We start from the raw sequence: 115,343 nt of genomic DNA, 5'->3' as shown, positions 1-115,343 counted from the left end.
GAACCGGACGCTGCCGTCGCCCATGAGGACGTTGCAGCCGCCGGGGTGGTCGGAGTACATCCCGCAGATCTTGGCGAGCCGCGAGTTGGGGGGATGGACCAGCGGCGGGGTCTCCCACGGGTTCGGGCCGCTGTGCAGGAGAACCTGGGTCGCGGCCACGTCGCACGAGGAGAACGCGAACTTGGGGGTCGGGCAACCGACCGCGCCCGGCACCACGCCGACCCACGTCTTGTCGCTCAGCGACGAGGTGTGCTCACCGAGGAAGACGGTGTTCGAGAGCCCGTCGGTGACGCTGGCGACTCGCACCCGGCCGTTGCGGTAGAACGCGCCGTCCGAGAGCGACGCCCAGTCGTCGGCGACGTACGCCCAGGCTTCCTGACGCCCCGAATTGGCGCCGTAGTGGGCGCGGCTGAAGGTCGCCATCGTCGAGCCGGACTTGCTCTTCACGTCGTAAACCCGCGTGGAGTCGGCCACCGACGGGCAGAGGAAGGTCGCCACGGAAACCCTCGCTCCGGTGAAGTTCGCCGCGTCCCAGGAAGGGAGATTGACGTTCAGCGCGGCGTAGACCGTCGCCTGCTCCATGTAGGGCAAGATCATGGTGCCCCAGGCCCACCCCGGCCCGGTGTCCCGAGTCTCGGCGTCGGGCGCGCCCATGATGGAGTTGCCGCCGACCAGACTCAGGTAGCCTGCGGGGAATTGCCCCTGCGCGTCGTGGTAGTTGTGGATGGCCAGGCCCATCTGCTTCAGGTTGTTCGTGCACTGCATCCGACGGGCGGCCTCGCGGGCCGACTGCACGGCGGGCAACAGCAGGGCGATCAGGACGGCGATGATCGCGATCACGACCAGCAACTCGATCAACGTGAATCCGGTCGAGGACCGGGGACGTGAGGCTCGCATGGGATCGATACTCCAGGACCGAACAATGTATGCATGGGGGAGTGAATGAAGAAGGATGTGGGAGAGTCCTGGTGATCGGACCGTTCGACGACCTGCGCGTCCGACTCGCGGCGGCGGCGTTTGCCGCGCGACGAGGTCGCGCTCAAGGCCGGCCCGCGTCGGCGGGAAGGCCGAGCCCGGCGGACACGACGCAGCTTCGGGCGCGGGTGGGCCTTAAAGCGAGGGGCGTCGACGACCGGAGCCAGGTCGAGAGGGAGCCGGACGGGTGGCGTCGGGCTCAGGCGGTGGTGCGATCACCGGGAGGAGAGAGGGGTGGGGCGCGCGAGGGGGAATCGCTGAGCGCTTCGAGAGGCGGGGGGGTGACGCGGATCGGCCGTTGCACGCGACCCGTCTGGAGGATGGAAAAGGCGACGGCCGAGTCCGGCTTTTGCGAGGCGAGCGTCAACAGATGGCAGGCCGCGCAGTCGTGGGAGGACCCTTCCAGGGCGTGCCGAGGGCCGCCGGGATGGTCGCTCGAATCCGGGACGGCCAGCCCGACCGGGCGGTGATCGAGCCCGAGCAGTCCGTGGAGGGACGGCCCGGCCGACAGCACGATCGCGTGGCACGCCACGAACGAGATCAGGAATATCTTGCGAACGGAGGATCGCATGGAGATTCCAGGGACTGGAGTTCGCAGCGAAACGCTTCGGCGAACCTGCCTTGGGGGGAGATCGGGAGTGATCCGCCGTCCCCATCGTTCTCTTTATAACAGGCCGTCAACTCCTGCAACAGCGTTCCCTGCGGATTTCGACGATTTCGCGGCAGAATCCAATCCGCGGGCGCGCGCGGCGGGTGCTCCCACTTGACGCCATCGTAAAAAAAGTTCCTCAGGCGATGGATTCCGATCGGCGGCCGCCTTATACCTTCAGAAGTCTGGTTCACGTGCGAATGGGATTGATCGCTCCAAATCGCGGACGCGTCGCACTCGAATCGCGACCTCCCGTCTGGCCCCCGTCGTTCTCCGTCGACGTCATCCCTTCTCGAGCTGCAACCTCGAATCGAACCCAACCGAAGGAGACCGCCATGTTGATCGGCAAGGCTGTGGTCGAGTTCATCGGCACCTTTTTCCTGGTCTTTACCGTCGGGATGACGGTCAAGACGCCGGATCAGGCGGCCCTCGCCGCGCTGGCGATCGGCTCGTCGCTCATGATCATGGTGTATGCCGGCGGGCATTACTCGGGGGTCATTACAATCCGGCCGTCTCCCTGGGGGCGGCGCTTCGCGGCAAGCTGTCCTGGGGCGACGCCGTCGCGTACTGGGTCGCGCAGTTCGGGGCCGGGATCGTCGCCGCCCTCGCGGTAAACTTCATCAAGGCGGGCGCGACCGGCGACGTGGCGCCGCCCCCTCCCTCGGCGATCCAGTACACGGTGGCCGCGCAATTGCTGGTCGAGTTTCTGTTCACCTTCGCGCTGGTCTACATGGTCTTGAACACGGCGACGGCCGTGGGGACGGCCGGTAACTCCTTCTATGGCCTGGCGATCGGATTCACCGTGGTCGTCGGCGCGATCGCGGTCGGGCCGGTCTCAGGCGGGGCGTTCAACCCGGCGGTGGCGGTCGGCGCAGCCGCGATGGACCTCGCCAAGTGGGATAAAATCTGGATCCCCCTGGCGGCGGATTTCGCGGGGGGCGTCGCGGCGGCCTTCCTCTTCCTCGCGTTCGACATGGGCGGCGATCGCCGAGCCGTCTGAACGACTCCTCGAAGATCCCGACGCCGCGCCGGGAGCCCGGCGCGGCGTCGGATCGTCATCGGGTCACTCCGCCGTCGGTGGGAAGACGGCGTCTTGCCAGTATTGCCGGGTCTCCGAGGTGATCCGCGCCAGGCCGTCTTCCATCAGCCTTGTCAGGCCGGCGTGGAAGGCTCGCGACTGCTCTTCCAGGCCTAGAAGTCGCAAACTCGTGAGGACGCGCGTGATCCGCAGCCAGTTGTGATCCGGGGCGCGAAAGATCTCCCGCTTGGACTCGAAGTCGGCCGCCGGGGCCACCCGGACCCCCTCCCTCGTCAGTCCCAGAAAGCTCAGGAAGCGGTCGAACGAGCGCTGAAGGTTGTCGCGCAAGGCGGGCTCGTCGTGGAAGGCCTGGATGTCCTCCTCGGAGAGGACCGGCGCCCGGAAATTGAACAGGCTGGGTTCCTCCAGCGGGAACATCCACTGGATGAAGTCGTGGTGGAACTCCATCTCGTCGTCGCTCAAGGCCCAGAGGTCGGCCAGGGTTCGACCCTCCACATCCTCCCCCTCCCCTCGGTAGAATTCCAGCAGTTTCGACATGGCCGCTCGCTCCTCGAAGGGGACGTCGTTGGGAGGAGGCCGTACCGGGGCCTCCGCTTCCTTTCGAATCCATTTTCCATCGGCCGGTCGTGATTACCAGTGGGGCACTGATGGCGGAGCGTCGGGGATCGGATCGGGAAGCGGACCTGGATCGGGAGATGATGGAACGGGCGCTCCACCTGGCTCGCGAGGCGGCGGGGCTCGGCGAGGTCCCCGTCGGGGCGGTGGTGGCCCGCGAGGGCCGGGTCGTAGCCCAGGGGTACAACCTTCGCGAGACCCTCCACGACCCGACGGCCCACGCGGAACGGATCGCGATGACGCTGGCCGGCCGCGCCCTCGGTCGCTGGCGGCTCGACGACTGCACGCTTTACGTCACGTTGGAGCCGTGCCCCATGTGCGCCGGGGCGATCGTCCAGGCCCGTGTCGCGAGATTGGTTTACGGCGCGGCCGACCTTAAAGCCGGAGCTTGCCGGAGCCTCTATCGCCTGACCGACGACCGCCGCCTGAACCATCGCGTAGCCACTACGTCCGGACTTCTCGAACGAGAATGCGGCGAAATCCTGAGTCTGTTCTTCCAAGAGCGTCGAGTTTCCACTAAACTACGCTGACTGACCACCTAACACCGGAGGGGTGCCTGAGTGGTTGAAAGGGCCGGTCTCGAAAACCGGTGAACCGCTCCGCGGTTCCGTGGGTTCGAATCCCACCTCCTCCGCTGTCCTCGCTGAACACACCCGCCCCATCGAAGACAGCCCCCGCTCCTTACGGGGGTTGTGTCGCTATCAGGCGATCCATTCTCCCTGGCTTCCCTGTCTTCCTCACGGACGACCATCAGGGTTTTCGTGCCTCCATCGAGGATCGAGTCCCTTGCTCACGGGTCAACCTGATTTCTCAGGTGGCCCCGCTGCTGTCGTAGGTGGCTCTGACGGCATGCTCCGGGAGCGGGCTCAGCCAATTCCCCGTGTCAGACGCATGCTTCCGGCGGAGTTGCGTCTATTCGCCCCCCCCGACGACGGTGGGGCGTGACGCCTGGAGTGGATGGATCCATGCAGCCGACACGGCTTGCTGCTCGCGGTTCGTGGCGCGACGATCGGCGTGAGGCTGAATCAAAGCTGGGCCGAGTCGAACGGAAGGCAGTGCATCGCCGTTAATCATGGTCGGGATCGTCGGATCTGGCGAAACTGCAAATCCTGTTGTCTTGGCGAAATCCTGTGTCGCTTGAGGTTTCCCGGCAACTCCTTCAGGTCCGGGCTGATTGCGCGGCGGGATCGAAAGTGACTTTGTGGTAACTGTTTACGTGTTATAGAGGGGTGTGTAAGCCCTGGGATGAGGTGGTAGGATCAGGTTCACGGCTTTGTCGTGTTGACGCGGGACGTTCGCGTGCCTATCATCTCATTAAGTGACGCTAATGTTTCTCGGGGCTGGAATACCAATGGCAGGACGATCCGTCGAGCGTGGTATTCCCCTTCTAATCGCTCTGGCCCTCTGTCTTGGGGCGATCGCTTCGCCGGTCCGACAAACCCTCGGGCATCTCGGCTTGGGCCCTGTCAAAATCCGGCACGACGACGGCTCTTCGAAAAGCTTCGACATCGTCCCTGATGCGTCTTTGGGAAGCTCCTTCACCAGGAACCGCCCTGAGGAACACCCCGTCGAGGATGCAAGAATCGCCGGCTTCGAGGACGATCAGTCTCCGGCCTGCTTCCTGGCACCCATCTTCTGCGAACTGCTCACATTCGAGCCTCCTCGAACGATCCGCAAGATCGTCGTCCTCGACGTCGCAAGCACGTCCCGCCCCCTCCGCTGCTGAGCCGGATCGCGCCGGCCTCATGAGGGAGCCCTCGTCGAAGGTGGCTGCCCGACCATCAAAGTGGTGGAGTTTACGCCGTTCGCCAGAATAGGCGTTATCCCAGGCCGACGTTTCGACCCGCGGAATCGAACCCGTTCTGCAGCGGGCGATCGTCTGTTGCGGACCATCGCGCGAAGTCTGCTGGCGGGATCCGTCCGCAGGTCCCGGGTTCTCGGACCGATCGCTAACCTCGGGCGTCTCCTCCCCGCCCCCTTGCGGATACTTGTTCGCCGAAATCTTGGGCGCTGATCGATTGTGTGCCATCCAGGAGACGTGAAGGTTATGAAGCGCATCTTGTCCGCCCTGCTGGGCCCCTTCAGGTTCGTCTATCGGCGGCCCATCACCTCGTTGATGCTGCTGGTCTTGCTATCAGCCGGCGTGGTCATGTGGGCGCCGAAGTTGGGGGTCGCAATTCTTCCCCCGCCTTATGCGCAGAAGGTGCAGGGCTACGCGGACGTTCTCGGCGCGAAGGCCGCACGGTTGAAGGTCGTTCTCGTCTCCAAATACGAGTCGTATTTCAATAAGCCGAAGGCGGAGGCCCACCACGAGGAGCACAAGATCGTGGTCACCAGCCCGCAGTCCAGGGACGTGACCGTCGTCGAGCGATACGTCTGCCAGATCCACTCGCGGCGACATATCGACATCTGCGCCCTGGATGGCGGCTACCTCCAGGAAGTGCTGGTGAAAGAGGGACAGGCCGTCAAGAAGGGCGATCTTATCTTCAAGATCCTGCCGGTCCTGTACCAGTCGAGGATGGAGGCCGAGCAGGCGGAGGCCCAGCTGGCGCAACTGGAGTACAACAACACGAAGATGTTGTCCCAGTCCAAGGTCGTCTCGCAGAACGAGGTGCTTCTGCTTCAGGCGAAGCTGGCGAAGGCCAAGGCGAAGATGGATCTCGCGAAGGCCGAGCTGAACTTCACGGACATCCGGGCGCCGTTCGACGGCATCGTCGACCGTCTGCACGAGCAGCTGGGCAGCCTGATCAAGGAGGGCGACGTCCTGACGACCCTGTCCGACAACAGCACGATGTGGGTCTATTTCAACGTGCCCGAGGCCCAGTACCTGGAGTACACGATCGGCCTGGAGGAGCATAAGGAAGAACCGAAGATCGAGCTCATGCTGGCGGGCGATCGGAAGTTCGACCAGCTCGGCAAGATCGGCGCGATCGAGGCGATGTTCAACAACGAAACCGGCAACATCTCGTTCCGAGCGGATTTTCCGAACCCGAAGCGTCTGTTGCGCCACGGCCAGACGGGCACGGTGCTGCTCAGCAAGATCTCGAAGGACGCGGTCGTCATCCCCCAGCGAGCCACGTTCGAGATCCTCGCCAAGCGCTTCGTGTACGTCGTCGGCGAGGACGGCAAGGCGCGTCAGCGCGAGATCACGATCAAGGATGAGATGGACGACATCTTCGTCGTCGACAATGGCGTGAAGGTCGATGAGAAGATCATCCTGGAGGGGGTCCGACAGGTGCACGAGGGGGAGGTCGTGGAGTATGAATTCAGCCCTCCGGAGATGGTGATGGCGAACCTGAAGAACAGGGCGGAATAACCGCCCTCTCGTTCAGTTCACAGCGGGGTGGAGCCAGGATCGACGCCCGGAGCGTCCTCACAACCGACCCAACGAGACCCATGTTCGCGAACATCCTCCATCGACCTGCGTTGGCGATCGTCATATCGATCATCATCCTCTTTCTGGGGGGGCTGTCCATCAAGACGCTCCCCATCTCGCAATTCCCTTCGGTCGCGCCTCCGAGCGTGGTGGTCACGGTCTCCTATCCCGGGGCCAGCGCCAAGGTGCTGGTCGACTCCGTGCTGATCATCCTGGAGCAGGCGATCAACGGCGTCGCGGATATGCGCTACATGGCTTCCGCCGCCACCAGCGCGGGCGAGGCCACGATCATGATCATCTTCGAGCCGGGCACGGACCCGAACGTGGCGGTCCTGAACGTCCAGAACCGGATCCAGACGGTGAAGAACCGCCTGCCACCGCTGGTGGAACGCGAGGGGATCGTCGTCATGCAGGCCATGACGAGCATGTTGATGTATGTGAATATTTACAGTACGGACGAGAGCCACGACCAGAATTTCCTCTACAACTACGCCTTCGTCAACCTCGTGCCCGAGATCAAGCGGGTGCGGGGCGTCGGCAGCGCGACGATCCTCGGCAATCGGCAGTACGCCATGCGGGTCTGGCTGAACCTCGACCGCATGCGGGCCTATAACATCTCGTCCGAGGACGTCATGAAGGCCGTGGGCGAGCAGAGCATGATCGGCTCGCCCGGTCGGCTCGGCCAGGCGACCGGGATCAAGTCGCAGACGGTCGAATACGTCCTCACGTGGGTGGGCCGCTACAACGAGCCGAAGCAATACGAGGACATCATCCTGAGGGCCAATCCGGACGGCGAGATCCTGCGGCTCAAGGACGTGGCCAGGGTCGACCTCAGCTCCTCCTATTACGACATCTATTCGGACATCGACGGCCATCCCTCGGCGGCCATCGTGCTCAAGCAGCTCCCGGGGACCAACGCGGCCGTCGTCATCGAGGAGGTCAAGGAGAAGCTGAAGGAGATCAAGGAGGCTTCCTTCCCGCCGGGGATGACGTTCGAGGTCAGCTATGACGTCTCCAGCTTCCTGGAGGCCTCCATCGAGCAGGTGCTCCACACCCTGTTCGAGGCCTTCGTGCTGGTCTCCCTCGTGGTGTTCCTGTTCCTCGGCGACTTCCGCTCCACCCTGATCCCGACGTTGGCGGTGCCGGTGTCGCTGATCGGGACGTTCTTCTTCCTGCAGCTGTTCGGCCTGTCGATCAACCTGATCACGCTCTTCGCGCTGGTGCTGGCGATCGGCGTCGTGGTCGACGACGCCATCGTGGTGGTCGAGGCCGTGCACGCCAAGATGCACGAGAAACATTTATCGCCGTATCGAGCGACCCAGGAGGTCATCCAGGAGATCAGCGGCGCGATCATCGCCATCACCTTGGTGATGACGGCGGTGTTCGTCCCCGTGACGTTCATGACGGGGCCGGTCGGCACCTTCTACCGCCAGTTCGGCATCACGATGGCCACGTCCATCGTCCTCTCCGGCGTGGTGGCGTTGACCCTCACGCCGGTCCTCTGCGCGATGATCCTCAAGCCCCACACGGGCCAGAGGAAGCGAGGGCCGCTGGCGATGCTCCTGCACGTCTTCGACCGCGGCGTCGAGAAGGTGACCGGCGGATACGTCGCGTTCCTGCGGCCGGTCGTCACGCAACGCATGTTCACATCTCTGGTCGTCGCCGGATTCGGCGCCGGCATCTTTCTGGTGAACACCCACCTCCCGGCGGGGTTCATCCCGCTCGAGGACCAGGGGATGATCTACGGGATCATCCAGACCCCGCCCGGCTCGACGCTGGAGTACACCAACGCCAAGTCCCACGAGCTGCAGGAGGTCGCCAAGAGCATCGAGGGGATCAGCTCGGTCTCCTCGCTCGCCGGGTACGAGGTGCTGACCGAGGGGCGCGGCTCGAACGCGGGCACGTGCCTCATCAATCTCAAGAGCTGGTCCGAGCGGAAGATGACCTCGAAGCAGATCATCGAGGAGCTCGAACGCAAAGGGAGCGAGATCTCCAACGTCAAGCTCGAGTTCTTCGAGCCCCCCGCGGTCCCGGGCTTCGGCGCCGCCGGCGGGTTCTCGACGCGCGTCCTCGACAAGACGAACTCGATGAACTACGAGGAACTCGGGAAGGTGACCGACAAGTTCATGGCCGCCCTCGCGAAGCGCAAGGAGGTGAAAGGGTTGTTCACCTTTTTCGCAAGCAACTATCCGCAATATGAGATCGTCGTCGACAACGACAAGGCCATGCAGAAGGGGGTGTCGATCGCGAAGGCGATGGACAACTTGTCGATCGTCGTGGGGAGCACCTGGGAGCAGGGGTTCATCCGGTTCGGCCAGTTCTACAAGGTGTTCGTCCAGGCCCTGCCGGAGTTCCGGCGATATCCGGAAGACTTCCAGAACATGTTCGTCAAGAACGACAAGGGTGACATGGTCCCCTACTCCGCGTTCATGACGCTGAGGAAGCAGCAGGGCTTGAACGAGATCAACCGCTACAACCTGTATCCATCCGCCGCCATCCAGGGGGCCCCGGCCGCCGGATACAGCAGCGGCGAGGCGATCGCGGCCATCGAGGAGGTCGCGGCCGAGACGTTGCCTCGCGGCTACGGGCTCGGGTGGGAAGCCCTCTCCTACGACGAGGCGCGCAAGGGGAACCTGGCCGTCTTCATCTTCCTGATCGTGGTGATCTTCGTCTACCTCGTGCTCGTCGGCCAGTATGAGAGCTTCATCCTGCCGCTGGCGGTGATCCTGTCGCTGCCGATCGGGATCTTCGGCTCCTTCCTGTTCCTCCAGGCCATGGGGCTGTCCAACGACGTCTACGCCCAGATCGGCCTCGTCATGCTGGTCGGCCTTCTGGGGAAGAACGCGATCCTCATCGTCGAGTTCGCGGTGCAACGGCATCGCGAGGGGCTGAGCATCCAGGATGCGGCGATCGAGGCCGGGAAGCTTCGATTCCGGCCGATCCTGATGACCTCTTTCGCCTTCATCGCCGGCCTGATCCCGCTGGTCCGCGCCAGCGGCCCGGGTGCGATCGGGAACCGCACGATCGGCACCACCGCCGTCGGGGGGATGCTTTTGGGCACGGTGATCGGCGTCCTGTTCATCCCCGGGCTCTACTACCTGTTCGGCAAGATGGCCGACGGGGGGAAGCTCCTGCAGGATGAGTCGGACGAGCCCCTCAGCGAGACGATCCAGCATGGATGAGACGGTCATACGCCCTCGGACCCGTGCGGCGCGTCTCGGCGCGCCGACGCCCCGCCCCGCACGGACGTCGGACTGCCGGCGGCCGGTCGGGGACCGTGGTCGACGAACGCGAATCGAACGTCGCCAGGTTCGCGGACGCCGAGCACGGCCCGAGAATCCGGACGGGCGTCGCCGACGGCGCGCGGGACAGGTAGGTGCGTCCTGGGCGGCGGAAAGGCGATGGCGGGGGCCGTCGGGCGTGAGACGGCCCCCCGGAGGGGCGAGCGGAGTTTTCGGCGTCCTCCCGATCGCCGAGGGCTCTCGGGCCCGCTCAAGGCGCGTCCGCCCGATCCGTCTCGTCTCGGATCCGCCTTGACGGCTGGGTGAAGGTCCTTTAAAGGAGAGCGGCATCTCGTCCGCTGGTCGTCGGAGGGGCGGTTCTCGCCCCGACCCGAGCCTCGATCCTGTCCCGGCCCGCTCTCCATCGCTGATCACTCGAATCCCGATCGGAGACCTCCGTTCGGGGAGTCTCCGCACGCGTGACGGTTGCAAGATTAATTGATATGAAGTTTGGACTCGCCAGGATGGCGAGGACGTTGAACCTCCGCGGCAGGTCGCGAATCCGCCTGCGTGGTCGGGAACTCAAGGATGAAGTCGATGAGCTATCTGGCCTCTCTCTGGGACGCGAAGCTCAAGCAGCGTGGGGTCGCCGTCGCGATCGCATGCGGCCTTCTGCTGGTGCTCCCTTCCTGCGGGATCCCCTCCCTTCGGAATCCCAAGCCCGGGCCGGGCGCCCTGGCGAGCTACGATCTCCGCAAGGCGGATCCGGGATCCGACCTGCCGCCGGTCTTCGAGGCGGCGGACAGCTCGGAGAATTCGGCCGCGCTTCGGGTCGAGGAGTTCTTCTCGGATGCGAAGCTCGTGGACCTCATGCGCCAGTCGGTGGGCGGCAACCAGGAGTTGAGGATCCTCACCGAGAACGTCCAGATCGCCAGCAACGAGATCATCTCGCGCAAGGGAGCGTACCTCCCCTCCCTCAGCCCCGGCGGCGGGATCGGGATCGATAAGACCAGCCTGTTCACGCTCGACGGCGTCACCATCCGCGACGATCCCTTCGCCGTCGGCAGGTTCCTCCCCGACCCGATCCCCAACTTCATCCTGGCCCCCTTGTTCTTCTGGACGCCGGACATCTGGTGGCAGTTGCACAACGCCAGGGACGCGGCGGTGATGCGCTATTACGCCGCCGCCGAGAATCGCAACTTCTTCGTGACCCGCCTCATCGCGGACGTCGCCAACAACTACTACCTGCTCATGGCCCTCGACCAGCGCATCGAGATCCTGGACCAGACGATCGAGATCATGGAGCAGAGCCTGGAAATGGCCAAGACCGTGAAGGAAGGCGCCCGGGGCACCGAACTCCCCGTGCAACGATTCCTGGCCGAGGTCCGCCGGAACCAGAGCGAGAAGCAGATCGTCCGCCAGGACATCGTCGAGGCCGAGAACCGCATCAACTATTTCCTGGGGCGCAACCCGCAGCGCGTCGAGCGCATGACCGGGGACTTCATCGACCTGGAATTGCATGCGCTGAGCGTCGGCGTCCCCGCGGAACTGCTCCGGAACCGGCCCGACATCCGGCAGGCCGAACGGGAGCTGACGGCCGCCGGGCTCGACGTGAAGGTCGCCCGCAAGCGCTTCTATCCCCAGGGCTTCATCAACGCGACGGTCGGATACCAGGCGTTCAACCCGGGATACCTGTTCATAACGCCGGAGAGTTTGATCGCGGGGGCCGCCGGCAACCTCCTGGTGCCGTTCATCAACAGGAAGGCGATCAAGGCCGACTACCTGACCGCGGACGCTCGCCAGCTGCAGGCCGTCTACACCTATCAGCGCGTCGTCCTGAACGCCTTCGTCGAGCTGGTGAACCGGCTCGCCAAGGTGGAGAATTATCGCAGCAGCATCGCGATCAAGAGGCAGCAGCTGGCGGCCCTCGAAGAATCGGTCCGGGTCGCGATGCAACTCTTCCAGTTCGCCCGAGCGGACTACGTGGACGTCCTCTTCGCCCAGCGGGACCTCCGGGATGCGCGGACGGTCCTCGTCGAGACCAAGCAGCAGGAACTGGCCGCCGTCATCGAGACCTATCAGGCCCTCGGCGGCGGAAACTACCTGTTCCCGATCCCCGTCCCCCGGCCGATGCAACCGTTCTGGGAGAGGTTCCGCACGCACAAGACGCCGGCCCTGCAAGTGCCGCCGGTGCCGATCGGAGAGCCCCCCACGCCGAGCGCGCCGCTGCCGCCCATGAGCCCGGCCGCCGAACCGTTCACGAACCCGCTTGGGCAGCCGCCGGGCGACCAGATCCCGGCCCCGCCGCCCGCGACGCCGATGGACGGGGATCTTCCGGCGCCGCTGGGCGGCATGGAGGAGAAGCCGCCCGCGTCGTCGCCGACCGACCGGATCACGATACCACCCCCGTCGCCGCCGTCGACCGACCGGATCTCGATACCACCCCCGTCGCCGCCGGCCGACGCCCTGCCGGATCCGCTCCCCGAGCGGAACTGAATTGAGCTGAGTCGAGCTGGAGCGGACGTGGGACCTGCGTCCACCGGATCCGAATACCGGTGACACGTCCACCGTCCCCCAGCGGGGTTCCCGGGCGATCCGATCGGCCGATCGACGCCCGATCCTTCACGCCGATCCGGATCGTGGCCGAACTTCCGGGAAGTCCGAGGATCCGCGAGAACATCGCGGGCCGGATTGCCTCCGGCTTCGACTTTGAGTAATATACGGGGACCTGAATTTCAAAATCCTGGTCATGGGATGGGACGGCTTCCTCCGACAGCGATGAAGCCGGCGACGAAGCGCGCCTAGATCAATGAATCTCGGCTTGCGTGGATTTTCAACTCCGTGATTTCGTCCTTCGCTCGGGCTTGAGCGAATTCTTCCCGATGCTCTCCTTCGCGGCGGATCGCCGAGTCTCGCATTCAAGCTCCCTGAGGGAGTTTGGGCGGCTCGTCGAAGAGAGCGATGGCGGATCTCTTCGTGGTGATGGAGCCGACGAGGGGGAGACCAGGCGATGGTGGATCGACGGCCTTTTCAGACTGCGGTCGGTGCGGGCTGGTTTCGAGAGACCACTCGGAGATGACTCGTGGAACCGTATGCGAAAATGATTGGAGACGCGGGTGTGGCGACGGGATTGAAAGTCCTGATCGTCGATGACAACGTCGACGCCGCGAATATGTTCGCGATGCTCATCCAGTTCGAGGGCCATGACGTTAGGACGGCGTTCAATGGGACCGACGCGATCGAGTCGGTCCGCACCTTCATCCCCGACGCCGTCTTCCTGGACATCAGCCTTCCCGATATCAACGGCTATCGCGTCGCCGAGCAACTGCGCCAGATCCCCGAGCTCGGCCGGAGCATGCTCGTGGCGATGACCGGCTTCAGCAACGACGGCGACCTGGATCGGTCCCGGCAGGCCGGGTTCGACCACCACGTCGTCAAGCCGGCGGACTACGAACACGTGAAGCAACTGCTAGACCAGGCCGCCTGTCGGAAGTAAGCCGAGGCGCGGGGCTGGCCCGGGCAGAGGGCGTGAACGTGAGCCGTCGTGGACGCGTTCAGGCCGAGGCGGACCAGGCGTCGCGGGCCAGTTCCAGGGCCCCGTGGACGACGACCTCCTCGCCGAGCGCGGCGGGGACGATGTCGAACGAACCCCGGAACGGGCGGAAGACCTCGGCGTCGACGAGTTCGCGGATCGGCTGGAACCAGAGCTCCTCGCCGATCAGGGAGACGCCGCCGCCGAGGATGATCCGCGCCGGCGCGATCAGGGCGACGGCCTGGGCGAGCGCGAACGCCAGCGCTCGGCGAGCCCGATCAAGCACCTCGAGGCTTCGGGGATCGCCGAGCCCGGCCGCTCGCGCGATCTGCACGGCGGTGATCCGTTCCGGACGACCCTCTTCGTCGAGCACGGTCCAGCTCTCGCCGCGATCGCGGCAACCCTCGGCCGCGCGCCGGGCGAGTCGGCCGATCCCCCACCCCGACGCGACGGTCTCCAGCTCGGGGAAGTCGTCGGGCGACGTCGGATCGGGCGAGGGGACGCGCAGGTGGCCGATCTCGACGGCGCCACGTCCCGCCCCCCGGTAGATCCGGCCGTCGACGATCAGCGCGCCGCCGATCCCGCTGCCGATCGTCAGGTAGAGCAAGGGGGACTTTCCCACCCCCGCCCCCAGGCGTGATTCGGCCAGCCCGGCGACGTCGGCGTCGTTGTGCACGGAGACGCACGGGACGTTCAGGCTCTCGCGGACCCAGTCGCCCAGGGGGAAGTCGGTCCAACCCTCGACCTGGAATGAGGTTTCGGTCCGGGCGCTCTCGGCGTCGACGGGGCCGCCGAAGCCGACGCCCGCCGCGCGGACTTCGCCCGCAGTGAGGCCGAGTTCGTCGATCGCCAGGGCGAAGGCTCGGCGGATGCCCTCGCGGATGCCCTCGGCGCCTCGACTCGGGTCGATGGCGGACCGTTTCAGGATTTCGATCGTCCCGGCGCGACGAGTCAGGCCGAGCTGGAGCTTGGTCCCGCCGATCTCGATGCCCAGGAGCCATTCCGCGTCATCGGTCATGGCTCAAAGCTGCGCCTGGGCGCCGTTGCGAGCGACCGGCTGATGTTTGGCCGTGAAGCGGCGGTGGAGGTCGTCGATCAGCCAGTGGAAGACGACCTGGTGGAGGGATTCGACGATCCCCATGTCGTCGATGGCGACGTGCAGGTTGTGCTTGTTGATCGCTTGCAGCCGTCCGCCCGAGAAGCCGGTGAACCCGACCGTCTCCATCCCCTGGGCGTTCCCCCATTCGACGGCCTTGACGATGTTCGGGCTGTTCCCCGATCCGGAGATGGCGATCAGGACGTCGCCGGGGGAGGCCAGGTTCTTGAGCTGTTCGAGGAAGATTCGCTCATAGCCCTCGTCGTTGGCCCAGGCCATGATGCCGGCGGTGTTGTCGGTGAGGCTCAGGACCTTGAGCCGCTTCTGGGATTCGAAATCGCAGAGGGTGCATTTGGCCAGGTCTTCGCAGAGGTGCGAGGCGTTGGCGCCCGAGCCGCCGTTGCCGATGATGAAGACGAACCGGTTCGCGTCGTAGGCCCGTTCGATCACCTCGCTGACGTTCTCGACCGCGTGGAGGTCCAGCCGCGCGATCTCGTCGCGTACCCGTGCGAGGTAATCTCCCGCCGACAGCGTCTGTCCCAGCATCAGCGCCACTCCCTCCCGCGCCGGGCGAGCCGGTCGGCCCCGCCCCGTCAACCGATCCCTCTCCGCGCCGGGATCATAGCAGTCGGTTCCGCAACGTGTAAAGTAGAGACCTGCGGGGGCGGGGAGTCCATGGAGCCCGGAGCAGGATCGACGCGGAACATGATGGTCTTGTCATTCCTGTCCTCGAACGTCCTCGTCCTTCTCGGCGCGTGGTGGTGCGCCACCCGCGTGTTGCGCCAGCCGCACGGCCCGGCGCGAATCCTGGCCGTGGGGGTGCTCGCCTGGACCTGGGTCACGGTCGGTGTGCAACTCCTGGGGACGCTGGGATTTCTGAACGTCCCCAGCTTGCTGGGCTGGTCGCTGGCGGCGGCCGTCCTGGGGCTGGCGTGCGCCCGGACGTGGCCGGGCCGGGGCGTGGACGCCGATCACGGGCCCCCAGCCGAGCCGGAGCCGATCGGCTGGGAGGGGTGGCTGGCGGTCGGCCTGGCGATCTGGGGGGCTCTCGTCCTGGGGACGTCGTCGCTGCTCATGCCGGTGAAGGTCGTCAGCGACGGCCCGATCTATCACCTGTACTTCGCGGCGAGGTGGTGGCAGGCGGGGCGGTTGTTCCTCGTGGCCTCGCCCTTCGGGGAGAGCGCGGCGACCTACTTCCCGGCCAACGGCGATCTCTGGTTCGCCTGGCTGATGGCGACCTGGGGGGGCGATCGCCTGGCCCGGGTCGGTCAGGCCCCTTTCCTGGGACTGGCGTGCATCGCGGCCTTCGGCTGCGCCCGAGAACTGGGGGCGGGGCGGACGGCGTCGCTGGTGGCGACTTCGCTGTTCGCGACCGTCGGCCCGCTCGTCCTCTTCACGTTCGAGGCCAACGTCGACACGATCTTCGTCGCCGGATACCTCACCGCCGCCTACTTCTTCCTTAGATTCGCCGAGGGACGCGACGGCTGGCCCGCGCTTCTGCTGGGGGGGCTCGCGGCGGGCGAGGCGCTGGGGACGAAATCGGTCGGCAATCTCTTCGTCCCCCCCCTGCTCCTCGCCGGTTGCTGGGCCGTCGCGCGGCGGACGCGGGCCGTCCGGCCGACGCTCGCGGGGCTGGCGACGATCCTGACGGGCGTGGCGACGACCTCGGGGTTCTGGTACGCGCGAAACGCCCTCCTGACCGGGAACCCGCTCTATCCCCTGACGGTCAAGCTCGGGGGGGCGACGTGGCTTTCGGGCTGGTACGGCTCCGAGGCTATGCGGGGGAGCATCTATTACATCCCGGTTTCGAACTGGCGGGCGCTGGTCGATACCCTGGTCGGCGTACTCGACGCTCGCACCGTACCTCTATGGGTGGCGGCGGTTCTGGGCGTTTGGGCGGTCGGGCGCGGACGGCGTCGGGGAGACGGCTGGGTCTGGATCTTCAGCCTGGGAGTCGTCCTGAACGTGGCCCTCTACTGGTTGTTCATCCCCTACCGCACGCAGCAGCGATTCATGCTCCAGGGGGTCGGCCTGGCGGTGGTCCCGCTCGCGAGTCTGCTCGACCGGAGCCGATGGCTCCGGATCGCGGCAACTTTGATGCTGGCGCTGCACGTCGCCACCCCCCAGTCCTGGCCGTTCGGCCCGCGCGACGCCGACGTCCCCTGGGACCTCACACCCCAGATCCCCAACGCCATCCCCCCGATCCTTCCGCTGGCATCTGAGTTGCTTCGCCTGGCCTCGCCGCGCTCAGGCTTCGAGTTTCTCTCGGCGCTCGACGTGCCGGTGCTGGCGGTGGTGGCCGGGCTGATCGTCTGGGCCGGGGCTCGGCTGCGGCGAGGGCGTCCCGACGCCGCGACCTGGATGGCCGGGCTCGCCGCGATCGGCCTGTCGGCTGTCGTGGGTTGGTCCCAGATCGTCCCCTTCGCCGGCGATCGGCGCCTCCTGGCCTTTCCCGCCTTCCCGGACTTCTATCGGGGATGGATCGAACTGGACGCCCGCTCCGGGCCGACCGGCTCGCGGATCGCCTACGCGGGAACGAACATTCCCTATTACCTGATGGGATCGGGACTCCGGAACAACGTCCGGTACGTGAACGTCGAAGGGCCGCCCCACTGGCTGATGCACGACTTCCACCGCCGGGCTCGCGCCGAGGGACGAGGCGAATGGCCCAACGCCCGGCCCGGCTGGGATCGTGAACGCCCCGATTACGACGCCTGGCTCGCCAACCTCCGGGCTGAAGCGATTCAGCTCCTGGTCGTGACCCGGGTCAATCCCGGCGAAGGGGCGCACAACGTCGCCGACGCCGAAGGCTTCCCGGTCGAACGCCAATGGGCCGACTCCCATCCCGAGACCTTCGAGCCTCTTTACGGAGTTCGCGAAGGCGACCCCTGGTTCCGGCTGTATCGCGTTCGGGGTGGGATCGAACCGTCCGCGCCCGCCGACTCGAATCGAAGGGCCGATCGGTCCGTGACCCCTGGAGGAAGTTCCTGATGAAGCCTCGACTCAGCGTCGTCACGCTCGCTGTGGACGACCTGGAGAGGTCGCTCCGGTTCTACCGAGACGGCCTCGGACTGGCGACCGACGGGATCGTCGGTGAGGAATTCGAGCATGGCGCCGTGGCCTTTTTCGACCTCCAGCCGGGCTTGAAGTTGGCGATCTGGCCGCGCGCCAGCCTCGCCCACGATTCGGAGCTCCCGCTGCGCGACCCGAGCCCCACGGAGTTCACGCTCGGGCACAACGTGGCCTCGCGGGACGAGGTCGACGTCGTCATGCGGCAGGCGGCCGACGCGGGGGCCTTGATCGTGAAGGCGGCCCGGGCCGCCTTCTGGGGAGGCTATGCGGGTTACTTCCAGGACCCCGACGGGCACCTCTGGGAGATCGTCTGGAACCCCCACCTCATCCCCCAGGATTGAGGCCGTGACTTGAGGATCGCAATCCAACTCGGGCGGCCGACACCGGCCGCACGACCTCGCTCCTCCCGCGCGCGGTGGTTTTCGGTCGACCTGCGTCGACCCGGGGCCACACGGCCGACGCCGCGTCCGTTTTCTAAATTAAGCGATAACCTAGGTCACCAAAATTGCGTGCATGAGTAGATTAAATGCAACAGTGCCGAGACCCGTTTCGGGCCGGCCTTGAGATCGACGACGGAGGATCGAGTGGGATGTTCGCGCTCATCTGCTGCTATGGGATCTTTCTGACCATGACCTTCGCGGTGCTTCGGGCCGCGGGCCGGAGCGATGAACGACTGGAAGCCATGTACCTGGCCGCGACTGGCGCGATGCGGACCAGCCGCGCCCGGCCCCCTCGCGTCCTGGCCGGAAGCGACGAACTCGACGCCCGAGGGAACTCGTCGCGTCGCCCGGCCTGATCCGGTTTCAGGTCGAAGCCCGGAACCACCGAGGACTTGCATCGCCTGGCCGCCGGGAATCGAAAAAATTCCGCACGGATTCGCGGGCCGCCCCCCACACATATCAGCAGGGACGAAATCCATCGCGAAGCCGGCCGGGCGATCTCGGCGGGCCGATCGCGGGGATCCCGGGGGGAAGGGTGCGATGCGACTGACCTTGAGAACGCTGCTGGCCTGGCTCGACGACACGTTGCCGCCGGTGCAGGTGCGGGAGATCGGCAAGCAGGTGGGCAGCAGCCCGCTGGCGCAGGAGTTGGTGCAGCGCATCCATCGGGTGACCCGTCAACGACGGCTCACGGTGCCGGGGAAGAAGGGCGCGGACGCCACCGACCCGAACCTCGTGGCGAGCTATCTGGACAACGACCTGAACGCCGAGCAGGTGGCCGAATACGAGAAGAAGTGCCTGACCTCGGACGTCAACCTCGCGGAGGCGGCGAGCGTCCACCAGATCCTGAGCCTGCTCGGGCAACGGGTGCAGGTCCCGCCCGAAGCCAAGGCCCGCATGTACCTGCTGGTCAAGGGTCGGGAGGCGCGCGCCGGGACGGTCGACGAGGAGGCTCCGGCCGTCGACCCTCGCACCCAGCCGATCACCCCCTGGGTCGTCCAGGCCCGACCGAGCCGGCACTGGCTCGAACGGTTCGGTCCGCTCGCGGCCTGCCTGGCCCTCATCGCCCTCCTCTCCTGGTCGGCCTACGAAAGCCTGAAGCCGGACGGCTCGGCCGCGCCGGCCATCGCGAGGGACGTGCCGGGGCGAGCCGACGCAGCGATCGGCCCCATGACGCCCCCCGCCCCGGCGGTCGAAGCCCCCGCCGTGGCCGTGGTGGAACCCGACGTCGCGAAGGGGCCGACGCCCGAGGCCGACGACCACGCGGAAGGGCTCCCCGAGGTAGCTGAGGCCAATGCCGAGCCCAAATCCGAGCCGAAAGCCGAGGCCGTACCCAAGCCCGCCCCGGCGGCCGTCCAGGTGCCGGCCGGCGCCGCGGCCGTGGTGGACCATATCGACGGCATGCTCCTTCGATACGACGGCGACCTGCGCGAATGGGTTCGGAGCCGTGAGGGCGAAGCCGTGGACGCGGGCGACCGCGTGATGGCCGCCCCGCCGTTCGCCGGACGGCTGGCGACTTCCCAGGGAGCCGTCAACCTGCTGGAAGACTCCGAGGTGCGGTTCCTCCCCGCGGCGACCGACGGCGGTCCGTCGGTGGAACTGGTCCGGGGCCGAATCCTGGCCGAGCCGACGAGCGCCGCCGGCCCGCTGCACGTCTCGTTCCAGGGACGGATCGTCGACCTGGACCGCCCGGCCGACCTTGCCCTCGGCTTCGACTCCGACGGCCACTGGGCGTACGGCCGGGCGGCGACCGGCCAGCCCCCGTTGACGATCCACGTCGGACCCGGCGGGGAGGTCGCGATCAAGACCGTCAAGGCCACGGAGAAGGTGAAAGGGCCCGCGAGCGTCCGGGTCGACGCCGCTGGGGCGATCGAACGCCTGACCGACGCCCGAGCGCCCGAATGGATCACGGAGAAGCCGGCGTCGGCCGAGTTGACCGCCCTCCGGGAACATTGCCTCAAGGAGTTCTCGGAGGATCGTCCGGTGCTGGCGGACATCGTCTCGGCCACCGAGAACGACGACGCCGACGTCAAACGGATGGCCGTCGCCGCGCTCCGGGGCCTGGGCGACCTTTCGCTGCTGACCCCGATCCTCGACCGTCCCGGCGATCCGGCCGCCCGTCGGGCCGCAGTCGCCGCGATCCGCGAGGAGCTTTCGTCGGGCGAGGCGGCCTCGCGGCGGGCCTGGGACCAACTCCAGCTCGACTTCGGCGACTACGACCGCGACCGCCTCGGTAAGCTGCTGCTCGGCTTCGCGCCGGCGGACGCCGCGCGGCCCGAGACGCTCGCCTCTCTCGTCAAGGACCTTTCGCCCGACGAGGAGTCGCTGGCCGTCCGCGAACTGGCGATCGACAACCTCATTCGGCTGACCGGACGGGACGCCCCGGCCTACGACGCCGACCGGCCCGAACAAGGATACGCCGCCTGGCGTAAACTCCTTGACGACGGCGCGCTGAAGCCGGCGGCGGCCCCTGCCGCGAAGTAAGCCGAAACGGCGTCGGCCTTTCCCGACCGAGGGCGAGGCCGGCGCCGCGATTCCTGGAAAGGGGGCGGTCTGCGTGGTATATTCCAGTCGCGGCGACCCGCGCGGCGGGTCGCCCGCTCCCGTCCCCCTCGCCGGGCTCCTTGTTCAACGAGTGTTGATGCGTTGAGAGTTTCGCGATCGTCCGGCAACAACTTGGGCGCGCGCGTCGGTCGCCTCGTCGCGTGCTGGGCGGCGGTCGCGGCGGTCGTCGCGACGGCCCGCGGACAGGAGGCTCCCCCGACGGCCCCCCCGCCCGCGACGGCGGCGGCTCGGCCTCCCGCGGCGGCGACGCCGGCGGCCCCGATCTGGCCCGACGAGGTCGTCATCCTCCAGGGCGCGGCCGACGTCGAGGAATTCTGGAAGAAGCTCGGCGCTCCCGACTGGGTCATCTCACGCCCCGCGCCCGGAAGGCTGCGAGGGGCGGCTCCGGGGAACGCCGACGAGTCGATCGTCGACGCGGTCCGCGTCGAGGGGACCGTGGGCGGGGATCACGCCCGGATCGCGATCGGCGTCGACTGCTCGCTCATGACCGCCGGCCCGGCCTGGGTCCCGCTCAAGATCGACGCCCCGGTCGTCCTGGCCGCCCGCGAGGGGGACCGGGAGCTGGAGCTGCGTCGAGGCGCGGGGGGACGGTGGGAGGCCCGGCTGGAAGGCGCGCGGACGCACGCCTTGCGGATCGAAGCGACGGCTCCGGTGCGGATCAACGCCGAGCGTCGGACCTTGGAACTGGCGATCCCCGAGGCGCCCGCGACCTCGTTCGACCTGGTCCTGCCGCGACGGTCGTACGACGTGGACGCCGGGCCGGGGGAGGCCCTGCGGCCGACCCCCGTGGAGGGGGGCGAGGGCTTGCGGGTGGCCGCGCACGTCGCCCCGAGGTCGCCGCTCGTCGTGAGCTGGAGCGAGCCCGGCGAAGCGGGCGAGCGCGCCGCGCCGCTGCTCGCGGCCCAGGTCGAGATGGCCGTGGTCGTCGACGCCGAGGGGGTGGTCGTCCGCTCGTCCTGGGCGATCGCCTGCGCGCGGGGCGTGGCCCGCAGCCTCCAGATCCGGCTGGAAGACGACGAGGTCGTCTCGCGGATCCAGCTCAACGACCAGTTCCCGGCGTCGGGGATCGAGCGTTCCGGCGGCGGCAACCTGCTGACGATCCCGCTGGCCGAGCCGATGAGGTCGGGCGAGTCGCGAAAGCTGGTGCTGGAGACGCGGCGGCCGGCTTCGGGGACCCGGCTCCTGAACTTCTCGGGATACCCGCTGACCGACGCCGGCGAGCAGTCGGGCTTCCTGGGGGTGACCCACGGGCCGAACCTGTTCGTGAACGTGGCGAAGTCCCAGGGGTTGCGGCGGATCGACCCCCGCGACCTCCCCACCGCGCTGAAGGCTCGGCCGGGGACGACCCTGGCGTTGCAGTTCCTGGAGCAGCCGTTCGCCCTTGCGATCGGCGTCGAGGACGCGCCCCCGCTCTTCAGCACCGAGGCCGTCGCGGAACTCTCGCTCGATCCCGAGGTGGTGAGGAACGAGACGACCCTCGAGGTGCGTCGGGTGCGGGGGACGCTGTTCGAGGTCGAGGTCGCCGTGCCGGCGGACATGAAGGTCGTCTCGGTCGGCCCGCCGGATCTCGTCGAGGCGGCCACGCCCCCCCAGCCGGACGCGGCCGCCGCCGCGGCCGATCCGGCCGACGCCGAGCGGATCCTCAAGATCCGCCTGACGTCCCAGGCTCGCGACCGCCCGGCCTTCAGCCTGAAATTGTCGGGCCGTCAGCCGGCTCCGGGGCCGGGAGACGTGCGGCTGGGCCTGTTCGCGGCTCGCGGGGCGGTCTCCACGAACGCCGCGTTCGTCGTCCGGGCCGGTCGGGACGTCAGCCTGGAGCCTCGCGACGCCACGCTCGTCAAGGAGACCGCCGCCGAGCCGCCCCCGCCCCCCCCCGGCGCCGAGGCCGATCTCCGGCCTCCCGGCCTCCGGCTTCGCACCGGCCGCAACCCGGCCACGCTCGACCTTCGCCTGGAACGGCGCCCGCTGGCGGTGCGTCGCGAGACGCGGCTGACGGCGAGGGTCTCGCGGCGGACGGTGGAGGTTCGCCAGGAGACGACGCTGCGGGTGCGCCACGGCGCGCTGCCGTATCTGGACGTCGTCGTCCCGGTCGGGGTCTCGGCCCGCTGGGAGGCGTCCGACGAGAAGCAGCCGATCCGGACCGAGGACCTGGAGGACGCCCGATCCGGCGCGCGGCGGTCGCGGCTCCACTTCCAGCGGCCTGTGGTCGACGCCGCCGTCCTGACCTTCCAGTATCGCATCCCGCTGGGCCGCTCGCTCGACCCGGCGAGCCCGACGCCCCTGCGCATCCCCTGGATCGAGCCCGAGGAAGGGACGCCCGGCGGCTGCGTCGTCGAGCTTTCCACGGAGCCCGACGTGCAGGTCGCCGTGGACGACCCGGCCTGGGCCGAGATCGACGAGCCCTCGCCTCCCGGTCCCCGCACCGGCCGGGCGTACCGGCTCGATCGCGACGACCAGTCCGAGGGGCTGGCGGTCGCGGCCCGCCTGGTGGAGACGGTCGTCCTTCCCCCGACGGTGGCGTCGCGGGCGCTGATCCGGTCGACGCTCGAGCCCGAGGGCGACCTTCGCGTCCGCGCCTGGTATGCGGTCGATTCGCACCCGGCCTGGCTCTCGGTCGCGCTCCCCGAGGGCGCGCGCTGGCTGCGGGCGCGGGTGGACGGTCGGACTCTGGATCGGATCGACGTCGGCCCGGACGGGACGACCAGCCGGATCGACCTGCCTGCCGACTCGATCGCCCGGCCGCTGCTCCTCGACCTGGAATATCGGCTTCCAGCCGCCGGAGTCCGTCGCACCTGGCTCCCCCCCGCCCTGCTCGACGACGCCGAGGTGCTGCAAGCCTACTGGCTGGTGCAGGTCCCCTGGAGCCAGGCCGTGGCCGGGCAGCCTCGGGGCTGGGCCGATGAGAATGAATGGTACTGGGACGTCTACGCGTGGAAGCGTCGGCCGGTCGCGTCCTCGGCCGGATTGATCGCGTGGGCGGCGGGGCCCACGGCGCCCCCCGCGGCGGTCGACGACGCGCTCGACGTCGAGGCGATCTCGCATGGCTACCTGTTCAGTCGCGTGGGGCCGCCTTCGCCGATCAACCCCTGGGTCGTCTCGCGCGCCTGGACCGTCCTGGTCTGCTCGGGCCTGGCGTTGCTGGGGGCGGTGGGACTGTTCTTCGTCCCGATCACGACGCCGTGGCTCGTCGGGGCCGTGGTGGCCGTAGGGCTCCCGACCGCGATGTTCCTGCCCCCCGGGGTGCTCGCGCTCGTCGTGCAGTCGGCGGCCTTCGGGATCGCCTTCGGGGCGCTCGTTCATGTAGGCCGGCGCTGGACCTTGCGACGCGGCGCGACCGCGCCGCCGGCTCGGGGGACCTCGATGTCGAACGTCGTGGTGGGGGAGTCCTCGCAGCGATCGGCGCCGGGGGTCGGCTCGGACGATTCGACGGCGATCCGCGTTCGGACGTCCTCGACGATGGACTACATTTCGACGCCGTCGCCCCAGCCGGAGTCGGACGCCTCGCTCAGCCCGCGCCGCCTGAGGACGGAGTGACGTCGATGGAAGTCCCGAGTTCGAGCCTCTCGCTGCCGGCCGCGCTCGTCGCGGTGTTCGCGCTCGTCGTCGGCCCGGCCGCCCGAGGGGGCGAGGGGGATGCGCCGGAGGTCGTGCGGGTTCGGATCCCGTCGGGCCAGGTCGCGTCCCAGTTCCCGCCGGACACCCCGTTGCGGGTCCTGTCGCCGACGGACTTCGACGCGCTGCTGGGCGCGGTCGAGGCGCGAGGGCGGGACCGCGAGCGGGGCGGCCCCCGGCTCGTCCGCGCCCGCCACTTCGCGAGGTTCAGTTCGGGACTCCTGGTCGGCCGTTCCGAGCTGGTGGCGGCGACGCCGCCGGGCTCGGCGTCGGTGTCGATCGAGCCGTGGTCGCCGGCGATCCTGAAGGGGCCCGAGTCCGGGGCGGCGGTCGCTTCCTCGGCGACGGGCGAGAGCTTCCTTCGGCTGGAGACGCCGTCGGCGGCGAAACCGGGAGAGGCGACGTTCGTGCTGGAGTGGGAGCTGCGGGCGCGCCCGGACTCGCGGGGGCGGATTTTCAGCCTGTCGCTGCCCGGCGACGAGACCACCAGCCTGACCCTGGACGTCCCCGTCGGCTGGGAACCCTCGGGGGCGGCCGTGCGTCGCGAGGGACCCTCGCCGGGTGAAGCCCCGGATCGCGAGACCTGGCGGTTCCACGGCCGGGTGGGCGCCCTGGACCTCCGGCTGACCAACCTGGCGGAAACGAGGGCGGCCGGGAACCCGTCTCGGATCTGGGTCGGCGGGCCGACGCGGATCGACCTGAACGCCGTCGATCGCCTGGCGACCCGGCCGGTCAACTGGACGACCGACTGGACGATCCAGGCCGACGAGCCCGGCGGGGGGACATTCACGGTCGAGCTGGATCCCGGCCTGGACCTGCTGGGCGTCGAGGGCCCCACCGTCCGGGAGTTCCGCGTCGAGGAAGGGACGCCGCGCCGGGCCGTCGTCTGGATGGCGACCCCCGGCGGCGAGGCCGTCCCGGTCCGATTCCGGGGGCACGCCCGGGTCCCGGCCGAGGGCGCCTGGGACGTGCCGGCGATCCGCCCGCTCCCCCCGCTGACCTGGACCGGCGGGACGACGACCATCCTCCTGGACGAGCGCCACGTCGTCCGCGAGTGCCGGGAGCGCGACGGCCGTCGGGTCCCGCCGCCGCCGGGCGAAACGGCGGGCGTGGGAGGCACGGTTCTCGTTTTCGAATCGGCCGCGCCCGGCTCGGCGGCCGAGCTGACCTTCCGCGCCGCCGGGAACGAGCCGGTCTACACCCTGCGCGGGCGGCTCGCGCTCCGACCGTCCTCGATCCGGCTGGAATGCGAGGTCGCGGGCCTGGGCCTCCCCGGATCGGCCCCGGAGCACGAGCTGGAACTCCCCGCCGGCTGGGCCGTCGATCGCGTGGAACTGGCGGGCGTCGAGGGGGCGCCTCCCTGGAGCCGGACGGTGCGACCCGACGGCTCGACCCTGCTCCGCGTGCTGGCCCCGGCGTCGGACGCGGCCCCCTCGGGCCGAACGCTCCTCGTGGGGGCGGTCGCCGCCGGCCCGGTCGACGCGCCGAAGCGCCTGATGCTGCCCCGCGTCCGTCCGACCCGGGGGCGGGTCGCCGACGAGGCCTGGGTGGCCACGGCGGCGGGCCGCATCCAGCTCCAACCTGGCGAGACCAGGGGGCTCGACTGGATCGACCCCGTCCAGACGCCCGGCCTGCTCCAGGCCGCATCTCCGGAGACGGCCGACCTCAAGCCGGTCCTGGCCTGGCGATGGACGGCCGACGACGCCGAGGCGCCCGTAGACGTCCTGCGCGTGGACCCCAGCTCGAGAGGCTGGGTCCACGTCAAGGCGAGGCTTGAGGAACGAGGACGGAAGCTCGCCGTCTCCGGCTGGATCACGATCGCGACGGCCGGCGGCGGAGACCCCGCGGCGCGAGTCTGGATCAACGCTCGGGCCGGCGACCTCGGCGCCTGGACGTTCACCGACGCGGCCGATGGGAATCGGCTGGCGCCAACGATCCTCGCGGAGTCCGATCGCCGACGACTCGGGTTCCCCGACGGCGGCGTGGTCCTGGAGCTGGCGGCCGAGACCTCGGCGCAGGGGCGGGCCACGGTCCGATTCGCCTCCTCGACTGCCTGGGATGGGCGAGGGACCGTGCCGCTCCCCTGCCTCCCGGGGGCGGACTCCCCCCGCGGCGTCGTCGTCATCGAGACCCCCGAACACGTTCGCAGCCGGATCACGGGGGAGGGGCTGAGTCGGATCGAGGCGTCGCTCGCCGAGACGCTCGCGCCAGGTCCCGATGCGGCGGGTGCCGCGCGGGCCGGCGGGCCATCGCCGCCGGCCGGCTGGACGTCGCAGGCCATGACGTACTCGACGCCCGGCAGCCGGCTTGATCTCGCCACGGAAGAGTTGACCCCGGCTCGTGCCAGGGGGCTGATCCGCGACGCCCGCCTGACCACCCGCGCCTTCCCCGACGGCCGCTCCCTCAACCGCCTCTGGACGCTCGTGGCCGCCGACCAGACCGACGCCCTCACGTTCCAGGCGCCGGCCGGATCGGTCCTCGTCTCGGCGCGGGTCGACGGCCGCGCCGTCGACCCGACGCGGGTGGGGGACGAGGTCTCGATCCCCCTCCCCTCCGGGCCCGGCGAGCCGACGCGGGCCGTCGAGCTGGACTACCGGCTCGAACCGTCGGTCGCGCCGTCCGGCGGCCGGCTCCGGCCGACGGCACCCGACTTCGGCCTCCCCTGCCTCTCGTTCAGCTGGGAGCTGATCCTCTCCCCGGGCTTGACGCTCGACGAGGCGGGGCCCGGCTTCGTCGTCGATTCGACCGAACCCCGGCCCCCCTGGCCCTTCGGATCGCTGGGGGTCGCCCGGTGGCGATGGCCCGGCGAGCGGGCCGCGATGCGGCTGCCGCGCGAGGACGTCCTGCGGCGGCTCGACGAATCGCTGGGCGAGGCGCCGACCGAGGACCTGACGCTCGCCGAGGCGTTTATTCGATGGGACGCGGGCGCCGAGCCGCTGATCGTCGATCGCTCGGCGCTGGCCGCCGAGGGCTTCGGCCCGCGATCACGATACACGCCGGCCCCGACCCCCGTCGACGCGGCGGGGGGGCCGAAATCGCTCGCGGCGCTCCAGTCTCGCGGCCTGGTCCTGCTCCTGGTCGACGACGCGCTGCTCGTCACATCCCGACGCGCCGCGGGGCCGCTCTCGGGCTCCGCGACGTGGCGCTCGGCGGTCGCCGAGGCGATCCTCTGGGGAGCGGACGCGACCGACCGTTTCCAGTCGTCGACGCGTTGGCGAGGCGAGTCGACCCCGATCGATTCGACGCCGACGAACTCCGCGCCGGCCGACCGACGCGGTCGGGCTTCGGGTTGGTCGACCTCGCGCTTGACGGCGAGTTCCTGGCCGGGGCCCGACGCCTGGGTCGAGACGGCCGACGCCGGTACTCGGGCGCTTCTGGGCTGGGTGGCGGCGCTTGCGGTGATCGCGGTGGGGCTGCGTCGGGCCGTCTCCCCGCGTCGGGGTTTGATCGCGCCGCTGCTCCTCATGATCGCGTCGGTGGTGCTGCACGACTGGTGGGAGGCGGCTCCCCCCCCGGTGAGCGCCGGGGCGTTCGTCGGCGCGTTCATCACGCTCCTCGTGCGTCTGGGCCGGCTCCTGCGCGAGACGCTTCGCGGCCGAGGCGCGCCCGGGTCGGGTCGCGTCGGGCGAACCTCGGCGCGGTTCCGTCGCGGCTTTCGGGTCGCCGCGTGGGTCCTGGCGACGATCGGCCTGTCCCGAGCCTCGGCGTTCCAGCCTCCCGTCGAATCCCCCCCGATCCTCGCGCTCTTCCCCTACGACGGCGCGTTCGACCCGGCCGCGGCCCCCTCGCGGGTGATCCTCCGCCAGGCCGATCACGAGCGGCTCGCGAGGGCCGGCGAGGCCCCGGCTCCGAAAGCCGAGGAGCGGGCCTCGATCCTCGCGGCCGAGCATCGCGTGGCGCGGGGCGGGGAGCTGGACCTGGCCGTCGAGAGCGATTACTCGGTCCGGGTCGGCGACGGCCCCGCGACGGCGTTCGAGTTCCCGGTCGGCGGGGCGCGGGACCTCGTCGCCGCGCTGGACGACGTCCGGGCTCCGGTGATCGTCAGGCCGGGGGGAGAGGTGGCGGTCGTCATGATCCCCGGAGGTCGGACGAGCCGACTGCGGGTCCGTCGCACCGCCTCTCCGTTCCGCGACGGCTCCCTCGAGACGCTCGACCTGAAGGTCAACCGCGCCCCGTTCGCCCGGCTGACGCTGGAGCAGCCTCCCGGGGGCCGTCCGGTGCAGCAACTGGTCGCCCGGGGCCGCGTCATCGCCAAGGGAGACCAGACGATCGAGGCCGTGCTCGGGCCCGTCGACCGGATCGGGATCTCCTGGACGTCGCCCAATCCAGATCTCGACCAGCCTTCCGCGACCGTCGAGAGCCTGATGCTCTGGGACCTGGACCCGGCCGGCGAGCGGGTCCGCGCCCGTCTGACTTACCGGACCCGGCGGCGGACCTCGACGATCCGGATCGCCCTGGAGCCGGGCCTGATTCCGCGTTCGGTCCAGATCCCCGGATTGGTGGACGCCTCGTGGGGGGGGACGCCGCAGAACCCCGAATGGGTCGCTCGGGTGGACCCCCCGCTTCCCGATCGGACGACGATTTTCCTGGACTTCTGGCGGCCCCTCCGAGGCGAGGGGGGGACGGAGGCCCCCGGCCCGGTCGCCCGGCGGTTCCCGCGCGTGGAGCCGATGGGCGTCGAGCGCGAGTCGGGCTTGCTGGCCGTGCGGCGGCCGGGGCACTGGACGGGGCGGCTCGAGCCCCCCAGGGACGCCGAGCCGGTCGGCGACGAGTCCTTCGTGCGCGCCTGGGGCGCCCTGCCCGACGACGTCCTGACCTTCGCCGGGACCGTCCGGTTCAAGCCCCAGGACGTCGTTGAATTTCGGACTGGCCCGACCCCCACTCGATGGCGTCTCAAGCCCTCCGTGCAGCTCCAGGTCGACGCCGGCCGCGTGGACTGCCGTTACGAGATCGAGCATTCCGAGATCACCGGGCTGCTCGATCGGGTGGGGGTGGCGCTGCCGGACGAACTGATCCTGCTCGATGTCGAGTCCGCCGGCATGACCGATTGGAGCCGGCCGTCGGGGGGGCCCCTCCAGGTCCGGTTCGACCGGATCGACCTGAAATCCCGACGGACGATCAAGGTGCGGGGCTGGATCCCGGTGGCTCGGCTCGAGCCCGGCCCGGGACCCCGCCAGCATCGGCTCCGGCTCCCCTGGCCGGACGCGGCGGAAGGCCGAGGTTCGGCCGGGACGCTGGAGGTGCTCTCGCGCGGGGTCGTCGATCTTGCGACGGCCCCCGGCGGCGCGGCGTTCGTCACTTCGGAGCCGACCGAGCCCGGCGGCGCCTGGACCCGCCAATCCTACCGGATCGACGATCCCACCCAGGTCGGCGAGCTGCGTTGGACGCCCCAGCCCCCGCGTCCGAACGTCCTGGTCGGGAGCCAGTTGACGATCCATCCGGACTCGGCCGAGTGGATCGCCGTGCTCCGCTACGAGGTGGCGGGGGGTCCGCTGGACGCGATCCATCTGAAGGTCCCCGCCGCCTGGGCACCGCACGCCCGGCTCCGGCTCACGGGCCAGGAGCATCAGCTGACGACCGAATCCCGAGACGGCTGGACGTTCTGGACCATCACGCCGGAGCGTCCCATCTGGGGCTCTCAGCGTGTGGTCCTGCGCTCACGTGCGCCGATCGCCGCCGGGCAAGAGGTCGGCTTTCCGAAGGTCGTCCCGCTGGGGCTCGGGGTGGTCGACACCGCGGTCGCCCTGGTCTTCGCCACGGCGACCGTGCCGACGACGGCCGGCTCCGCCGGGCTTCGCCAGATCTCGCACGCGAGCCGCTTCCAGGACGAGGAGTTCGGCGCGGCGACCGGCCTGGCCGCGAGGGCGTATCACGTCGACGTCGACGTCGACCGCTGGTCGCTCGACGTCCAGACCCCGACGGGGGACGACGCGGGACTGGGGGGAGGCGACGTGACCGCGCGGGTGCGGGATGCGGAGCTCCTCTGCGTGCTCGCGCCGGACGGCGGGGCGACGGGCACGGCGACGTACCGGACGGAGCCCCGATCGGGCCCGTTCCTGACCGTCGCGCCCCCGGAGGCGGGCCGCCTGCTGCGGGCCGCGGTCGACGGCGCGGCCGTGAGGCCGCTGCTCGACGCCGAATCACGATGGGTGATCCCCCTGGGGGACCAGGCCGCCCGCAGCGTCACCCTGACCTGGGCCGCCGAGGGCGCCGGGGCGGGGGCCGAGATCCAGGGGCGTCGCGACCTCGGACTGCCTCGCGTGGGGGACGGACGGACGCCGACGCTGGTCGTCCTCCACCTGCCGGCCGACGAGGCGATCGACGCCTCGTCGCTCGGCCTGGAGGCGGTCGGGCCGGAGCGCCAGCAACTGGAGCGGGCCGATCGCGTGGCGCGCCAGGTCGTCGACCTGATCGCCGAGATGGATCGCGGCTCGGGCCGCGACCGCGGACGGCTGGTGTCGCTCCTGATCGAGCACGAGTCGGCCCTTCGCGGCGCCGAGCGCGCGTTGCTGGCCGCGTCGCGGTCCGCCGACCGGGGGCGTCGCGATCGCGCGGCGCGGGACCTCGACGTGATCAAGGGGTCGCGGCTGCAACTCGTCGAGGCCCTGCATTCGACGGGCCTGGAGGAGCCGGTGGCGGACGCCCTGACCTACCTGGGTTTGCAAGCCGAGGGGGCCTCGCCGGCCGCGACCGGGATCGCGGTGCAGGCCGAACGCGAGCGGATGCGGCGTCTGGGGCGGCCCCGCTTCTTCGTCGGCTCCGCGCCGGGGCTGGACGATCCGCCGATCCACCTGCCGATCGAGACCGATCGGGCGGCCGGCTACGTCGGCGTCAGCGAGAGCCGAGCCCGTTCCCTCTTGCTCCTGGCGCTTCTGATGGGGCTCGGTCTGGCCGGGCTGACCTCGGCGCGCCAGGTCGGGGCGCAGAGCCTGATCGCCGCCGCGAGCCTCTCGCTCGCGGCCGTGGCGGGGGGCCGCTGGCTCTTTGGGCCTGCGGCCTGGCCCTGGCGGTCGGATGGATGACTCGAGGGCCCGCCCCGCACGCGACGGGGTCGGGATTCTGACGACGAAGAGGCGAGTTTTCAGCCCACCAGTTCGGCGATCGGGGTTCCGCCGTCGACGACCTTCATCGGACGCCCGCGAGGCGAGGTGTACTGCGTGTCCAGGCCGATCCCCATCGTCTTGGTCATGGTGGCGACCATGTCCATCACGCCGATCGGCCGGTCGGTGACGTCGACGCCGTTCTTGTCGGTCGAGCCCACGACCTGGCCGGACTTCATGCCGCCGCCTCCCATGACGACCGACCAGCTTCGCGGCCAGTGGTCGCGGCCGGCGTTCTGATTGATCCGGGGGGTGCGTCCGAACTCGCCCATCCAGACGATCATCGTGGTGTCCAGCAGGCCCCGGCTGGCCAGGTCGGCGGTCAGGGCGGCCATCCCCTGATCCAGTTCGGGGAGCAGTCGGTTGGAGAGGGCGTCGAAATTGTCGGCGTGGGTGTCCCAGCCTCCCATCGCGACCTCGACGTAGGTCACGCCCTGCTCGACCAGTTTGCGCGCCAGGAGGCAGCCCGACCCGAAGGCGTGCTTGCCGTAGGCGTCGCGGACCTCCTGAGGCTCGGTGTCGAGCTTGAAGATGTCCTTGCGCTTCGAGTTCATCATGCGGATCGTCTTGGCGTAGACGGCCTTGTGGTCGAGGGCGGGCTGCGACCCGCGCTGCTTGATGAAGTCGTTCTCGGTCCGGCTCAGGAGCTGAAGCCTGCGGTCCATGCGTAGCTCGTCGACGTCGGCCGGGGGGGCGAGGTTGGCGATCGGCGAGTTGGGGTTCTGGATCATGAACGGCGTGTAGGACATCCCCAGGAAGCCGGCGCCCTGCCCCGGCGTGTTGATCGAGACGCAGTGGGGGAGGTCGAAATCCTCGAGCCGGCTGCCGATCTCGAAGGCCGCCGTCGAGCCCCAGCCGGGGTGGACGACGGTCGGGTTGGGGACGTAGCCGGTGTGCATCAGGTACGTTCCGCGCTCGTGGTTCCCCTCGTTGGAGTCGAGCGAGCGGAGGATGTTCAGGTGGTGCATCTGCTTGGCGGTGTTGGGCATGTGCTCGCTGATCATGACGCCGGGTGCGGACGTCGCGATCGGGCGGAAGGGGCCGCCGTTCTTCTCGCTGTCGGGCTTGAGGTCCCAGATGTCGAGGTGGCTGGGGCCCCCCGACATCCAGAGCAGGATGCAGCTCTTGTGGGCCTTGTTCGGCGCGGCGGCGTGGGCCCGCAGGCTGTGGAAGAACTGGGCCGCGGGAATCCCGAGCGCCGTCGCGGCCAGGTGGCCGAGGAAGTGGCGGCGGTGCATCCCGCGGGGGGTGACGAGGGGGGGCGTCATGACCGTCGGCTCCTTGGGGACGTCCGCATCAGTGGATCAGGATGAATTCGTTGGAATTCAGGAGGGCCCAGAACAGGTCCTGCAAGTACGGCAGGGCGTCTGGGTAGGATTGCAGGTGGCGCACCGACGCGTTCCGCTCACTCGTGGTCGGCGGCCGGCTGAGCGCGGCGAGGTAGAGCTGGTCGACCATGAACGCGGCCGGCGACCGGCGCTGGCGGCCCGCCTGTTCGACGGCGTCGGCCAGGAAGCTCCCCGGCTTGCCGGAGAGGGCGTCGCGCATCAGGTCGCCGTTCATCATCATGAGCGACTGGGGGATGGTCCCCTGGAAGCTGGTCGCCTCGTCTTCCTCGTCGTTGCCGAAGGCGAAGAGGAACTGCCGCATCCAGGACTCGCGCTTGGCGTCGTCTCGGCCCGAGCCGGCGCGGTGGGCGGCGGTCGCGGTCAGGAGCGAGTCGAAGAGCTGTTCGGGGGACATGGGTCGCAGCGCCATGACGCTGAACAAGTCGTCCTCGGGCCTCGCCTTGCCCGGCCGGAGGCTGGTGGCCTGATACGCGGCCGACGAGGTGATCCAGCGGATGAGCTGCTTCACGTCGCAGCCCGACGCCTGGAACTCCTCGGTCAGCCTGTCGAAGACCTCGGGGAGCACGGCGGGGTTGTGGGGGCCGATGTCGTCGACCGGGTTGACGAACCCCCGGCCCAGGAGATAGGCCCACATCCGGTTGACCATCGCGCGGGGGAGGAGGTCGCTCGTCGGATCGGTGATGAGCTTGGCGAGTTCGACGCGGCGGAGGGAGGCGTCCGGCTTCTCCAGCTTGCGGCCGTCGATGAACTTGGGGAAGGCGACGCCCATCATGCCGTTGCGACGGTCGAAGCGGGCGAAGGAGTCGGTCGGCACGTCGGTCAGCTCGACATGGTCGAACTTCTCGAGCCCGGCGGCGTCGATCGCACGCTTCTCCTCGGCCTTGAGGCCCCGGAAGAAGGCGTTGACGCCCCAGAAGTCGGCCTGCTTCCAGTCGTTCTGGGGATGGTCGTGGCACTGGACGCACTGGAGCTGCTGGCCGAGGAACAGCCGGGTCGTCCGCGAGGTCAGCGGGACGGCCTCGGATTCCATGTGGGCCAGGGTGTAGTTGACCGCGCCGTTCTCCTTGTTCGAGCCGCTGGCGGTCACCAGGTCGTAGACGACCTCGTTCCAGGGCCGGTCGGCGGCGAACTGCTTGCGAAGCCAGGCGGTCAGCGCGGCGCGGTCGACGTTCCGATCCTGCCGGCCGCGGCCGATCAGGAGGTTCGTCCACTCGGTCGCGAAGTTCTTGGGGAAGTCGACGTGGTCGAGGAGCTGTTCGACGAGCCTGGCCCGCTTGTCCGGGGCGCGGCCGACGAGGAACGTTCGTGCCTCGGCGACGGTCGGAATCCGGCCCAGGAGGTCCAGATACGCGCGACGCAGGAACTCCTCATCGGAGGACGCCTGCGGCGGCTTCAGGCCGGCTTCCTTCCAGGCTTCGAGGAGCAGCGGGTCCAGGAAGTTCGCGGCGCCCGGCGACGGCTTCCCCGGATCGGCCGACTTCGAGGTGGGCTCTTCGCCGGCGTTCGAGCGGGCCCCGGCGGAGACCGCGACCAGCAACGCGGCGACGGCGGCGATCGCACGGCGGGGGGATCGGGCCGTCCGGACGTCGGTCCGTCCATCACGCTGGAGCATGAAAGGCTCTCCCTCTGATGAGACCGGGCTGCGGGCGAACGGGTCGGTCGAGTCGATGGGATCGGTGGATGCGGTCGAGATCGGATCGAGGAGGCCGAAGCCTCGTTCAAACTTTAGATTACGCCATGTACGGACGCACGTGACCTTCAATGAGATTATTTCGGCGCCTCGATTCCCGGTCAATCGATGCATCGAAGTTTCAGAGGCCCTCACTTGAGAGGTTGCGTCGGGGATTTCGCGGGATCATAATGAACCCCTCGCAGCGGATCCGCGTAACGAGGCTGGACGACTCGGCCTCGGCTCGGCGGATCGATTCGCGTCGGGGTCGCGCAAGACGGTTCCCTCATTCGACCGTCGGCCGCCTCCGGGGCGGCGTGGCCCGCGTCCCGCGCGGGCCGGATCGAGACTATTTCCAGGGCCTGGGAGGAACGCATCGGCATGTCTACGCCGGTCATGATCGAAGCCCACGGGCTTTGCAAGCAATTCGGGTCTTTCCTGGCTGTGCGCGACGTGTCGTTCACGATCCCCAAGGGTCAGGTGGTCGCCTTCCTCGGCCCCAACGGCGCGGGCAAGACGACCACGATGCGGCTCCTGACGGGCTTCACCGCCCCCACCCACGGCTCGGCCCGGATCGCCGGGATCGACGTCCAGGCCGACCGCATCGCCGCGGCCGAGCACCTCGGCTATCTCCCGGAGAACGGCCCGCTCTACACCGACATGACCCCCCTGGGCCTGCTGAAGTTCTTCGGCGCGGCCCGCGGGATGTCGTCCACGAGGCTCCGCGACCGGCTCGACGAGGTCGTCGCGCTCTGCGCCCTGGAGGCGGTCGCCCACAAGCCGATCGGCAAGCTCTCGAAGGGCTATCGCCAGCGCGTCTCGATGGCGCAGGCGATCCTCCACGACCCCGAGGTCCTGATCCTCGACGAGCCGACCAGCGGCCTCGACCCCAACCAGATCAAGGGCGTCCGGGCCCTGATCCGCGAGCTGGGCAAGACCAAGACCGTGCTGGTCTCGACCCACATCCTCCAGGAGGTCGAGCCGGTCGCCGGCCGGGTCCTGTTCATCCACGACGGCAAGATCGTCTTCGACGGCGCGCCGGCCGAGCTCGCGAAGCGCGGCGGCTCGCTCGAGGACGCCTTCTACAAGCTGACGGCGCAGCCCGTCTGACGCCCCACGCCGTCGCCGTTGACCTGCATGGAAGGCCCGGAAGGGAAGGTCCGACGGGGCGTCGCCGACGCCCCGCCCGGCCCCGACCCGACCCCCGCGCCGTTTCGACCATTCGACGCCCCAATCGAGGAATCCCGCGGTGGCCACGCTTCAAACCGAACCTAGCAAGCAGCCCGCCGTCGCCCGACCGGCGCGGGCCGCGATCCGCCCCTTCCGGGCCAACGTCATCTGGGCCGTCTTCAAGCGCAATCTCCAGAGCTATTTCAGCAACCCGGCCGGCTACGTCTTCATCACGCTGTTCGTCCTGATCAGCTCGACCGTCGCCTTCTGGCAGGACGAGTTCTTCACGAACAACCTGGCGAACCTGGACCAGCTCGACAAGTACATGCCGTACCTGCTGCTGTTCTTCGTCCCGGCGATCACGATGAGCCTCTGGGCCGACGAGCGTCGGCAGGGGACCGACGAGCTCCTCTTCACCCTCCCGGCGCACGACCTGGACGTGGTGCTGGGCAAGTACCTGGCGGCCGTGGGGATCTTCACCGTCGCCCTGCTCTTCTCGACGAGCCACCTCCTGGTGCTCTCGTACCTGGGCTCGCCCGACCTGGGGGTGATGTTCGCCACCTACCTCGGCTACTGGCTGATGGGGGCGATGCTGATCGCGGTGGGGATGGTGGCGTCGCTGCTGTCGTCCAACGTCACGGTCGCGTTCATCCTGGGCGCCCTGTTCTGCGCCCTGCCGATCTTCGTGGGGATGCTGGGCTCGCCGACCGGCGGGAACCTCCGCCGGCAGCTGGAAGGCTGGTCGGTGCCGGCCCAGTTCGCGGACTTCGGCGCGGGGGTGATCTCGCTCTCGGGCGTCTTCTACTTCGTCTCGCTCGCGGCGGCGATGATCTACCTGAACATGCTCCTGCTGGGGCGCCGCCACTGGGCCGGCGGCGAAGCGAGCAAGGGCCTGGGCCTCCATTCCGCCGCCCGGTTCGCGCTCCTGCTGCTCACCCTGTTCAGCGCGAACGTCCTGGTCGACCTGTGGGGCAAGCGGGCCGACGCCAGCAGCGAGCGACTGAACACGCTCTCGGCCGAGTCGATCGAGCTGATCGGCAAGATCCCGGCCGACCGCCCGGTCCTGATCCAGGCGTTCTACAGCCCGGAAGTCCCCCGCGAGTACGTGGAGACCCGGAACGACCTGCTTCGCAACCTGAAGGAATACCAGGCCCGCAGCGGGGGCCGGATCCAGCTCAACCTGATCCCGACCGAAGTCTACTCGACGGCCGCGCGCGACGCCGAGAAGCAGTTCGGCATCGCGCCCCGGCGGGTCTTCTCGGCCGACCAGGCCAAGCAGAGCTCGGCCGAGATCTTCCTGGGGGTCGCCTTCACGTCGGGGCTGGAGGAGGTGGTCATCCCCTTCTTCGACCGCGGCCTGCCGGTCGAGTATGAGCTGACCCGGTCCATCCAGGTGGTCTCGCGGAGCGGCCGGAAGAAGGTCGGCATCCTGACGACCGACGCCAAGGTCATGGGGGGCTTCGATCAGCGGAGCTTCGGCCAGACCCCGGAATGGTCCATCGTCACCGAGCTCAAGAAGCAGTACGAGGTCAGCTCGGTCTCGCCCGACTCCCCGATCGCGAGCGACCTGGGGGTCCTCCTGGTCGCGCAGCCGTCGTCGCTGACCCAGCCCCAGATCGACAACCTGACCGCGTACGTCAAGGCGGGCGGGCCGACCCTGCTGCTCATGGACCCGTTCCCGGTCGACAACCCCCAGATCGCCCCCGAGGTCCCCAAGGCCCCGCCGGGCGGCCCGCTCGGCGGCGGCGCCCCGCCCGACCAGAAGGGGAACCTGCAGCCCCTGCTGGACCTGATGGGCCTCGACTGGCCGTCGACCGAGATCGTCTGGAACACCTACAACCCGCACCCCCAGCTCGCCGACATGCCCCCCGAGGTCGTCTTCATCGGCCGAGGCAGCGGCGAGAAGGACGCGTTCAACCCCGACCAGGCCGCGACCTCCGGGCTCCAGGAGATCGTCGCCCTCTTCCCCGGCCTGCTCCGGCCCAAGTCGGGCGGCGCGGGGCCCGAGTTCACCCCGCTGCTGCGGACCAGCGACCAGGGGGGCGTGATCCCCTGGGCCGACGCCGTCCAGCAGGGCTTCATGGGCGTCTCCGGCGTCAACCCCCGCCGCCGCCACCTGGCCACCGGCAACGGCTACACCATCGCCGCCCGCATCAAGGGGCAGGCCCAGGCCGAGCCCAAGAAGGACGAGGCCGAGAAGAAGGAGGAGCCGAAGGCCGAGGAGAAGCCGGCGACGATCAACGCGATCGCCATCGCCGACCTCGACATGGTCTCCGAGCAGTTCTTCGAGATCCGCCGCCGCAAGATCGAGAACCTCGACTTCGACAACGTCACCTTCGTCCTCAACTGCGTCGACGTCCTCGCCGGCGACGAGTCGTTCCTGGCCCTCCGCAAGAAGCGGCCCCGGCACCGGACCCTGACCGCCGTCGAGGCCCAGACCCGGGACTTCCTGGAAGACCTCCAGAAGCAGACCAAGGTCGCCGAGGAGGCCGCCAAGGCCCAGCTCGACGACGCCCAGAAGGCGTTCGACAAGCAGGTCGACCAGGTCCGCTCCCGCACCGACCTCGACGAGCGGACCAAGGAGATCATGCTGGCGAACCTCCAGGACGTCGCCCAGCGCCGGCTGGACGTCGAGAAGCAGAAGATCGAGGACGAGAAGCTCAACCGGATCCGCGAGGGGAAGGCCGAGTCCGAGCGCAAGACCCGGGCCATCGAGAATCGGGTCCGCTACCTGGCCGCCGGCGTCCCGCCGCTCCCGCCGCTGATCCTCGGCCTGCTCGTCCTGCTGACGCGGCTGCGCCGCGAGAACCTCGGCGCCAGCCCCAAGCGGCTGGCCTGACCCGATCGTCGATCGTCCGCCGAATCCCGAGAGCATCCCCGCAGCCGATCCAAGAGGACCGACGATGACCGAGATATCGAAAACCGGGATCTTCGCGGCCGTCGCCCTGGCGTTCGCCAGCCTGGCGATGGTCGCGACCCGCGACCGCACCGTCCGCAGCGAGGCGTTCAACGACCAGGGGCAGCCCTTCTTCGCCGACTTCCAGGACCCCCTGGCCTGCACGAACCTGGAGGTCGTCGACTTCGACCCCTCCACGGCCACCGCCTCGCGGTTCCAGGTCAAGTTCGAGAACAACAAGTGGGTCATCCCGTCCCACTACGGCTACCCGGCCGACGCCCGCGACCGCCTCTCCAAGACGGCCGCCGCGCTCATGGACCTGACCAAGGACACCATCCGCTCCGACTCCCCCGACGACCAGGAGGCGATGGGGGTCATCGACCCCCTCGACGCCAAGGCGAGCGCGCTGAAGGGGCGGGGCAAGCGGATCACCCTCCGCGACGCCTCCGACAAGGTCCTGGCCGACTTCATCATCGGCGAGCCGATCAAGGACCGCTCCGGCCAGTTCTACGTCCGCGTGCCGGACCAGAAGCGGATCTACGGCGTGAACCTCAAGGCCGAGCCCTCGACCCGGTTCGCCGACTGGATCGAGACCAACCTGCTGAAGCTCGACGCCGCCAAGATCCGCAAGGTCGAGTTCGACAACTACAAGGTCAACCTGGAGCAAGGCTATCAGAAGGGCGAGGTCCTCGACGTCGAGCGCAAGAACGCCACCGACCCCTGGACCCTGACCGGCGGCCTCCCCGACGACAAGCAGCTCGACGACGACAAGCTCCGCGCCCTGACGACCGCCCTGGCGGACCTCAAGATCGTCGGCGTCCGGGCCAAGCCCGCCGGGCTGACCCGCGACCTCAAGAAGACCGACGACAAGGGGATCACCCTCTCGGCGGCGACCGTGGCCTCGCTGCAAAGCAAGGGGTTCTACATGACCCGGGACGGCCAGCTCCTCTCCAACCAGGGGGACGTCCGGATCTTCACCGAGGACGGCGTGGTCTACACGCTCCGCTTCGGCGAGGTCACCTTCGGCTCGGGCGACGAGCTGACGGCCGGCACCCCCGACGACGCCGAGAAGAAGGCGGACCCGTCCAAGGCGGAGGAGAAGAAGGCCGAAGGGTCCACCGAGAACCGCTTCGTCATGGTCACGGTCTCGTTCGATCCCGCGCTGATCCCGGCCCCCCAGGCCGAGGAGAAGCCCGCCGCGGGCGAGCTGCCCGATCAGGTCATCGCCCCCGACCCGGAGGCCGCCAAGGCCGAGGAAGAGAAGAAGGCCCGCGAGAAGGCCGCCTATGAGAAGAAGCTCGCCGACGGCAAGAAGCAGGCCGAGGAGTTGACCGAGCGGTTCGCCGCCTGGTATTACGTCACCCCCGGCGACAGCTTCCGCTCGATCAACCTCGACCGCGCCGCGCTGGTCGTCCCCAAGAAGCCCAAGGCCGAGGGGGCGCCCGCCGGCTTCCCGGGCGCGGGCGGGTTCCCGGGAGGTCCGGGCGGCCCGGCGGCTTCCCGGGCGGTTTCCCCGGCGGCGGGGCGGCCGAGGATCCCCACGCCCACTGACCGACGCCGATCGACCCGCCCCCCGGCGCCGAACCATTCGGCGTCCGGGGGGCTCTGATTTTCGCGGACGTGTCGGCGACGGCGCGACTATGGTACACTGACACGTCGGGACTGCGGCGGGGACGGGTCGACGAGGCCCCGCCCTCGCGCCCGTGCTGCATGGAAACTCCTAACTCTCTAAGCGAAAACGTCGCCGGGCCTCCGGCCGACGAGCATCGGCGGTCGCGCCGCCGGTCTGGGGAAGTGGTGATGGCAAACGAACCGGGCGCCCAGTCCTCCAAGAACCTCGCGAAGGAACCCTCGCCGACGCGGGGCAACCGCCACGTCCTCTCCGCCCTGGTGCAGAACCAGCCGGGCGTCCTGGCCCACGTCTCGGGGATGTTCGCGTCGCGGGGCTACAACATCGACAGCCTGGCCGTCGGCGAGACCGAGAACCCGGTCCTCTCGCGGATCACCGTCGTCGTCAAGGGCGACGAGCGCTATCTGGAGCAGGTCCGCAAGCAGCTCGAGAAGATCGTCACCGTCGTCAAGGTCCACGACATCTCCCGCGAGGACTTCGTCGAGCGCGACCTGATGCTGATCAAGATCAAGGCCACGCCGGCGAACCGGATGGAGATCCAGTCGCTGGTGCAGATCTTCCGGGGCCGGATCGTCGACGTCAGCCCGGACGCGGTGATGATCGAGATCTCGGGCCAGGAGCGGAAGGTCGAGGCGTTCATCGACGCCGTCCGCGAATATGGCATCCTGGAGCTGGCCCGGACCGGCCGGATCGCCCTGGTCCGCGGCGTCCCCCGGTTCGACGAGCCCGACGCCCCCGCCCCCACCCCGGTCGAAGACGCCGAGCCCATGGTCCACGGCCACTCGGAACTCTGACCCATCCCGTCCCCCGGGTCGGACCTCCTTCGACCCGGCGCGACGCGTTCCCACGTTTGCAACGAACCCGGCCGCCGGACGCCCGGCGCCGGGATTTTTTCCTTCCCCCTCACCCGTTGATGACGACGCCGACGAGGAGACCTTGATGCCCGCCCAGATGTATTACGACCAGGACGCCGATCTCTCGCTGCTCAAAGGCAAGACGGTGGCGATCATCGGCTACGGCAGCCAGGGGCACGCGCACGCCCAGAACCTGCGCGACTCGGGCTGCAACGTGGTCGTCGGCCAGCGGCCGGGTTCCGCGAATTACGACCTGGCCGTGGACCACGGCTTCAAGCCGGTCTCGGCGGCCGAGGCGGCGGCGGCGGGCGACCTGGTCAACATGCTGCTCCCGGACGAGGTCCAGGGCGACATCTACAACCAGGACGTGAAGCCCAACCTGAAGTCGGGCGACCTGCTCCTCTGCTCCCACGGCTTCAACATCCACTTCGGCCAGGTCGTCCCGCCGAAGGGTGTGGACAGCGCCCTGGTGGCCCCCAAGGGCCCCGGCCACCTGGTCCGCAGCGAGTACGTCCGTGGCGGCGGCGTCCCCTGCCTCATCGCCACCGCCGACGACTGTTCGGCCGAGGGCAAGGCGCTGGCCCTGGCCTACGCCAAGGGGATCGGCGGCGCCCGCGCCGGCGTCCTCCAGACGACCTTCGCCGAGGAGACCGAGACCGACCTGTTCGGCGAGCAGGTCGTCCTCTGCGGCGGCCTCAGCGCCCTCTTGAAGATGGGCTATGAGACGCTGGTCGAGGCCGGCTACCAGGAGGAGAGCGCCTACTTCGAGTGCGTCCACGAGCTGAAGCTGATCGTCGACCTGATCTATCAGGGCGGCCTCGATTACATGCGGTACAGCATATCGAACACGGCCGAGTACGGCGACTACATCCGGGGCGAGCAGATCATCACCGAGGAGACCCGCGCCGCCATGCGACGGGCGCTCAAGGAGATCCGCTCGGGCCAGTTCGCTCGCGAGTGGATCCTGGAGAACAAGGCCAACCGGCCTTACTTCAACGCCCGCAAGCAGCTGGAGCGTCAGCACCCGGTCGAGGTCGTCGGCAAGCGTCTGCGGGCCCTGATGCCGTGGATCAAGGCCAAGACCGTCTGAGCCCCCGGGACCCCGTCGTATGTCGCGCTTTTGGGAATGTCCATCCTGCCGGGCCCTGCTGACTCGCGAACGCCTCGAGGCGGGCGCGGGATGCTGCCCGTACTGCGACGCCCGCGTCGGGGCCCCCGCTGATTTCGCGGATCCGGACGCCTCCCCCGCCGAGCCGGGGGAGGCGCGATCCGCGCCGTTCATCGTCCCCGCCACCGTCGCGGGGAAGCTCCACGCCTCGTTCGCCCTGCTCCTGGAGCAGTTCCCGGTGATCGCCGGGTTGGTCCTGATGATCGCGCTGCCGTCGAACGCGGCCGTGGAGATGATCGTCTCGCGCGACGCCGATCCCAACGACCTGTTCGCCGCCTTGCGGCTGAAGGTGCTGGTCGACAAGTTCTTCGGGCCGATCCACGCGGCGGCCGTCATCACCCTTTTGGCCGCCCGCATGGGGGGCCGGCGGACGTCGTTCCTGGACGCCGCCCGCGCCGGGATCGACTCCTGGCCGCGAGTGCTCGCCTCCCGGGCGGTGGCCGCCTTCTTCATCCTGATCGCGAGCGTCGGGTTCCTGTTGCCGGGCCTTCCCCCGCCGATTCGCGCCCTGATGCTCCTGCCGGGGATCGTGCTCACGATCCGCTTCTGCCTGGTCGACGAGGTGGCCGTCCTCGAAGACGCCCCCCTGCTGCAGACGCGGCGACGGAGCGCCGAACTCGTCTCGGGGCGGGCCTGGCTGATCGTCGCGGCGTCCACGGCCGCGTTTCTTCTGATCGCGGCCTTTTCGCTCGCCGTGGGACGCCTGGCGTCAGCGGCGGGCATCCTCGAAGACCCCCTGGCGCGGGCGCTATGCGATACCGTGCTGGACGTCTTCGCCGCCTTCTTCACGATTCTGCTTTTCCTCTTCTACTGGGAGGCGAGGTCCGGTCGCGAAGGCGGCGTCGCTTTCAAACCGGCCCTGGAAGAACATCCGTTCTGAGCTGAAGAGGAGCAGGGAGGCCCGCCCGAGACGGGCGGTGCAGTGCCATGGCCGATCTCGCGTTGAAATCCCCGGAGAACGCAACAGGTCGCTTCTACGTCGATGAGAACTGCATTGACTGCGACCTATGCCACGAAACCGCGCCCGGCGTCTTCGCCCGGAACGAGGACGAGGGCCGCAGCTACGTGGCCCGCCAGCCCCAGACCCCCGAGGAGGAGGAACTCTGCCGCGAGGCGCTGGAGTCCTGCCCTGTCGATGCCATCGGCGACGACGGCTGACCCGCCGCCGCCCATCCTCCGCCTCGCCGACTCCACATCGAGCCGCGGGGCGGAGCGACGCATCCCGACCCCGCCCCGGGACGCGCGCCGGGGCGTTCGGTCCGTACAACCGTCTCATTCGTCGCAATGCGGAGGCGGGTTGATGAGGGGACGCGTCGCATCGTGAGCGCCCGAGTCCCTGCGTCCGATACTGAAAGTCGAGTGGAGGGCCAAGGAGCTTCGGCGCCCTTCAGAAGCCCAGGGTTGGGGTCGCAGGAGGCGATGATGACTCGGCGCAGGATGATCGCGGCCCTCGCGGGCTGCTTGGCGGCGTGCTTGATCGGTGTTTCGCCGTCCCACGCGGCGAACTGGGCGGACTCCCTGTTCGCCGAGAAGGCCCACCATTTCGGACCGGTCCCCCGGGGCGCCAAGGTCAAGCACGAGTTCGTGCTGACCAACCGCCTGGGAGAGCCGGTGACGATCCTCAATCTCCGGCCGTCCTGCGGCTGCACCAGCGGACGGGCGAGCGCCTCGACGGTCAATCCCGGCGAGTCGGCCGTGGTCGAAGCCCAGATGGACACGCGGAACTTCCTGGGCGAGAAGGCCACGATCCTGTTCGCGACGCTGGTGACGGCCAGCGGGCGCGAGGCCGAGGTGCGTTTGCACGTCACCTCGCACATCCTGGCCGACATCGTGCTGAATCCCGGCTCGATCGACTTTGGCACCGTCGTCAAGGGTCAGGCCGGGGCCCAGAGCCTGACGATCGACCGGATCAACGGGACGAACTGGCGGTTCGAGCGGATGGTCTCGGCCAGCCGGGCGATCACGGCGCAGCTCGTGGAGACCAAGCGCGACGCCGCCGGCGCGGTGTCGTACCGCCTGGACGTCGCCATCAAGCCCGACGCCCCCGCCGGGCCGATCCGCGACGAGATCCGGTTGATGAGCAACGATCGCGAGGCCCGCAGCGTCCCCGTCATGGTGACCGGCTGGGTCCGCGGCGATCTGTCGGCGTCCCCCTCGCTCCTGACGATGGGCGAGGTGGTCTCGGCCGAGGGGAAGCAGGGCAAGTTCATCATCCGGGCCTCGCAGCCGTTCGCCATCACCGGCGTCGAGGGCGTCGGCGACGGATTCTCGGTGACGCCCCCCGACGGCTCCCGCAAGGCGATGCACATCCTGTCCGTCGCCTACAAGCCCGACGAAGGGACGACCCGGGGCGATCTCCGGCACGTCTTCCGCGTCTCGACCGACATCCCCGGCGAGCCCCCGCTCGACCTCACCGCGACGGTCCACGTCGCCCCCTGACGTCCCGTCCCCCCCGATCACAGGCCGTCGCGACGGCCGCCAGATTACCAAGGCGTGCAGGCCTCGACCGGCGTCCCATGACGATGGGGCGTCGGCCGAGTTCTTTTCGAAGCCCTTCGCCGCGCCGACTCGTCCGACCGACCGGGAGTGCTAGAATGATCGAGGGGGGGGCCGGGTCGTGATGGGCGTGGGCGACGAGCCGACCCGCCCCGGCCCGGAAGCTGGACGGGCCGTCCGAGCGATCGGAGGTAGGCGATGGCGGGCGTGGAGAGGGAGAACAGGCGCGAGACGCGGACGACCGAGGTGGCCGAGGAGATCGAGGTCCGGGGGCACATCATCGACTCCTTGCTGCTCCCCAAGATCCTCGACCGGATCCTCCAGATGGGAGGCGCGTTCGAGATCCGCGAGTGCCGCATCGGCGAGAGGCGCACCGACCCGAGCTACGCCCGGATCGACGTCCGCGCCGGGTCGCCCCGGGCGCTCGCCGAGATCCTCGGCGACCTCGTCGAGCACGGGGCCTCGCCGGTCAACCTCGAAGACGCTCGGGTCGTCCCGGCGGACGTCGCCACGGCGTTCCCGGAAGACTTCTACAGCACGACCAACCAGCGGACCCAGGTCCGGGTGAACGGCGTCTGGATCGACGTCGAGGATCAGGAGATGGACTGCGGCATCGCGATCGACGCCCAGGCCGCCCGCGCCCGCTGCATCCCGATGGTCCACGTCGCGCTCGGGACGCCGATCGTCGTCGGGTATTCGGGGATCCGCGTCCTGCCCGAGGAGCGGCCGCGCGAGACCTCGCTCTTCGGCTTCATGAGTTCCAACGTGTCGAGCGAGAAGCCGAAGGCGGTGAGCCTGCAAGGCGTGGCCGACGGCATCCGGGCGACCCGCGCGGCGGGCAAGAAGGTGCTGCTCGTCGGCGGCCCGGCGATCGTCCACACGGGCTCCGCGGCGCACGTCGCCCGGCTGATCCGCGAGGGCTGGATCCAGACCCTGTTCGCCGGCAACGCGCTGGCGACCCACGACGTGGAACAGGCCCTCTACGGCACCAGCCTGGGGGTCTCGATCGCCCGCGGCGAGAGCCTGGAGCACGGCCACGAGCACCACCTGCGGGCCATCAACACGATCCGCCGGCTGGGGAGCCTGAAGGCCGCCGTCGACCGGGGAGTCGTCGCGTCGGGCATCATGTACGAATGCGTCAAGCACGAGGTCGACCTCGTCCTCGCCGGCTCGATCCGCGACGACGGCCCCCTGCCCGACGTGATCACCGACGCGCTCCAGGCGCAGGACCGGATGCGGGAGGCCGTGCGGGAGGTCGGCTTCGCGCTCTGCATCGCGACGGCCCTGCACTCGATCGCCACGGGCAACCTGCTCCCCTCGTGGGTCAAGGTCGTCTGCGTGGACATCAACCCCGCCACCGTGACCAAGCTGGCCGACCGGGGCTCGTTCCAGACGATCGGGATCGTCACGGACGTCGAGCCGTTCCTCCGCTCGCTGGCCGTCGAACTGACCGCCGACCGGGGTGCCTCCGGCCTCTGACCCATCGGAAAGGGCCTCCGCCGTGAACGTCGCCCCGAACCCGATCTCGACGCCGCGAATCCTGATGTGCCCGCCCGACTTCTTCGGGATCGAGTACGAGATCAACCCGTGGATGAACGTCCGCCAGGGGAGCGACCCGGCGCGGGCCGGCGCCCAGTGGCGGGCCCTGGAAGGGACGCTGCTCGAGCTGGGAGTCGAGATCGAGCGGATCCGGCCCGCTCCGGGGCTGCCCGATCTGGTCTTCACGGCGAACGCCGGGCTGGTCTATCGCGATCGGTTCGTGCCCTCGCGATTCCGGTTCCGGGTCCGCCAGGGGGAGTCTCCCCACTTCGAGGCCTGGGGGCGTACCGAGGGCTTCGAGATCCTATCGCTCCCCGAGGGGATGAACTTCGAGGGGGCCGGCGACGCCCTCTTCTGCGGCGAGGCCCTGTTCGCCGGCTATCGCTTCCGCAGCGACGTCCAGAGCCATCAGTGGATCGGCGAGCGCCTGGGTGTGGAGGTCCTGCCGATGGAGCTGGTGGACCCGCGTTACTACCACCTGGACACCTGCTTCTGCCCGCTCGCCCCCGGCGCGGCGATCTACTATCCCGGCGTATTCGACGATTACGGCCGCTCGGTGATCCGCGAGCGGATCCCGACATTGATCGAGGTCCGGGCCGAAGAGGCGCAAAGCTTCAGTTGCAACGCCGTGGTGGTCGGCCGGACGGTGGTCCTCAATCGAGGCGCCGAGCGGCTCGCGGAGGACCTGCGGCGGCTCGGCTATGCGACCCGACCGCTGGACCTCTCGGAGTTCATCAAATCGGGAGGGAGCGCCAAGTGCCTGACGCTTCGGATCGACGGCGAGGAGGCCGCGGCCTGGAAGACGGCCGCCGAGGCCGCGTCCCCGTCCCCTTGACGGCGGCCCGAAACGCCGCGACCATGAAGCAATCGACGACTCGCGCGGGCGGACTGTACGCCGGCCTCTCTTCGGGGAGGCCGTCGCCCGGCCTCGCCCGCTTGTCCACCGGTGATGCCCGACGATGGCGGAGCGCGACCCGACCCTGGAGACCACCCGCGAGGCCGAGGGGCGGGCCGCCTGCTCGAACTGCGGGCGCGTCCTCATTTTCTCGGGCGAGCCCCCCCGTTTCTGCGGCTACTGCGGGGCCCCGCTCGACCCCGCCGACGTCTCGGACCACGACCGGACCCAGTCGTTCACCGCTTCCGACGAGACGGCGGAGTTCACCTCGGCCCCGCGACGCGATCGCGGGACCGTCGAATCCTTCCCGGAGCGGGTGGCCGGCTATCGGCTCATCCGCAGGCTGGGATCGGGCGGGATGGGGACCGTCTTTGAGGCGGTCGAGGAGCAGCAAGGGCTGCACGTCGCCCTGAAGCTGATCGCGCCGGCGAACCTGGGGTCGGACGAGGCCATCCAGCGTTTCCGCCAGGAAGGGCGGACGGCCAGCGCGGTGACGCATCCCCGATGCGTCTTCGTGCGGGCCGTCGACGAGGAGCGCGGCCAGCCCTACCTCGTGATGGAGCTGATGCCGGGGACCACGCTCCAGACGCTGGTCGAGGAGGGGGGCCCGCTCGACCCGCCGGCCGCGATCCAGATGATCCTCGACGCGATCGAGGGCCTGGCCGAGTTCCACAGGCTGGGGATGATCCACCGCGACGTGAAGCCGTCGAACTGCTTCCTCGACGACGAGGGGCGGGTCAAGATCGGCGATTTCGGCCTCTCCAAATCGCTGGAAGGCGGGGCCGACCTCACGCGCACCGGGGCCTTCCTGGGGACGCCGCTCTACGCCTCGCCCGAGCAGATCAAGCGCGAGCCCCTCGACGAGCGGACGGACGTCTATTCGGTCGCGGCGACTTTGTACTACCTGCTGACCGGCCGGGCCCCGGTCCAGACCAAGGACGCGGCGGAAGCGCTGGCGAGGATCGTTTCGGAGCCGGCCCCGCCGCCCCGGACCTACGCCCCGGGGGTCTCGAAGTCGCTGGAAGCCGTCATCCTGAAGGGCCTCGACCGCGACCGCTCGCGACGCTGGCGGAACCTTCGGGAGCTGCACGACGCCCTCCTGCCGTTCGTCCCCGAGCGGGTCGACATCGCCTCGATCGGCCTCCGGGTCGGGGCCTACGCGATCGACCTCCTCCTGTTCTACATGGGAGTCTGGTCGGCCTTCGCGGTCAGCTTCATCCGGCACCGGGGGCGGGTGCTGGAGACCTTTGCATTCCACGAGCAGCATGGTCGGCTCATCGAGATCGTCGACGCGGGCCTCTGGATCATCTATTTCACGGTGGCCGAGGGGCTGTTCGCGGCCTCGATCGGCAAGTGGATCGTCGGCCTGCGGGTGGCGAGGGACCCCGACGGCGACGCGCCCGGCCTCCTCCGCGCGTTCGTCCGGACGCTCGTGTTCGTCCTGCTCCTGGGCCTCGGGAGCGAGGTCTACGACGCCGCCTTCCCGGGCGACCCCCACGCGGCGGACGAGCCCTGGCAGACGGCCCGGCTCGTGGCGATGAACCTCCTGGGCCTGGCGATCCTGGTGGCGCCGATGCGGCAGCGATCGGGGTTCCGCGGCCTGCACGAATGGGCCAGCGGGACCCGCGTGGTCCAGGTCGTCCGGGCTCGCCGTCGGCACTGGTTTCGCCGCGCGATGCGGCGAGGGTTGCTCGGCGGGGGGCCGCGCGGCCGGCGGAACTCGGGCCGCCGCCGCTCGACCAGGTCGGCCCGTATCAGATCGAGGGGAGCGTCTCGTCCCGGAGCGGCTGCCAGCTCCTGTCGGGGCGGGACGCGACGCTCGACCGCCCGGTCTGGCTCGTCCTCCGCGATCCCGGCACCCCCCCGCCGGACTCCACGCGAAGGGCGCTCAATCGGCTGACGAGGCCCCGCTGGATCGGCGGCGGCGACCAGCCCGACGCCCGCTGGGACGCCTTCACCGCCCCCCCCGGCTGTCGACTGTCCGAGGTCGTCGCATCGGGCGGGCTCCCCTGGGCCGACGTCCTGCCGCTCCTGACCGATCTCGCCGAGGAGCTCGAGGCTGCGCGGCTCGACGGCACCTTTCCCTCCAGGCTCTCGGTCGACCTCGTCTGGGTCGACGACGACGGCCGCGCCCAACTCGTCGACCCCCTGGCCTGGGGCGAGCCGGACGACGAGCCGCCTCCCCCTCCCCCCCCCCCGCCGACCGACTCCGGGGTCGGCTCTCAAGACCCCGAGGAGGCCCGGGCCTTCGTCTTCCTGAGGGACGTCGCGAGGCTCGCGACCGGTGAGGACCGGACGCCCCGCCGGCTCCCGCTCGGGGGCCGGAACCGGCGCCACGCCGGATCGAGCGGGAGGATCTGCGCGGCCGTTCCCGAGCGCGCCGGGGTGCTCCTCGACCGTTTGACCGGCCATCGGTCCCCGTACGCCCGGCTCGCCGACCTTCGGGCCGACCTGATCGCCGCGGCGGAACGCCCCACCGAGGTCAGCACCGGAAGGAGGGCCCTGCAGCTCCTCATCCAGACCTTCTTCCTGTCGCCGGGCCTGCTGGTGCTGATGGTGTTGACCTGCCCGGACTTCGAGCCCAACCTGATCCCGTATGACCTGGCGGTGCTGACCGCCGTCCCAATCGCCTGGACGCTCGGCGCGATGGTCCTGCGAGGGGGGCTCAGCTATCCGCTCGCGGGACTGGCCCTGATCGGCCGGGACGGCCGCGCCGCCGGCCGGCTGGCGTGCGGACTGCGCGCCTTCCTGGTCTGGGCGATCCCGTCGGCCCTCATGGCGAGCTCGCAGTGGGTGCAGCACGTCTCCCCCGAATCGGTCGTGACCGCCTGGTCGGTCTGGCTCGCGGGGCTCTTGCTGATGGCGATCTATCTGGTCATCGCCCTCCTCTTCCCCAGCCGAGGCCCCCACGATCGCCTGAGCGGCACCGTCGTCGTGCCGATCTGACGCCCCACCGATAACCCCGCGGAATTTGGCTTCGATTGGCTTCGCTCGTTCGCACCAGGAATCAAGCCAATCGGACGTAAATTGCTTGCTGGAAATAATTTAGGAATGGGATTTCTGGGTCCGGAATTGGCTTCGATCGGCGGTTCTCGCGATGTCGCGGCGTGGGGCCGTCGGGTCGCTAGGTCGTGGTCGACGGCCGTCCTTTGCGGCGGACCGGACGGAGGGTGGACCCACCGGGCGCAACGCTCCCTATCTGGATGATGCACCAGGATGCGCGAGGGAGAAGCTCAGAGCCTGTCCCATCAGGGCGAAAGGCGAGCTGGAACGGTCCTCCCCCCCGGCGGGGGAAGACAGACGCCGAAGGCGTCAGATGAGGGGGGGACGCCCGCGGCCGAGTTTCGGATTTCGGGGCCTCCCGCCCGGGCCGACGGCCCCGGGACGGCCCCTGGAACTCCGAGCGGCAAGTCGCTCGTCCCCCCCCATCCGGCCCTTCGGGCCACCTTCCCCCGGCCAGGGGGGGAAGGACGGCGATCGGGCCGCGGCACACGTTCGGGACAGACTCTCAGGGAGTCGCTTCGGCGGACGGACCGCCGAACGGGACCAGCGGGATCGGCTCCATGCGGCCGATGTTGGGGAGGCCGACGTCGGCGGCGGGGACGCCCTTCTTGATGGAGGCGGCGGCGCGGGCGAAGGTCTCCTGCATCAGGAGACGGACGGTCGGGTCGTAGGAGGCCGGGCCGGTGATCTCATACGACATCATCCCCCAGAGGCAGAGATAGCGCCACGCCTCCGCGTCGATCTTGAAGTGCTGGGCGGCCTCGACCGGGTCGACGACCGGTGCGGGGGCGTCGGCCGCCCAGCCGAAGGCACGGCGGGCGTGGAGGCCGCGGAGCACGGCCTGCGCCAGCGCAAGGTGCCCCCGGTACGAGGGGTGCATCGCGTCGTGGAACAGCCGCTCGTCGAGGAGGCCGTCGGGGCTGAGGGCGTGGAAGTAAGCCTGGCCGTCCACGAGGATCGCGTCGTGCCGCCGGGCCGTCTCGCGATAGGCGTCCTGGAATTCGGTCAGGCAGCGCTGGGGGTAGCCGTCGAGGTCGCGAGCGGCGACGGCCTGCTCGTACGCCTCGGCCTTGTCGCCGCGATCCGCCAGCAACCGGGAGAGCCGCCAGCGAGCCGCCGCGAAGCCCGGCGCGCGCTCCAGGAGGTCGCGATAGGCCGCGACGGACGCCGAGGGGTCGGACGTCTCGAGCCCCTTCGCGGAGAGGAACTCGCTCGCGATCGCCCGCCGCTCGGCCCTCGGCGTCTCGGGCGGGAGGAACGACCGATTGGGATCGTAGCCGGAATCGTTCCCCGGCGGGGACACCAGGACGAGGATCGCGCCGAGCTTCTCCGCATAAGTGGCGATGGCTTCGAGCCGGTTGCGAAAGTCGTTCAGGACGAGATCATACTCTTCGGGAGAATAGGCCGGGGCGTCGACGAGGTCGCGATGTCCGTTGTCCGGGGGCGGGATCGCGATCCGGCATTTTTGGATGTTCCGCTGCACCAGCGCGTGGAGGAAGGACCAGGCGACGGCCTTCTCCGCGAGCACGGCCGCCCTGGCCGGCTTCTCGTCGTCGTTGTAATAGGTCCGGTCGCGCGAGAGCGGAATCCGCGCCGAGAACTCGTTGTGTCCGCAGTAGACGATCAGGACGTCCGGCCGGTGGTGGAGGTCCGCGAGGTGCCTGTGCTGCCGCTCCAGCGTGTCCCCGGACCGGGCCATCACCTCGTGCCGGAACGTCCGACCGGGGATCGCGCGCTCCAGGCCCCAGGCGACCACGGAGCCGATCGACAGCCAGTTCGTGTAGGGGACGCCCGCCGCGCTCGACTCGCCGACGACGGCGATGCTCACCCGGTCGTCCTGTTCCGGGAAGGTCGTGGGCAATTCCACCTCGTCGACGGTGTTCGGCAGCTTCCTCGCCACCGCCGCTTCGTTGAGGGCCGCGGTCCATCCGCCGGCGGGGAGGACCGACTCTCGCCGTTGCCTCACGAGGATCACCGCCGACGCCGCTTCAAGCACCAGGACCCCCGCCAGGGTCGTGCCGCAAAGGAGTGCGACGCGGAACATCACGGCCCGCCTCGGCGCTCCGCTCCCCACGGCTCGCGCCCGCACCAAAACCCAGCCGAGGCCGCCGACCGCCCCGACGACCGCGATCCCGTAAGCGACGTCGACCCCCTGGAGGAAGCGTAGCCCGATCGCCCAGTAGACCCATTTCGGGGTGCGGTCGACGACGTAGAAGGCGCCGTAAATCCCCGCCAGAACCAGGCCCGCGAGGACCGGCGTCAGGATCGCGAGAGTCAGGAGCGCCCGGCGGGAGATCAGCTTGGGGGCGGCGTCGGCCTCGCGAGCGGTCGGGTCCATCAGATCCTCGGGCGGTGGCGGGGTCATTCCAGTCCGTACTTGCGGAGCTTCTGGCGGAGCGTGGACCGATGGATCCCGATCCGCTGCGAGGCGAGGGCCTTGTTGTTCGACTCGCGGCGGAGGACGGCCCGGAGCATGGGGGGCTCGACCTGGGCGAGGAAACGGTCGTAGAGGGAGTCCGACTCGTCGGGCGCGGCGTCGAGGGCCGCCTCGGTCCAGCGGGCGATGGAGGCGTCGAGGCCGTCGCCCCCGGCCCCGTCGGGTCCCGGCGAGGCGATGGCGGCGGGGAGGTGCTCCGGGAGGATCGGCCCCCCCCTCGCGACGATCGCCGCGCGCTCGATGGCGTTTCGCAGCTCGCGGACGTTCCCCACCCAGGGCCGCCGCACCAACTCGGCGAGCGTGTCGTCCCGGAGGGCGGCGGCCCCGTCCTGGTGCGGGTCGACCTGTTTCAGGAAGAATCTGGCCAGTTCGGGGACGTCGCCGAGCCGATCCCGCAGGGGAGGGATGTGGATGGGGAAGACGCTGAGGCGGAAGAACAGGTCCTCGCGGAACAACCCGTCGGCCATGAGTCTGGGGAGCGGGCGGTTGGTGGCGGCGAGGAAACGCACGTCGATGGGACGCGGCCGGGCGTCGCCGACGGGGGCGACCTCGCGGTGCTCGATCGCCCGCAGGAGCTTGACCTGCATGCCCAGCGGGACGTCGCCGATCTCGTCCAGCAGCACGGTGCCGCCGGCGGCCAGCTCCAGCAGCCCCTTGCGGTCCTGGCTCGCGCCGGTGAACGAGCCCCGCATGTGGCCGAACAGCTCGCCCTCGACGAGTCCCGGGCTGAGCGCGGCGAGGCAGACGGGGAGGAAGGTGCGGGAGCGTCGCGGGCTGTTCTGGTGGATCGCGCGGGCGACGAGTTCCTTGCCCGTGCCGCTCTCGCCGGTGATGAGGACCGGGACGTCGGTCGCGGCGACCAGGGCGATCTGCTTGAACAGGGCCTGCATCGGCGGCGACGAGCCGACCAGCCCGGGGCCGGGTCCGACGTGGCCCCCCTTCGCCCCGCCGATCGCGGCCCCGCCAGACTCCAGCGCCCGCTGGACGACCGCGCCGGCCTGATCGAGATCGAAGGGCTTGACGAGATAGTCGAACGCCCCGGCCTCCATCGCCCGGACGGCGGTATCCAGGCTGCCGAAGGCGGTGATGATCACGATGGGGGCCGCGCCCAGGCGGTCGCGGAACGCGGACATCGCCGAGAGGCCGTCCAGCCCCGGCAGGCGGACGTCGAGGACCACCGCGTCGAACGGACCCTGGCGCGCGGCTTCGAGCCCCTCCTCGGCGGTCGAGGCGACGGCGACCTCATGGCCGAGGTCGCCCAGGTACTCGCCGAACGCCCAGCAGATGCTGGCCTCGTCATCCACGATCAGGACGCGGCTCATGGGCGGGGTCCGTCTCCGTCTCGGCTTCGGGCTCGGTCTCGGCCTCCGCGACGCCGCGCGGCAGGGTCAGCCGGAACCACGTCCAGCCGTCCTCGCGACGCCAGGCCAGGCCGCCGCGATGCGACTCGGCCACCCGTCGCGCCAGGGCCAGGCCGAGGCCCACGCCCTCGGGCTTGCCCGTCACGAACGGGTCGAAGATCGCCGCTCCGAGTTCGGGGGGCGGGCCGGGGCCGTCGTCGCCGACCTCGATCATGATCGGATCCGCGTCCGCAATCAACTGGAACCGCACCCGGCCCCCCGGCCCGGCCGCTTCGAGTGCGTTCCAGGTCAGATTCAGCACCGCCGCGCGGAGGCTCGGCTCGTCGAGCCTGGCGACCACCGGGGCGTCGGGCGTCCGCAGGTCGAGGCTTACCCTGGCGTGTCGGCTCGTGGCGTCGAGGAGCGACGCCACGTCGCGAAGCAAGGCGACCAGATCGCAGGGGCGGTCGGGCCGCTGTTCGAGACGCCCCAGCGTCAAAAGCCCGCGCACCTGCTCCTCGGCCAGTTCGAGCTGCCTCACGGCGACCTTCAAGCTGGAGTCGCTCACCGACGCGCCGCAGCGTTTGGCGTGGAGCTGGACGCCGAGCCGGGCGCCGGTGAGCGTGTTGCGAAGCTGGTGCGCGAAGCCGGCCGCGAGCTGCGCGAGGAGCTGCGTGCGCTCGGCCTGGGCGATGGTGCGCCGCATGTCGCGGAGCTGCCGGCTCATCTGGTTGACCGACTGGATCAGGTCGCCGACCTCGTCCCGCCCCTCACCCGGCTCGATCTCCTGGAAATCGCCGTCGGCGATCCGCGCGACCTGTCCGCGAAGGCGATTCACCCGGCGGCCGATCCGATCGGCGAACCAGCGGGTCGCCTGCGCCGTGAGCGCGATTGCGGCGAGCCCCAGCGCGATCGGCGCGGCGGCGACGTCCCAGAGGGCGGCCCGCCAGCTCGATTCGGGATAGAGGACCAGGAGCGTCGCGCCCGGCCCGGCGCTCGACGCGGCGGCGGGAAGCTTCGCCGCGTAGTACGTCCGGCCGGAGAGCGAGAGCGTCGGCCACTGCCGCCACGACCGCGAATTGGGCCGAAACTCCGAGACGGCGCGGCCGTCGGGCGCGCGCCGGGCCAGTTCTTCCTCGCTGGACGCGACCGGCCTCCCGCTCGCGTCCTGGACGACGAAATGGGCCTCCGAAAGCCCGTGCATCCGCGCCAGAACCTGGGAACTCAGTGGGAACGTCGACCGCTCCAGCACCTCGATCACCCCCGCCAACCGCGCCACGCTCTGCCGCTCGCTCCGCCACGCCGCCAGCCCGACCGCCGCCGCCGTGATCGCGGCAATCGAGGCCGTCTGGATCGCGACGATCGGGATCAGGATCTGGCGACGTATGGAACCGTTCATCATTGAATCGCGATGAACTAATCGCTGATTCCTTCATACTCGTGGTCGGGCATCGTGTTTAATGTGTAGTGCGTAAGATTTGGTTTTGAAAGCTTGCAGCTGATAAGGTGAGCGAATAGATTGTGCATAAACATTGATAAGTTTCCTCCAGCTCGATGTGGCGCCTTCCCGATTTTCGCGAGCAACCATGCATATCCCACGTTAGGCGATGGCGCTGTGTTGATAAACTCGGGAATACTATTAATGTGTACTGGAAGTGCTGTGCCGTCATCTCTTTTAAAATAGTATGTATTTAGTATCAATCCCTCGCTAAGAAGACAGACCACATTGGGAAGCTCGCTCAAGGGTGTCAAGTTGTATAGGCTTGCGACTTGACTGGGTGAGAAGTCGTTAGCATTCACAAAAAACATGAAGGTGAAAAGCGGGTTCCCGTAAAAGGCCGTGACGTCGTAGTAGCCTATTCCTACGGTATTCCGAGTAGCCGCTTTAAGTCGTTCGCCCGAAAGCGAATCGTGGAACGGCACTCGAGGGCGCCAGAGTCTTGATCTCATGCCGCGAATGTTGTCGCAGAATTTTTGTATCTCCTTTTTTGCGTTGTAGTATGTGGATTTAATTTCTCCGATCGCGTAGACTGACTCGTAAGTATAATATGTCGTTCCATTCTGGGTTTCGAAGAGAATTGGGTGGCTGTCTCTGTCGGAGATAATTATGTCGTACTGAGGGCTTACGTTTCCTCTGTTGTCGACGATATGTCCATGTCCAATATGAAATCTCAATGGCAATTTTCGCCTGATCGCAGACCTGACGGCCTCCTCGATCTCATCTCCAGAGGCGTCAATATTAGTTGTCGCGTGTATCAACCGCGACTTGACGCGTGCCTCTAGTATCTCCTGGGCCAAGCTGTGCCAGTATTCGATAAACTGAACTCGCGGGAACTTCTCATTGTCTGGTGGATCCTGGTTGTCTCGCATTCTGATTGAGTCCTCCCAGCTTTGGTTTTGAATTTCGAGCAGTTCAACGGTTGGGCTGTGATTGCGTTCTTGTTTGGATGGTGTGATTCCGTTCTGTGCAGGCTTGGTGTTGTGACTACGCTTGGAATATCCTTACGCCGTCGCGGTGGGGGTGTCGACCCAGGCGCGGCGGCGGTGGGAGTCGAGGACGGCGTCGGCGACGATCTGGGCGTTGAGGCCGTCGCGGAAGTCGGGGACGGCGGGGCGGCCTTCGACGATGGCGGAGATGAACTCCCACATCAGGTCGTAGCGGAAAACGGTGGCCGGGGCGCCGTCGGCGGGGTCGCGCGGGCTGCCGGCGGGCTTGAGGAACTCGTCCGGGACGGGGACGGGGGCGAGGTCGCTGCCGGTCTTGCCCAGGAGGATGACGTTGGGCTCGTGGAGGCGGTAGACCACCGAGGCCTCGGAGCCGTTGATCTCGGCCCACTCGTGGCCGAAGCCGTCGCGATGGTAGCCCTTGGCGAGCGTCGTCCCCTCCCAGACGCCGGTCGCGCCCGATGCGAACTCGCCGATGAGCGACGACCAGTCGTCGACGTTCGAGGGCTCGCAGGGCTTGCCGTCGACGGTCCTGTCGCGGGGGGCGAAGCGGGCGACGGCGCCGCAGACCCGTTGGATCGGGCCGATCAGGTCGATGGCGAAGTCGATGCGGTGGATGGTCATGTCGAACAGGTCGCCGGCCCCCGCGCGTTCCTTGTACTGCCGCCATCCCCAGCTCGTCTCGGGCCAGTCGAGGAACCGTTGGGAGCGGAAGTGGCGGGGCTCGCCGATCGCGCCGGACTTCACCAGGGTTCGCAAGTAGCGCATGGCCGGGGCGAAGCGATAGGTGAAGGCCGTCATGTGGACGACGCCCGCGTCGCGTGCGGCCTCGTACATGTCGCCGACCTCGCGGGCGTTGAGGCCCAGCGGCTTCTCGGCCATGACGTGCTTGCCGGCCTCGGCGGCGGCGACGGCGATCGGCCGGTGGGTGTCGTTGGGGGTGGCGATGATCACGGCGTCGACGGCGTCGTCGCGGCAGAGGGCCAGCGGATCGGTCGTCGCGCGGTCCACCCCCCATTCGACCTTGCGCTTCTCAAGGAGGGCGGGGTCGGCGTCGCAGATCGCCGTCAGCCTGGCTCGGGGGTCCAGGAGCAGGCCCGGCAGGTGGTGGTACGCGGTCACGGCTCCGAGGCCGATGAAGCCCACGCGGACGGGTTTGGATGCGGAGAACTCGGCCATCGGGATCAATCCTCGCGGTACGCTTGCCTTCGACTTCGAGGCCCACTATCCTGCACCTTACTCCGCAGGGAGTCCACTCCCGATCGGGTCGAACCGCGACGACAATTAGGGGATCATCGACGATGGCGAGCGACAAGCCCATCCGTGTGGCGATCATCGGCCTCGGCTTCGGGGCCGAGTTTATCCCGATCTACCAGAATTACCCCGGGGCCGAGATGTCCGCCGTCTGCCGGCGCGATCCGAAGGGGCTGGAAGAGGTCGGGGAGAAGTACGGGATCAAGGGCCGCTACACGGACTATCGCGAGCTTCTGAAAGACCCGAACATCGATGCGGTCCACATCAACTCGCCGATCCCGGACCACGCCTGGATGTCGATCGAGGCCCTGAACGCCGGCAAGCACGTCGCCTGCACGGTGCCGATGGCGACCAGCATCGAGGACTGCAAGAAGGTCGTCGAGGCCCAGCGGTCCAGCGGCAAGGTCTACATGATGATGGAGACCGTCGTCTACAGCCGCGAATACCTGTTCGTGAAGGAACTCTACGAGAAGGGCGAGCTCGGCCGCTTGCAGTTTCTCCGCGGCAGCCACCAGCAAGACATGGACGGCTGGCCCGAGTACTGGCCCGGCCTGCCCCCGATGTGGTACGCCACCCACTGCGTCAGCCCCTGCCTGGCGCTCCTGGGCAAGCACGCCGAGAGCGTCGTCTGCCACGGCTCGGGACGGATCCGCGAGGACCTTGTCGCCAAGTACGACAGCCCGTTCGCGGTCGAGTCCGCCACGTTCACGATCAAGGACAGCGACGTCGTCGCCGAGGTGACCCGCAGCCTCTTCGACACGGCCCGGCAGTATCGCGAGAGCTTCGACGCCACCGGCAGCCGCAAGTCGTTCGAGTGGCAGCAGGTCGAGGGCGAAGACCCGGTGATCCACACCAAGAGCACCCCCGAAGCCCCGCTGGCCGAGCCCGAGATCGCCAAACGGGTGAAGGTGCCGGATTACGCGCGTCTGCTCCCGGAGGGCATCCAAAGGTTCACCCAGCCGGCCGCCATCCAGGACGCCGACCACCTCTCGTTCCTGCAAGGCGGCGGCCACGGCGGCTCGCACCCGCACCTGGTCCACGCCTTCCTGAGCGCCGTGAAGGGCGAACGCGCCCCCCTGCCGGACGCCGAGACCTCCGCCAACTGGACGATGGTCGGCCTCTGCGCCCACGAGTCCGCCATGAAGGGCGGCGAACGGCTGACGATCCCGACGTTCTGAGCTCGGGAGGCCGCCCCGCCCTGGCCTCCTCGCACTCAGCCGAATTCTTGCTCGAAGCCCGCGCGCCGGCCGTCCGGCGCGCGGGTTCGTTTTCCCGACGTCGGCCCCCGGCCGCCGAATCGAACCGTTCCGCACCGCAGCGAGCCCCTTCTCATGGATCAAGCCGCCCGTCCGCAGGGCCTCGACGAATCGACTCCCGAATCCCTCGCCGTCCGGGCGCGGGGCGTCGGCGTCTATCGCCAGGGGCGGTGGATCCTCAAGGACGTGGACTGGAACGTTCCTGCGGGGGCGTGCGTCGCGGTGCTCGGCCCCAACGGCTGCGGCAAGAGCACGCTGACCCGGGTCGTCTCGGGCTATCTCTGGCCCACCGAAGGGACCGTGTCGGTGCTCGGCGAGGCGTTCGGCTCGGTGAACCTCCACGAGCTTCGCGAGTCGCTGCGGCTGGTCCAGCCGACGGGGATGGCGGAGCCGGACCCGGAGATGTCGGCCCTGGAAGTCGCCGAGACCGGCGCGTTCGGGACGGTCGGGCTCTACCGCGAGGCGACCGCAGAGATCCGCGCCGAGGCCGAGCGGTTGCTGGCCACGGTCGGCCTCCGCGCGGTGATGAAGACGCCCTATCAGAACCTGAGCAGCGGCGAACGCATCCGCTGCCTGATGGCCCGAGCGATGGTCCGCAAGCCCCGCCTGCTGCTGCTGGATGAGCCGACCTCGGGCCTCGACCTCCTGGCCCGCGAGCAGGTCCTCGCCACGATCCAGTCGCTCCACGATCAGGACGACCCGCCGACCGTGGTCCTCATCACGCACCACCTGGAGGAGCTTCCCCCCGCCGTCTCGCGGGTCCTGGTGCTCCAGGACGGTCGAGTCGCGGCCGAGGGAGACCCCGAGTCGGTGCTGCGCTCGGACCTGCTCTCCGAGGTCTACCAGTGCCCCCTGGAAGTCGTCCGGGCCGACGGCCGCTACTACTCGCGCGTGAGCCCCGGCGCGTGGAGCTCGCTGCTCTCGGCCGGCGGCGCGGACTGACTCACCCCATCCCGCGCGAGGCGGCGCCGATCGCGGCGCTTGACCCGCCCGCTTACGACCTCGATGCTGGAGGCCACGCGCCGGCGGGAGGCCCCAGGACTGGGGTCGGCGCCCTCGCGTACCGAGATGGAACCTTCGACGACGATCCAGGCCGGGAGACGACCGCTCATGACTCCACGCGCATCGCTGATTTCCGCCGTCCTTCTCGCGACCGCCCTCGCCCCGTCGCCGGCCGCGCGCGCCGACGATGCGGCGTATGATCGCAAGGAGGACGTCGTCTACGGGAGGAAGTACGGCTCGGCGCTCACGATGGACGTCTTCACGCCGAAATCCAAGGCGAACGGGACCGGCGTGATCTTCATGGCGAGCGGCGGGTTCTTCTCATCGCACGAGATGATCCAGCCGAACTTCCTCGCGCCGTTCCTCGATCGGGGCTATACCGTCTTCGCCGTGGTGCACGGCAGCCAGCCCCGATATCAGGTGAACGAGATCGTCGAGGACGTGAACCGCGCCGTGCGCTACATCCGCGCCCACGCGTCCGAGTTCGGCGTCGCGCCGGATCGGCTCGGGGTCTTCGGGGCGTCGGCCGGCGGTCATCTCTCGCTGATGCTAGGCGTCGCGGGAAGGCCGGGGAATCCCGAGGCGGCGGACCCGGTCGATCGCGAATCGAGCCGGGTCGCGGCCGTCGCCTGCTTCTTCCCGCCGACCGATCTTCTGAACTTCGGCGCGGCGGGCAAGGAGATGATCCGGCCGATGCAGCACCAGCCCCCGTTCCGCGCCGCGTTCGATTATCACGAACTCGACGAGGCGACGCGGATGTGGGCGCCGATCACCGACGAGGCCAGGCTGCGGGAGATCACCCGGTCGATGTCGCCGATCACCCACGTCACCGCCGACGACCCGCCGGTCCTCCTCATCCACGGCGACGCCGACGCCCTGGTCCCGGTCCAGCAGTCCGAGACCTTCGCGGCGAAGCTGAAGGAGACCGGGGTCGCGAACAAGCTCATCGTCCGTCCGGGTGCCGACCACGGCTGGCCGGGCCTGGACAAGGATCTGCTCCTGTTCGCGGACTGGTTCGACGAGCACCTCAAGGCCGGTCCGGCCGCGACCCCGACGCGGCAGCCCTGACGGGAAGGACTTCGACCGGCATGAACATCCCGACCGAAGCCGACTGGCGGAGCGAGGCGTGGGACCTCGACACGGAGTGGGCGTACAAGAACTTCCAGGGGAAGTCCTACGACGAGGCCGTGCGGCTCTTCGAGGAGAACGCCCTCCGCTACCAGGAGGACGTGATGTTCATGCCGAGTCGCGTCTTCGGTTTCTATCTGAAGGCGTACATGGGATATCTGACCTCCGACGCCTCCCGTGGCGATTCGGACGCCGCAAGTTGTTTCCTCTCACTGATGGACTACAAATCGGAGCATGAACCCGACGAGATCCGTCCCCTCTGGCCGGAGATCGAGCCGGTCCTCAGAAGACTCGTCGAGCATCAGGACGACTACGACGCCGATTGGTTGATCTACGAGGACTTCCGCGCCCGAGTCCGGCCGATCGTCCAGCGCGGGTTCCCGATCTCCTTCGACGTCGAGCGTCCCGAGATCATCCCCGAGGGGGTGACGTGGCATGATCTGCGGGTGGCGTCGCCCCGCTCGCTCACCTTTCCGGTCGCTCTCCAGGTCATGCGCAATTCGGGCGTCGACGGCCTGACCCTCGATTCCTCGAAGTGCGACGTTCTTCGCGTCCTCGGCCCGCCCAGCGCCGTCGGTGGGGGAGACCATCCTCAATACGGACGCATCCCCGACTGGATTCGCTACGACGGCCCCGACTTCAGCTTGCGCTTCACCTTCGAGGGCGAGGCGCCCGTCGAGGTGATGGTGCTGTCGCCGAAGCATCGTCCAGAAGCCTGACCCCCAGGGGCGGGAGCCGCTCGGCCGGGCGAGGCTTCGGCGGGCGGACGCGTTCACCTTCCGACCCAGGCCCGCTGGGGCGCGGCCTGGTCGCGGGGCGCCTGGGCTGCGGCGCGGACGAGCGTGAACCGGCTGATCTCCGGCGTGCAGCCGTACCGGATCGGGTGCTTGGCCCCGACCCCCTGGCTGACGTACATCAGCGAGGGGGAGACCCGGAAGAAGCCGTGCTCGAAGCGTCGGCTGTACACGCTGGGCATGAGGATCGGCCCGACCACCGGGAGGCGAATCTGGCCGCCGTGGTTGTGGCCCGAGAGGATGAAGTCCCAGCCCTGGCGGGCCGCCCGGTAAACCCGGTCCGGCGTGTGGCTCAGGAGCATCGAGAAGTCGGCGGGGGGGATGGCGGCGTCGGGGATGTCGGGCCCCCAGGGCGCGCACGTACCGCCGACGGCCAGCTTGCGGCCGTTCAGGTCGATCGTGGCGACCTCGCCGTCGAGGACCGTGAAGCCGCCGTCGGCCACGGCGGCGGCGATCCGCTCCATGTCGTGATGATGGTCGTGGTTGCCGAGGATCGCGAACCGACCCAGCGGGCCCGGCAGGCGCTCGAGCAAGGGCGCGATCCACTCGATGCATTCCGAGTCGTCGATCAGGTCGCCGGTCACGAAGACCAAGTCCGCCGGCATGTCGGAGGCGACGTCGCAGACCGCCTCGAAGTAGCGACGGTCGTAGGCTCGCGAGAAGTGCAGGTCGGTCAGGTGGAGGATCGAGATCCCGTCCATCTCGGCCGGGAGCTGGGGGAGCGTCACCGACCAGTCGTGGGTTTCCAGGTGGAGCGAGGTGTTCCCCGGCAGCTTCAGCATCCAGGAGCGCGGGCCGTCGCCGATGAACTCGTGACGGGGGGCGTCCTGGAGGGCGTCCCGGCGTTCGCGAGGGATCTCCCGCCAGCTTCGCGAGCGTCGCGACCGGGCGTACGTCGCCAGCGGCAGGCCGACGAGCGCCGCCAGGCAGCAGGCGACGGCGAAGCCGACCAGCAAGGTGGGCCATTCCGAGACCGGGACGAGCCAGTAGCGGCGCGTCAGCTCGAACGAGACCACGCCGCAGGCCGCGAGGATGATCAGCGTCGCCTTCTCGACCCAGCGGACCCTCCACGGGTAGCCGTGCGTGACGTTCACCGCAACGGCCAGGCAGACCGCCTCGCCGATCGCGAACGCCGCGTAGAACAAGAGGGTTGGGACCAAAGCGGTGGACTCCATGAGGTTTACAACGATCCTGGCTCACGGCCGATCAGGTCGGCGCGGCTTTCACTCCCGGCTCCTTCGATCGTTTAGATGCGCATCCCGAGCGGTTTCGTTCAACCCCAGTTCCTCTCCCGTCGCCCGCACGCCACGCGTCGTTCGCGACGAGGAGCCCCGGGGGGCGAGTTCTTCGAAGCAGGCGAGCAGGGCCGTCGCGGAGCGGTCCCAGTCGAAGGTAGCCGAGCGTCGGAGGGCCCTGGCCGCGAGCGCGTCGCGGAGGTCCGGATCGCGGAGGATCGCGTCGAGCGCGGCGGCCATGTCGGGCACGTCGAGCGGGTCGAAGAAAAGTCCCGCGTCGCCGACGACCTCGGGGAGCGAGCCCGCCCGGCTGGCGACCACCGGCGCGCCGCAGGCCATGGCCTCGACCGCCGGCAGGCCGAAACCTTCCAGGAGCGAAGGGAAGACCAGGGCGTACGTCCGGCTGTAGAGGGCGACGAGGTCCTCGTCGGGGACGAACCCCGGCAGCAGGACCCGGCCCTCCAGGCCCAGCCGGGCGATCGCGCCTCGGATCTCCGGGACGTGTGTGTGGAAGACATCCTGGAAGTCGCCCGTCAGGACGAGGAGCACGTCGTCCGGGGTCGCTGCCGCGAACGCCTCGACGAGCCTCAGGAGGTTCTTGTGCGGGCTGAGGCCGCCGACGTAGAGCAGGAACCGGGACCCGGCCGGGACGCCGTACCGCCCCAGCGCCTCGTCCGCGCGGGCCTCGTCGCGCAGCGGCCGGAACGCGGGGTCGGCCGCCTCGCCGACGATCCGCAGGCGGTCGGCGTCCAGCCCCAGGCGATCCATCAGGTAGCGCTTCGAGGTCTCCGAGACGGTCACGATCCGGTCCGACGAACGCCTTGCGACCCACTCCTTCAGCGTCCAGGCGGCCCGCCCGCGACGGGTCGGGAAGACCAACTCCGGGTGTTCCAGGGTCAGCGTGTCGTGCATCGTGACCACGACCCGGGGGACGCCCCAGACCGGGTAGAAGCTGTAGGTGGCCGGGAAGTACATCAGGTCGAGCTTCGCCCGCGAGACGGCCCGGCCCATCGCCAGCATGTCGAGCAGCCCGCGCCGTCCCCGCGCCGAGGCCGCCGCGCTGGGGGATTCGCGCACGCCCACGACGATCGGTTCGACTCCCTCGGGGAGTTCGACGGTCGCCGCGGAGGGGCCGTCGATCACGACGACGACCTCGTGTCCGCGATCGACGGCGCGAGGGGCGACGGCCGCGAGCAGGCGACGGGCGAACCGGCCGAATCCCCGGCGGTTCGCCAGGCAGGTTCCGTCGAAACCAAGTCGCATCTTCGGGGGGCTCCAGGGCTCGGTCGCTCTCAGGCGCGGGTCGACCGGCGCGATCTCGACTTGCGGCGGGAGCGGAAATGCGGGCCGGGGCCGGCGCCCGCTTCGGGGCCGATCGAGCCCGAAACGAGCCGGAGCAGTCGATCGGCGGCGTGGCGTCGGCACTTGCGGCGGACCTGCGACCAGGGCTCGCCCACGATCGTGATCGCGGCCAGGTCCGATACCCCAAGCCCGGCCGCCTGGGCACGGCGGAGGTAAGCGACCTCCAGCGGGTCGAAGCCCATGATCGCGGCGGCGACGGCGTCGACCGCGACCGGGTCCGTGCCCGCGATCACCGTCCCCAGCCGGAGCCTCGTCCCCAGCCTCGGCGCCTGGCCATGCATGCCGGAGAAGCCGTCGATCAGGCTGAGCCGGGGAGGCGCGATCGTCGCCAGGGCTGAGAGTCGACCGGTGGCGCGTTCGATCCGGTCCAGGCTCCGGCGCTCGGCCCCGGTCAGTCGCATCCCGCCGCCGACCGAGCGCACCGACAGCCACGCCCGCGCCAGCCGGCCCCGCCAGGTCTCCAGCAGGCTGCACGCCGGGACGAGCCGCCTCGGCAGTCGCCTCGCGAGCATCGCCCGTTCGAACTCCCAGCGGTCGTCGCGGTGCAGGATCGCCGCCAGGGCGGGCAGGGACAATCCGAGCCGGAACGTCTCGTCCGTCCGCGCGATCCCCAGCGAGACCCGACAGCCCGAGGCGGCGAACCGCGACGAGACCCGCAGGCTTTCCGTGCGGCCGCCGACGACCGCGTCGCGGGCGGCCCAGGCGTCGGGCTCGGCGTCGAGGTCGTGATACGCGACGGGGCGGCCGTGAGTCTCGGCGAGATAGCCCAGGCTTTCGAAACAACGGGAGGCCGACGGCCTGGCGTCGGCCTTGCTCGCGACGACGTCGAGCGCGTCGGCCCCGGCGGCGAGCAGGGCGTCGGTGGTCGCCGAGAGCGTGTCGCGGTCGGTCGAGGCCCAGTCGCGTCCCAGCTCGTCGAGCGTCGGGACGATGGCGGCGGTCCCGTAAGGCTGCACGACGGCGCGGACGTCGTCGGCGATCAGGGCGAGCGCCTGCGCCACGGCCCCGCGTCGGCGGTCTCCCTGGACCACGGCTACCTTGATCGCGTCGTCCATCGCTGGAGCCTCCGTGCCAGCCGGCCCAACGCCGGCGAGGGAATGGGTCGACCGCCGCGATCGATGCGGCCTTCGGCGACCGGGCGGGTCGTCCGGTCGAGCGCGTACCACCGGGTCAGGGCGATCACGACCGAGACGCCGCAGCAGACGAAGTAGAGCAGGTGCAGGGGGAACGAGCCCGCGGCGAAGGCCGGCCCGCGTCGATGGCCGAGGAACCGATACAGGTCCCGGTTGAGCCCGGCGATCCCCACGCCGAAGGCGAGCGCGACGGGTGCCGCCCAGGACGAGAGCGGGATCGCGGCCGAGGCCAGCAAAAGCCCCCCCGTGGCGGCGACCGACAGCTTCTGGCCGAGCTGGACGTTGAGGTCGGTCTCGACGGTTCCGCTCCGCTTGATCAGGAGCATCCAGGGCACCCCGCGCCGAAAGATGTCGGTGCGGACGACCTCGAACAGCGTCCAGCGCTTCATGTGGGTCGCCTGGACGTCGCGGGCCAGGACGATCCGGCGTCCGGCGCGGGTCAGGCGGTAGCCCAGCTCGATGTCCTCGATCGACGGCCGGGCGTAGAGGCGGGGGTCGAAGCCGCCGAACTCCTGGAACGCCGCGCGGCGGATCATGCCGCAGCCGGTCCAGAACGTGTGCGCCGGCCGGGCGTCGCGGACGAAGTCCCCCTGCTGGTGGACGTAATGGTGCAGCAGGTTGCGGAACCGGCTGAGCAGCCCCGGCGCCAGCGGCTGGTCGTCGTACGAGCCGAAGAGCGCCGTGAGGTCCGGGTCCTCCAGGAACCGCGCCATCCCGCGCTCGATCGTGTCCGAGTGGACGGCCACGTCGGCGTCGAGGAAGAAGATCAGGTCGCCGGTCGCCTGCTCCGCGCCGAGGTTGCGCGCGGCGGCGGGGCCCAGCGGGCGGTCGTGGCGTAGCACGACAGCCCCGTGGCGGCGGGCCAGGAGCCCCGAATCGTCGGTGGAGCCGTCGTCGACGACGAGCAGCTCGAAGTCGGTCCAGGTCGATCCACGAAGCCGGAGGAGGCATCGCTCGAAGTCGACGCCCCCGTTGTGGACGGGAACGACGACGGAGAGCGACGGCCTCCCCGGCCCCGCGCTCGCCGGACCGGCGGGGACATCGTCCATGATTCACCCTCGCCCGTCAAAAGTTGACACGTGCCGGAATGCGTTCACCATCCTTGGGATCGCCCGAGCACGCGCCTTGACCGCAGCCGTCTGACGGGGCGACGAATCGCCGGATGTCTGTTCAGGGTGTCGTTTCGGCCGTCGTCGTCTTGCGGACGCGACGTGCGGCGGGAATGTAGCGGGAACCTCGAAACCTGTCAACCGGGCCTGCCGCACCTCGGCGCGGAGGCGGGTGGTCCATCGGTGGCGTCGCGCCCTCGCCCGGGTTACGATCGCGGTCGTCGGCGGCCCGGCCGCCCCGTCGCTGAAGACCCATTCCCGTTGCCCGGAGACGAGTCGAACCGATGCTCAATCGTCACCTGAAGCCGCTCTGGTTCCTGAGCCTTTCCACCCTCCTCGCGGCGACCGCCGTCGCCCAGGAGAAAGTCGCCTGGCGCGACGTCCGCGAACTGACCCTGGAGGGGAGGGCCTGGAACGAGGCCGACCTGAAGGCACCGTTCGACCGCCTTCCGGCGAAGGCCGAGGGGGTGGTCCGACCCCCGGTCTGGAACCTCTCGCGCGATTCGGCGGGGATCGCCGTCCGGTTCGTCACCGACGCGACCGAGATCCACGCGCGATGGACCGTCGTCAAGGATCGACTGGCGATGGCCCACATGCCCGCCACCGGCGTCAGCGGGGTCGACCTCTACGCCCGAGACGCCGCCGGCGCCTGGCGTTGGGTCGCCGTCGGCCAGCCGTCGGAGGTGACGAACGCCAAGGTCCTGGTGAAGGGGCTGGAGCCGGGGACGCGCGAGTACCTGCTCTACCTGCCGCTTTACAACGGCGTCTCGTCCGTCGAGGTCGGCGTCCCGACTGGCGTCGAGATCCGCCCGGCCGATCCCCGCAAGCCCGAGAGCGTCCGGCCGATCGTCTTCTACGGCACCTCGATCACCCACGGCGGCTGCGCCTCGCGGCCCGGCATGGTCCATACGGCGATCGTCGGCCGTCGGCTCGATCGCCCGGTCGTCAACCTCGGCTTCAGCGGCAACGGCACGATGGACCAGTCCATCTCGGACCTGCTCGTCGAGATCGACGCCGCCGCCTACGTGATCGACTGCCTGCCGAACATGACCGCCGAGATGGTCGCCGAGCGGACCGAGCCGCTGGTCAGGACGATCCGCAAGGCCCGCCCGGACGTCCCGATCCTGCTGGCCGAGGACCGTTCCTACACCGACTCCCCGTTCGTCCCGGCGCACCGCCGCCGCAACGAGACGAGCCGCGCCGCGCTCAAGGCGGCCTACCAGCGGCTGCTCGACGACGGGGTGAAGGGGCTTTCGTATCTGGAGGGAGCCCCGCAGCTCGGCGACGACGGCGAAGGGACGGTCGACGGCTCGCACCCGACCGACCTGGGCTTCCTGCGCATGGCCGACCTGTTCGCGCCCGCGATCGAGCAGGCGATCGCGGCGACGGCCGAGACTCGCTGACCGCCGGCCCCTTGGTCGTCGCTCAGTCGAACTTCACGCGATCGAGCGACGGCTTGCAGAACTCCAGCAGCTTGAGGTCGGCGAGTTCCTCCTCGACCTCATCGCGGCTGGGGGTCTTCAGCGACACCTTCACTTCCTCGACGAGGAACTCGGTGAACTTGTCGCGGGCGCGGTGGAGGATCTGCCGGAGGTTGCCCGCGGACATCGGCCGTCCCAGGCGCTGGGCGAGCTGCTCGGCCAGCTCCGGCGAACGCATCTGGGGGTGGAGGAGCCGGAGCCTCATGACCTCCCAGAAGGGCTGCCCGGTGCTGGCCTCGTGCTCCCGGAGCGCATTCGACGCCCGCTCCATCAGGTCTTTGCGCCAGCTCTGGAGGAACTGCTCGTCGAAGTCGACCAGGTCGTCGGTCGCGACGATCGCCTCACCGGACGCCGTATCGAGCTGAGAGACGACGTTCTGCTTGCGGTAGAAGTCGACCATCAGGTTGTGCAGCGAGCGCTTCAGGTAGTCGCGGAATCGGCCGCGGGTGCGGTCGAACTGGCGGAACCGCCCTTCCAGGAACTTCAGGGAGAATTCCTGGTTCAGATCCTTTGCGGCCTCGGAATCGCCCAGGGCCTTCAGCAGATAGCGGTGGACGGCCCCCGAATAGCGGAGCATCAGCAGTTGCTTCGCCAGGTCGGCGCCTTCCGGGGTCCCGTGCTGCGCCTCGTAAAGGAGGGTCGTCTGGGTCTGCAGCTCGGAGAGCTTGGCGTTCGAATCGCCGGTGTCCAAGGTCCGACTCCTTGACGTAAATCGTGACCACGGAGCCGACTCGGGAGGATCGTCGGACTTCGCGGCGGCGCGTCGTCGAGAAAAACGGGCGACCTTCTGTGACGATCGGCGACGTCGACCGTATTTGCTCTGGAAGGGCGGTCGATCGACTCCCCTTCCCTCTCTATCATACGGACGGAGGTCGAGCCATGAAAAACCCCAGTTGGACCACTGATCGCCGAAGCCGGGTCCAGGGTCTCAGCGGCAACGCTTCGTCCCGCCCTCATAAGTTCCTCAGCCGGGTCGTCCGCGAGGGGATCGACGCGTTCCGGGAGGCGGGCCGGTCATTCGGCCGCCTGTTCGCGGGAAATTCCCTGCATCTCGACGTGTCCTCGGCCTTCCTGATTCTTCTCTTCCCGAAGCGACGGCCGATCCCCGCGCCGATCGCGATCGACGCCGCATCCGCGACTTTTCGGCGGTCGCGGGTGATCCATCGCAGATGAGCCGCCGGCCCGCCTCGGCTCTGCTCATCGATATCGCGTCTTCCTAACGATTCGGAAGCGTCCCGGCGTCGTCCGGCCCCCGCGTCCTGGCACGCGACCGTCCCCCCACGCCCGCGGCCTGCCCTACCGGCCGGTCGCGGACGCTCGACGGGACGAGGGACCGCCGCGCCCCGACGGCTCGACGCGACCCGCCGATCGGGTCGGGAAAGGAATGTTGGACATGCTCTCCGCCGAACGATACCGCAACGACGAACTCACCGGCATGGCCCTCCTCGGTCGCTCCGACGTCCGCGTCCTGACGCCGGAAGAGGAGCGAGGGCTCCTGATGGAACTCGACGAGCAGCGGCGCCTGCTGGCGGCCGGGGCTTCGGAACGAGGCTTTCCGGGCCTGGACGCGCCGGAAGCCGATCGCGTCTTCGACGTCCAGGAATTCGTCCGGTCCCTGCTGGCCGCCGGCCCCGCGTCGAGCGACGAGGAAGCCGTCCTCATCGAACTGGCGAAGCGCTACAGCGGCCTGCGCACCCGGCTGGCGATGGCCAACCTGCGACTGGTCGCGCATGTGGGGCGCCGCTACCGGGATCGCGGCCTCTCCTCGTCCGACCTTCTTCAAGAGGGATTCTGCGGGCTCCTGACGGCCATCGACCGCTACGAAGTGGCCAACACGACTCGGCTGGCCTCTTACGCCGTCTGGTGGATCCGCCAGGCCCTGCAGCGGGCCGTCGCCGCCGGGGTCTATCCCGTCCGGCTGAACCCCAGGCACCTGCAAAAGCTCGCCGAGAGTTCCCACGAGGCGGAAGGGGTCGCCCGCAAGCCGGGGCGGAGCCGGTCGCAGGCGGCCGAAACGACCCTGAGGCACATCCACGCGGCGACCCGTCCCGCCGTCTCGCTCGACGCCCCGCTGGGCGACGAGGACCGGGGGAGCCTGCTGGAAACCCTCAGCAGCCCGCCCCCCGACGAGGTGGACGACCGCGACCGCGACCAGCGGCTGGCGGTGCTGATCGGCCAGCTTAAGCCGCGCGAGCGGCTGGTCCTGGAGCTCCGATACGGCCTCGACGGCCACGAATGCCACTCGCTGAGCCAGGTCAGCCAGTGCCTGGACGTGTCCAAGGAGCGAATCCGGCAGATCCAGGACGCCGCGCTCGGCAAGCTCCGCGAGATGGCCCGCCGCGAGCTGGCCTGCTGCGAGGTCGGTTGACGGTCCGCGGGCCCGCCCCCGGAGTCCTCCCCCGAGCGGCAGCCTTGCCGCCGCTCGGGGGAGTTTCTATAGTGCTAGAGGGCTTGGCGGGCCGAGCGTGCGGTTTCGCCCAAGGATCGGGCGCGGCGCGACTTGAGTCGCGCCGTCGGCGTCTTGTGCGGACGCCCGCGACGGCGCGAGACATGGGAGTGGGGATGGAGCGAGGGGATAGCACCACGCGCGTCGTGGTCCTGGGCTCGACGGGCTCGATCGGCCGCAGCGCCCTGGACGTCATCGGATGCGAAGGGCCCGCGAGGCTGCGGGCGCACGGCCTCAGCGCGCATTCCAATTGGCGGCGGCTGGCCGATCAGGCCCGGTCGTCGTCGCCCCGGTTCGTGGTCATGACCGACGACGAACCCGTCGCCGAGGTCCGCCGGGCGCTCCGAGGTACGGACGTGGAGGTCCTCTCGGGCCGCGACGGCGTCATCCGGATGGTCCAGGACGAGTCGACCGACCGCGTGCTCGACGCGATCGTCGGGGCCGCCGGTCTGGAGGGGGCGTGGGCGGCGCTCGAGGCGGGCAAGACCGTCGCCCTGGCGAACAAGGAGACCCTCGTGGTCGCCGGGCCGCTGGTCATGGACCTGGCCCGCCGCCGGAACGCCCGGCTCCTCCCCGTCGACAGCGAACACTCGGCCATCTTCCAGGCCCTGCACGCCGGAGACCGCCGCGAGGTCAAGCGCGTGATCCTCACCTCCTCGGGGGGCCCCTTCCGCGGCAAGACGCGCCGGGAGCTGGGGGACGTGACGCCCGAGATGGCCCTGAAGCATCCCACCTGGAGCATGGGCCCCAAGATCTCGATCGACTCGGCCACGCTGATGAACAAGGCCCTGGAAGTCATCGAGGCCCGCTGGCTGTTCGACCTGGAGCCCGACCAGATCGAGGTCGTGATCCACCCCGAGAGCACCATCCACTCGATGGTCGAGTTCGTCGACGGCAGCGTGATCGCCCAGCTTTCGCCCCCGGACATGCGGCTGCCGATCCAGTACGCGCTCACCTTCCCCGACCGCCATCCCTGCCCCGGCCCGAGGCTCGACCTCACCCGGCCCTCGGCCTGGCATTTCGAGCCCCCCGACCGCGAGACCTTCCCGGCGCTCGACCTGGCCGACGAGGTCATGAGGCGCGGCGGGACCGCCGGGGCGGCGCTGAACGCCGCGAACGAGTCGGCCGTCGGCCGGTTCCTCGGCGGCGAGATCGGCTTCCTGGACATCCCCCGCGCCTGTCGCGCCGCGCTCGACCATCACGAATACGATCCCCGCCCGACGCTCGACCAGTTGTGGAAGGTCGACGCGAAGGCCCGCCTGGAGGTGCAACGTTGGACACCGTGATCTGGCTCTGGAACATCGCGAAGGTCGCGCTCGGGCTCGGGTTCGTCATCTTCATCCATGAACTCGGCCATTTCCTCCTGGCGAAGTGGAACGGGGTCAAGGTCGAGAAGTTCTCCATCGGCTTCGGCAAGACGATCTTCGGATTCACGCGGGGCGAGACCGAGTACGTCCTGGCCGCGATCCCCCTGGGGGGGTTCGTCAAGATGCTGGGCGAGGGGGGCGAGGCCGGCGAAGGCCCGCCCGACGCCGCCGCCGCCAGCGACCCTCGCGCGTTCAACAACAAGTCCGTCGGCGCCCGGATGGCGATCATCTCGGCCGGCGTGATCATGAACCTGATCCTCGCCCTGTTCTGCTTCGCCTACGTCTTCGGCCAGGAGCGCGAGAAGCTCTCCGCCAGGGTCGGCGCGGTCCTCGCCGGTTCGCCGGCCTTCGAGGCGGGCCTCCGGCCGGGCGACGAGATCATCGGCATCGACGACCGCCGCGACGTCGGCTTCCAGGACCTGATGAAGGCCGTGAACCTCAGCACCCAGGGCCAGGTGGTGAACTTCCACGTCCAGCGGCCCGGCGTGGACGCCCCCCTGGACATGCCGATCCAGCCGCGACGCGACGCGACCAGCGACCGCCCCACCATCGGCGTCCGTCCCGGCGCTGCGCTCGACGTGGTCGACTATCAGGCGCCCGCCGGCACCGCCGACCCCGCGACCCTCCCCTGGCCCGCCGCCCCCGTCCGCGCCGAGGTCCTGGCGATCACCGCCGCGGCCCCGGCCGGAGAGACTCCGACGCCGCTGGCGACCAACGAGGAGTTCCAGCAGCTCTCGACGAAGTATCGCGACAGGCCCCTGGACGTCGTCCTCCAGCCCCGGATGATCGACGGCAAGCCGATCGAGGGCGCCCCCTCGGACCTGAAGACGACCCTGCCGCCGAACCACCTGGTCGACCTCGGACTCCGATTCGCCGTCGAGCCGATCCGCGCCATCCAGAAGGGCTCGCCGGCCGAGGCCGCCGGGTTCCGCGTCGGCGACCGGATCGTGAAGGTCGACGGCAGCGAGGACCTCGACCCCATCCGGCTGTCGCTCGAATGCTTCGACCGCGCGGGGTCGCCGACGACGTTCGAGGTGCAGCGGACCGCCGATGGCGAGAAGGCTCCCGAGACCGTCACCCTCACCGCGACGCCCGACGACACGGCCCCCACCTTCAACCCCATGAAGCTCTCGCCGGGCGAGGACTTCCAGGTCCCCGGCCTGGGGATCTGCTTCCCGTTCCGGCCGGTCGTCCAGGCCGTCGCGCCCGGCTCGCCGGCGGACAAGGCGGGCCTCAAGGCGGGCGACGTGCTCGAAGCCGTCGCCATCCCCGCGACCCGCGGGCGTCCTCGGGAGGGGGCGTCGCCGAGCGACGAGAACTGGCTCGTCCCGCGCGAGCAGACGATGCGGTTCGACGACGGATCGACCACCTGGCCGTTCGTGTTCGGCCTGATCCAGTCCCTCCCCAGGCAGGCCGTCTCCCTGACGGTCCACGGCCGGAGCGAGCCCGTCTCGATCCAGCCCGAGGTCGTTCCCGATCGGTACGTCCCCGACCGCGGCCTGGCCTTCGTCGACGCCTTCAAGACCCTGCCGGCGCTGGGATTCGCCGACGCCATGCGGGAAGGGCTCAATGAGACCGTCGAGAACGTCGCCGTCATGTACGCGACCCTCCGCAGCCTGTTCACCGGACGCGTGAGCGTGACGAACCTCGGCGGGCCGATCCTCATCAGCCGCGTCGCCTACGCGCAGGCCAAGGCGGGCTTCAGCGAGTTCGTGGGCTTCCTGGGCTTCATCAGCATCAACCTCGCGGTGCTCAACTTCCTGCCCATCCCCCCGCTCGACGGCGGCCAGATGGTCTTCCTCGTGGCCGAGAAGGTCCGGGGCCGTCCCCTGCCCGACTCCGCCCTGATCGCCGGGACCTACGTCGGGCTGTTGATGGTCCTCTGCCTCATGGTCTTCGCCACCTATCAGGACGTCTTCCGGCTGCTCAAGGAATTCTTCCTTTGATCGGTCCGAGGGACGGAGGAGCGACGTGAGCCCGTTCCAACCCCGCATCGCGATCGGCACCGGGGGCGCCCCCGTCCTGTCGGCCTCCGGCCTGCCGGTCGACGAGGCGCTCCGGCGGCTGGAGGCGGGCGAACCGCCGGCCGAGATGTTCGCGGTGAGCCCACTCGATCTCGTCGCCGCGCTGGCCTTCGCGGGCCTCGGCGACGAGGAGTCCCCGGGCCTTATGCTCGTCCAGGGGGCGCCGGAGCGGCCCGGCCTGCTCGCCTCGGCGTCGGAGGCCGCGCTCGCCGGACTCCTCCCGCTCGCGCCGCGCCCGCAGCGGCTGGCGCTCTCGGCCGGGCTGCTGCAAGCGCTGGACGCCTGGGACGCCAGCCACGAGGCGGCGCAGGAGGCCGACGACCTGGGCGAGCGGCGATTCTCCGCGTACTGGCACGGGATCGCCCACCGCCGCGAGCCCGACGCGGGCAACGCCTCCTACTGGTTCCGCCGCGTCGGCCGTCATCCCCTGTTTCCCGAACTCGCCCAGGCCGCCCGGCCCCTCCTCGAAGCCCACGGCGACTCCGGCCTGACGAAGCGGCTGGTCGGGTCAGGCGGCTGGGACCCGTACGCGATGATCGACCTCTGCACCAACGCCCGGCGCGACTCCGGCCTCGAACGCCTCGCGCGCCGGCTCCAGCGGCTGGAGATGACGAGGCTCCTGGCGGCGACGACCGAGGCCGTCGTGGGACCGGGTTCGGGCGATTGACTCGACCTCTGATGGGGTTTATCATCCGGGGTTCCCTCCCCCCTTTCCCCGAGGTCGATAGCGATCCTGGAGCGTGCGAGTATGGCCCTCGAGAATCCCAGCGGCGGTGGATCGATCAAGAGCGTCCTTCAGGAAACGCGGGTCTTCCCCCCCCCCGCCGACTTCGCCGCGGCAGCCGAGTTCAAGAGCCTGGACGAATACCAGGCGGTCTGGGACCGGGCCAAGGAAGACCCCGAGGCCTTCTGGGCCGAGCAGGCTTCCTCGCTCGACTGGTTCCAGACCTGGGACCAGGTGCTCGACTGGAACCCGCCGTTCGCCAAGTGGTTCGTGGGCGGCAAGCTCAACGCCTCGTACAACTGCGTCGACCGCCACTGCAACGGGCCGGACAAGAACAAGGCGGCCCTGATCTTCGAGGGCGAGCCCGGCGACCGCCGCGTGCTCCGCTATCAGGACCTGCTCCGCGAGGTCAGCAAGTTCGCCAACGTCCTGAAGGCCCAGGGCGTCAAGAAGGGGGACGTCGTCGCCCTCTACCTGCCGATGATCCCCGAGCTGGTGATCGCGGCCCTGGCCTGCGCCCGGATCGGGGCGCCCCACACCGTGGTCTTCGGCGGCTTCAGCTCCGAGGCGCTCGCGGGGCGGATCCAGGATTGCAAGGCCAAGCTCCTGGTCACGGCCGACGGCGGCTGGCGGCGCGGGAAGATCGTCCCGCTCAAGGTGAACGCCGACGGCGCGGCGAAGGAATGCCCGACGCTCACCGGCGTCATCGTCTACAAGCGGACCGGACACGAGATCGACTGGACCCCCGGCCGCGACCACTGGTGGCACGAGCTTGAGGCCAACGTCTCGCCCGAGTGCCCCGCCGAGCCGCTGGACAGCGAGCACCCGCTGTTCATCCTCTACACCTCCGGGTCCACCGGGAAGCCCAAGGGCATCCTCCACACCACCGGCGGCTATCTCCTCCAGGCCGGCCTCTCCACCAAGTGGGTCTTCGACCTCAAGCCCGACGACACCTACTGGTGCACGGCCGACGTCGGCTGGGTCACCGGCCATTCCTACCTGGCCTACGGCCCGCTCTCCCAGGGCGCGACCTGCGTCATGTACGAAGGGGCCCCCAACTGGCCCGACGAGGCCCGGTTCTGGAAGATCATCGAGGACTACCGGGTCACGATCCTCTACACCGCCCCCACCGCCATCCGGGCGTTCATGAAGTGGGGCGAACAGCACCCCAGGAAGCACGACCTGTCGAGCCTGCGGCTCCTGGGATCGGTCGGCGAGCCGATCAACCCCGAAGCCTGGATGTGGTATCACGAGGTCATCGGCGGCGGCCGTTGCCCGATCGTCGACACCTGGTGGCAGACCGAGACCGGCGCGATCATGATCGCCCCCCTCCCCGGCGCCACCCCCACCATCCCCGGCTCGGCGACCCGGCCCCTCCCCGGCATCGTCCCCGAGATCGTCACCAAGGACGGCAAGCCGGTCGGCGACAACGAAGGGGGCTTCCTGGTCATCTCCAAGCCCTGGCCGGCGATGCTCAGGACCATCTTCGGCGACGACGAGCGCTACAAGAGCCAGTACTGGAGCGACGTGCCGGGCAAGTACTTCACCGGCGACGGCGCCCGCCGCGACGAGCACGGCAACTACTGGATCCTGGGCCGGGTGGACGACGTCCTGAACGTCGCCGGCCACCGGCTCTCCACCATGGAGATTGAGAGCGCGCTGGTGAGCCATCCGGCCGTCGCCGAGGCCGCCGTGGTCGGCAAGCCCGACGAGATCAAGGGCCAGGGGATCGCCTGCTTCGTCACGCTGGATTCGAGCCAGGCCCCCAGCGACAAGCTCAAGCAGGAGCTTCGCGCCCACGTCGCCAAGGAGATCGGCGCCCTCGCCCGGCCCGACGACATCCACTTCACCGACTCGCTCCCCAAGACCCGCAGCGGCAAGATCATGCGGCGGCTGCTCCGCGACATCGCCGCCGGCGTCGAGAGCACCGGCGACACCTCCACCCTGGAGGACATCGGCGTCCTCGCCCAGCTCCGCAAGCAAGAGCAGCAGGACGAGGAATGACCCCGGCCGAACGATTCCGACGCGCCTGGAGCCTCCTGGCGCGTCGGCTCGGGCTGACCGAGGTCGGGACGGCGGTCGTCGACCACTACCTCGTCGAGCAGTACACCGCGGCCGAACGCCATTACCACGGCGTCGACCACATCGTGTACATGATCGACCAGGTGGACGCCCAGCCGGCCCTGTCGCGCGACGGCGGGGCCGCCGGGCTCGCCGCGTTCTTCCACGACGCGATCTACGACCCTTCGCGGGACGATAACGAGGTCCGGAGCGTGGCGGACCTCCATCAACTCCTCGACGGCGTCGTCGCCGGGCCGATCCTCGCACGCGCCGAGGCGATGATCCTGGCGACGCGCCGCCACGAGCCGACCGGCGACGACGCGATCGACCTCTTCCTGGACGTCGACCTCTCCATCCTCGCGGCCTCCTGGGCCGAGTACGTCCGCTACGCCGAGGGGGTGAGGCGCGAGTACGTCCCGATCCACGGCGAGGACGGCTACCGCCAGGGCCGCCTCGACCTGTTCCTGCGGCCGATGCTGGCCCGAGGCCGGGTCTTCCTGACCGACTTCTACCAGGTGCGCGACCCGAAGGCCCTGGCGAACCTGGCGCGCGAGGCGGAGATCCTGGAGGCGGGGGGAGCCCTCGCCCCTTCGCCCCCGCGCTAGGACGAGTATTCCTTGAGCTTCCGGTACAACGTCCGCTCGCCGATCCCCAGGAGCTTGGCGGCCTCCTCGCGGTTGCCGGCGGTGAGCTTGAGGGTCTCGGTGATGTAATGCTTCTCGATGTCTTCGAGCGACTTTCCGACGAAGGCGTCGACCCCCTCGTGCACGTCGGCGGCGTCTCCCGTCAGGCCCGACTGGAGATCCTCGGTCAGGTCGTCGACGTCCACGACGCCGTCGAAGTCGATCACGACCATGCTCTCGACGACGTTCTTCAGTTCGCGCACGTTGCCCGGCCAGGAGTAATGCCGCAGGAGCTTCCGGGCGGCCGGGGTGATCGACGTGATCTTCTTGCCGTGCGAGGCGGTGTATTCCTTGAGGAAGTGGTCGATCAGCAGGTCGACGTCCTCCCGGCGCTCTCGAAGCGGGGGGAGTTTGACGCTGACGACCTTCAGCCGGTGGTACAGATCCTGGCGGAACGACCCCGAGGCGATCCCCTCGGCCAGGTCCCGATTCGTCGCCGAGATCAGGCGGACGTTCACCTTCACCGGCTCATTGGTGCCGACGCGGACGATCTCGCCGTTCTCAAGGGTCCGCAGGAGCTTGACCTGGGTGCCCAGCGGGATGTCGCCGACCTCGTCGAGGAACATGGTCCCGCCGTTGGCGTGCTCGAACCATCCCTTGCGCTCGCGGTCGGCCCCGGTGAAGGCCCCTTTCACATGTCCGAACAGCTCGCTCTCCAGGATGTTGTCGCTGAGCGCGGCGCAGTTCAGAGCCACGAACGGCTTGTAGCGCCGGGGGCTGTTGTTGTGGAGCGCCTTGGCGACCAGCTCCTTGCCGGTGCCGCTCTCGCCGGTGATGAGCACCGACGCCGAGGTCGGGGCGATCTGCCGGAGACGGGCGACCACGGTGTGCATCGCCGCCGAGTTCCCCACGACCCCCTCGAAGCCGAACTTCTCGTTGAGCTGCTTCTGAAGCTCAATGTTCGAGCGGGCCAGCCGCTGCGACTGCGACGCCTTGTCGACGACGGTGCGGAGTTCGCCGATGTCGAGGGGCTTCGTCAGGTAGGTCGTCGCGCCGGCCTGCATCGCGGTCACGGCCGTCTTGATCGTGCCGTGCCCGGTCAGGATGACGACCTCGGCGTCGGGAAGCTCTCGCTTCGCCTTGGCGAGGATCTCCAGCCCGCCGACCCCATCCATGATGAGGTCGGAGATGATGATGTCGAAGCTCTGCTCTTCGATCTGGCGGAGGCCTTCGCGACCGCTGGTCGCGACGACGCATTCGTAGCCGACGCGCGCCAGGCTCTCGGCCACGGCCTCGGCGTGGGGCTCGTCGTCGTCGACCACCAGGACGCGGATCTGCTGGTCCATCAAACTCGCTCGTTGGTTCCAGGGCGTCGGGGAGACGGGGAAACGCCGGGTATGGTTCGATCCTGCTCGGGCGCGACCGTTCCAATCGGTCGACGCGGCCCTTCTCATCCGTTGCCGCGAGCGGCGGTCCCCGCGACAAGCAGCATCATGGCGAGAGCCGGGCCCGGGGGTCGCCGCCGCATGGCCTGGGCCCCGCTCCGTGCGCCGTCAAGACGCCTCCCTGTTCCGCCCCCGCCTCAGGATCGCCACCAGGTTGCGGATCAGCGGAGTCCGATCATACCATTGTAACTCGTGAATGTCGGTCCGCGAGGCGCGCTGATCCCCCAACTCGGGCGTAGCCAACAAGGTCCGGCAGTCGGGATGGCCTGCTCGGAATCTCGAATAAGCCCCATCGACGTGCATGGGGCCCCCTTCGGGATCGCCCGGTGTGCGGGTGAGGATGGCCTCCAGGTGCGTGATCACCTCGGCGATCGCTTCCCCCTGGAAGCCCACGAAATGCGTCGTCCTCACCCCCTGCGTCGAAGCCAGCGCGTGGACGGGGCCCGAGGCGGCGGAGCCGATCGGCTCGATCAGCACGTACCCGCCGTAGAACAGGCCCCAGCCGGCGTCTTCCAGGAGCCTCGCCACCTCGCCCTCGCGTTGGAGAAAGTCCGGCGCGAAGTCGAGATCGTCTTCCAGGATCAGGATCCGATTCAGGCCCCGGGCGTCCGCGTCGCGAAGAATGTTCAGATGGCTGAGGAAGCAGCCCCTGGCGCCGATCGACGGGAAGCCGTCCGCTGATTCGGGGCGGATCGCCGGGAAGAGGCTCACATTGCGACCGACGAGGCTGGAACCGACCCGTTCCAGCTGCGCCGCCATCTCCTTCCGACGATCGGCCCGCGACGGGAGGTTGACGACGTACACCTGATCGAAGAGATCAAGCAACCGGCTCATACTAGGGCTCTCCTCGAACCTGGGTGGACATCCCGCCTCGCGACCGTCTCACCCCTTCCAGACCACCGAGGGGAATCGCCCGGCCATGGAGTGGCGGTAGATATCCTCATTCTTGCTGTACGAGTTGGCGTGCAAGATCACGTCCTTCCCCAGCAACGCCCCGCAGATGGCCACGTGCAGCCGATTCGTGTCGATCTGCTGGAAGCCGTCGAGGAACTTGATCATACGATAGCTCGTCTCGAAGCAGTTCAACGGCATCAGGTCGTCGGAGGCGAAGGCCCGGGAGACGTCGATGTTGGCGGGGGGGATCGCGACGTCGGTGCGTTCGATGTCCATCCGGAACGACGACAGGAGCTTTCGGTTCCCCTTCGCCTGGGCCAGCCGGTTGACCTGGCGGATCATGCGCTTGGTGTTTCGCCAGACCAGATCCTTGGTCGAGAACAAGGGCCAGAACCGCCGCGCGCCATCCTCCCGGAGGCCCTTGACGTCCAGCGAAAACGCCATGTCGTGCCCCAGGAACACCTTCGCCCTGGTGACGTGCTGGAGCAGGTGGCGATAGGAGGTCTCTTCACGCGCGATGATGGTGCATCGGTCGTCCAGCGAGGCGAGGAGTTCTTCATTGCCCCGCACCGTGTGGGGCAACAGGATGAACTGCTTGGCGCCGGCGAGATGCTTGGCGAGGAAGCTCCTGGCCTGCGAGTACATGTCAATCAGATTGCCGCCCCCCGCGTAGACCAGGACCCGTCCGTTGGTCTCGCTCGGCTCGACGTTGGGCGGGACGACCTTGTACTTCCATCCCTTGCGATCGAAATACCGGTGGGACGCGCAGGCGATGACGCAGTCGCCCGCGTTGCCGGGATTCGTGCAGTAGATGAACTCCGAGCCCTGGAGATCCCGTTCCACTTCCTCGGGGAGCGAAAAATCGAACGGCGAGAAGCTGGACATCGAGGCGGTCTCCCGAGGAGTTCGTACACCCACGGATGGCGTGGATTCGGCGTGTACGGCCATGAAGCGGATCTAAGGTGATTCGGCGGTTTCCCCGCCTTGAGTCTGGGCTCGGAGCGAACGACGGGGCACCGCCCGATTCGGGGCCTTGGGCCCTTCGACGCGACGACGGCGATCGAGGCTCAGGGCTCGTCGGGATCCGACCGATCGACCGCGTCGGGGGAAAATCGCGAGGAGGTCGGGAGCCGGATCGAGAATCGCGAGCCCCGGTTCGGGACGCTCTGGACCTCGATGGATCCGCCGTGCGCCTCGATGATGTTCCGCGTGGTGGGGAGCCCCAATCCGCTCCCCCCCTTCCTCGTGGAGTAGAACGGGTCGAAAATCTTCGACCGGACGTCCTCGGTCATCCCGCAGCCCGTATCGATGACGTCGAGCACGACGCAGGGGCCGTCGCGGCGGGTGGTGAGGATCAACTCTCCGCCGTCCGGCATCGCATGTTCGGCGTTGAGCATCAGGTTGAGGACCGCCTGTTTGAAAGCGTCGGCGTCGAGCGACGTCTTCGGGATGTCGGGGGCGAAGTGGGTGCGGACCACCACGCCCCGCGTCGAAGCCTGCGGCTCGTAAAAGTCGCACATCTCCTCGACGACCGCGTTCAGGTCGACCTCGGTCGGTCGCAGGTCCTGGAGCCGCGCGAATCGGAGGAAGTTCTCCAGGATGTCCTGGAGCCGCCTCGCCTCGCGCTTGAGCCGCTCGATCCGGGTCCCCGCCCGACGCTCGCGGGGCGTCTCGGCGTCCTGGAAGTCTTCGGCCAGGAGGTCCAGATTGAGCGAAAGGGTGGAGAGCGGGTTGCGAATCTCGTGGGCGAGGCCGCCGGCGAGCTGCGCGATCTGAGCGTTCTGCTCGCGGAGCCGACGGGCGAGATCGGGGTCGAAAGGGAGCGCCGAGGGGGCGGGTCCATCGGAGGACGAGTCCAGGGCGGGTTCCTTGGGCGCCGAGGGCGAGTCGACGACCGTTCCGGTGATGGGGTGTCCCATGGTCTCGATCCGCCGATCCGCGGGCGATGGTTCGATCAAGGGCCGCCAGGGGGATGACGAGGAAGGGGACGTTCGGGCGGGGGCCCGAACGTCCCCGGATCAGGTACGTGAGGACGAAGGCGAGCCGCAGGCTCAGCGAGGGCCGCGAGGGCCGCCGCGATCACCGCCCCGGTCGCCACCGCCGTAGCCCCGGCCGCGATCCCCTTCAGGACGACGTTCCCCTTCGGAACGGCGCGGCGGCGGTCCGCCCGGTCCGCCCGGCCCGGCACCCTGGGGGCGATCGGCCGAACCGGCGGGGCGAGGCTTCGACGCGAACTCGTCGGGGAGTTCCCGCTCGGCCAGCGCCGCCTTGCGCGAGAGCTTGACGCGGTCCTGGTCGTCGACGGCGATCACCTTGACCATCATCGAATCGCCGACGCGGCAGACGTCGGCGACGTTCGTGACGTAGCCGCTGGAGAGCTCGGTGACGTGGACCAGGCCGTCCTTGCCGGGCAGGATCTCTACGAACGCGCCGAACTCCTTGATGGAGGTGACGCGGCCTTCGTAAATCCGGCCGACTTGCACGCCTTCGGTCATGGCCAGGATCTTGTCCCGGGCGGCTTCGGCACCGGAGGCGTCGATGCTCGCGAGGGTCACGACGCCGCTGTCGTCGATGTCGATCTTGGCGCCCGTCTCATCCTGGAGGCGGCGGATGGTCTTGCCGCCGGGGCCGATGAGGAGGCCGATCTTGTCCGGGTTGATCTGGATCTGGATCAGCCGGGGGGCGTTGGTGGAGATTTCCTCGCGAGGCCGCTTGATCGAGCGGAGCATGGCGCGAAGGATCTCGAGGCGGGCTTCGTGGGCCTGCTCGAGGGTCTCGCGGATGACGTCCTCGGTGATCCCCTGGTTCTTCAGGTCGAGCTGGATGCCGGTCACGCCGCGCTGGGTACCGGCGACCTTGAAGTCCATGTCGCCGTAATGATCTTCCTCGCCGATGATGTCGGTGAGGAGGACGTGCCGGCCGGTCTCGTCGTCCTGGACCAGGCCGATCGAGATCCCGCCGACGGGGTCGCTGATCGGGACGCCGGCGTCCATCAGGCTGAGGGTCGCCCCGCAGACCGAGGCCATCGAGCTGGAGCCGTTGGACTCGAGGATGTCGGAGATGACCCGGATGGTGTACGGGAACTTGGCCGGGGCGGGGAGGATCGGGGCGACCGATCGTTCGGCCAGGGCGCCGTGGCCGATCTCGCGACGGCCGGGGCCCCGGATGGGCCGGATCTCGCCGACGGCGAACGGCGGCATGTTGTAGTCCAACATGAACTTCTTGGTGAATTCGTCCATGATGCCGTCGACCCGCTGCTCGTCGGCCCCGGTGCCGAGCACCGTGGTGACGAGGGCCTGGGTCTCGCCGCGCTGGAAGATGGCGGAGCCGTGGGCCCGGGGCAGGACGCCGACCTCGCACTTGATCGAGCGAAGGTCGCGAGGGCCGCGGCCGTCGGGCCGCTTGCCGCTGAGGATCAGGTCGCGGACCACGACTTCTTCCACGGCGTGGAAGACGGTCTTGATGCGTTCCTTGGTGACGGGGACGGGCGTATGCGCGTTTTCGCCGGGGCCGCCGGGGGCGATGGCGAACGGTTCGCCGTGACCGGTGATCAGGTCGCCGATGATCGACTCGACGATCGCCTTGACGGTCGCGTTCCGCTCCTGCTTGAGCACGATCTGCTTGGCGTCGCGGATGCGGGCGCCGTAGTGCTCGAGGATGTGGCCCTTGAGGGCGTCGGGCGGGGCCGGGCGGAACTCGGTCCGCTCATGGCCGACGGCGGCGAGCAGCTCATACTGAAGGGCGATGAGCTCCTGGTTGATCCGATGGCCTTCGATGATGGCGTCGGCCATCTCGGGCTCGGGGAGTTCGTCGGCGAACCCTTCGATCATCACGACGGCCTTGGCCGTGCTGGCGACGATCAGGTCGAGATCGCTGGCGGCGACCTCCTCGGCGGTGGGGAACGCGACGAGCTTGCCGTCGACGCGGGCCAGCCGGACGGCACCGATGGGGCCCAGGAAGGGGCCTTCGCCAGCATCAACGAGGCCGAGGCGCCCAGGATCGAGAGGACGTCGGGGTCGTTCACGCGGTCGGCCGAGATCGGGCCGGCCTGGATCTGGACTTCCTCGCGATACCACTCGGGGAAGAGCGGCCGGATCGGGCGGTCGATCAGGCGGGCGGTGAGGATTTCCTTGGTGGTCGGCCGGCCTTCACGCTTGATGAAGCCGCCGGGGAACTTGCCGGCCGAGTAGGTCTTCTCGCGGTAGTCGACGGTCAGCGGGAAGAAGTCCAGGCCCTCGCGGCCCGGGCCGGCCATCGCCGTCACCAGCGTCATGGTGTCGCCGAGCCGGACGACCACCGCGCCGGAGGCTTGCTTGGCGAAGCGTCCCGTCTCGATGCTGATGGTTCGGTCGCCGATCGTCCGCTCGACGACCTTGGGCGAAAATGGCGAATTAGACATGCAAGGTACTCTGGATGAGACACGGAGTCGTGGGGCGTCGGGATGAACGCAGGGCTCGCCGCGTCGCCGGACGAGGCCGCCGGTCCCGCCTCGCGGGCGTCGGACGCCGGCGGCGTGGACGTAGGTGGAGAGGGCCGGACCCCGGAGGGTCGGCCGCGTCTCGGGCGGGAAGTCGGCCGATCGCGACGGATCGACGCGCACGCAACCGCGAGGAATTCGTCGCAGGCGGATCGTCCCGGACAGCCCGTGGTCGTCGTCGTGGCGACCGGACCGCCGCCGTGGCCTTTGCGAGGCCAGGATGGCGCTGGTCGTCCGGGAGAGCAGAGCGGCGATCCCGTTCGCGTTACTTGCGGATGCCCAGGCGGCTGATCAGTTCGAGGTACTTCTTCCGATCGTGAAGCCGCAGATACTTCAGGAGGCCTGATCGCTTCGAGACCATCATCAGCAGGCCGCGCCGGCTGGCGTGGTCCTTGCTGTGGGCCTTGAAATGGTCGGTGAGATCGTTGATGCGGGCGGTCAGGAGGGCGATTTGCACCTCCGGCGAGCCCGTATCCTGATCACCCCGGCTGAAATTACCGATCAGTTCCTGCTTCTTCTCCTTCGTGATCGCCATCGCTCGCCCCAAAACCCCGGCCTTCGCGGTGAAAGCCGATCTTGTGAAACCCTCTACACTTCAAGTCAACCACCATAGGCGAACCCGCCTCGGATTACAATCCCTTCCCCGAGGTTTCCGAGGCCGGGACGATCCTCCCGGTCCGCACGACTCCGCCATCCCTCGACGTCCGCGCCTTCGGCCTTTTCGGGCGTCGCCTCATTGCCGGTTTTGATGCATGGCTTCCACCCCGGCCCCCCAGGTGAAGGTGTGCCAGGCTCGTCGCCATCGAGACTGGATGGAGATTCCCTCCGGCTCGAAGCTCGGGATCGAAGCCAGGACGATCAGGACGACGGCCGCCAGCCAGGCGGCTTTCAAGCGGTTCGCCCTCGCCAGGTCCCGGTGATCGGCCGTCGTCGTGGTCGATCCGGGCCGAAGCAAGAGCCCGATTGCGAGCAGGCCGCCGAGAATGGTCGCCGCGAGGCCCAGGGAGAAGCCCGCCGGGGCGTATCGGAAGACGACCCGGTGCGTCCCCGGTTCCAGGTGGACCGCACGGAAGGCGACGTAGGCCGGGACGATGGGAGCGGGGATGCCGTCGACGGTCGCCGTCCAGCCGGGGTCGAACGTATCGGCAAGGACAAGATAGGCGGGAGTTTCGGCGACGACCGAGACGGCCACCTCTTCGGGCAGGTCCACCTCGATTTTCGCCGTGCCGACGGCCTGCGCCTCGGCGTCCAGCGGTCGCGCGGGGTCCTCGACGACGAGCCGCTCCAGCAGCTCCGGGCCGAGGCGGGTCAGGGCCGCGACGGCCTCCTCTCGGCTCGACGCATAGACCGGTCTCCCTTTCAGGCGGGCGCGGGGGCGGGCGTTCGGGTTGACGTGGAGGAACGCCTCGCCGACCGGCTCGTTGGGGACGAACACGGATCGCAGGCTCCGGCCCGTGACGACGTGGCTCACGCTATCGAGGTCGAACCTTCCCGCCTTGTAGCGGGTGTTGTCGAAATAGTCCAGGATGCGTCGGGGGATCATCGGGGTCTCTCCCTTCGCCGAGGCCAGGCCCCAGGCCGCGGGGAGGCTCCAGTTGAGGGCGTCGCGCATCTTCATGAAGTCGATCGGCTCCGAGGCGTATCCCGGCTCCCCGGCGCTCTTGTCGCCGCTGCCGAAGACGCGGACGAACGTCGGGTCGGCCTTGAGCCGCTCCACCGTCTCCGGGGGCGAGGTCCAGTAATCCGGGGAGACCGTCACGGGCTCGACCGCGTGGGCTCCCAGGAGATCCAGCAGCACGAGGACCGGCAGCGCGGCGGCGAGCCGAGCGCGAAGCTCCGGGCGTGAGGTCCTCGACGCCTTCCACGCGATCATCAACCCGGCCGCCGTCAGTACGCCCGTGCGGATCGACCCGACGAGCAGTTCGCGACCGAGCCAGCGGTAGCGGTCCAGGTGGTAGGGCGTCCCCCAGCGCCGGGGGTCGGTCCAGATGGGCGAGTAGACGTAGGCGAGGATGGGGAGCGACGCGAGGACGAGGAGGGCCACAAGCGTAAGGGCCGCGCGCAGGCTCACCACCCCCGGCCGTTGGAGCCGCTCCACGCCGACGGCCGCCAGGGCGGCGACTCCCAGCGAAACCCAGAGGTGGACGCGGACCGGCTCGCGCGAGCTGCCGGCGATCGGGATCCGGTTCGCGTAGTCGAACAGGAAAGTGAACCGGCCGAGCATCAACAGCCCGCCGGTGATCGTCAGGAGTGCGAAGCAGGTGGTCCAGCGGTCTCGCCCACCCTGACCCGACGCGCCGACGACGGCGAGCGCCATCCCGAGCAGGCCCAGGTAGGCGTTCATCTCATGGTAGGGGTAGAAGCCGTCCATCCAGTCGGTGTCGCGGGCGCGGGTGCCGTAGGCCTCGCGGAGCACGAGCGTCGGTAGGAGTTCGGGGCTCCACGATCCGTAGGTCAGCTCGTCGTACGTCAGCCCCCCGGCGCGTGGCGAGCGGTCGAGCAGCTCCTTCGAGGGGACCCACTGGACGGCCGAGAGCAGCACGCCCAGGAAGACCAGCCCGAACGTCCGCGCCAGGACGCTCCGCGCCTCGGCCTTCGTGGCCGAGGTGCACGCGCGGAAGAGGCCGTAGAAACCGACGATCCCCGAGCAGAGGATGACGTCCTGGAGATGTCCCGCGAAGACCTGGCATGCGAGCGCGAACGCACCCAACGCGACGCCCCGCCAGCGCCCGGAGCCCCACGACCATTCCAGCGCCCAGACCACGAACGGGACGCTCGCCAGGGCGTTGATCATGCTCGTGTGGACGAGGTGGGCCCAGGTGAACCCGCCGACTCCGAACAGGGCCGCGCCCGTCAGGGCGCCCGCCGGCCCGACGTGCCGCCGGAGCCAGCCGTAAGTCCCCGCGCCGGCGAGCCAGATCGAGAGCACGGTGTCGAGGTTGAACGCCTTCCAGGTCTCCATCCAGGGATAGAGCAGGTATTTGAGCGGGTGCAGGTAGCCCGCCTGGCTCTCGCTGAACAGCGGCATCCCGCAGTAGAGCCAGGGGCACCAGCGCGAGAACCGCCCGGCCTTCAGCTCCTCGGCGAAGAAGTGGCGATACGGGTAGTTGATCTCGGTGACGTCGAAGTAGAAGAACGCCCCCCGGAAGAAGACGGCGTCCCGGAAAATCCAGCAGAGCCCGGCGGTCCAGACCGCCAGCGCCGCGAGGTCGCGCACGCTCCATCGCGGGGGCTGGAACCAGCTCGAATCGGTCTCGACGGCGTCCGGCCCCGGTTGCGGTTGCGACACGAAACGTCCTCGCTGCTCAATCGGCCTGGGCTGCGTGCGGCCGGGACGCGATCGTCGTCCCCCGCTCGCGGTGGAGCACCCGGCCGCCATCGCCGAGCGCCTGTTGCAGGAACCGCTGGTCTTCGGGAGTCGGCCGGGCGATCAGGATCGTCGGCCGACCCCCCGCCGCCGCCGACGTCCACTCGGGGAAACGGTTCGGGTAGATCGGATGGGGGACGCCCCGCAAGGGACGCCCGCTCAGGAACGCCAGCCGATACGCGTCCCAGTAGCCGGCCGCGAAGGCGTCGACCTCGGGATGCTCGTCCAGCCAGCGGAGCGCGGGATCGTCGACCGCCCGGCGGACGACCGCTCCTCGCTCGTCGATCCAGCCCAGACGACGATACCACGCGGCGGCGTCCCAGGTGAACGCGAGCCCGAACGCGAACGCGATCCCCAGGGCCGCCGCGAGCCCCCCCGTCGATCGCCTCGCCAGCGCGTCGAGAGTCAGCCCGAGGCCCAGCGTCCAGGGGATCAGGAGCAGGACCAGATAGCGATAATTGTCCGCGTTGAAGATGTTGCGATTCACGACGAACGCCGCGAGGATCGCCGCCGACGAGGCCAGCAGGCCCAGCGCGATCGCCCGCCCGGCGACCGTCCCGGCCAGGCCGATCCGCCCGGCGACCATCCCCATCGCGACGAGGAACAGGACCGAGGAGAGGCCCGTCGCGACGACCGCGACCCAGCCGAAGTCGGCGGTCCGTCCCCCCGTCCGCTGCACCGGCGCGCCCCCTCCCAGCAAGGCGGGGTCGGGATCGGCTTCCAATCCCGGAAGGCGATGCCCGGCGACCAGACGCGGCAGGCAGTCCAGGAACAGGATTCGGGCGTGTTCCCGGAGCAAGGCCGGATCGAGGCTCCAGGCGAACTGCTCGTTGTAGGCGTCGTGCGGCTCGATCGCCCGCCCGACGGGCCGGGGCGAGACGCCGATCGCGAAGCCGACGAGGAGCAAGAGCCCGCAAACGGCCGTCGTCCGACCGCTCCGGCCCTCTCGCCCGACGAACGCGGCGAGCAGTCCGGCGGGGATCAGCCCGACCAGGGTCATGAGGAACATCGAGTCGTGCCACATCCCCAGGCCGCACCAGAGGCCCAGCAGGAGCGCCCTCCCCCGCCCTCCCCACTGGATGAGCCACGCCAGAATCAGCCAGGCCCCCGCGCTCCAGGAAGCGGCCAGCATGTGTCCGCCGGTGATCCTCCCGGTGAGCCAGAGCGTCCCGGTCGACGCGAAGGCGAGCGGCAGGAGGCTCCAGCCCGCGACCCGGGGACCGAACCCGGCCCAGGCCGTCGCGAAGACGCCTGCAACCAGCAAGACGTAGGCGACCGTCCCGCCGACGACGAGCGTCTCCGGCGACGCCCCCCAAAGCTTCGCCGGCGGATAGCTCAGCAGGACGGCCCCGGTCCCCATGTAGGGCGTTCCGGGATAGTGCCATCGCCAGTGACCGTCGACCGCCTCGCGGAGCGTCAGGCCGTCGACGGCCAGGTCGCTGTCCAGGTGCGCGGGGGCGTTCACGATCAGCGGGACCCGGACGACGACGCTCCAGGCGATCGCGACGAGGAGGGCCGGGACGAGGAGGACGGCGGGTCGTTTCACGCGAAGACTTCCGAGACGAGGCAGCGGAAACCGGGAAGCTCGGGCAAGCCTTCGACCGCGTCGTCGGCCCCCAGGACGACAGGCGGCGATTCGGAGTCGCGGTAGATCGCGACCGACCGCGTCTTCGGGTAGACGAGCCAGACGACGAGAGTCCGGGCGTCCAGATACTCGGCGACCTTCGCCAGCAACTCGCCCCGCCGATTGCCGGGCGAGACGACCTCGATCACGAGGTCGGGGGGGACCGGGCTCAAGCCCGGCCCGAGGCTGGAGCGGGGCCAGCGAGCCTCAGTATAGAAGGAGACGTCGGCGCCCCGGACCGTGTCGGGCCCACGTGTCGTCTGGATGGCCGAGTCGTTCGACAAGCAATAACCGAGCCCCGTGCGCCGCCCGTAAACATGGAGCAAGGTGACCAGATTGGAGCAGAGGTAACCATGCTCGGGACCAGGCGGCGTCACGGGAACGACCTCCCCTCGGACGAGTTCATGAAGCCCCTCGCCGAGCTCGGCCTTCATGAACTCCTCGGCGGTCATCAGGCGGGGGGTCGAGGTGGTCGCCATCGCGATTCGTCCTCCTCCGGTCGGTCAGACGGCGCCGGCCATGGCTTCGAGCTGGACGACGGAGCGGTTCTGCTCCTTCGCCAGGTAGTCGCGGCCGTACTTGATGTGGATGTGGTCCCAGGGGAGGATTTCCTCGACGGGCCGCTCGCGCTGGCTGTAGGAGGGGACGTCGATCCCCAGGTCCTCGAAGGTCTTCCACCAGAGCGAGGAGTTGAAGTACTCGGTCCAGGCGTCGAGCCGGGCCCCGCGACGCCAGGCTTCTTCCATCGCGGCGGCGACGCGGCGGTCGCCGCGGGTCAGGATGCCTTCGAGCAGGCTCCGCTCGACGTCGTGGCACTTGACGGTGACCGAGCGCATCCGCACCCGCGACCGCAGGTACTTGTGGGCCCAGTGGAAGTATTCGCGGTCCTTCATCCCGTTCCACTGATAGGGCGTGTGGGGCTTGGGGACGAAGTTCGAGACGCTGGCGGTGACGTCGGCGAACCGGCCGGTGACGTCCTTGCCGATCCGGGCGATGGTCTCGGCCATGTCGATGATCCCGTCCAGGTCGGCGGGGCGTTCGCCGGGGAGGCCGCACATGAAGTACAGCTTGACCTTCCGCCAGCCCCGACGGAACGCCTCGGCGCAGCCGTCGTAGAGGTCCTGGTTGTTGATCGGCTTGCGGATCTGTGTCCGCATGTCGTCGCGGGCGACCTCGGGCGCCAGGGTCAGGCCGCTGCGGCGTCCTTCCTGGAGCAATGCGGGGATCTTCTTGAGGGTCTCGGTGATCCGGAGGCTGGGGAGCGAGATCTTGACCCCCAGGGGCGTGAAGACCTCGCTCATCCGGGTGACGAGTTCCTCGAAGTCGGGATAATCGCTCGTGGAGAGCGACAGCAGGCTGATCTCGTCGTAGCCGGTGTTGCGGTACGACTCCAGGGCCGACGCGACGATCGTCTCGACGGTGCGGTATCGCAACGGGCGCTTGATGACGGTGCTCTGGCAGAAGCGGCACTGCCAGGGGCAGCCGCGCATGATCTCGATGGCGATCCGGTCGTGGGCCGTCTCGACGAACGGGACGACGGGCTTCGTCGGCAGCGGCGACCCTTCCAGGTCCTGGATCACGCAGGGGCGGATGCCGGCGGGGACGTCGTCGCGGAGCCGGCGGATCTCGGCGATCGTGCCGTCCTCGGCGTAGATCGGCTCATAGAACCGCGGGGCGTAGGCCCAGGTCACGGAGCCGACGATCCGCGCCAGCTTCTCCTCGCGCGTGAGCCCGGAATCCTTCATCTCCCGCCATTGGTCGCAGACGTACGGCAGGCTGGGCTCGCCGTCGCCCATGACGAACAGGTCGATGTAGGGGGCGAGCAACTCGGGGTTCTGCCCGCCCGGCCCCCCCGCGATGACCAGCGGGTCGTCGGCCGTCCGGTCGACGGCGTGGAGCGGGATGCCCCCCAGGTCGAGCATCGTCAGGACGTTCGTGTACGAGATCTCGTACTGGAGCGAGAAGCCGACCACGTCGAACTGGTTCAGCGGCGTGAAGGTCTCCAGGCCGTAGAGCGGCAGACCCTCGGCCCGCAGGGCGGCCTCGAAGTCCGGCAACGGAGTGAAGGCCCGCTCGCAGGCCCAGCCCCGCCCGTTCATCAGGCTGTAGAAGACCTGCATGCCGTGGTGGCTCATCCCCAGCGCATACGTGTCCGGGAACGCCATGCAGAGCGTCCCGGCGACCGTGCGATGGTCCTTGACGACGCTGTTCAGCTCGCCGCCGACGTACTGGCCGGGCGTGCGAACCTTGGGGATGATCCGGGAGAGGACGGCATCCTTGAGTTCCTGATTGAGCATCGGCGCAGGCTCCCGCGAGGTGTTCGTCGAATGGCCGGAACCGGTTGGTCGCGCGACAAGGGCGTGGAGATTGGATCGTTCGCGAGCCAGGTCGTAGGCCGGCGTCCCCAGGCTCTCGCCGGGGACGGGTCATAGCCCTGGATCTTAACCCAATCCCCCGCCCGCTGACCAGCCGACGCGGCGGGTCGGCGGGTTGGATATGGCTCTCGATTGCGGAGTTCCAGCGCCGCCCGCCTTTCTCCCTCCTGGTCCGGGCGGCCCGCCCGGCCGTCGCGAGCCTGGGAAGTCAGGATCTCCAGGCTGCAGCGCGACACCCCGACGGGATGAAGCGTCGGAGGGTTCGCGACTCGTCTCGATAACCGTCTATAATGGTCCATCCGAAGAACCCGCCCTTCCCGACGCCCGAGAGCCGCCGTCATGGACCGCCCGAAGATCGCAATGACCCTGGGAGACGTCGCCGGCGTCGGCCCCGAAGTCGCGGCCCGAGCCTGGAGCGATCCCGCGTTGCACGCCCTCTGTCGGCCCTTCGTCGTCGGCAGTCCGGCGGTCGCGCGTCGCGCAGTCGAACTCGTCGGCGGTTCGGTCCAGGTCCGCGAAATCGACGATCCGGAGGCGGCCGATCCGTCGCCCGGCCTGATGCCCTGCCTGGAGCCGCCGGGGGCCGTGGACGTCTCCGGTGTGGAGCCGGGAGCGATCGACGCCCGCGCCGGGCGGGCGGCCTACGACTACCTGATCCATGCCATCGATCTCGCTCTCGCCGGGCGGATCGACGCCATCGCGACCTTGCCGCTGAACAAGGAATCGCTGAGTCTGGCGGGCGTCCACCATCCCGGACATACCGAGATCCTGGCCGACCGCTGCGGGACCCCCGACCACGCGATGATGCTGTATCTGCCTTCCGAGGAGGCGGCCGGGGACCCGAGCGAGGGCCGGGGCCTGGGAGTCGTCCACGTCACGCTCCACATGGCGCTTCGCGACGTCTTCGATGCGATCACGGTCGACTCGGTCGCGTCCAAGATCCGGCTTGCGGACCGGGCGCTTCGGCCCCTGACCGCCGGGCGACGGCCCCGGATCGCCGTCGCCTCGCTCAACCCCCACGCCGGCGAGAACGGCCTGTTCGGGGACGAGGAGATCCGGACTATCCGCCCGGCCGTCGGGCTGACGAAGGCCGAGGGGTTCGACGTGTCGGGCCCCTTCCCCAACGACACCCTCTTTCACGAGGCGCTTTCCGGCACCTTCGACGCGATCGTGGCCATGTACCACGATCAGGGGCACATCGCCCTCAAGACGGTCGGATTCCGGCGTGGGGTGAACGTCACGCTCGGCCTGCCGATCGTCCGGACGAGCGTCGCACACGGGACGGCGTTCGATATCGCCTGGCGAGGGCTCGCCGACTCGTCGAGCCTGATCGCGGCCGTGCGCGTGGCGGCCCGGATGGCCGCCTGGAACCGGGCGCACGCGACGGCCTGATCCGGAGAGGGAGCGGGGGCGGGTCGATCGGAGCCGGGTCGAATCAGGTGCGGGGCCGCTTGACCGGGGCCGGTTCGGCACCCTCCTCGGGCGGGACGGGATCGACGCCCGGCGCGGCCGGATCGGCGCCGGGGACGCCGGGCATTTCCTCGATGATCGTCGGCTGCCGCAACTGGGGGCCGTCGTCCTGCGACTCGACGCGGGCGAGCACCTCGTCGAGGACGTCCAGGATGTCGTGGACCTCGCGGTGGACGTGGCCCAACTCGGCCCAGATCTTGTCCAGCGGGTCCTCGGCCCCTTCCTCGTCGGTGAGGATCATGAGGTTGTCTTCCGGGATGATCCGGTAGGTCAGGTCGACCTGGTCGAGCACCAGCTTGAGCCCGGTCTTGAGCCGGCTCCCCTTCAATTCCAGCTCGACGGTGTCTTCCTTCCGGAGCTCCAGGCGATCGAGCGCGGCGATGTCCAGCACCACTTCCCCGCCGAGATCGGCGGAAAGCCGCCTGGCGAACGCGTCGAGGGCCGTCGGCTTGCCGAAGTCGAACGTGTAGGGGAGCAGGAGGGCGTCCTGGAGCGAGACCTTCCCCTCGGCCCGAGGGATCGCGGCGGTGCCCACCGGGGCCGGGAGCGGCTGGCCCGTCGGATCTTGCGGGGGCTTCTGGGCGTGCAGGGGGACCCTCGTCGCGGCGAGGAGTCCGGCGACGAGCCCCACGAGGGCGAACATCAGGTTTCGTCGCGACATCGACCGACCCTCTCCATCCAACCGGGAACCCCTCCGCGCCCGGTGCGCCTGGGGCCTGGCATTGTACCCGCCGGGCCGATCTCAGTCGACGAGGCCTCGCGCCATCGCGGCGTCGACCTCCGCCGCCGTCGGGAAGCCGAACGCGGTCCGGTCCAGCACCAGGGCCGACGCGGCCGAGGCCCGGAGCATCGCCGCGCGGACCAGGTCGACGGCCGCCGTGCAGGAGCCGGGGTCCCAGCCCAGGTCGAGCAGCGCGGCGATCAGGAAGGCGGCGAACGCCTCCCCCGCCCGGTTGGTGTCGCGGGGAGGCCGGGCCCTGGGAAAGCTCGGGATCGCGACCGAGCGCGCCTCCCCATACGGGTCGGTGAATCGCGCCTTCGCCCCGGCCGCGCCGTCGGTCACGACCAGGATCGAGAGCCGCGCGGCGACCTCCTCGCGGTCCTCCAGCGCCTCCCACTCGCCCCGGTTGCAACAGAGGAGGTCGACGGGGCCGATCGCCCCTCGCAGCGGGAAGTCCCGGTCGATCATGTTCCGCATCGCCGGCGCGAAGACCCGGAGCGAAGGGCCGGGCGCCTTGAGGATATCGGCCGAGAGCCGGTTCGGCAGCCCGGCGGCGACCAGCACGCCGCAAGCTTCGCCGAGGAACGGCCGCAGCGCCGAGATCTCCAGCGCCGCGTGGCAGCCCCGGAAGCCGACCGCGAGCTTGTCCCCGTGCTCGCCGCTGGAGACCAGGAGGGTCCAGTCGGCCGGCCGGTCCACCCGCACGCGGCGGCCCTGGACGCCTTCGCGGACGAGCAGCCCGGCGACGGCCCGGCTGTTCGGGTCGTCCTCCGGCCCGAGCGCCGAGACCAGCTCCCCACCGAGGGCGGCGGCGAACCCCGCGCCCATCCCCCCGAGGTCGTCGCTCCAGTCTCTGGCCTGCACGTGCGACCGGGAGCCGGGCTCGGCGCCGATCGGTCCTTCCAGCGCGACGACGCCCCGAGGGCCGGGCCACTCGTCGGGCAGGCCGATCGTGATCGTCGCGCCGACCGGGTCGACGAGCCTCAAACCATCCCCGCCCTCCCCGTCCGCGCCGAACCCGATGCGGCCCTCGACGCTCTGATCCAGGGGGGGGCCGGACGACGTGCCGAGCAGGCGGCCGTCGGCGCGGAGGACGCGGTCGAGATAGGCGGGGCCGAAGACGCGGACGCGGCCGATCATGACGCGGACCTCGGATTCGTGGATGGGACGACGGCCCAAGCCGCCGTGTTCAGGCCGATCCTCGTTTGCTTATACTACAGGAGAAGCCTGTCTGCTTGCCCCCGCGTCGTGCCGAAGGAGAGTAGGGTGTCGGTCGATATCGAATCGGATGTGGAGTCGCTCGATCATCCCGTGGACAATGCGCCGGTGCGCTCGATGTCCCACAAGGGTCTGACGGTCGAGGGCTATTCGCGGGCCGCCGTCCAGACGTACTGGCGGGTGCCGGAGCTGAAGATCGGCTTCGACCTGGGGGTCCAGCCGTGGTCGTTCATGACCACGCCGAACTGGTTCGTCTCGCACGCCCACCTGGACCATATCGCCGCCCTGCCCGTCCTCGTCGCCCGCCGCCGGTTGATGAAGATGGAGCCGCCGACGATCTACCTGCCGACCGACGCCGTCGACGGCGTGAACCAGCTCCTGCGCGCCTTCCAGCGGCTGGACCGGGGCCGGATGCCCTGCGAGCTGGTGGGGGTCGCGCCCGGCGACGAGATCGAACTCTCGCGCGAGCTGGTCGTGAAGGCCTTCCCGACCCGGCACACGATCCCGTCGCTCGGCTTCCTGGTGTGGGAACGCCGGAAAAAGCTCAAGCCGGAATTCCACGACCTGACGGGCGAGCAGATCCGCGATTTGAGGCTTTCGGGAATCGAGGTCTCGTCGGAGATCCGGCTCCCCAAGGTCGCCTACATGGGCGACACCGCGCCGGCCGGGCTCGACGGCTTCCCCGACGTCTACCGGGCGCAGATCCTGATCCTGGAGATGACGTTCGTCGCCCCCAACGAGCGGGCGGCCGTCATCCACAAGTTCGGCCACACGCACCTCGACGACCTGATCGCCCGCGCCGATCGGTTCGAGAACGAGGTGATCATCGCCTCCCACTTCAGCACCCGGCTCCACCCGGACCACATCCAGCGGATCGTCGACCGCCGCCTCCCCGATTCGCTGCGGTCCCGCATGAAGATCTGGCTCTGAGCGATCGCTGCGGGTCGGCGTCGCCGACGCCTTGAAACGCGACGAGGCTCCGGTGGGTCGTCCCCTCCCGGAGCCTCGTTGGATTTCGCGGAGTTCGCGTCGCGGTCAGCTCGCCAGGCGACGGCGGCGGAAGATCAGCGTCGCGGAGAGGAGCGAGCCGGCGCCGAGGAGGACCAAGCCGGTCGGCTCGGGGACGGCGGTGTTGCCGAGCGGGGCGACCTCCTGGATGAGCAGCGAAACGCCGCCGGCGTTGTCGGCCAGGTAGGAGTCGCGGATCACGAAGTTGAGGACGGAATTCGTGGCGAGCGTGAAGTAGGCCACGTAGTCCTCCACCGCCGACTGGGCGGCCACGTCCTCGGCCGTCGCGCCCAGGCCCGAGCCTTCGCCGAACAGGACGGCCTTGTCGCCGTCGGTGGCGTTGGTGATCAGGAAGTTCCAGACCCACGATTCGCCGGTCGACTCGTTGAACCGGAAGGCGTTGTACAGGGCGGTGGCCTGGCCGAACGCGTTGGTGACCTTGTAGGTCCCCGCGGTCAGGTTCAGCGCCTTGTTGAGGCCGTCGGGGGCGTTGCTGATGGGGGTGACGGCCTCGCCGACGGCGGGGATGTTCTGGCTCCCCTCGTACCCGTAGTAGCGGGCGTCGATGTTGACGATCACGCCGGCGGGGGCGACGGCGGGGGCGGCCAGGACGGACGCGAGCAGGGCGGGGATCCAGAGGGATCGGAATCGAAGCGTCATCTCATCTCCTTGAGGTGCTGAACCTCGGCGTCGAGACCATGCTCGCTCTCCATTGCGAGCGCACCGGACGGGAAGTCGACCGACTTCCGTGCGGGTCGTCCCGCGGGCAGGGCTCCATCGTTGGATGGTGACCACGACCGCTCCGTCAACATAAGCATAACCGGGAAATTGTCAAGTCGGCTCTCCCGGCCGATTCGGGGGCGCTACTCGGTTGATTTCGGCTTTCGCGCGAGTCAGGATGGTCTCGCTTTCGTGAGGTCGACGCGTCCCGGCGCGCGGCCGGTCGCACCCCAGAGAACCTGGGTCGTGGTCTCCCTCCGGGGAGGGCGAGGTTCCGAGTATGAATGCGTTGGCTACCGGCGCGGGGCGATTCCCCGCCCCCCTCCTGGGGTGTCTCCTCTCGCTGGCGATCGTCGCCCCGGGCGTGGCGCTCGGCGACGTCAAGGGGCTGAGCAAGATGGACTTCGGCAAGACGAAGGACGGCGAGGCGGTCGAACTCTACACGTTGAAGAACGGGAGGATCGTCGTCAAGGTCGCCACTTATGGCGCGACGATCGTCTCGATCGAGGCCCCGGACCGCGACGGAAAGGTCGACGACGTCACCCTCGGGTTCGACACGCTCGAAGGCTACCTCGGCGAGCACCCCTACTTCGGGGCCACCGTCGGCCGCGTCGCCAACCGCATCGCCAAGGGGAAGTTCACGCTCGACGGCGAGGATTACACCCTGGCGGTCAACAACCCCCCGAACGCGCTCCACGGCGGCCTGAAGGGCTTCAATCGGGTCGTCTGGAAGGCCCGGCCGTTCGAGAGCCCCGAGGGCCCGGCGGTCGAGATGACCTACACCAGCCCCGACGGCGAGGAGGGGTATCCGGGGAACCTGACCGTCGCCGTCACGTTCACCGTCACGGCGGACGACGAGTTGAAGATCGACTACAAGGCGACCACCGACAAGGCCACGCCGCTGAACCTGTCGAACCACACCTATTTCAACCTGGGGGGGAAGACGGACGCGTCGATCCTCGATCATGAGCTGACGCTCGTCGCCTCGCACTACACCCCGGTCGACGACACCCTGATCCCGACCGGCGAGATCGTCCCCGTCGGCGGGACTCCGCTGGACTTCACGAAGCCGGTCGCGATCGGCGCCCGGATCGCCAAGATGACGGGCGACCCCGGCGGCTACGACCACAACTTCGTCCTCGATGGCAAGCCCGGCGCGCTGGCGACGGTCTACGACCCCAGGACGGGTCGCGTCGTGGAGATGAAGACGACCGAGCCCGGCGTCCAGTTCTACAGCGGTAACTTCCTGGACGGCTCGAACGTCGGCCGCGGGGGCGTCGCCTACAAGAAGCACCACGGGATGTGCCTGGAGGCCCAGCACTTCCCGGACTCGATCCATCACCCCAACTTCCCGAACGCGGTGCTCCGGCCCGGCGAGACCTACACCCAGACCACGTCGTACCGGTTCTCCACCCGCTGAGTGCGGCCGTCGTGGGCCGGGCGTCTCGCGCCCGGCCCGTGGCGACGTCGCCGCCTCCCCGTCGGTCCCCCTCCCCTTGTCTGAAGCGTCCCGAGAGCCCCCCGACCTCGACCGAGCGGCGACGATCGGCCGAGCGAGCCGGGCCGCCCCGGGCCCCGTCCGTGCGATAGGAAAAGACGCATGCATACCACATTGGCGTGGATCGATTACTTGATCATGGTGATCTATTTCGCCTTCGTGCTCGGGATCGGTTTCGCGCTGAAGCGGTTCATGAAGACCAGCACGGACTTCTTCCTCTCGGGCCGCTCGATCCCGGCCTGGGTGGCCGGCCTGGCCTTCATCTCGGCCAACCTGGGCGCCCAGGAGGTCATCGGCATGGCCGCCTCGGGGGCGAAGTACGGGATCGCGACCTCGCACTTCTACTGGCTGGGGGCGATCCCGGCGATGGTGTTCGTCGGCCTGTTCATGATGCCGTTCTACTACGGCTCGCGGGCGCGGTCGGTGCCGGAGTACCTCCGCCTGCGGTTCGACGAGAAGACCCGGGGACTGAACGCGATCACGTTCGCGGCGATGACCGTGATGTCGTCCGGCATTTCGATGTACGCGATGGCCAAGCTGATCGAGACCCTGCACATCTTCGACCCCTTGATGCAGGCGCTCGGCCTGCCGATGAGCTACATCTTCCACCTCAGCATCGTCGTCTCGGCCCTGATCACGCTGGGCTACGTCTACCTGGGCGGGCTGACGAGCGCGATCTACAACGAGGTGCTCCAGTTCTTCCTGATCGTCGCGGGCTTCTTCCCGCTGGTCTGGCTGGGCCTGAAGAACGTCGGCGGCTGGGACGGGCTGGTCGCCAAGACGCCCGCCGGGTTCGGCCACGCCTGGAAGGGGATGACCAACGCCGAGACGAACCCGCTGGGCGTCGAGTGGTTCGCGCTGGCGATGGGGCTGGGCTTCGTCCTCTCGTTCGGCTACTGGTGCACGGACTTCCTGGTGGTCCAGCGCGCGATGGCGGCGGACTCGATGACCTCGGCCCGTCGGACTCCGCTGATCGCCGCGATCCCCAAGATGTTCTTCCCGTTCCTGGTCATCCTGCCGGGGCTCATCGCCATCGCGCTGCCGACCCCCACCGAGGCCGACATGCCCCCCGGCGCCCCCGCGTCGGTCGTCAAGGCGGACACGATGGGCAAGGGGATCATCCCGGCGAAGGTGGACTCCGCCGGCGAGGTCGTGGTCGACACCAACGGCAAGCCGGTGCTCGACTACGACCTGGCGATCCCGAACATGCTCCTGTACTACTTCCCGACCGGGATCCTCGGCCTGGGGCTGACGGCCCTGCTGGCCAGCTTCATGTCGGGCATGGCCGGCAACATCACGGCGTTCAACACGGTCTGGACGTTCGACATCTACCAGGCGTACATCAAGCCCGAAGCCAGCGACAAGCACTACCTCCGGATGGGCCATTTCGCCACCTTCTTCGGGACGGTGGTCTCGATCGCCGCGGCGTACGTGGCGACCCAGTTCAACAACATCATGGAGCTGCTCCAGCTCGTCTTCGCGTTCGTCAACGCCCCCCTCTTCGCGACGTTCATGCTCGGCATGTTCTGGAAGCGGGCCACGGCCAACGGCGCGTTCTACGGGCTCGTCGCGGGGATCTCGGCGGCGGCGATCCACCACGGCCTCACGCTACCGGAGGGCGCCTCGGCGAGCGTCAAGGGGGGCTGGATCCACCTGGTCCACACCTACCGCAACGAGATGGCCCAGAACTTCTGGACGGCCATCTGGGCCTGGACGACCTGCTTCGTGGTCACCATCGTGATCAGCCTCTTCACCCGCCCCCGCAAGGACGAGGAGCTGGTCGGCCTGGTCTACTCGCTGACCAAGCACGACGTCGACGAACAGCTCCCGTGGTACAAGCGGCCCGCCGTCCTGGGCGTCGTGGTGCTGCTGATGACCTTGGCCCTCAATCTCATCTTCATGTGAGGCCTCGACGCCATGAACCTGGATATCCGCGTCCCGATCGGGCTCCTCTTCCTCTCGCTGGGGGGCCTGATGACGGGCTTCGGGGCCGTGACCCATTTCACGAACCCGGGGATGTACGCCAAGTCCCTGGATATCAACGTGAACCTCTGGTGGGGCCTGGCGATGATCGTCTTCGGCGCCCTGATGTTCCACTTCGGCCGCCGCGCCCGCGCGTCCGCCTCGACCTCGGCCGAGCTTTGAAGTCCCCGGCCCGTCCCCGGCTCGTCGCGATCGCCGGCCTCCTCGCCGCGATCGCGACGGCCCGCGGGCAGACGGTCGACCGCGTCGGCCCGCCGTCCTGGTGGGCCGAGGGCGAGGACCGGACCGTCACCCTCCTGATCGAAGGCTCGGGGCTGGTCGACGCCCCCATCCGCGCGACCGCCGGACCGTTGCGGATCGGCAAGGTCCACGCCCTCCCCCACGGCCGCGCCGCGTTCGTGGACGTGACGATCCCCGGCGGGGCCGAGCCCGGCCGTTGCGAGCTGACCGTCGGCCGCGACGTTCGGGTCGAGTGGCCGCTGCTCGCCCGACCGTCCCGGTCCCCGCGGCCGTTCGGGCCGGACGACGTCCTCTACCTGATCATGCCCGACCGCTTCGCCGACGGAGACCCGGCGAACAACGAGGCTCCCCAGGGCGACCGGATGTTCGACCGGGGCCGACCGGACGCGTATCACGGCGGCGACTTCTCCGGGATCCGAAAACGGCTCCCCACGCTCGTCGACCTCGGGATCACGACGCTCTGGCTGACCCCGATCTACCGGACCGCCGATTCCTGGTTCGACGCCGTGATCGACGGCAAACCCCGGAAGATGGCCGATTACCACGGCTATGCCCCGGTCGATTTCTATGCGATCAATCCCCGCTTCGGGACCTTCGACGATTACCGGGCACTTGTCGACGAGGCCCATGCGCTGGGGCTCAAGGTGGTCCAGGATCAGCTCCTGGGCTTCAGCGGGCCGAAGCATCCCTGGCGAGAACGCCCGCCGACGGCCTCGTGGTTCAACGGGCCGCTCGACCGGCCCCCTTCTTGCACGTTCCGATACGAGGCCCTCGTCGACCCGCACGCCCTGGAGGCCGACCGCCGGGGCGTGACCGACGGCTGGTTCCTGGGCATCCTTCCCGACCTCAACCTGCGCGACGACCGCGCGGCCCGCTATGCGATCCAGCAGTCCCTCTGGTGGACGACCCTGTTCGAGGCCGACGGCATCCGTCTCGACACGTTCCCCCTCGTCGATCGGACGTTCTGGAAGTGCTGGTCCGAACGGCTGCGGGCGACTCACCCCGGGATGCGGGCGGTGGGCGAGGCGATGATCTGGGACGCCCCCCGGCTCTCGTTCTTCCAGGGGGGCCGCGAGGGCTGGGACGGGGTCGACCCCGGCGTCGAGTCGCTGTTCGACTTCCCGATGCACGGCGCGATCACCGGCGTGTTCAAGGGGAAGGACCCCATGTCGTTCCTGGCCGAGACGCTCCGTCGCGACCACCTCTACCCGCACCCGGAGTTGCTGACGACGTTCCAGGACAACCACGACGTCTCGCGGCTGGCGAGCGTCCCCGGGACGACCCCGGCGCGACTCCGGCTGGCGGCGGCCTTCCTGCTCACCTCGCGCGGCATCCCCCAACTCGCCTGGGGGGACGAGATCGGACTCGCCGGCGGGGCCGAGATCCGCCCGGACTATCCGGGAGGCTTCCCCGGCGACCCTCGCGACGCTTTCACGAGAGCCGGACGGACGCCCGACGAGGATCGCCTGTTCCAGACTTACCGCACCCTGCTCCACCTGCGGAAGTCCGAGCCTGCCCTGCGGCGGGGGAAGACCACCAACCTCATCGCCACGGACGAGGCTTATGTGTTCCTGCGGGAATACGAGGGCTCGCGGGTCGTCGTCGCCCTCAACCGGGGGGCGAAGCCGGCCCGCTTGCGACTCCCCACGCTGGTGAACGGCCCGGCCGTCGTCCTCCACGGCGAGGGCCGCTGGACTCCCGGCTCCGAGGGACCCGCGCTGGAGACGCCCGCCGAGACGGCCGTGATCCTCAGGCTGGGGGAGTGACCGCGATCGTCGGCGCGTCTTCCCAGGAAAGGGTCCGCCGGACCCCTTCTTCGAGGGGCGTCGGCTGGCGGGCGAACCCCGCGTCGCGGAGCTTGCTCATATCAGCCTGCGTGTAGTTCTGGTACTGGCGGCCGAGTTCGGGGGGCATGTCGATGAACTGGATTCGGGGCTCGCGGTCGAGGGCCGCGAAGACCGCATGGACCAGGTCCAGGAAGGTCCGGGCCGTCCCGGTCCCGCTGTTGTAGATACCCGAGGCCTCCGGGTGCTCCCAGAGCCAGAGCATGTGGTCGATGCAGTCTTCCACGAAGACGAAGTCCCGGCGCTGGCCGCCGTCGGGGTAGGTCGGGTCGTTCGACCTGAACAGCCGGACCTCGCCCGTCTCGAGGACCTGACGGCGGGCGTGCCAGACGACGCTCGCCATCTTCCCCTTGTGGATCTCGCGGGGGCCGTACACGTTGAAGAACTTGAGGCCCGCCCAGGCCGGCGGCCGGGGATTCCCCGCGGCGATCTCGGACAGGGCCCAGGCGTCGAAGTCGTTCTTGCTCTTGCCGTAGAGGTTGAGCGGCTCCAGCTCGGTCGGAGGCGTTCGATCGCTGAACCCTTTCGAGCCGTCGCCGTAGGTCGCGGCGCTCGACGCGTAGAAGAAGGGCCGCTGCTCGGCGGCGCTCCACTCCCAGAGGCTGCGGGTGTAGCCGACGTTGTTCTCCAGCAGGAACCGCCAGTCGGTCTCGGTGGTGGAGCTGCACGCGCCCAGGTGGAAGATGGCCTCGATCGCCTTCCCCTCGCCCCGCTCCAGGTCCAGGAGGAACCGCTCCATCGGCACGAAGCGGAACCGGCCCAGCCCGGCCCAGTTGACCGCCGTGGCCGCCGTCAGGGGGTGGTCGACCAGGATCAGCTCCCTCCCCGCCGCCGACAGCCGATGGGCGAGGTTCGAACCGATGAATCCGGCGGCTCCCGTGATCGCGATCATCCGTGGTGACTCCAGCGGCTCAAAGGGCGCGGGCGTCCGTCGCCCGCTCCAGAGACTTTCACAGGGCCGCCCACTCCGGGGGCCGCGCACGCCCCATAAGTTACTCGCCGCCCCCCGTTCCCACCAGCCGACTCCGCCCGGCCTTCACGCGGGGGCGACGGCCGCCTTCATCCCGACATGAGGGGCGAGGTCGCGGGTCTCCGGCATGGCCCTGGCATAAAGGACGAGCCCCCCCACGGCGATCGCGGCGAGCGTCGCGAACCCGGCGTCGAAGCCGGCCGCCTTGACGATGTAGCCGCAGGCGACGTTGCTCAGGGCTGCGCCGAGGGCCGTCGCGGTCGCCAGCACCCCCTGCGTCAGGTTGAATCGGCCCGTCCCCCGGGTCAGGTCGGCGACGACCAGGACCGAGACGACGCCGAAGATCCCCGCCCCGATCCCGTCCAGGAGCTGGATGCCGACCAGGAGGTACGGGTTGGCCGTCAGAGTGTAGAGCAGGCCCCGGATCGGCAGCACCGCGAAGCCGATCACGAAAACCGGCTTCCGTCCCCAGCTCTCGGCCAGCCGGCTGGCCGCCAATGAGACCGGGATCATGACCACCTGGGCGGTGATGATACACGCCGACATCAAGATCGCCGTCCCACGGTCCATCCCCGCCGTGACCTTCTGGCCGACCAGGGGCAGCATCGCCGCGTTGGCGAAGTGGAACATCACCGCGCAGGCCGTGAAAGCCAGGATCCGGCGATCCTGGAACAGCTCCGCGATCGACTCGACCTGCGGCCCCCCCTCGACCCCGTCGGTCGATCCCCGGGCCCGGTCGTGGTCGATGTCCGACTCCGGCAGGACCAGGACCGAGACGACGCTCAGGGCGGCCATGAGGGCGACGAGGCAGAAGATCGACCAGTAGCCGATGAGGTATCCGGCCGCGCCGGCCAGGACCGCCGCCGCCACATTCCCCAGGTGGTTGAAGGCCTCATTCCGGCCCGTCCGTCGCGCCAGCCGCTTGTGGCCGACGATCCCCAGCGTCAGGGCCGCGATCGCCGGCGGGAAGACGGACGCCGCGGCCCCGATCATCGCCTGGGACGCCACGACGACGTAGTAGCCCTGGAACAGGATCATGGCCAGGCAGCCGGCCGCGACGACGCCCGCCGCCCCCGCCACGGCCGCCCGCTTCCAGCGGATCCGATCGATCATGGCCCCCGCCGGCGACTGGGTGGCGATCGTACCGAGGAGCATCGCCGCCATCGCGACCCCCACCTGCGAGGGGTCCCATCCCCGTCGCGACGTCAGGTAGATCGCCAGATACGGCCCCAGTCCGTCCCGCACGTCGGCGAGGAAGAAGTTGAGCGCATCCAGGCAGGCGAGGCTCCTCGGAGACGGCTCGTGCGTCGACTCGGTCTCGGCTTCGGTCATTCGTCCCTCGGGTCCATCAGTAGTGGGTCAGCGAGAGCCAGGCGATCCCCACGGCGCAGGTCGCGAGGGTCAGAGGCACGCCGACCTTGAGGTACTCCACGAAGCCCAGCTCCTGGCCGTCCCGCCGGGCGTACTCGACGACGATCAGGTTCGCCACGGAGCCCAACAGCGTCAGGTTCCCGGCCAGCGTGCTCGACATCGCGAGCGCCAGCCACCCCTGCTCCGGATCCCCGATCACCGCCAGGACGGGCTTGAACAGGAGGACCGCAGGCACATTTGAGACCAAATTCGACAGGAAGATCGCCGCCAGGCTCACGGGGACGACCGGCGAGCCTTCGGTGGCGATCCGACTCAGGTCCCAGTTTCGGACGACGTTGGCCTCGAAGCCGTGGACGACCACGAACAGCCCCATGAACATCACCAGCAAGGGCCAGTCGACCGCCTCGAACGCCCGCTCCGGGCGGAGACGGTCCAGCATGAGCACCGCCGCCGCGATCAGGGCCGCGGTCGCCACCGGCGCCCCGGCGAAGAAGAGCGCCACCGTCCCGAGCGTCACCAGGCCGGCGCGGATCAGGAGGCCCCGATGGTTGCGGATTCTCGCGGGCGGTCTCGCGGGGGGCGTCGGCCCGTCCGGCGTCCGGAGCGATCGGCGGTACACGGTCGCCACCACGAGGAACGTCAGCACCAGGCCGACGACCGCGATCGGGGCCAGCCTGGCGGCGAAACGGGCGTATGAGATCCCGGAGAGCGAGCCGATGATGATGTTCTGCGGGTTGCCGGTGATCGTCGCCACCGACCCGACGTTCGAGGCCGTCGCCAGGCCCACCAGATAGGGGATCGCGGGGCGACGGAGGCGTCGGCAAAGCTCCAGCACCAGCGGCGTCAGGGCCACGCAGACGACGTCGTTGACCAGGAAGGCCGAGAGGACGCCGGACATCGCCACCACCACGGCCAGCATCGCCAGCGGCCCCGGCCGGCGATTCGCGACGACCTGGGTCGCCAGGTCGACGAATCCCGCCAGGCGCAGATAGCCGGCGAGCACCATCATCCCGAAGAGCAGGACGATCGTATCCACGTCGACCGCCCCGGCGGCCTCGCGCAGGTCCATCACGCCGAACCCGAGCATCGCCGCCGCCCCGACCATCGCGATCGCGGGCCGATCCAGCCGGAAGCCCGGCAGGCGTCCGAACGCCAGGGCCGCGTAGACGCCGCCGAACAAGGTCGCCGCGATCCAGGTTTTCCAGGGCGTCATCAGTCCTCTGACTCTGTCGGCCAGCTTCGCGCCGGACCATCGTCCGGTGCCTGTCGAGGGCGGGTCGGGCCGTTCCCGCTCCGTCCGATCGTGAGTCGATTTTAATGCCGAGGAGGCTCCGTGCGAACGGCGATCCGTTCCCGAAATTTGGTTCGTCCGCCCGCCCCTGGAAACGAAGCAATCGGGCGTAAAGACTTGTCAGAAAGTTGTTTGCATTGGAAAACCGCCTGCCGATTTGGGTTCGTTCGTCTGTTTTTCGAAGTCCACCTTCGCGAGCCGTTCGCGTCAGCCTGGCCGCGGGACCAGCGTACGGGCGACGGCGGCGAATTGGCTTCCTTCGCGCCGGTCGCGAACGGAGCCAATCGGTCGCAAGTTGAATCGGGGATTGGATTTCATGTCTCTAATCAGGGGCCTTGAATTGGGTTGGTTCGGCGCTTTTCCTCGTCAGGCCCTATCGAACGCCGGCGCGCCCTCGGACGAGTGGCGGGCGCGCACGATCCCCCAAGTTGACCCTGCGCCACGCTGGCGGATTACGAAGCGGCAAGCGGGCTTCGGACGCGCGAAACCCCGCGAGCGGCCGCAATCCGAGCGACGTTCGGCACGGGTTCATTGACGAAACGGCGCGGCTCTGGTAGCTTTGACGTCCGCAATCGACCCTCTCGACCAGGGGGTCGCGCCGATCGAGGAGAGGTGGCTGAGTGGTCGATAGCGACGGTTTGCTAAACCGTTAGACGGGGAAACTCGTCTCGGGGGTTCGAATCCCCCCCTCTCCGCTTGATTTTCGCCGGGCGACGCTCGCCCTCACGTCTTGCATCAGGCCCGCCCAAAATTTGCGGACGAACCGATCATCGGTCGGGGCTCCGCTTCTTTTTTCTCGTTCGCTCGACTCCGGCTCATTCCATGAACCGGTTCTTGCGCAGATCGCCGTGGCTGTTGAATTCCCGAATGTGGGGCGGCACGGCTTCGTAGAGCGTGTCGAACGTCGGGTAGATGAGCAGGAACGCCAGGGCGGCGGAGTACCAGAGGCGTCCGCGACGGTGGCGCAGGTCCTGCAAGCCTTCGGCGATCAGCAGGAAGAACGCCGGGGCCAGCCAGAGGATCAGGCGGCCGTGGAAGGGGTAGCGTCGCAGGGCCGACGCGGCGAGCGCCAGGGCCATCGGCAGGAGCAGCACGCCCAGCGTTCCGGCGTCGCGGCGAGCGATGCGCCGCGCCCCCTGGATCGCCATCGCCAGGGCGAAGAGGGCGAATGCGTACGGGAGGAGCCGGGGTGTCAGGTTCAGGGGCGTGACGAACGTCTCCAGCACGATCCCCACGGCCCTCGCCAGCGATTTCCGATCGGTGGGGGGGAACGGCAGGAACGCGAAGTTCCAGAAGACGTACATCGACGTCGCCGGGCCGAGGAGTCGGCTCGACGCACGATGGGCGATCAGCACGCTCGCCCCCCAGGCGGCGGCCGTCGCGAGCAGCATCGCGATCTCGCCCCTGCGGTGCGATCGCAGGCGGTCGATGAGGAGGGCCAGTCCGCAGCCGGCCACCACGAAGACCGAGGCGAACGAGATCCAGGGAGACGCGACGGCCAGGGCCGCAAGGCCCGCGCGGCGGGATCGGCTCGGGGGGTCGTGAAGCTCCTTAAGACTGATAAGCGTGACCAGGAGCCCGACCGCCAGGTCGGTCGAATACGGCTTCAATTCGTTCGCGTAGTAGACGAGGTCGTCGCCGACCGCGAAGAGGAACATCGCGACGACGGCCGCCGAGGTGGGCAGCGTGCGCCGGGCGATCGCGCGAAAGAGCCAGAGCGAGCCGAGGCCGCACGCCAGGGGGATCAGTCGGGTCGCAAACGGCGATTCGCCCAGGAGGCGGGTGACGAGCCGTTGGGCGGCCAGGAAGGCCGGCGGCGCGAGCTGGTCGGACTTCAGGGGGCTGGAGAGGTCGAAGATGCCCCCCTCGCGGAGATTGGCGAGGAGCGAACCCTCGTCCATCCAGTAGGGGCGGCCCTGGAGATAGACCCACAACCTCAGCGCGACGCCCAGCCAGAGGCACACCACGAGCGGGCGCCGCGTGATCAGGTCGAGCAGTCGGTTCAGGAAGGGGGCCGGATCAATCGGATGGGAAAGACGGTCGAGGATGGACACGAATCGGCGTGGCTCCAGCGTGCGGATCGTTCGACCACACTAACGGTCGACGCCCGGTTTTGTGACCCCGCGCCAGGTCGCGTGGGCGTCGGCTTCCGGCTAGACTAAGCAAGACGGCGTCCCGGGCGCCACACCGTCCCGATTCCGAGGCCCTCGCCATGCGCATCAAGTGGTACGGACACGCGGCGTTCCTGATTGAGACCGAGGGGGTTCGGGTCATCCTCGACCCTTACCGCTCGCCGGACTCCGGCGGCTACGAGCCGATCGCCGAGCCGGCCGACGTCGTCGTGGTCAGTCACGAGAACGACCGCTATCACAGCCATCTCGGCCAGATCGTCCCGTCGTTCCACGTCTTCCGCGCGCTGGAGCTTCCCGAGGGGGGCGAGGACTTCCGAGGGATCCGGATCGAGGCCGTCCGGGTCTTCGAGACTCCCGAACGGAAGCCGGGCGACGAGGTGGCGATCGTCCATTTCCGAGCCGAGGGGCTGCACGTCGCCTTCCTGGGGGACCTCGGGCATCGGCTGTCGGCCGAGGAACTGGAGCCGATCCGGGGGGCCGACGTGGTGCTCGCGCCGGCCGGGGGGACGCCGACGATCGACCTGGCCGAGATCCCCGCGCTGCTGGACGCGATCGGTCCCAGGGTCGTCGTGCCGATGCACTACAAGACGCCGAGGATCAACCTGGACATCCAGCCGATCGAACGGTTCCTGGAGCGGCTCCCCGACGATCCCGTGGAGCGGATCGCCGGGGCCGAGTTCGCGATCGACCGGGCCTCGCTGCCGACGCGGCGGACGATCGTCCTGCTGGAGCACGCGCGATAGCCCGTGAGTCAGAGTTCGCGGAGGGCGGCGATCACCTCCAGCCGGACGGCTCGCAGGGCGGGGAGCATGCCGCCGAAAAGGCCCATGACCAGGGTCATGCTCAGGGCGACGGCCATCACCCAGTAGCCGAAGCGGAAGTTGATGTTCACCGAGGCGAAGGTGTTGCCGTTCATCGTCTCGATCGAGAGCAGGCTCATCGGCAGGGTCGCCAGCAGACCGAGGCCGCCCCCCAGGAGCGAGAGCAGGAGCGATTCCCCCAGGAACGAGAGGAGGACGTCGCTGCGGGAGAATCCCAGGGCGCGCATCGTGCCGATCTCTCGGGTCCGCGACTTGACCGCCGAGAACATCGTGTTGGCCGCGGCGAACATGGCGCCGAAGGTCAGCAGGACGGCGATCAGGGTGCCGGCCGCCTTGAAGAAGGTGCTGGCGTCGGACTGGGTGGCGAAGTATTCGGCCTCGGGCTTGGCCGCCAGCCGGAACTGGGCGCCGTCCTCGATCTCCTTGCGGAGCTGGTCGAATTCGGCGGGGCCGGCGGCGCGGATCTGGACGCAGGAGACGGAGCCGTCGCGGCCGGTGTTGCGCTCGACGTCCTTGAGGTCGGCCCAGATCTCGCTCTCGGCCGAGCTGCCGCCGGCGGTGAAGAGGCCGACGACCCGGTACTTCTCCTTCTCGCCGAAGACGAGCTGGCCGCCGACCTGGGCCCCCTTGTAAGCCCCGGCGAGGCTTTGCGAGACGATGCACTCCCCCTTGCCGCTTTCGAAGTCGCGGCCGGCGACGATCTTGAACTCGGGGCGGAGCTTCCGCGAGGCGGGCTCCACGCCGCGGAGGATGAGGTTGTTGAAGGCGCCGGAGAGGCGCTCGGCCACGGGGATGTTGAGCAGCTCCTTGGCGGCGACCGGGCCGTCGCCGTCGCGCAGGATGCCGTTGAGCGTCAGCAGCTCGTCGGCCTTCTTGGATTCGAAGCCGCCGGTCGTCTCGGCCGTCGCCCCCTTGCGCAGGACGATCAGGTCGAGCGGGTCTCCCGAGACCTTGAGGCTGTGCTCCAGGCCCTCCACCAGGCCGAAGAGGATGCACGAGGAAGCGACCAGCAGGGCGGTCCCCAGGACCGTCATCAGGGTCGTCTTCCAGCGCACGCGGAGGTTGCGGACGTTGTACTTGATCGGGATCATGGCGACCTCAGACGACCTTGCGGAGACCGTTGATCACGGACGAGTTCGCGGCGATCACCGCCGGCACCACGCCGCTGGCGAAGCCCAGGAAGAGCGCGACGCCCAACCCCGTGAGCGCGACCGACCAGGGGACGTAGAAGAACGGTAGGAAGCCGCCGGTGAACGGCGAGATGTCGACGAAGTCGAAGAGGGCCTTGCTCCCCAGGGCCCCCACGGCACCCCCCAGCCCGGAGACCAGAACCGCCTCGGCCAGCACGATGCCGAGGACCAGCTTCTTGTCGTAGCCGATGGCCTTGAGGACCGCGACCTCGGTGGTCCGCTCGCGCATCGCCATCGCCATCGCGTTGCCGGAGACGAACAGGAGCGAGATGACCACGGCGGTGCCGATCCAGTAGACGACGTTCTTGAGCCCCCCCATCATCTCGGAGAACATCTGGCCGAACGCTTCCTCGGTCTGGGTCCGGGTGGGGAAGTCGGTGCTCCGGTACTCCTCGTCGATCTTCTTGCAGAGGCTCGCGGTCGCCGCGGCGTCGCGGCACTTCACGAAGAGGATCCCCGCGTTGCCGGCGGCGGAGCTCGGCTGGGTGGTCGAGCCGCCCGACGACGAGCCGAGCTGGCGGAGCTGATCGTCGAGGTACTCGAAGTGGAACAGGACCATGCGCTGGTCGGTGTTTCGGGGGGCCTGGTAGATCCCCTGGATGGTCAGCTTGAGGTCGACGGGGTAGATGTCCCCCTGCAGCGGCATCGGGTCGCCGATCTTGAGGCCGTACTCGCGGGCGAGCTTGGGGCCGATCACCGCGCCGGACTTGTCGGCCTTGAAGGCGGCGAGCTGCTCGGGGGGGACGTCGTACTCGTCGAGGGTGTCGAAGACCTTGTCGGCGTCCACGGCGAACTGGGCGAACAGCACGCGTTGGTTCTGGTACTTGCCGCCGTACCAGGAGAACGGGGTGACGGAGACCACGCCGTCCATTGCCTCGACCTGGCGGACGCGGGCGATGGGGAGCTGGCCGGCGAACCCGTTGGCGTTCATCACGATGATCCGGTTGAACTGCTTGGTCGCGGCGTTCGCCTCCTGCAAGGCGGCGAAGAACGACGTGAGGATCATCATCAGGAACATCGAGATCGCGATCGACGCCACCGTCAGCCCGGTGCGGACCGGGTTGCGGCGGGCGTTGCGGAAGATGTAGGTCAGGTATTTCATGTCACGAGGCCGCCGAGATCGGGGATTCGTTGATCACGTCGTCCACGAGACGACCCTTGTCGAGGTGGAGGACCCGGCCGGCGCGTCGGGCGGCCAGCGGGTCGTGCGTGACCATGACGATGGTCTTCTGGAACTCGCGGTTGAGCTGCTCCAGGAGTTCCAGGATCTCGTCGGCCGTGTTGCGGTCGAGGTCGCCGGTGGGCTCGTCGGCGACGAGCAGGTAGGGGTCGGTGACGATGGCGCGGGCGATCGCCACCCGCTGCTCCTGGCCGCCGGAGAGTTGCCGGGGGTAGTGGTGCTCGCGACCTTCGAGCCCGACCACGCGGAGCGCCGTGGCGACGTTCTCGCGGCGACGCTTGCGGGAGAGCTTGGTGAGCAACAGCGGGAGTTCGACGTTCTCGGCCGCGGTGAGGACGGGGATGAGGTTGTAGGTCTGGAAGATGAAGCCGACGTTGTTGGCCCGCCAGCGGGTGATCTCGGACTCGGAGAGCCGACCGAGGTCCTGGCCGTGGACGACGACCTGGCCCCTGGTGGCGACGTCGAGCCCCGCCACCAGGTTCAGCAGGGTGGTCTTGCCCGAGCCCGACGGGCCCATGAGCGCCAGGTACTCGCCCTCGGCGACGGTCAGGTCGAGGCCCGAGAGGACCGGGACGACGAACTCGTCGCGGCGGTACTCCTTCTCGACCCCTCGCAGCTCGATCGACGGCGACGCGTTCATGAAGGTCCTCTCGAAAAAGAAAGCGATTCCTGCTCCGTCCGGTCGCGCTGGGACGTCGGCGGTGACGGCCGGCGGACCTGACCCATGGGAAGCGTCTTCGGGCCGGTCGTCAGCGGGCGGCCTCGCGGACGACGGCGCCGTCGCGGAGCCCGGACGTCGGATTCAGGACGACCTTGTCGTCCGCCTGGAGGCCGGACTCGACGCGGGTGGAGCCTCGGTTCGAGTTGGCGACCTCGATCTTCCGACGGGAGAGTCGCGAGTCGCGGTCCATCAGCCAGACCCAGTCATGGCCGTTCTCCTGGAAGACGGCCTCGGTCGGGACGTAGAGGAAGGCCCGGCTGGCCTCGGACTCGGCGAACTTCTTGTCGGGAAGGAAGTGGACCGTGGCGGCCAGCTCGGGGAAGAGCTTGTCGTCGGGGTCGAGGATCTCGACCTTGACCTTCACCGTGGCCCGGGTCCGGTCGCCCATCGGCGTGATCTGGCGAAGCCGCCCCCGATAACGCTTGGAGGGGACGGCGGTCACGGAGATCTCGGCCGGCTGGCCTTCGGTCACCCGGTACATCTGCTCCTCGGGGATGTCGGCCTCGACGTCCATGTTCCGCAGGTCGGCGATCGTGACGACGGCGGAACGGCCCAGCGACGAACTCATCGCCATGGGGCTGATGATCTCGCCCACCTCGCCCTGCTTCTCGACGACGGTGCCGTCGAACGGGGCGTAGAGGTACATCTGGTGGTGGATCGTGGCCTCGATCTCGTCGATGTTCGACCTGGTCATTTGGATGGCCGCCTCGGTGGCGGCGATCCGGGCCTCGGCGCCGCGGCGGGCGGCGAGGGCCTTGTCGTAGTCTTCCTGGGGGGTCATGCTCTTCTCGAAGAGTCGCCCCAGCCGCTTCTCCTGACGTTCCTTGTCCCAGAGGTCGACCTTGGCCTCCTCCAGGTCGGCCTCCGCCTTCAAGAGGGCGGCCTTGCGCTGCAGGAGCATGGCGTCCATGTCGTGGTGCTCGATGACGGCGAGGATCTCCCCCTTCTTGACGGACGCGCGCTCGGTGACCCGCATCTCCTCGACGCGGCCGGCGATCCGGGTGCCGATCATCGCCTGATACCGGGACTTCAAGTAGCCCTTGGAGCTCAGGAGCTTCTCGGCCTCGCCCAGCGTCATCTGCTGGACCAGGCCGATCGTCACCTCGGGCTTCGAGCGCATCTGATCGTACTGTTTATACCCCACCGCGCCGGCGGCCCCGATGACGCCCAGGGGGATCAGCCAGAACAGCAACGAGACGAGCCGGAGGCCGACGCCCTTGCGGCGCCGATATTCCGTCGAGGTCCCCGGCCGCGACTCGGTCGCGGAGGCGCGATCGACGGTCGGTCGGGGGGCGTTCGCCCGCTCGATCCGGAGGGACGCCAACTCCTCGCGCAAACTGCTCGCCATGGCAGGCCTCGAAGGTCCCGTGGAAGTGGACGCAGGAACGCGACTGATCGTCAGGCGCGATGGGAGGATCTGGGCCGACTATAACCACGATCGACATCGGTCGCGAGGGCGATCCCGAATACCTGATCACTTGTGCTTGAGTGTACCGTCGATATTCGACACTCGCGTCTCGAAATTGTTCGCGCCTCCCCATTTTTCGGGTGCGTGATTGGTTGTGTTTCGGCTGCGCGGTCAGGGGCGTTCGGGAGGGAGGAGCGGGCCGTCGTCCTCGGATTCGGCCGTCGCGGCGGCGCCCGGTCCGACGGTCAAGGAGTAGGTCCGGCTCCGCTCGTCCAGGGCTCGGAGCTTCCCGCGCTGGATCGTCACCCGGCCGGCGTGCTTCACGCGCACCTGCCACTGGGTCGGCTTGGGGATGCCGCCGAAGCCGCCGTAGTACGAGACGAACCAGCGGTAGACCCCCGGCGGCCCGGCGCCTCGGATTCGGGTCGATCCGGGGCCGTCGGATTCGACGAGCCAGTAGATGTTCTCGGGGCCGTAGCCCTTGGTGTTGTCGACGTCGAGTTCGCCCCCCTGCTCTCCCTTGCGTTCTTCCCAGTTGATCTCCTTGCCGCCGGGCTCGACGACGTGGAGGTCGAGGTCGACGTCGGCGTCCCAGATCAGGGTGAACTGGGGGTCGCCGACCTTGACCGCCACGCCCCGGATCGACTCGCCGCCGTCGCCGAAGCGGGCGACGCCGAAGGCCGAGCCGTCGCCTGCGCCGGGGTTCTCGTTGGGGGCACCTCCCCCGGCGGTCGGTCTCGCTCCCCGTCCTTTCAGGGTCGGACGCTCGATCGCGAGGGGGGGCATCTCCAGGAGCGGATCGGGGGAGGGTTCGAGGAGGGCGTCGGCGTCGGTGGAGCCGGGTTCGTCCTCGGGGGTGTTCAGGCCGCCGATGAGGGAGATCCCCTCGGGAACTCCGAAGGGGGAGCCTCCCAGGCGGGTGTCGAATTCGATCGGCCGGTCGACGGGGGGGGCGAAATACCAGAACGCCAGGCTCAGGAGAAAAGCCGTGTGGAGGCCGACCGACGCGCTCCAGCTTTTGAGGTTCGCGATCGACCAGGGGCTCGCCGGCGTCGGCGCGGGGTCGGCGAGCGTCAGGACCGCCGCGGGAGACTTCCTGGCCCCGCGCGCGGGAGGGCGAGGCGGATAGGCGACCGGGATTCGGCCGCGGTCTTCGCCCGCGCCGGAACGCTCTGGGGGAAGGGTCGTCGACATTCGGTCGAGGTCCGGGGGCGTCGAATTCGTTCCGACCGCGAGGGGCGTCGTCACGTCAGGCTAGCACGCGGCCCGTCTCCGCCGGTAGGTCAAATCGGTTGCGGATTCCCCGCGCCCCCGGTACGGTTGATCGGGACCCGATGCGTCGGGCGGACGTCGCGGACCCCTCTCCCTCGCTGGAACCTCGGCCCCATGATCCCACACCACCTGGCGCAGATTTTCGAGGCCCTGGCGGCCGGGAAGACCACGCCCGAGAAGGCGGCGCAAGCGTTCGAGTCCCAGCAGCAGGGGTTCGCCGAGACCGGCGGCTTCGCGCACGTGGACCTCCATCGCCGGAACCGTTGCGGGTTCCCCGAGGTGGTCTTCGGCCTGGGCAAGACGGCCGATCAGATCGAGGCGATCCTCGGCACGCTGATCGACCACGGCCAGGGCTGCCTGGTCACTCGGATGGAGCCGAAGGTCGCCGAGCGGATCCGGGCCGCGTTCCCCGAAGGCGAGTACAACCCCGTCGCCCGCACCTTCCGCAAGCCGGGGCCGGAGGTCGAGGGGCCGAAGGTCGGCCGGGTCGCCGTGGTGACGGCCGGCACCAGCGACCTCCCCGTCGCCGAGGAGGCCCGCGTGACCGCCGAGGCCTGGAACTGCGAGGTCGACCTGCTGGTGGACGTCGGCGTGGCCGGGCTCCACCGCCTGCTCAGCCGTCGCGACCGCCTGACCCACGCCGACGTCCTGGTGGTCGTGGCCGGGATGGAAGGCGCGCTGCCCAGCGTGGTCGGCGGGCTGACGTCGTGCCCGGTGATCGCCGTGCCCACCAGCATCGGCTACGGGGCCAACTTCCAGGGGCTCGCCGCGCTCCTGGGCATGCTCAACAGTTGCTCGTCGAACGTCGTCGTCGTGAACATCGACGCCGGGTTCAACGGCGGATATGTGGCCGGGCTCATCGCCCACCGCGCCGGGACGGCGCGCGGGGCGGCCGGCGTCTCCTCGAACTGAAAGTCTCTC

At 69.2% G+C, this 115,343-nt stretch carries 82 protein-coding genes, 2 tRNA genes and 1 pseudogene (1 of these 85 running past the window's edge); 46 read left to right on the top strand and 39 right to left on the bottom strand.

The genetic code is table 11. The features are described from left to right. Both VT85_RS06895 and VT85_RS06890 read right to left on the bottom strand, forming a co-directional pair. On the bottom strand, nt 1–897 hold the 5' portion of the coding sequence (locus VT85_RS06895; protein WP_068412456.1) for a DUF1559 domain-containing protein. 84 nt of this gene lie to the left of the window's left edge; 897 of the gene's 981 nt are visible here — the first part of the coding sequence; it begins with the start codon at nt 895–897; the stop codon falls past the left edge of the window. 277 nt (nt 898–1,174) lie between these two features. Then, nucleotides 1,175–1,546 carry a hypothetical protein gene (locus tag VT85_RS06890; RefSeq protein ID WP_068412453.1) on the bottom strand — a complete coding sequence of 124 codons (372 nt, stop codon included), beginning with the start codon at nt 1,544–1,546 and terminating at the stop codon, nt 1,175–1,177. A gap of 413 nt (nt 1,547–1,959) precedes the next feature. On the opposite strand from VT85_RS06890, the gene VT85_RS28995 reads away from it, so the two are divergent. After that, nucleotides 1,960–2,238 (top strand): aquaporin, encoded by a 279-nt coding sequence (locus VT85_RS28995; protein WP_231871471.1) that lies wholly within the window; start codon nt 1,960–1,962, stop codon nt 2,236–2,238. After that, nucleotides 2,142–2,624 (top strand): aquaporin, encoded by a 483-nt coding sequence (locus VT85_RS28990; protein WP_315850944.1) that lies wholly within the window; start codon nt 2,142–2,144, stop codon nt 2,622–2,624. The genes VT85_RS28995 and VT85_RS28990 overlap by 97 nt, the downstream gene beginning before the upstream one ends. Nucleotides 2,625–2,687: 63 nt before the next feature. Here the strand turns inward: VT85_RS28990 and VT85_RS06880 are convergent, their stop codons facing one another. Continuing rightward, nucleotides 2,688–3,200 (bottom strand): opioid growth factor receptor-related protein, encoded by a 513-nt coding sequence (locus VT85_RS06880; RefSeq protein ID WP_068412450.1) that lies wholly within the window; start codon nt 3,198–3,200, stop codon nt 2,688–2,690. A 158-nt stretch (nt 3,201–3,358) separates the two neighbouring features. Between VT85_RS06880 and tadA the strand changes: the two genes are divergently transcribed. The 6 genes from tadA to VT85_RS06845 all read left to right on the top strand — a co-directional run bounded on the left by tadA (nt 3,359) and on the right by VT85_RS06845 (nt 13,371). Next, nucleotides 3,359–3,808, top strand: coding sequence for a tRNA adenosine(34) deaminase TadA (gene tadA, locus VT85_RS06875; RefSeq protein WP_068412447.1), 450 nt, complete (start codon nt 3,359–3,361; stop codon nt 3,806–3,808). Nucleotides 3,809–3,824: 16 nt separating this feature from the next. After that, nucleotides 3,825–3,912 (top strand) — tRNA-Ser (locus VT85_RS06870). Nucleotides 3,913–5,325: 1,413 nt separating this feature from the next. Further along, nucleotides 5,326–6,594 carry an efflux RND transporter periplasmic adaptor subunit gene (locus VT85_RS06860; protein ID WP_231871469.1) on the top strand — a complete coding sequence of 423 codons (1,269 nt, stop codon included), beginning with the start codon at nt 5,326–5,328 and terminating at the stop codon, nt 6,592–6,594. An 80-nt stretch (nt 6,595–6,674) separates the two neighbouring features. After that, on the top strand, nt 6,675–9,836 hold the full coding sequence (locus tag VT85_RS06855) for an efflux RND transporter permease subunit (RefSeq protein ID WP_068412441.1): 3,162 nt from the start codon (nt 6,675–6,677) through the stop codon (nt 9,834–9,836). 636 nt (nt 9,837–10,472) lie between these two features. Further along, complete coding sequence (locus tag VT85_RS06850) at nt 10,473–12,371, top strand: TolC family protein (RefSeq protein ID WP_082858932.1); 1,899 nt, start codon at nt 10,473–10,475, stop codon at nt 12,369–12,371. Nucleotides 12,372–12,993: 622 nt separating this feature from the next. Beyond that, a complete protein-coding gene (locus VT85_RS06845; RefSeq protein WP_068412438.1) occupies nt 12,994–13,371 on the top strand; it encodes a response regulator in 378 nt (125 codons plus the stop codon). A gap of 58 nt (nt 13,372–13,429) precedes the next feature. Here the strand turns inward: VT85_RS06845 and VT85_RS06840 are convergent, their stop codons facing one another. Beyond that, nucleotides 13,430–14,425, bottom strand: a complete 996-nt coding sequence (locus tag VT85_RS06840; protein WP_068412434.1) for an ROK family protein — start codon at nt 14,423–14,425, stop codon at nt 13,430–13,432. Between the two features lie 3 nt (nt 14,426–14,428). Beyond that, on the bottom strand, nt 14,429–15,049 hold the full coding sequence (locus VT85_RS06835; protein ID WP_068412432.1) for an SIS domain-containing protein: 621 nt from the start codon (nt 15,047–15,049) through the stop codon (nt 14,429–14,431). A 159-nt stretch (nt 15,050–15,208) separates the two neighbouring features. Here VT85_RS06835 and VT85_RS06830 point away from each other — a divergent pair, with 159 nt between their 5' ends. From VT85_RS06830 to VT85_RS06805, 6 genes are all read left to right on the top strand, one after another. Continuing rightward, the gene (locus tag VT85_RS06830) at nt 15,209–17,494 is read left to right on the top strand and encodes a glycosyltransferase family 39 protein (RefSeq protein WP_197491139.1); all 2,286 of its coding nucleotides are present in this window, start codon (nt 15,209–15,211) and stop codon (nt 17,492–17,494) included. Continuing rightward, on the top strand, nt 17,494–17,916 hold the full coding sequence (locus VT85_RS06825) for a VOC family protein (protein WP_068412429.1): 423 nt from the start codon (nt 17,494–17,496) through the stop codon (nt 17,914–17,916). The genes VT85_RS06830 and VT85_RS06825 overlap by 1 nt, the downstream gene beginning before the upstream one ends. 248 nt (nt 17,917–18,164) lie before the next feature. After that, nucleotides 18,165–18,371: a hypothetical protein gene (locus tag VT85_RS06820; protein ID WP_068412427.1), complete on the top strand. Its 207-nt coding sequence runs from the start codon at nt 18,165–18,167 to the stop codon at nt 18,369–18,371. 184 nt (nt 18,372–18,555) lie between these two features. After that, nucleotides 18,556–20,499: a hypothetical protein gene (locus tag VT85_RS06815; protein WP_068412424.1), complete on the top strand. Its 1,944-nt coding sequence runs from the start codon at nt 18,556–18,558 to the stop codon at nt 20,497–20,499. Nucleotides 20,500–20,661: 162 nt separating this feature from the next. Then, the gene (locus VT85_RS06810; RefSeq protein ID WP_156512716.1) at nt 20,662–24,114 is read left to right on the top strand and encodes a hypothetical protein; all 3,453 of its coding nucleotides are present in this window, start codon (nt 20,662–20,664) and stop codon (nt 24,112–24,114) included. 5 nt (nt 24,115–24,119) lie between these two features. Continuing rightward, the gene (locus tag VT85_RS06805) at nt 24,120–31,214 is read left to right on the top strand and encodes a hypothetical protein (RefSeq protein WP_068412418.1); all 7,095 of its coding nucleotides are present in this window, start codon (nt 24,120–24,122) and stop codon (nt 31,212–31,214) included. A 59-nt stretch (nt 31,215–31,273) separates the two neighbouring features. On the opposite strand, the gene VT85_RS06800 is transcribed toward VT85_RS06805, so the two are convergent. Further along, entirely contained in the window at nt 31,274–32,560 is a 1,287-nt protein-coding gene (locus VT85_RS06800) for a DUF1501 domain-containing protein (protein WP_068412415.1), read from the bottom strand. A 28-nt stretch (nt 32,561–32,588) separates the two neighbouring features. Further along, nucleotides 32,589–34,253 (bottom strand): DUF1549 domain-containing protein, encoded by a 1,665-nt coding sequence (locus VT85_RS06795; protein ID WP_068412411.1) that lies wholly within the window; start codon nt 34,251–34,253, stop codon nt 32,589–32,591. Nucleotides 34,254–34,691: 438 nt separating this feature from the next. Between VT85_RS06795 and VT85_RS06790 the strand changes: the two genes are divergently transcribed. The 12 genes from VT85_RS06790 to VT85_RS28290 all read left to right on the top strand — a co-directional run bounded on the left by VT85_RS06790 (nt 34,692) and on the right by VT85_RS28290 (nt 49,904). Next, entirely contained in the window at nt 34,692–35,420 is a 729-nt protein-coding gene (locus tag VT85_RS06790) for an ABC transporter ATP-binding protein (RefSeq protein WP_068412408.1), read from the top strand. 139 nt (nt 35,421–35,559) lie between these two features. Further along, nucleotides 35,560–38,319 carry a Gldg family protein gene (locus VT85_RS06785; protein WP_082858409.1) on the top strand — a complete coding sequence of 920 codons (2,760 nt, stop codon included), beginning with the start codon at nt 35,560–35,562 and terminating at the stop codon, nt 38,317–38,319. Nucleotides 38,320–38,383: 64 nt separating this feature from the next. After that, nucleotides 38,384–39,985: a DUF4340 domain-containing protein gene (locus tag VT85_RS06780; RefSeq protein ID WP_082858408.1), complete on the top strand. Its 1,602-nt coding sequence runs from the start codon at nt 38,384–38,386 to the stop codon at nt 39,983–39,985. Nucleotides 39,986–40,176: 191 nt separating this feature from the next. Next, nucleotides 40,177–40,800: an acetolactate synthase small subunit gene (gene ilvN, locus VT85_RS06775; RefSeq protein ID WP_082858407.1), complete on the top strand. Its 624-nt coding sequence runs from the start codon at nt 40,177–40,179 to the stop codon at nt 40,798–40,800. 145 nt (nt 40,801–40,945) lie between these two features. After that, complete coding sequence (ilvC, locus tag VT85_RS06770) at nt 40,946–41,950, top strand: ketol-acid reductoisomerase (protein WP_068412404.1); 1,005 nt, start codon at nt 40,946–40,948, stop codon at nt 41,948–41,950. Between the two features lie 19 nt (nt 41,951–41,969). Further along, on the top strand, nt 41,970–42,908 hold the full coding sequence (locus VT85_RS06765; protein WP_068412402.1) for a hypothetical protein: 939 nt from the start codon (nt 41,970–41,972) through the stop codon (nt 42,906–42,908). Between the two features lie 47 nt (nt 42,909–42,955). Continuing rightward, on the top strand, nt 42,956–43,186 hold the full coding sequence (locus VT85_RS06760; protein WP_068412400.1) for a ferredoxin: 231 nt from the start codon (nt 42,956–42,958) through the stop codon (nt 43,184–43,186). 264 nt (nt 43,187–43,450) lie between these two features. Then, nucleotides 43,451–44,467: a DUF1573 domain-containing protein gene (locus VT85_RS06755; protein ID WP_068421531.1), complete on the top strand. Its 1,017-nt coding sequence runs from the start codon at nt 43,451–43,453 to the stop codon at nt 44,465–44,467. Nucleotides 44,468–44,722: 255 nt separating this feature from the next. Then, the gene (locus VT85_RS06750; RefSeq protein ID WP_068412398.1) at nt 44,723–46,003 is read left to right on the top strand and encodes a TIGR00300 family protein; all 1,281 of its coding nucleotides are present in this window, start codon (nt 44,723–44,725) and stop codon (nt 46,001–46,003) included. A gap of 22 nt (nt 46,004–46,025) precedes the next feature. Then, nucleotides 46,026–46,898 carry a dimethylarginine dimethylaminohydrolase family protein gene (locus tag VT85_RS06745; protein ID WP_231871468.1) on the top strand — a complete coding sequence of 291 codons (873 nt, stop codon included), beginning with the start codon at nt 46,026–46,028 and terminating at the stop codon, nt 46,896–46,898. Between the two features lie 124 nt (nt 46,899–47,022). Further along, nucleotides 47,023–48,858 (top strand): protein kinase domain-containing protein, encoded by a 1,836-nt coding sequence (locus VT85_RS06740; RefSeq protein ID WP_068412396.1) that lies wholly within the window; start codon nt 47,023–47,025, stop codon nt 48,856–48,858. Nucleotides 48,859–49,343: 485 nt separating this feature from the next. Then, nucleotides 49,344–49,904, top strand: coding sequence for a hypothetical protein (locus VT85_RS28290; RefSeq protein ID WP_197491138.1), 561 nt, complete (start codon nt 49,344–49,346; stop codon nt 49,902–49,904). Nucleotides 49,905–50,466: 562 nt separating this feature from the next. Here VT85_RS28290 and VT85_RS06735 read toward each other — a convergent pair. The 5 genes from VT85_RS06735 to VT85_RS06720 form a co-directional block, all read right to left on the bottom strand. After that, nucleotides 50,467–52,299, bottom strand: a complete 1,833-nt coding sequence (locus VT85_RS06735) for a hypothetical protein (RefSeq protein ID WP_068412393.1) — start codon at nt 52,297–52,299, stop codon at nt 50,467–50,469. A 23-nt stretch (nt 52,300–52,322) separates the two neighbouring features. Further along, nucleotides 52,323–53,720 (bottom strand): sigma-54-dependent transcriptional regulator, encoded by a 1,398-nt coding sequence (locus VT85_RS06730; RefSeq protein WP_068412389.1) that lies wholly within the window; start codon nt 53,718–53,720, stop codon nt 52,323–52,325. Then, nucleotides 53,695–55,137, bottom strand: coding sequence for a sensor histidine kinase (locus VT85_RS06725; RefSeq protein ID WP_197491137.1), 1,443 nt, complete (start codon nt 55,135–55,137; stop codon nt 53,695–53,697). The genes VT85_RS06730 and VT85_RS06725 overlap by 26 nt, the downstream gene beginning before the upstream one ends. 17 nt (nt 55,138–55,154) lie before the next feature. Then, nucleotides 55,155–56,108 (bottom strand): DUF6602 domain-containing protein, encoded by a 954-nt coding sequence (locus tag VT85_RS27405; RefSeq protein ID WP_156512715.1) that lies wholly within the window; start codon nt 56,106–56,108, stop codon nt 55,155–55,157. 132 nt (nt 56,109–56,240) lie between these two features. Then, a complete protein-coding gene (locus VT85_RS06720; protein WP_068412383.1) occupies nt 56,241–57,362 on the bottom strand; it encodes a Gfo/Idh/MocA family protein in 1,122 nt (373 codons plus the stop codon). 122 nt (nt 57,363–57,484) lie between these two features. On the opposite strand from VT85_RS06720, the gene VT85_RS06715 reads away from it, so the two are divergent. The 4 genes from VT85_RS06715 (at nt 57,485) to VT85_RS06700 (ending at nt 61,542) form a co-directional block, all read left to right on the top strand. Further along, on the top strand, nt 57,485–58,615 hold the full coding sequence (locus VT85_RS06715; RefSeq protein ID WP_068412379.1) for a Gfo/Idh/MocA family protein: 1,131 nt from the start codon (nt 57,485–57,487) through the stop codon (nt 58,613–58,615). A gap of 153 nt (nt 58,616–58,768) precedes the next feature. Then, nucleotides 58,769–59,635 (top strand): ABC transporter ATP-binding protein, encoded by an 867-nt coding sequence (locus tag VT85_RS06710; RefSeq protein ID WP_068412374.1) that lies wholly within the window; start codon nt 58,769–58,771, stop codon nt 59,633–59,635. A 168-nt stretch (nt 59,636–59,803) separates the two neighbouring features. Continuing rightward, nucleotides 59,804–60,763, top strand: a complete 960-nt coding sequence (locus tag VT85_RS06705) for an alpha/beta hydrolase (protein WP_068421525.1) — start codon at nt 59,804–59,806, stop codon at nt 60,761–60,763. A 20-nt stretch (nt 60,764–60,783) separates the two neighbouring features. Next, nucleotides 60,784–61,542, top strand: coding sequence for a hypothetical protein (locus VT85_RS06700; protein WP_068412371.1), 759 nt, complete (start codon nt 60,784–60,786; stop codon nt 61,540–61,542). Nucleotides 61,543–61,595: 53 nt separating this feature from the next. Here VT85_RS06700 and VT85_RS06695 read toward each other — a convergent pair whose 3' ends face one another. The 4 genes from VT85_RS06695 to VT85_RS06680 form a co-directional block, all read right to left on the bottom strand. Beyond that, entirely contained in the window at nt 61,596–62,777 is a 1,182-nt protein-coding gene (locus VT85_RS06695; protein WP_156512714.1) for a metallophosphoesterase, read from the bottom strand. A gap of 63 nt (nt 62,778–62,840) precedes the next feature. Further along, entirely contained in the window at nt 62,841–64,115 is a 1,275-nt protein-coding gene (locus VT85_RS06690) for a glycosyltransferase family 4 protein (RefSeq protein WP_068412367.1), read from the bottom strand. A 29-nt stretch (nt 64,116–64,144) separates the two neighbouring features. Then, nucleotides 64,145–65,269, bottom strand: a complete 1,125-nt coding sequence (locus VT85_RS06685) for a DUF362 domain-containing protein (RefSeq protein ID WP_068412364.1) — start codon at nt 65,267–65,269, stop codon at nt 64,145–64,147. Beyond that, the gene (locus tag VT85_RS06680; RefSeq protein WP_068412363.1) at nt 65,248–66,396 is read right to left on the bottom strand and encodes a glycosyltransferase family 2 protein; all 1,149 of its coding nucleotides are present in this window, start codon (nt 66,394–66,396) and stop codon (nt 65,248–65,250) included. Before VT85_RS06680 ends, VT85_RS06685 begins: the two co-directional genes overlap by 22 nt. Before the next feature lie 344 nt (nt 66,397–66,740). Between VT85_RS06680 and VT85_RS06675 the strand changes: the two genes are divergently transcribed. After that, entirely contained in the window at nt 66,741–67,859 is a 1,119-nt protein-coding gene (locus VT85_RS06675) for an SGNH/GDSL hydrolase family protein (protein WP_068412362.1), read from the top strand. A gap of 22 nt (nt 67,860–67,881) precedes the next feature. On the opposite strand, the gene VT85_RS06670 is transcribed toward VT85_RS06675, so the two are convergent. Then, nucleotides 67,882–68,628 carry an RNA polymerase sigma factor gene (locus VT85_RS06670; protein WP_068412361.1) on the bottom strand — a complete coding sequence of 249 codons (747 nt, stop codon included), beginning with the start codon at nt 68,626–68,628 and terminating at the stop codon, nt 67,882–67,884. Between the two features lie 702 nt (nt 68,629–69,330). On the opposite strand from VT85_RS06670, the gene VT85_RS06660 reads away from it, so the two are divergent. The 6 genes from VT85_RS06660 (at nt 69,331) to VT85_RS06635 (ending at nt 77,164) form a co-directional block, all read left to right on the top strand. After that, nucleotides 69,331–70,305, top strand: a complete 975-nt coding sequence (locus VT85_RS06660) for a sigma-70 family RNA polymerase sigma factor (protein WP_068412356.1) — start codon at nt 69,331–69,333, stop codon at nt 70,303–70,305. Between the two features lie 194 nt (nt 70,306–70,499). Continuing rightward, nucleotides 70,500–71,669 (top strand): 1-deoxy-D-xylulose-5-phosphate reductoisomerase, encoded by a 1,170-nt coding sequence (gene dxr, locus VT85_RS06655; protein ID WP_068412354.1) that lies wholly within the window; start codon nt 70,500–70,502, stop codon nt 71,667–71,669. Next, the gene (gene rseP, locus VT85_RS06650) at nt 71,666–73,696 is read left to right on the top strand and encodes an RIP metalloprotease RseP (RefSeq protein ID WP_231871509.1); all 2,031 of its coding nucleotides are present in this window, start codon (nt 71,666–71,668) and stop codon (nt 73,694–73,696) included. The genes dxr and rseP overlap by 4 nt, the downstream gene beginning before the upstream one ends. A gap of 25 nt (nt 73,697–73,721) precedes the next feature. After that, the gene (locus VT85_RS06645; RefSeq protein WP_068412340.1) at nt 73,722–74,441 is read left to right on the top strand and encodes a hypothetical protein; all 720 of its coding nucleotides are present in this window, start codon (nt 73,722–73,724) and stop codon (nt 74,439–74,441) included. 81 nt (nt 74,442–74,522) lie between these two features. Continuing rightward, nucleotides 74,523–76,502 carry an acetate--CoA ligase gene (gene acs / locus VT85_RS06640; RefSeq protein WP_068412336.1) on the top strand — a complete coding sequence of 660 codons (1,980 nt, stop codon included), beginning with the start codon at nt 74,523–74,525 and terminating at the stop codon, nt 76,500–76,502. After that, nucleotides 76,499–77,164, top strand: coding sequence for a hypothetical protein (locus VT85_RS06635; RefSeq protein WP_068412335.1), 666 nt, complete (start codon nt 76,499–76,501; stop codon nt 77,162–77,164). The genes acs and VT85_RS06635 overlap by 4 nt, the downstream gene beginning before the upstream one ends. Here the strand turns inward: VT85_RS06635 and VT85_RS06630 are convergent. The 10 genes and pseudogenes from VT85_RS06630 to VT85_RS06585 all read right to left on the bottom strand — a co-directional run bounded on the left by VT85_RS06630 (nt 77,161) and on the right by VT85_RS06585 (nt 91,286). Continuing rightward, a complete protein-coding gene (locus tag VT85_RS06630; RefSeq protein ID WP_068412331.1) occupies nt 77,161–78,528 on the bottom strand; it encodes a sigma-54-dependent transcriptional regulator in 1,368 nt (455 codons plus the stop codon). The genes VT85_RS06635 and VT85_RS06630 overlap by 4 nt on opposite strands. A 207-nt stretch (nt 78,529–78,735) precedes the next feature. Continuing rightward, entirely contained in the window at nt 78,736–79,461 is a 726-nt protein-coding gene (locus tag VT85_RS06625) for a glycosyltransferase family 25 protein (protein WP_068412326.1), read from the bottom strand. A 48-nt stretch (nt 79,462–79,509) separates the two neighbouring features. Then, nucleotides 79,510–80,406, bottom strand: a complete 897-nt coding sequence (locus VT85_RS06620) for a polysaccharide pyruvyl transferase family protein (protein WP_068412323.1) — start codon at nt 80,404–80,406, stop codon at nt 79,510–79,512. A gap of 182 nt (nt 80,407–80,588) precedes the next feature. Beyond that, complete coding sequence (locus tag VT85_RS06615) at nt 80,589–81,440, bottom strand: two-component system sensor histidine kinase NtrB (RefSeq protein WP_082858930.1); 852 nt, start codon at nt 81,438–81,440, stop codon at nt 80,589–80,591. Between the two features lie 132 nt (nt 81,441–81,572). After that, nucleotides 81,573–83,920 (bottom strand): annotated as a pseudogene (gene pnp / locus VT85_RS06610) (polyribonucleotide nucleotidyltransferase). A gap of 343 nt (nt 83,921–84,263) precedes the next feature. Next, the gene (gene rpsO / locus VT85_RS06605; protein ID WP_068412322.1) at nt 84,264–84,533 is read right to left on the bottom strand and encodes a 30S ribosomal protein S15; all 270 of its coding nucleotides are present in this window, start codon (nt 84,531–84,533) and stop codon (nt 84,264–84,266) included. Nucleotides 84,534–84,731: 198 nt separating this feature from the next. After that, the gene (locus VT85_RS06600; RefSeq protein WP_068412318.1) at nt 84,732–87,287 is read right to left on the bottom strand and encodes a YfhO family protein; all 2,556 of its coding nucleotides are present in this window, start codon (nt 87,285–87,287) and stop codon (nt 84,732–84,734) included. Nucleotides 87,288–87,303: 16 nt separating this feature from the next. Continuing rightward, nucleotides 87,304–88,911, bottom strand: a complete 1,608-nt coding sequence (locus tag VT85_RS06595) for a hypothetical protein (protein ID WP_068412309.1) — start codon at nt 88,909–88,911, stop codon at nt 87,304–87,306. Next, nucleotides 88,908–89,468 carry a Uma2 family endonuclease gene (locus tag VT85_RS06590; RefSeq protein ID WP_068412308.1) on the bottom strand — a complete coding sequence of 187 codons (561 nt, stop codon included), beginning with the start codon at nt 89,466–89,468 and terminating at the stop codon, nt 88,908–88,910. The genes VT85_RS06595 and VT85_RS06590 overlap by 4 nt, the downstream gene beginning before the upstream one ends. 24 nt (nt 89,469–89,492) lie before the next feature. Further along, complete coding sequence (locus tag VT85_RS06585; protein WP_068412307.1) at nt 89,493–91,286, bottom strand: TIGR03960 family B12-binding radical SAM protein; 1,794 nt, start codon at nt 91,284–91,286, stop codon at nt 89,493–89,495. Between the two features lie 417 nt (nt 91,287–91,703). Here VT85_RS06585 and pdxA point away from each other — a divergent pair, with 417 nt between their 5' ends. Next, the gene (gene pdxA, locus VT85_RS06580) at nt 91,704–92,756 is read left to right on the top strand and encodes a 4-hydroxythreonine-4-phosphate dehydrogenase PdxA (RefSeq protein WP_068412305.1); all 1,053 of its coding nucleotides are present in this window, start codon (nt 91,704–91,706) and stop codon (nt 92,754–92,756) included. A 43-nt stretch (nt 92,757–92,799) separates the two neighbouring features. On the opposite strand, the gene VT85_RS06575 is transcribed toward pdxA, so the two are convergent. Both VT85_RS06575 and VT85_RS06570 read right to left on the bottom strand, forming a co-directional pair. Then, on the bottom strand, nt 92,800–93,495 hold the full coding sequence (locus VT85_RS06575) for a hypothetical protein (RefSeq protein ID WP_156512712.1): 696 nt from the start codon (nt 93,493–93,495) through the stop codon (nt 92,800–92,802). 81 nt (nt 93,496–93,576) lie between these two features. Beyond that, on the bottom strand, nt 93,577–94,734 hold the full coding sequence (locus VT85_RS06570) for a PfkB family carbohydrate kinase (RefSeq protein ID WP_197491136.1): 1,158 nt from the start codon (nt 94,732–94,734) through the stop codon (nt 93,577–93,579). A 156-nt stretch (nt 94,735–94,890) separates the two neighbouring features. On the opposite strand from VT85_RS06570, the gene VT85_RS06565 reads away from it, so the two are divergent. Continuing rightward, nucleotides 94,891–95,703 carry an MBL fold metallo-hydrolase gene (locus VT85_RS06565; RefSeq protein WP_197491263.1) on the top strand — a complete coding sequence of 271 codons (813 nt, stop codon included), beginning with the start codon at nt 94,891–94,893 and terminating at the stop codon, nt 95,701–95,703. A gap of 105 nt (nt 95,704–95,808) precedes the next feature. On the opposite strand, the gene VT85_RS06560 is transcribed toward VT85_RS06565, so the two are convergent. Then, on the bottom strand, nt 95,809–96,441 hold the full coding sequence (locus VT85_RS06560) for a PEP-CTERM sorting domain-containing protein (RefSeq protein WP_068412287.1): 633 nt from the start codon (nt 96,439–96,441) through the stop codon (nt 95,809–95,811). Nucleotides 96,442–96,781: 340 nt separating this feature from the next. On the opposite strand from VT85_RS06560, the gene VT85_RS06555 reads away from it, so the two are divergent. From VT85_RS06555 to VT85_RS06540, 4 genes are all read left to right on the top strand, one after another. After that, nucleotides 96,782–97,921: an aldose epimerase family protein gene (locus VT85_RS06555; RefSeq protein WP_082858404.1), complete on the top strand. Its 1,140-nt coding sequence runs from the start codon at nt 96,782–96,784 to the stop codon at nt 97,919–97,921. Nucleotides 97,922–98,101: 180 nt separating this feature from the next. Next, the gene (locus VT85_RS06550) at nt 98,102–99,904 is read left to right on the top strand and encodes a sodium:solute symporter family protein (RefSeq protein ID WP_068412284.1); all 1,803 of its coding nucleotides are present in this window, start codon (nt 98,102–98,104) and stop codon (nt 99,902–99,904) included. Between the two features lie 12 nt (nt 99,905–99,916). Next, nucleotides 99,917–100,144: a hypothetical protein gene (locus VT85_RS28285; protein ID WP_068412278.1), complete on the top strand. Its 228-nt coding sequence runs from the start codon at nt 99,917–99,919 to the stop codon at nt 100,142–100,144. Continuing rightward, the gene (locus VT85_RS06540) at nt 100,141–101,988 is read left to right on the top strand and encodes an alpha-amylase family glycosyl hydrolase (RefSeq protein WP_068412274.1); all 1,848 of its coding nucleotides are present in this window, start codon (nt 100,141–100,143) and stop codon (nt 101,986–101,988) included. The genes VT85_RS28285 and VT85_RS06540 overlap by 4 nt, the downstream gene beginning before the upstream one ends. Here VT85_RS06540 and rfaD read toward each other — a convergent pair. From rfaD to VT85_RS06525, 3 genes are all read right to left on the bottom strand, one after another. Continuing rightward, complete coding sequence (gene rfaD / locus VT85_RS06535; protein ID WP_068412271.1) at nt 101,972–102,958, bottom strand: ADP-glyceromanno-heptose 6-epimerase; 987 nt, start codon at nt 102,956–102,958, stop codon at nt 101,972–101,974. The two genes, VT85_RS06540 and rfaD, sit on opposite strands and share 17 nt — an antisense overlap. Nucleotides 102,959–103,102: 144 nt before the next feature. After that, complete coding sequence (locus VT85_RS06530) at nt 103,103–104,368, bottom strand: MFS transporter (protein WP_068412267.1); 1,266 nt, start codon at nt 104,366–104,368, stop codon at nt 103,103–103,105. A gap of 16 nt (nt 104,369–104,384) precedes the next feature. Continuing rightward, on the bottom strand, nt 104,385–105,620 hold the full coding sequence (locus tag VT85_RS06525; protein WP_068412261.1) for an anion transporter: 1,236 nt from the start codon (nt 105,618–105,620) through the stop codon (nt 104,385–104,387). Nucleotides 105,621–106,304: 684 nt separating this feature from the next. Here VT85_RS06525 and VT85_RS06520 point away from each other — a divergent pair. Further along, nucleotides 106,305–106,393, top strand: a tRNA-Ser gene (locus VT85_RS06520). A 120-nt stretch (nt 106,394–106,513) separates the two neighbouring features. Here VT85_RS06520 and VT85_RS06515 read toward each other — a convergent pair. Next, nucleotides 106,514–107,752: a glycosyltransferase family 39 protein gene (locus VT85_RS06515; protein ID WP_068412258.1), complete on the bottom strand. Its 1,239-nt coding sequence runs from the start codon at nt 107,750–107,752 to the stop codon at nt 106,514–106,516. Nucleotides 107,753–107,910: 158 nt separating this feature from the next. Between VT85_RS06515 and VT85_RS06510 the strand changes: the two genes are divergently transcribed. After that, nucleotides 107,911–108,573 carry an MBL fold metallo-hydrolase gene (locus VT85_RS06510; protein ID WP_068412245.1) on the top strand — a complete coding sequence of 221 codons (663 nt, stop codon included), beginning with the start codon at nt 107,911–107,913 and terminating at the stop codon, nt 108,571–108,573. An 8-nt stretch (nt 108,574–108,581) separates the two neighbouring features. On the opposite strand, the gene VT85_RS06505 is transcribed toward VT85_RS06510, so the two are convergent. From VT85_RS06505 to VT85_RS06485, 5 genes are all read right to left on the bottom strand, one after another. After that, a complete protein-coding gene (locus tag VT85_RS06505; RefSeq protein WP_068412243.1) occupies nt 108,582–109,742 on the bottom strand; it encodes an ABC transporter permease in 1,161 nt (386 codons plus the stop codon). A 7-nt stretch (nt 109,743–109,749) separates the two neighbouring features. Then, a complete protein-coding gene (locus tag VT85_RS06500; RefSeq protein ID WP_068412241.1) occupies nt 109,750–110,943 on the bottom strand; it encodes an ABC transporter permease in 1,194 nt (397 codons plus the stop codon). Between the two features lies 1 nt (nt 110,944). Continuing rightward, a complete protein-coding gene (locus VT85_RS06495) occupies nt 110,945–111,661 on the bottom strand; it encodes an ABC transporter ATP-binding protein (RefSeq protein WP_068412237.1) in 717 nt (238 codons plus the stop codon). A 109-nt stretch (nt 111,662–111,770) separates the two neighbouring features. Then, nucleotides 111,771–113,090, bottom strand: coding sequence for an efflux RND transporter periplasmic adaptor subunit (locus VT85_RS06490; RefSeq protein ID WP_068412234.1), 1,320 nt, complete (start codon nt 113,088–113,090; stop codon nt 111,771–111,773). 231 nt (nt 113,091–113,321) lie between these two features. Beyond that, complete coding sequence (locus tag VT85_RS06485; RefSeq protein ID WP_068412231.1) at nt 113,322–114,344, bottom strand: YfaP family protein; 1,023 nt, start codon at nt 114,342–114,344, stop codon at nt 113,322–113,324. A gap of 192 nt (nt 114,345–114,536) precedes the next feature. On the opposite strand from VT85_RS06485, the gene larB reads away from it, so the two are divergent. After that, nucleotides 114,537–115,334 carry a nickel pincer cofactor biosynthesis protein LarB gene (gene larB, locus VT85_RS06480; RefSeq protein WP_068412228.1) on the top strand — a complete coding sequence of 266 codons (798 nt, stop codon included), beginning with the start codon at nt 114,537–114,539 and terminating at the stop codon, nt 115,332–115,334. Nucleotides 115,335–115,343 lie beyond the last annotated feature (9 nt).

Origin of the sequence: Planctomyces sp. SH-PL62, from assembly GCF_001610895.1 — a bacterium.
GTDB lineage: Bacteria > Planctomycetota > Planctomycetia > Isosphaerales > Isosphaeraceae > Paludisphaera.
The sequence above is the reverse complement of the archived record's forward strand: the minus strand, read 5'-3'. Positions and strand labels throughout refer to the sequence as shown.

Coding starts and splice junctions, on each gene's coding strand:
- VT85_RS06660 (WP_068412356.1), top strand. CDS start 69,331: ATGCTCTCCGCCGAACGATACCGCAACGACGAACTCACCGGCATGGCC.
- ilvC (WP_068412404.1), top strand. CDS start 40,946: ATGCCCGCCCAGATGTATTACGACCAGGACGCCGATCTCTCGCTGCTC.
- VT85_RS06490 (WP_068412234.1), bottom strand. CDS start 113,090: ATGGCGAGCAGTTTGCGCGAGGAGTTGGCGTCCCTCCGGATCGAGCGG.
- VT85_RS06530 (WP_068412267.1), bottom strand. CDS start 104,368: ATGACCGAAGCCGAGACCGAGTCGACGCACGAGCCGTCTCCGAGGAGC.
- VT85_RS06755 (WP_068421531.1), top strand. CDS start 43,451: ATGACTCGGCGCAGGATGATCGCGGCCCTCGCGGGCTGCTTGGCGGCG.
- VT85_RS06700 (WP_068412371.1), top strand. CDS start 60,784: ATGAACATCCCGACCGAAGCCGACTGGCGGAGCGAGGCGTGGGACCTC.
- VT85_RS06675 (WP_068412362.1), top strand. CDS start 66,741: ATGCTCAATCGTCACCTGAAGCCGCTCTGGTTCCTGAGCCTTTCCACC.
- VT85_RS06550 (WP_068412284.1), top strand. CDS start 98,102: ATGCATACCACATTGGCGTGGATCGATTACTTGATCATGGTGATCTAT.
- VT85_RS06760 (WP_068412400.1), top strand. CDS start 42,956: ATGGCCGATCTCGCGTTGAAATCCCCGGAGAACGCAACAGGTCGCTTC.
- VT85_RS06830 (WP_197491139.1), top strand. CDS start 15,209: ATGATGGTCTTGTCATTCCTGTCCTCGAACGTCCTCGTCCTTCTCGGC.
- VT85_RS06805 (WP_068412418.1), top strand. CDS start 24,120: ATGGAAGTCCCGAGTTCGAGCCTCTCGCTGCCGGCCGCGCTCGTCGCG.
- rpsO (WP_068412322.1), bottom strand. CDS start 84,533: ATGGCGATCACGAAGGAGAAGAAGCAGGAACTGATCGGTAATTTCAGC.
- VT85_RS06730 (WP_068412389.1), bottom strand. CDS start 53,720: ATGAGCCGCGTCCTGATCGTGGATGACGAGGCCAGCATCTGCTGGGCG.
- VT85_RS06855 (WP_068412441.1), top strand. CDS start 6,675: ATGTTCGCGAACATCCTCCATCGACCTGCGTTGGCGATCGTCATATCG.
- VT85_RS06615 (WP_082858930.1), bottom strand. CDS start 81,440: ATGGGACACCCCATCACCGGAACGGTCGTCGACTCGCCCTCGGCGCCC.
- VT85_RS06630 (WP_068412331.1), bottom strand. CDS start 78,528: ATGGACCAGCAGATCCGCGTCCTGGTGGTCGACGACGACGAGCCCCAC.
- VT85_RS06505 (WP_068412243.1), bottom strand. CDS start 109,742: ATGATCCCGATCAAGTACAACGTCCGCAACCTCCGCGTGCGCTGGAAG.
- VT85_RS28285 (WP_068412278.1), top strand. CDS start 99,917: ATGAACCTGGATATCCGCGTCCCGATCGGGCTCCTCTTCCTCTCGCTG.
- VT85_RS06590 (WP_068412308.1), bottom strand. CDS start 89,468: ATGGCGACCACCTCGACCCCCCGCCTGATGACCGCCGAGGAGTTCATG.
- VT85_RS27405 (WP_156512715.1), bottom strand. CDS start 56,108: ATGCGAGACAACCAGGATCCACCAGACAATGAGAAGTTCCCGCGAGTT.
- tadA (WP_068412447.1), top strand. CDS start 3,359: ATGATGGAACGGGCGCTCCACCTGGCTCGCGAGGCGGCGGGGCTCGGC.
- VT85_RS06525 (WP_068412261.1), bottom strand. CDS start 105,620: ATGACGCCCTGGAAAACCTGGATCGCGGCGACCTTGTTCGGCGGCGTC.
- VT85_RS06495 (WP_068412237.1), bottom strand. CDS start 111,661: ATGAACGCGTCGCCGTCGATCGAGCTGCGAGGGGTCGAGAAGGAGTAC.
- VT85_RS06795 (WP_068412411.1), bottom strand. CDS start 34,253: ATGCTCCAGCGTGATGGACGGACCGACGTCCGGACGGCCCGATCCCCC.
- VT85_RS06890 (WP_068412453.1), bottom strand. CDS start 1,546: ATGCGATCCTCCGTTCGCAAGATATTCCTGATCTCGTTCGTGGCGTGC.
- VT85_RS06585 (WP_068412307.1), bottom strand. CDS start 91,286: ATGCTCAATCAGGAACTCAAGGATGCCGTCCTCTCCCGGATCATCCCC.
- VT85_RS06500 (WP_068412241.1), bottom strand. CDS start 110,943: ATGAAATACCTGACCTACATCTTCCGCAACGCCCGCCGCAACCCGGTC.
- pdxA (WP_068412305.1), top strand. CDS start 91,704: ATGGACCGCCCGAAGATCGCAATGACCCTGGGAGACGTCGCCGGCGTC.
- VT85_RS06560 (WP_068412287.1), bottom strand. CDS start 96,441: ATGACGCTTCGATTCCGATCCCTCTGGATCCCCGCCCTGCTCGCGTCC.
- VT85_RS06840 (WP_068412434.1), bottom strand. CDS start 14,425: ATGACCGATGACGCGGAATGGCTCCTGGGCATCGAGATCGGCGGGACC.
- acs (WP_068412336.1), top strand. CDS start 74,523: ATGGCCCTCGAGAATCCCAGCGGCGGTGGATCGATCAAGAGCGTCCTT.
- VT85_RS06620 (WP_068412323.1), bottom strand. CDS start 80,406: ATGTCCAGCTTCTCGCCGTTCGATTTTTCGCTCCCCGAGGAAGTGGAA.
- VT85_RS06705 (WP_068421525.1), top strand. CDS start 59,804: ATGACTCCACGCGCATCGCTGATTTCCGCCGTCCTTCTCGCGACCGCC.
- VT85_RS06880 (WP_068412450.1), bottom strand. CDS start 3,200: ATGTCGAAACTGCTGGAATTCTACCGAGGGGAGGGGGAGGATGTGGAG.
- VT85_RS06820 (WP_068412427.1), top strand. CDS start 18,165: ATGTTCGCGCTCATCTGCTGCTATGGGATCTTTCTGACCATGACCTTC.
- VT85_RS06750 (WP_068412398.1), top strand. CDS start 44,723: ATGGCGGGCGTGGAGAGGGAGAACAGGCGCGAGACGCGGACGACCGAG.
- VT85_RS06710 (WP_068412374.1), top strand. CDS start 58,769: ATGGATCAAGCCGCCCGTCCGCAGGGCCTCGACGAATCGACTCCCGAA.
- VT85_RS06825 (WP_068412429.1), top strand. CDS start 17,494: ATGAAGCCTCGACTCAGCGTCGTCACGCTCGCTGTGGACGACCTGGAG.
- VT85_RS06555 (WP_082858404.1), top strand. CDS start 96,782: ATGAATGCGTTGGCTACCGGCGCGGGGCGATTCCCCGCCCCCCTCCTG.
- VT85_RS06765 (WP_068412402.1), top strand. CDS start 41,970: ATGTCGCGCTTTTGGGAATGTCCATCCTGCCGGGCCCTGCTGACTCGC.
- VT85_RS06725 (WP_197491137.1), bottom strand. CDS start 55,137: ATGAACGGTTCCATACGTCGCCAGATCCTGATCCCGATCGTCGCGATC.
- VT85_RS06860 (WP_231871469.1), top strand. CDS start 5,326: ATGAAGCGCATCTTGTCCGCCCTGCTGGGCCCCTTCAGGTTCGTCTAT.
- VT85_RS06690 (WP_068412367.1), bottom strand. CDS start 64,115: ATGCGACTTGGTTTCGACGGAACCTGCCTGGCGAACCGCCGGGGATTC.
- VT85_RS06740 (WP_068412396.1), top strand. CDS start 47,023: ATGGCGGAGCGCGACCCGACCCTGGAGACCACCCGCGAGGCCGAGGGG.
- VT85_RS06575 (WP_156512712.1), bottom strand. CDS start 93,495: ATGTCGCGACGAAACCTGATGTTCGCCCTCGTGGGGCTCGTCGCCGGA.
- VT85_RS06790 (WP_068412408.1), top strand. CDS start 34,692: ATGTCTACGCCGGTCATGATCGAAGCCCACGGGCTTTGCAAGCAATTC.
- VT85_RS06815 (WP_068412424.1), top strand. CDS start 18,556: ATGCGACTGACCTTGAGAACGCTGCTGGCCTGGCTCGACGACACGTTG.
- VT85_RS06835 (WP_068412432.1), bottom strand. CDS start 15,049: ATGCTGGGACAGACGCTGTCGGCGGGAGATTACCTCGCACGGGTACGC.
- VT85_RS06485 (WP_068412231.1), bottom strand. CDS start 114,344: ATGTCGACGACCCTTCCCCCAGAGCGTTCCGGCGCGGGCGAAGACCGC.
- VT85_RS06635 (WP_068412335.1), top strand. CDS start 76,499: ATGACCCCGGCCGAACGATTCCGACGCGCCTGGAGCCTCCTGGCGCGT.
- larB (WP_068412228.1), top strand. CDS start 114,537: ATGATCCCACACCACCTGGCGCAGATTTTCGAGGCCCTGGCGGCCGGG.
- VT85_RS06800 (WP_068412415.1), bottom strand. CDS start 32,560: ATGACGCCCCCCCTCGTCACCCCCCGCGGGATGCACCGCCGCCACTTC.
- VT85_RS06685 (WP_068412364.1), bottom strand. CDS start 65,269: ATGGACGACGCGATCAAGGTAGCCGTGGTCCAGGGAGACCGCCGACGC.
- VT85_RS06850 (WP_082858932.1), top strand. CDS start 10,473: ATGAGCTATCTGGCCTCTCTCTGGGACGCGAAGCTCAAGCAGCGTGGG.
- VT85_RS06510 (WP_068412245.1), top strand. CDS start 107,911: ATGCGCATCAAGTGGTACGGACACGCGGCGTTCCTGATTGAGACCGAG.
- dxr (WP_068412354.1), top strand. CDS start 70,500: ATGGAGCGAGGGGATAGCACCACGCGCGTCGTGGTCCTGGGCTCGACG.
- VT85_RS06780 (WP_082858408.1), top strand. CDS start 38,384: ATGACCGAGATATCGAAAACCGGGATCTTCGCGGCCGTCGCCCTGGCG.
- ilvN (WP_082858407.1), top strand. CDS start 40,177: ATGGCAAACGAACCGGGCGCCCAGTCCTCCAAGAACCTCGCGAAGGAA.
- VT85_RS06625 (WP_068412326.1), bottom strand. CDS start 79,461: ATGAGCCGGTTGCTTGATCTCTTCGATCAGGTGTACGTCGTCAACCTC.
- VT85_RS06680 (WP_068412363.1), bottom strand. CDS start 66,396: ATGGACGATGTCCCCGCCGGTCCGGCGAGCGCGGGGCCGGGGAGGCCG.
- rfaD (WP_068412271.1), bottom strand. CDS start 102,958: ATGATCGCGATCACGGGAGCCGCCGGATTCATCGGTTCGAACCTCGCC.
- VT85_RS06715 (WP_068412379.1), top strand. CDS start 57,485: ATGGCGAGCGACAAGCCCATCCGTGTGGCGATCATCGGCCTCGGCTTC.
- VT85_RS28995 (WP_231871471.1), top strand. CDS start 1,960: ATGTTGATCGGCAAGGCTGTGGTCGAGTTCATCGGCACCTTTTTCCTG.
- VT85_RS06735 (WP_068412393.1), bottom strand. CDS start 52,299: ATGGACCCGACCGCTCGCGAGGCCGACGCCGCCCCCAAGCTGATCTCC.
- VT85_RS06720 (WP_068412383.1), bottom strand. CDS start 57,362: ATGGCCGAGTTCTCCGCATCCAAACCCGTCCGCGTGGGCTTCATCGGC.
- VT85_RS06565 (WP_197491263.1), top strand. CDS start 94,891: ATGTCCCACAAGGGTCTGACGGTCGAGGGCTATTCGCGGGCCGCCGTC.